The sequence below is a fragment of the Dyadobacter luticola genome (assembly GCF_005860805.1).
Classification (GTDB): Bacteria; Bacteroidota; Bacteroidia; order Cytophagales; family Spirosomataceae; genus Dyadobacter; species Dyadobacter luticola.
Window position 1 is genome coordinate 1,975,505 of sequence record NZ_VCEJ01000002.1, and the last position, 115,343, is coordinate 2,090,847.

The window sequence follows — 115,343 nt, forward strand, 5'->3', positions numbered from 1 at the left end:
TCTGTTTAGCCGCAGTAGCCTGCTCAAATTCCTGCTGTGTAATCGAATGGTCCTTGATCAGGTTTTCATATCTCGCATAATCCTGATTGGCACGCCATACATTCACTTTTGCCTGCTCAATCTGCGCATCAACCACCGAAATGTTGGCTTCATAAGTGATTCCGCTCGCAGCGGTTGCGTTCGTTGTTGCATTCGCTACTACCAGACTTCCTTCCGATCCAGCCAGACTTGCTTTGGCTTGTTCCAGTTTGATCAGCTGGTCGCGGTTATCGAGTACGATCAGCGTATCGCCTTTCTTCACTTCCTGGTTGTCTTTAACTCTGATCTCCGTCACGTAGCCGGAAATTCTCGGGATTACCGGGCTGATGTTCGCATCAATCTGCGCATCATCCGTTTCTTCATGGTGCTGTCCGTGGGTATATTTTGAAAATCCCCAGATCCCGCCGACGATCACCAGCACGGCCAGGATAATGACGAAGGTGTAACTCTTCTTTTTAGGTGCGGCTTCTGTTTCCACTGTTGCTTGCTTGGTTTCCATTTGTGGTATTCAATTAATTTTGAATGAGTGATTTAGTGAATGAGCGAGTGAATGAATTCCTTTTACGCACTTACTCATTCTTTGATTTAGTTTAGTTGATAACCCCTGCGACTTGTTCTAATTTTTTATAAGCGACAACCGCGTCGGCTTTGGCCGATTCGTAATCGATGCGGGATTGTACCTGCGCCACGTCCGCATCCAGCAGATCGGTGGTGGTTACCAGGCTGTTATCATATTTATTTTTAGTAATCCGATAGTTTTCGCTGGCTTGCTCTACGGCTTTGGCATACACATCAATTTTTCTTTTACTCAAAACATAATTGTAGTAAGCGGTATTGATTTCCAGATGAACCCTGTCGAGAATGATCGCCTCATTGGTTTTCAACTGATAAGCTTTCGTTCTAGCCTGAGCAATTTTCGCGCTTGATTTCCAAAGCGATGCCACGTCATATTTGACACCTATACCTGCATTCACCGCATTGGGCACCGTAACAACTCCGGGGATGCTCAACGCCACATACCCCGCGGTCAGCGCCACACTTGGGTACATATCCGCTTTTGCGACGTGAATGTCGGAGTCCGCAGCTTTCTGGCGGATGCCGTTTGCAGCAATGTCCTTCCGGTGAGAAAGTGCCGTCTGCTCCCACTCAGCAGCATTTCCTTCCTCTTTCAAAGTCAGGAAGCTGGCCGAATCCGCCTCAATCGCCGTACCTTCCGGCAGGCCGAGCATCAGGTTCATATTAATGGTGGTGATTTTCAGATCGTTCTCTGCATTTAGAAGCGCCAGCTCCACATTCGATTGCTGCAATTGCGCCTTCATCAGATCGTTACGGGCCAGAATTCCGTTTTTCTCACGATTTGTAAAATCCTGCACACGCTCCTTTTCGCGTTCCAGGTTCTCAGCAACCAGGTTCACCGATTTTCTTGCTTTATATAAATTTCCGTAAGCAGCCACCGCATTCTGCACCACAGCTTGTTTATCATTATCAGCGTCCAGCTTGGCAGCTTGTTGCAGATATTTGGCAGATTCAATGCCATACTTAAACCGGAAGCCCGAGAAAAGCGGCAGAGATGCGCTCGCCATCCCGTACATTGCCTGATGTACAGCAGGGAAGCCTCCTGATTTTGTGGTATCGCTGCTTTCCTGATTGGTTTTCAGGTTAATGTTCGGCGTGTTGACGCGCAGGTAAGATGCAGATATGCTAAATCCCGGCAGCTGGTTTTCTTTGATCTGACGGATTCCGAGTGTGGCCAGATCAATGTTAGACTGGCTGAGCTTCAATTGCTTACTATTTTTCAAACTCATTTCAATGGCCTCTTCGAGCGTAATGGTGCGTGCGGTCTGGGCAAATGAATGAGTCGTGGTCACCAGCCAGATCAATCCGGCGGATACCCACATCATTCTTCTAACTTTCGATGCGGTGTTCATTTGTAACTGTCGATTTAAATAAACTTTTCAGGTGTTGGCTAAGTTTGCGTTTGAGATATCGCTGGAAGTCCTCCTCGCTCATGGATTCCAGGTTGTTGATTTTCTTGTAAAAATCCTGCGTTGCGATGGCATAATTAATCGTGCCATATAATGTGGTGGACATCAGCCCCATATCGATATTTTTCCGGAAAACCCCGGCGTCCTGCCCCTCGTTGATCAGCCGCTGCATTAGCTCCATATTCCGGAGTTTCAAGCTTAAAATGTATTCGGAAATGATGGGTGTGCGCTCGGAAGAAAGCTGCTCGCGCAGCATAATGTTATGGAAGCATTGATTTCCCATCAATCTGTCTATCACGCTGTCGATCAAAATGTTGATCTTTTGCATCGGTACCAGGTCCTCATCCATCAGCAAGGTTTCGAGCCTGGATCTTGACTGGTTCATCCGGAGCTGGAAAAGCGCTTCGATCAGCTTTTCCTTCGAACCGAAATAGTAGGAAATCATCGAAACATTCACGTCAGCTTCCTGCGCAATGTCCCGCACCGAAGTTCCTGCAAAACCCTTCTGAGCAAATAACTGCTCCGCGACCTCTATAATTTGCAATTGTTTGGCGTTGTATTCCATTTAACCTTCTCATTAACAGTTATCTTTTTTTCGTTTTTTGTTAATGACAATGCAAAAGTAAAATACCCTAAAACAAAAATCAAACGTTTGTTTGATTTAATTAAACAAACGTTTGATCCGTAGAAGTATTTATTGGATAAGTACCATTAAAATTTTTTAATGTCCGAAAATGTAGACACCAGAGGAAATCGGAAGGAAGTTGCTTGTGTCTATTTTACGCGGTCAGGATTCTCACTGACGAACGCACCCCAGCCGCCCTTCTTGGCTTTTTTGGCTGTGCCGGTTGAAGAAGCTGCCGGAGAATTGGCGTGGTATTGATGGCAAATCGCGATGGCAATGCCGTCGGTAGCATCCATAAATTCGCGGCTCAGCTCCATTTTCAGGATCTTTTCTAGCATGTAGGCAACCTGCTCTTTGGAAGCATTTCCACTTCCCGTCACAGATTGTTTTACTTTCTTGGGGGAGTATTCGACGATCGGAATGTTGCGGGACAATGCGGCGGCCATCGCTACCCCCTGCGCCCGGCCAAGTTTCAGCATCGATTGTGCATTTTTGCCGTAGAACGGATCCTCAATCGCCATTTCATCCGGCAGGTAGTCTTCGATGAGCTGCGTCAGACGCTCAAAGATTTTCTTTAACTTCAATTCGTGGCTGCTATATTTGCTCAGATGAATCACACCGTACTGAACAAGGGTAATTTCCTGACCTCTTACCGAGATCACGCCGTACCCCATCACCTGCGTACCGGGGTCAACTCCAATAATCACCTTCTCGGAAATCTGCGTTTTGATCATGGTGCAAGATAACGAACTCTCCCCGCCAAAAGAAAAATCAAGCCGCCGTAACCTGCTCTGGGCAGCCAAGCTGATCATCACCATCCTGATCCTGGCCTACATTTACCGCACATTCCAAAATGAGCAAAAAGGCGTCGGGGATATCAGTAAAGTTTTGCTTAACCTTTTTTCTCTCAATCATTTACCGAAAATCATAGCTGTTCTGCTCCTCGTCCCCGTCAACTGGGCGCTGGAAAGCCTGAAATGGAAAACGCTGGCCCAAAAAGTGATGGAACTCAGCTTCTGGGACGCTTTCCGCGGTACATTAACCGGCCTGGCGGTGGGTGTAGCAGTACCCGCGCAGCTAGGCGACACCATCGGTCGCATCGCTTCATTAAAATCCGACCGGCGACTCGAAGCGATTGGCGCTGCGCTGATTTCCAACGGTATACAGTTTTACGTTTCCGTTTTCTTCGGCGCGCTTGGCTGGATGCAGGTAAGGGAGCAGCTCAACATTCCGACAGTTACCAAACAAGTTTTAGACATTTTACTCATCATCATCCTGATCCTGGGTGCGCTCGCCACACTTTTCCGAAAACCTTTAACCGACTGGCATCCCACAAAACCCATTTTTATCACAATCCACTCCTATCTCCGAATAGCGGGCAGCTACACCCCGGCTGAGATCGGCTTATCCGCTTTATTCGGCGCATTGCGGTACCTCGTTTTTCTGACGCAGTTCATACTCATCCTCTCACTTTTCGATTTTTCAGTGAGCATGATCGACCAGTTCGCCTGCGTTTCGCTGATTTTTTTGGCAAAAACATTGATACCGGCCGTCAATGTGCTTGGTGATTTGGGTTTACGGGAATTCACCGCGCTGGTCGTTTTTGCATCGTTTAATTTACCTCCCGAAAAGATCATCGCCGCCACTTTTCTGGTGTGGATCATCAATGTACTCGGACCTATCCTGATTGGCATTTTTCTGATCTGGAAGTACAAATGGAAACAGATCAGATTATGAGCATTTGGATCTGCATTCTTATCGGCAGCTACGCCATTTTTACCTTGGCCCTCACTTTTTTATGGGTTAAAATAAAACCGGCGCCGGGAAATAGCGACCTATCCGGCGTCAGCTTTACAGTGATTATTCCGGTACGGAACGAAGCTGAAAACATTGGCGCACTGCTCGAAGATCTAGCCAATCAGACATTTCCGAATAAACAATTCGAAGTACTGGTCATGGATGACAGCTCCACAGATTCCACGCGAGAAGTGGTTAATGACGTCATTTCCAGGACACATTGCGACATTAAGCTCATCGCCCTGCCCAACATTCCCACCACGTCACCGAAGAAACGCGCCATCGAAACCGCGATCCAGCAGGCAAAAGGAAATCTGATCGTCACCACGGATGGCGATTGCCGAGTAAAACCGGGCTGGCTGCACGCAATCGCCAATTTTTATATGGAAACCGGCGCAAAACTGATCAGCGCTCCGGTCACTTTTTCCTCCGAAAAAACCTGGACAGACCATTTACAAATCGTTGAATTCGCCAGCCTGATCGGCAGCGGCGCCAGCGCAATTTCAGCGGGATATCCGTCCATGTGCAACGGCGCAAATCTGACTTATCAAAAAGAAGTTTTTTTCGAGGTCAATGGTTTTGAAGGCGTCAGGCACATTGCCTCGGGCGACGATGAATTTCTGATGCATAAAGTAGCAGCACGTTTTCCGGGTGGCGTGAAATTCCTAAAAGACGCGGACGCCGTCGTAAGTACCGGCGCACACGACAATTGGGCGTCGTTTTTCCGGCAGCGAAAACGCTGGGCGAGCAAGTGGAAACATTACAAAAGCCGCACGCCGCTTATACTCGCGCTCTACATTTTCCTATGCAATTTTACACTTCTTTTGAGCGGAATCCTCTGGCTGTCAGGGTTTTTATCATTTAACTCCCTCCTGCTGATTATTGCGCTTAAATGCGTCCCCGAGTGGTTTTTCCTGGGCAGTGTTTTGAGTTTTCTGCAAAAACCCAGATCTATCTTCTACATTCCGGTCACGCAAATTTTCTATCCCCTATATGTCTGCTTTTTCGGTCTAGCTGCACAAAAGCCTGAGTATGAATGGAAAGGCCGCAAGCTGGTTTGACTGTCCGGAACAAAAAAATTGCCCGCAAACTTTGCAGGCATTTTAAGAGTCACATAACGCTATATAAGATCAAACTTATTTTTTGAGCAACTTGGAAGAATATTTTCCTTCCTCGTTGACGACATTCACAATGTAAAGTCCCTGGGTAAAAGCCTGCACATTCACGGTCAGCTCGGTTTCATTTTTGCCTGGGTTTGCCTGGAAAACCTGCTTACCCGCCTGGGAGAATATTTCCACTTTTTTCAGCGGCGAGAAGCTTTTTACATTTACCTGGTCCTGGGTTGGATTTGGGTAAAAATCCACCACGAGGCGGCTCTCGCAAGTTCCGGCATCCACGCTGCGGATTGCGCTATATTCAAACCTCCCATCAGTATCAACTTGTTGCAGACGATAGTAGTAAGTTTTCGCGGCCACGGTTTCCGATCCGAAAGGAGAGTCAGCAAAACTGTACTGGCTTTGCGCCGGGTTGTAATCCACCTGCGTCAGCAGGCTGAATGTTCTTGCATCCGACGAACGTTCCACAACAAAGTGCGAGAAATCTTTCGCTTCCGTCACCGCCCATTTCAGGTTCACATCACAATTTTTCTTTTCAGCAGTGAAATTGGCCAATGTTACCGGTAATGTGTTGCCCGGAGGAGGACTCGTGTAGCAGCTGCCGGCCGATTCGGGATATGTAATGCTGATGGTTTTCCATGGATCCACCGTTAACCGGATGGTTGCGCCGGCATTTTTCAACGAACTGAAACGGTCAACCACTTCCACCCATTTGCCGCCCTGCTTCTCCCATCCCGGCCACGCTGTACCGCTTCCGTCGCTGCCGATCGCCGCGCCAGGGAACAAAATGCTTCCGGTCAGCTCCTGATTATTGTCTTCCTGGATCACTTTTCCCTCAGAATCAATCCATTCGATTTTCGCCTTCTTGCCTTTCACATCGTAATTGGGAGTAATCGTATAGTCCAGGTAAGGCGCATTTTTGAAGCATTTCGAGTTTGCTACCACCTCGATCGCATTTTCAACCGGTTTGGTCACAGTGGGGATAAATGGCCAAAAGTGGATTTCATGACCGTCGTGATCGAAGGATTTTGCGATAACCTGACCATTCAGGTTTCCATTATTTTTCTTGAAAACATCCGCTTGTGGCGCCAGAATTGAACCGAAGATCACATTGCCTTTCAAAGTCAGCGACTTGGTAGCGTCAGGAAAGTTGTAAACAATGTAAGATGCCTTTGGATCGTCCAGACCGCCTACATTTGGGAATTTCAGATCGCTGTTTCCGCCATTATTTGCGCATAAAGTCGGGAAGTCAACAATATTGATAATGAGACCAAACTTACCGCCGGAATTAGCATATTGTGTGTCCGTTGTACCCAGAGAAGGTCCGGAAGGCACATTTTTGAAATTGATATTATTAATGCTATTCCAAACCGCAGCCGAAACCGTCAGCACATTGATGGCATTTGGATCCACTTGAATCACCGGGTTTTGGTCGAAAATACCTGTCGTCAGGTAAGGCCCCACTTCTGCGCCGGGGATCGGCTGTCCATTTTCTTTCAGGATCGGCAGGTTGTCAGGAAGATCTTTCAACTGGCCTGACGCTTTGATCAGCTGGATAAATGCTGCGTCCACATCAATTTGTCCGGTGCCGGATCCAAAAACATTCTCAAATACCGGGTTGTTGGAAGGTCCAACCTTGTAGCCAGACTTGAAGCTGCTGACATTTGAATTAATAATAAAATTGGGATTGCTATCGAAACCGCCATTTGCATCCGTGATACGGATGGTCGATTCGGCACCATTGTTGTCTGTATACCAGACTTTTAAGTTTGTCAAGCCGGAGGTGTTCGGGGTACCATTTCCGATCTTGACGTAATTATTACCATCTACTTTCAGTGATCCGTTGTTCATCTTTACCCCGCCGCGTACAGCCAGGCCGATGGATACGCCGTCTACAAAATATACACCGTTGCTTTTATTGAATGTAATCTGATAATTTCCATTCTGGTACAAATTCCCTCCGACGGCCACGGGGCCTTCAATTTCGTTGGGAGCTACGGTAAGATCGCCTTTTGTGAAAATGTTAAATCCTAATGCGGGTGCGGTGGGGCTCTGAGCCTGAGCCTGATAAGTGCCTAGTACAGAGCAAGCAAGTGTGTAAAGCAGTAAAAATTTAGAGGACATTGTCGAGTCGAGTTTTTATTTCTCGACGAAATTATGTCCCCTCAAAAAATTAGATATTCTTTTTGTGACCAGTTCTTGGAACTTTGGGGTAATAAAGGAAAAATCAGGGGTTATATGATTACCTAAATTGCACTAAATCAATATAGTACGCAGCAAAATCGGGAATTTCATCTAATATGTTTATCAAGAATATTTTATATCTGCAGTCAACTATTCTACAAAATACTCCGTAAAAACAGCACAGATACCGAATATTCTTGTACTCTTTCGACAGCGTCGCACCAAATTCTTCCTTTAACCCAAATTTAACAAGAGAATTAAGGGCTATTAATCCAAGACGAAAAATTGAAGAATTTTAAGACAGAAAACGGCCTCCTACAATTATTTGGACGATGTACGGCCCCTGATTTCTTTGATCTCGTTCTGCATTTCCTGCAACATGCGCATCAACTGCTGCATATCGGACTGCGGCTCTGGCAACTCCTTGCTATGGAAACTGTAATACTCCCAAAGCTCGATCACCTCAGAAATAGGTACGGTGTAGGCAAAATATTGCTTGTTAAATGATTGCAGCAGCAATGTTCCGTCCTTATTAATCGTCACTTGCTTGAAAACAAAGTCCTGGTCCCCTTTTAAAATACAGATACACGGTGTTTCCGGCTTTAAAGAAGTCCAATCCTGCACGTATCGGGTAATAATGTCCGCGCCCTCAGGTACTGGCAGCATGGAATCACCTACTGTGGGAAACATCCTGAATGTGCCGTTTTTAGGAACCGTAGGCAAATTAAACCTGGGTAAAGCGGAAAGAAACTCAGGATCGCTGTATCCCGAGCGGTACCCGGCTTTGGCGTGCACCGGCACATATTCAATGTTCTCATTCTCGTCCTTATCGACCGTAATCGCGAGCACGCGCACCTGGCTGCCTTTCATAAAAAGCTCGCTTCCATCCTCCAAGTCCTTGATTTTCTGTTCCGAAAGCTTGGTAAGATCGATTTTTAATATGCTGTCGATACTCATCCGGAAGAATTCGGAAAAGTTAATCAGGTCGTCGACGGTGGGATTGGCTGTCCTGCCGCTTTCATGCGCATTCAATTTTACCCTGCTGATACCGAGCTTTTCAGCCAATGCTTCCTGGCTGAGCCGTTGACGAAGACGAAGAAACTTAATGTTAACCGACCAAAATATATCCTGAGCGCCCATAATGTTGATATTTACAAAATCAAATATAAGATATTTATAATATCAAAAATCAAAAGACAAAAATATTTTTTGCTTAAAATATTGCTTCTCATGCGTTTGTAGAATCCGCAGGGCATTAGTTTGACCTTTTGCGACGTTTTTTTGTTGTCAAATCAATGGCCGTCCTGCTCGTGCCGGTACGCTAAGCCCCAAACTCCTATTATATGAATGATCAGGTTGTACTTGTAGATGAAAATGACTTGGCTATCGGCCTGATGCCCAAGCTGGAAGCCCACCAAAAAGGTCTCCTGCACCGCGCATTTTCGGTTTTTATTTTCAATTCGAAAGGCGAAATGTTGCTTCAACAGCGTGCATTCGGCAAATATCACTCAGAGGGCTTATGGTCGAACACTTGCTGCAGCCATCCTTTTCCCGATGAACCGACCGAGGAAGGCGCTGTCAGACGATTGGCGGAAGAAATGGGCATACGTACCGATTTGCACTTTCTTTTTGCATTTCAATACTGTGCAGATCTGGAAAACGGGCTCACAGAAAATGAATATGACCATGTTTTTTGGGGAGTTTCGGATGCAATTCCAAACCTTGACCCGCTGGAAGTGAGCGACTACCGTTATGTAGCAGCTGAAACTTTGAAAACGGATATGCAAGCACACCCGGAAAATTATACGGAGTGGTTTAAAATCTGTCTTGATGAAGTTTTATCAAAGATCGAGTCGCAAAAGTCGGGTTTGTAAATAGTTTGTCTGGGCAACATTCCTTTCATAAACATTCGTGACACTTTCCCTCCGATCAAACCACAAAAATTCCGGCTTTTACCCCAAATAGTTTGTAGAAGTCCATTTCAGAAAGGCTCGCCGTGCGTCAGGGACACCAGCGTATTAGTCAATCCTGGCAGGTGCGCCAAGGTGCGGAGCGCCAAATCCGTCGTCCATTTTTTGCCAAATAAGCCTTGCAAATAATAGCCTGCGGTGATTCGCGAGAGAAATGCTTTGTTCCAGGCAGCCTTATAATGTTCGCGGGCTTCTTCTTTGGTTTGCTTCTTCCCAAAATATAAGGTTAACTCAGCCTCCAGCAACTTAGAGGCGCGCATTGCCATACTCATCCCGTTTCCACAGAGCGGCGTAATCGATCCTGCGGCGTCGCCCAGCAGAAACGCACCATTTAAGTCTGTATGCTTCTTACTGAACTGTACATTGCTGATAATCAGCGGCTGATCATAAATAAATTCCGATTCTGTAAAGTAAGTTTTCAAAAAAGGATTCCGATGGAGAATGTGCCTTTCCATTTCCTTCACATTCTTTCCATGCGCCCGCAAGTTTTTCGCGGTTGTCAGATAGCACAGGCAATGCCAGTCCTGATCCACTTTTGAGATACCGCAATAACCGTCCTGGAAATTGTGCAGCTCGATGCGATTGGCGGCTAAGTTACTCTTAATGTGATACTTAACACCAATATAATTAGCCGAGTCTAGCTCTTTCCCTGCATCCTGACCACCCATGAAATTCGGCGTATATTTTCCATAACTTCCACAGACCGCCTTTGCACGAAAATCACCCAGATTTGTCTGGACCTGATGAAAACCCGTCCCGAAATCCTGCTGATTGCGCACTTTACAGTTTTGCAAAACAGTCACACCCTTTTTCTCCGCGATTTGAAAAAGATAATTGTCGAGACTGTATCGGCTAATCCCAAAGCCGCCCAATTGCAAATCATGTTCGAGCATAAATCCCCGTTCCGAGCTGACTCCCAGTTTATTAATGATCGGAAGGTTCAGAGATTCAAAGGGTAACCCGAGCTCTTTCAGAAAATCGCGGCTCTCTAACGAAATGTACTCGCCGCAAACTTTATGGAAAGGATAGGTATTTTTTTCAAAAAGTATGACGGAAAAATCCTTGTCCGCGAGCTGGATAGCCAGGCACAAACCGGCGAGCCCGCCGCCAATGATCGCGCAATGGTAAGGATTATCCTGCATTTCCATAGATGATCACTTCATGCCTGAATGCCCATTTATTACGGATGGAAAAGGTTTTTACGCCCGCATCCTTAATAATTTCCTGCCATTCTTTTTTCTTAAAACCCCGCAAAACCGAGAGCGGCGCATCATTCTTGACGAGGTAGGATTTTGAAAAAAGCTTTGTCAGCCATTTAATAGAATAGTAAGCCAAGGGATTGCGTTCCAGATCGTTGATCACTAAAACCGAGCGATGTTGCAATGTGAAATGCATCAGTTCAATTAGCTGCTCTTTATTCAAATGATGGCAAAAAAGACAGGCGTGAATGATATCGACTTCATGTAAGTGATTGAACAACTGGCGGTAATCGTCGCAAATCAATGTTACCGATTTGCCTTTCAGATTTTCTGTGGCGTACTCAATGCAGACTGGTTTGAGATCTACGCCGTACAGATTAAGATCGAAATTTGCTTTGGCATTCCAGTTGGCAATCCGTTTCAAGGTATCTCCGCCGCCGCAGCCAATGTCGGCTAAAATGTATGGCTGGCCTTTTTTCAAAACCTTTTTTAAAGCTGCAAATGAAATGTTATATCCTCCCAGCCAGTGGTTTATGAAATCCAGCTCTCGTAAATTCTGAAACAAATCTTCGGCAGGTATCTCGTCCTGGTCCAAGAGTTCTTTCTCGCCGCTCCTTGTTTTAAACATACCGGAGCTGCATGGTTTCAATGCTCAGCCCGGGGCCGAATGCAGCAGCAAAAATCCGGTTGCCTTTATGCTCCGGCTTGGCTTTTTCGACTAATTCCTTCAAAACAAATAGCACCGTCGGCGAAGACATATTGCCATAATTTTTGAGCACATTATAAGTCGGCATCAGCAAACATTTATCCAGTTCGAGCGCCGCCGCGAAATCGTCCACAATCCGCTTTCCACCAGGATGCACCGCCCAATGCTTGAAATCGTCCGGATTTAAGCCTGTCGCCGACATCATCGGTTTGATGTTTTTCCGGATCAGATCGGGAACGTAGGAAGACAGGTTCATGATAAAACCCGTCTCAGAAAGCCGCCAGGCCATATCCGAGTAGCCATTGTGCAAGATCATCGAATTAAAACCATCGATCTCCACCTTGTGCAAACCTTCGCCCGAAGGCTTTGAATCGACCAAAACTGCTACCGAGCCGTCGCCAAAAAGCAAGTTCGAAAGTAGGTAGTCATCATTATATTGTTTCTGAAAATGAATCGAGCAAAGTTCGGTGCATACCACCAGCACCCGCGCGTTGGGTTGACTTCTGCAAATCGCATCCGCATTTTTCAATGCTATCACCGCAGCATTACAGCCCATAAAATTAACGCTGCTGCGCTGGATAGTCGGCTTTAATCTTAGCTCTCGCATCAATTCCACGTCCAGCCCGGGCGCAAAAAGTCCTGTGCAAGTGACTGTGATCAAGTGCGTAATGCTATTTTTAATCTCTTCAAAACCGTGGATTTTCTCGATAGCTTTCCGGGAAAGCCGGGTAGCTTCCTGCTGGTAAACTTCCATGCGCTTGGTAAGGCTTGGTTCGGGAAGCAGGTCGGCGGATTTGTTGAAGAAATTGAAATCCTCATGCTTTTTGTCAAAATCAGCAAGCACCGAGTAGCGCTTTTCGATACCGGTTTTTCCGGCAACAATTTTGATCTTTCTCTTATTCGTAATGTCGTCTGTGGATCTGATGTAAAAGTCGGAAAGGGCTTCCTGCGAATAGCAATAGTCGGGAACGGCAGTTTCAATAGCTGATAGGTAACTCAAAGGATTTCTGTCGATAATAATTAGTACAAGGAAACAACCATTCATGCATATTGCCGCGACCCAGTTCATCCGCATGGTATTTCGAAAATTGGCCTGCGTGCGGTCCTTCCAAACCAGGAAGAGCCAGTATCCAAAATAGGCTACAATCGGGATGAAGAATACCTGGACGATGTAAAAAATCATTCCAAGGTCCCTTTCCGTAAAGTACAAATAATAAAATACATTACAGAGCAAGAACATCAACCCGGTGAACAGAAAAGTGCCCAGATAGCCCAGTTTGTAACTTAATGTGACAATTCCGTCTTTCAAATCCTGCCGGTGCTGGTAGATCTGCGTGAGCGGATAAGCCCCCGCGATCTGGAATGTGCAGCCAAGTAGGACATATATATTTGCCTGATTGAGCCGCAGTCCGGCACCGGAAACCCCGGCGATCGACATGTAATACGTAAACGCGCCCTGAAAGAATGCCACCGTTAAAAAACCGACTACCGGATACTTTTTCAGCCGCACTTGTCGCGAGCTGTAAGCCCGCGAAGCCAGAATGTACAGCACCAGACAAACCGCGAATAATGTATTTACGAAAATCAGGGACAAAACGGTTGCCAGGGTATCCAAAAAAAGTGTGAGGTAAAATAAATGGATCGTAGGCATCGGCGGTTTTTCGAGCCCGCCGATGCTCTCTTCATCCTTATCAACAAAACTGTTATACCCATTACTAGCAGGATAAACCAGCAAATGAATGATCAGAAACGCCCACAATGCCTGCCGGTGCACTACCGTTTCTGCCTGACTATAAGCAAATAAAAACAGCGGCATCAGGAAAAATGAAAACGGAATGCGGAGTAATTTGATGGTATTGCGGTCGATGAGCATGGCCCGGGAGGTTGATCATTTGTAAATATCCTTCAAATCCTTTTCAAAAAGCGTGTAAGGATCATTGTAGAATTTCACAAAATCAGGCGCGCTCACCTGCTCGGGAAATGGGGCGTAATAATGTGTGGGACTTTTGGTATCATTCCGCCAGACGAGTACGTAGGACAAATTGAGTTTTTCGGCGGTCAAGGTTTTTAGTAATGTCTCAGTCCACCAGGTTGGATTTGGAATGCTTTCAAGGCCCGTTTCTGTGAATGCTGCGAGTTTACCGGCTTTCTTGGCATAGGCGGAAACGATTTTCAGTTTTTTAAGACCAGCTTCCAGGTTATATTTTCCATCGCGGCCAAAGTCGCCGTAATTGTCCATCCCTACCATATCTACCCACTCGTCGCCGGGGTATCTTTCCAGGAATTCGGGTTCGGAGTTGAATTTATTGTCGGGCGAAAAAGCGTAAATGAAGTTATGAATATTCACGCTATCACGCAGATAGGAAACCGTAAATTGCCAGACGGCTATAAAATCTTCCCTCGAAGTGTGTCCTTTCCCCCACCAGAACCAGTCACCGTCAAATTCATGGAAAGGTCTGAAAATCATCGGCGCCAGTGTGCCATCTTTTGCTTTCACGGAATTTGCGAGGTTGCCAATCGTTTTCAAAGTTTTCTTGTAGGCCTCATGATGCGAGCCGCCGGGCTTGATCAGTGCCATCGCGGCCACCGAAACCGAGTCTTTCCAGTAAAAACCGCCTCCCGAAGCCGGGTTTGCAAAATGCCAGGCGACCGTCGTGATGCCGCCCCGGGTATATGTATCCAATATGTTTTTGCGTAATGCTTCCGCTGTTCTTACAATCTCAGCTTCCGGCCGCCCCGACAACCCCATAAAATCCACCCCGATCACCGCCGGGTGCGACCCCGTCACCGATTTCACATCCGAACGCTCCTCATCCCCTACCCAGCCGTGCCCATACTCTGTAGCATGCTGGTGCCCGAACAGGATGTGGTCTTGGGCCAGCATTCCAAGGTTTTTGTATAATGCTTTGGTTTCCTTTGTCGCGTTTTTGTCGATTTGAGCGAAGGCAAGGGATTGAAAAATCAGGAATAGGGAAGCGGAAAGCAGGAGTCGATTCATAATGTGCTTCGTTTGGTTCAGGTGTCTGCAAATATGGAAATTATTTGTTGTGGAGAATAAATTTTGGGCGATAGACATAAAAAAAGCGGATATGCTTTCGCATACCCGCCGACGGTGTGTGTGAACAAATTAGTTATCCAGGTTTGCTACTTTAAGTTCTCCATAAGCAGTGCTTCCGTTGCTCAGCTTGGCGTAAGCTTTGTAGTGCACTTTCTTCACGTCTGGATCAAAGGTTCTTGTATTGATATGTACATCCAGATTGAAAGGCTCAGTGAATTTTATAAGATCATGGACCGCTGCATCCAACACTGGAATTTGTCCGGGAGGAGTAAACAAGTCCTCACTGAAAAATACGATTCCATACTCGGTGATCGGCACCGTTCCGAGTGTAGAAAATTGAAGACTAAATGTCACTGTCCTGTTTGTTACAGCTGGATTTAATGTCGTAATCCTTGCCGGTACCGGCCGCTCAGGAACAACGTGGTCCTGGCAGGAAAAGCTCATGGCAAATAGTGATAGGAAAAGCGCCGATGACAAAACGAATAGTCTGGCAACTGGGAAATTTTGCTTCTTCATTGATTTAAGAAATTGTTGTGAGAAACAATTTTACAGAAAATGGATTGCAAGATTTTCAACCAAGACTCCCGGAAAGGCCGTCAATTATCTATCGGCAGTCTGACAATTATTCTGCGGTCGTAAAACAGTCGCTAAAACAGACATGAGTATTTCACCTAAGCCACACCGCCGACAACGTATCTATTCCGAATTTTTTTAAAAAATATATAGAATAAGATGAACGTTCAACGCCAAATTCACTGTTATGGCGAATATAATTCAATAATGAACCCATAAACCCGAATAATGACAGCTCCTGAACTGGTACTCGATAAAATCGATCTAAACATTCTCCGGATCATACAGGAAAATGCGCGTATGTCGAATGCAGACCTGGCGCGGGAGCTGGAAATGGCCCCTTCTGCCGTACTGGAAAGGGTGAAGAAGCTGGAACAAAAGAACGTAATCACGCAATATACAACCCGCATTAATCCGGCAGCTTTGCGGCAAACATTGCTCGCTTTTATTTTTATGAGATCCTCCGAGGGGATTGGCAGCAATGTTACTACCAAAGAGCTGGCGAAAATCCCGGAAGTTCAGGAAGTACACCACATTGCGGGCGATGATTGCTATCTCGTGAAAGTCAGGACAACCGACTCGGCCTCACTCATGGAATTGATGCGCAACTCATTCAGTAAAATTCCCAATATCCTTTCCACGCGAACTACCATCGTGCTGGAAACCGTGAAAGAAGAACAACTTTTAGTAATACCAGAAAAATAGCCTGGCCATGGCAACAGAAAACAAAACACCGTCTACACTTATCGTGGCACTTGCATTTGCCACGGTTTACATTGTTTGGGGCTCTACTTACTTCTTCATTCAGAAGGCGTTACACGGCCTACCGCCATTTTTTCTGGGCGCATTCCGGTTTATTATCGCTGCTCTTTTAATGCTGGGTTGGAGCTTGTCCCAGGGTGAAAAAGTATTTTCCTATAAAATTGCCAAACCGGCTATCATTACCGGTTTGCTGCTGCTTTTTGTTGGAAATGGCGTGATTATCTGGGTGGAGCAATTTTTGCCGAGTGCCATGGTGGCGATCATGGTGTCATCAGCGCCGCTGTGGTTTGTGCTGCTGGATAAACCAAAATGGACAGAAAATTTCAGCAACAAAACTACTATTATCGGCCTCCTGATCGGTTTTGCCGGGGTGATCCTGCTGTTTTATGAAAAAATTGTAGCTACCATGTCCTCCCTGAACAGTTCCCGCGATTTGTTCGCAATGGCACTGGTAGTCATCGGGTCGATGGCCTGGGCGGGTGGTTCGCTTTATTCGAAATACAATTCGGTCTCCAATTCGGCGACGGTCAATTCCACCTGGCAAATGTTTGCGGCGGGCGTGGCTTTCATCCCTGGCATTTTCCTCTCGGGCGAATCAAAAACGCTTGACCTGGCCAGTGTACCCGCCGACGCGTGGATGGCTACGGCGTATCTGGTGGTTTTCGGATCGATTGCTGGTTTCAGCGCTTATGTGTGGCTGCTGAAAGTGCAGCCAGCCACAAAAGTGAGCACGTATGCTTACGTTAATCCGGTGGTAGCAGTGATTCTAGGCATGTTTTTCGCCGGCGAGTCGATCATACCTTTGCAGATCTCCGGCCTGATCATCATTCTCGGAAGCGTCCTGCTGATCAACCTGCGTCACTACCGCAAACCGAAGCCCACGGTTTCCAGAACCTACTGATTGATAACAGCACATTAAGGGTTCCAAATTAGCCTTAACAGGACAGAGCTGTACTTGGGACCCTCTCAACCTGAGATATATCACCATTCCTTCTGATCAAGACGACAATCTGCTCGAAATCTATCATTTGCGTCACTTCAAACGCAATGATACCCACGAAGCTTTTGCCGCTGTGATCAAAATTGAGGTGCTTGATTTTCGCTCCCTTAACGGATTCTACAATCGTTGTGATTTTGTGAAGGCTCACTGCATTACGGTAAATGATCCTTAACAGAAAGATGTTTTTCATTTGATTGTTGATTATGTTGATTGTTTTTTCCAAACACATTTTGAGATCGACAGAAAAAGTTTGCTGCAAACCTCCCGCGCTGCTTTTCAGACAGTTGACGGTCATTTTCCAATACAATTCAATCCGGTGGTTGGATATCAGATTTATCGATAGAATTAGGTTGGGGCACCTTGAAAGTCTCAGGTTGCCAGAAGATCATAGAGCCTAACCTCTCCCTTCCTTCTTTATAAATCTACTAATTCGATAGACAAAGATGTTTTGAAATTTTTTAAGATGCAAGCATATCTTAAAAAAAACATCACTGAAAACATCGGCCAGCAATGTTAACAGTGATGTAGGAATTAATGCGTGTTGTGAATACTTAAACGTCAGATCAGCTCAGCATTCATGGTGATCTCCGCATTCAGCAGCTGCGAAATCGGACATTCTTTTTTCGCCTTGTCAGCAATCTCCGCAAATTTTTCAGCAGAAAGATCAGGCACTTTGGCTTTCAGTTCGATGGCGCTTTTTACGATCTGGCCTTTTGCAGGATCCAGTGAAATGGTAGCAGTTGCATCCAGTTCGTCGGCCGTAAAACCTGCTGCATTCAATTCGAAGGCAAGTTTCATCGCGAAGCAGCCAGCGTGTGCTGCGGCAACCAGTTCCTCAGGGTTGGTTCCTTTGCCATCGGCGAAACGGGTGTTGAAAGAATATTGGGTATTTTCAAGGACAGTGCTTTGTGTACTGATGGTACCAGTACCCTCTTTTCCAGTACCTTTCCAAACGGCTGTGGCTTTACGGTTAATCATATCCGGTTTTTTAAATTTTTAAAAGTTGAAGAAAAAACATGCTTGATGCGATGAAAAGTAACATCTATCTCCCATCTACGCAAATTATTATAGTATTAACAGAAACAATAAACTGCTATCGATCTCTGTTCCAGACTATGCCGGTTGCACTCCGGCCGACCGGTTTTGTTTTGTCGCGGGCATTGATTTAGTTAATGTTCGTTAATGGCGGGGGTATCATTAAACTTCATGGTCGTACCTCAATCTAAAACCATATTTTTAAAACCAATTCACATTTTAATTTAGCACAATCATGAACAAAAAACTCATCCCCCTACTGCTTGTTTTAGTAGCCATCTTTCAAGGCTGTCGCGGTCCCGAAGGACCTCCGGGACCTGAGGGTGGAAGCGTAGATATCGTGGGCACGACTTTTGATCTCACAGGCGTGAACTTCACTGCCGATCAGGACTATCAGTTTGGATTGACTTACGCTGCGGCGAAAGTCAAAGTTTTGGAGTCGGACGCCGTGCTGGTTTACATTCTTTGGGGAACTGTTAAATCCGAAGGTCAGGACGTAAATGCTTACAGACTATTGCCTCAGACAGCTTTCTTCACAAATGGCGGTATTTTAACCTATAATTTTGACCAAACGAAAAACGACTTCTCGATTTTCCTTGATGGTAATGTAAACAGAGCGACGCTGTCTGATGATTATACCAAAAACCAGGAATTCCGCATCGTAGTGGTACCAGCGGATTTTGCAGCCCGAACAAACGGAACGGTTGATTTCAAAGATTACAATGCAGTGGTGAAGCATTTTAACATTGACGAGTCCAAAATCAGAAAGATTTCGGCACAATAATCAGAATAAAGTGTATTTTTAAATTTATCAAATCCGGCGGCTAGCCGTATCGCTATCCGCCGGGTTGCTTTTCCAGATTATGAAAAACATTTTTTGCACACTTTTTTTATTGACCCTTACGGCATCGCTGCTGTTCGCACAGAATTTTGCCAGCGAAACCGAAGCTTTTAGAAAAAACTACCGGGACGAATTTTTGCATACGTCCAATTCGCCTTTGAAAAAGGATGACTTAAGGTATCTGCAATTCTTCGAGCCGGACTCTAATTATAAAGTGGTAGCAAAATTTGAGCGGAAAAGAGGCCAGTCTTTTGAAATGCCAACATACAGCGGCGTTAACAAAACCTACGTACGATACGGCGTGTTGAAATTCCGCGTAAATGGCCGGAGACAAACATTGAATGTTTACCGAAGTTTAAGCCTTCAATCGGTTGCCAAATACAAGGATTACCTTTTCATTCCTTTTAAAGACAAGACCAACGGACAAATATCTTACGGCGGCGGACGCTATATTGACCTGAAAACGACCGACTTGAAGAACAACACCTACGTACTTGATTTTAACAAGGCTTATAACCCCTACTGCGCATACAGCGACGGCTATAATTGCCCGATCCCGCCAGCTGCCAACCACCTTTCGGTGGAGATCAACGCCGGGGAGAAAAAATTCGGCAAGGAACATGAAGCCGCAAGCCTTAAATAACATTGTAATTCACAACACACAAAAAAAACCTGATTCTTCCGAATCAGGTTTTTTTACTTCTTATCTTTTTATTTCTTCTCCTCGACCTTCTCAGATTTCAAAATTTCTTTTTGCTTTAATATCCGCTCAAAAACCTTGATATCGTGCTCGGAAGTAAAAATCGAAAATGGTAAATGCAGGAACTGCCCTTTTGAAATCACCAGCACGTAAGCGTCTTCATCTTTGTAACCTTCCATAATCTGCTCCCATTTCATTACGCTCCCTTCTTTCTGGTTGAGCTTCATCAGGATCTGGCGGTTATCAATTTCGTATGAAAACTTCTCGAACATCGGCTTGTATTGCGCCAGCTGGGTGATACCCGTAAACTGGACCAGCCAGAAAAGTACATATAATATAGAGGCTACGACGACGGTAATGTAAATCCAAATGTTGGGATAAACGTCGGTAAGGTTCAAAACAGCGTTGATCAGGAGCAGCGCCAGGGGCACCATAATCCATTTCAATTGTGTCTTGAAAAAATAACGCATGGCCAGGCTAATATACTTCTTGGTAGGTAGTGCGTATTTTTTAGTACGAACCGCAGCCGGGTTCGTGGGCATTTGATAGACGGGTTGATGTTTGTTTACCGAAACTTTGGCCATAACTTGATTTAGAATTAACTATTCGGGTTTTTCAGGATTTGTATCCATAATCTTCCGAAAAATGAAGTGCAAATTTAGAAAAAAGCGGGCGACAATCAGAAAGGCGGGGAAATAAAAAGTAGTTAGGAGAAATAAGTGTAATTTGTCTTTGGTAACTGCGTTGAACATTCGGACGCCTCCGGATCAGGTATGTTGGGTGAAACACGATAATATCAAGCTAAATGAGTTTTCTTTTTCCTTCTTTTTTGTGGGGTTTGCTGGCTGTATCTATTCCAATTGCAATACATATATTCAATTTCCGGCGCACGAAGAAGGTTTATTTTACCAATGTTGCCTTCCTGAAAGCCGTCGATACCAAGACGAGATCTGTGCGCCAGATCAAACATTGGCTCGTTTTGGCTGCGCGGATTCTCGCCATAACTTGCCTCGCCCTGGCCTTTGCCCAGCCGTTTCTTCCCGCAAAAAGTACATTAGCCGTTGACAGAAAGGGAATTACAAGCCTATACCTCGACAATTCCATGAGCATGGAAACCGAGCTCAACAACAAACGCTACCTCGACATTGCCACCAGCCGCCTCGGCGACCTGCTCGGAATTTTTAAAAATGCCACATCCCTGCAACTGGTTACCAACGATTTTTCCGCTCAGGAACAAGGTATTTATCCAGCCGAAAAGCTCCGCGACCGGCTGACTACCATCGGACTTTCCAATACGCCGCGCACCTTGTCGCAGGTAAACCAGCGGCAGGAAAACTTGGCAGAAAGACACCAGAGCAGCGGTAAAAACCAGTTTTTCTGGTTTTCTGATTTTCAGAAAAGTACGGCAGGGAATTTATCAGAATTAAAGATCGACTCGACCAACCAGCTTTTCCTGGTACCGATCCAGGCCCAGGTCGAGAAGAATGTATTCGTGGATTCCGCCTGGCTCAATACCCCGTTTATCAGGGAGTTGCAGAACAACATTCTCTTCGTAAAAGTCAGTAACTCAGGCACCGAGGAAGCCAAGAATGTCGTCTTGAAACTTAGCCTCGACAACACGCAGGCTTCCACAGCCTCCGCCAATGTACCCGCAAATGGTAGCGCGACCGCAAAGTTCAACTTCAATTTAAAAGGCAAAGGTTTTAAAAAGGGGCAGATCACCTTCGACGATTTCCCGGTAACCTTTGACAATGATTACTTTTTTGTCCTGAATTCCTCGCCGCTGATCAGCGTGCTGCACATTTACGGGGAAAAGTTTGAGGGGAACTATATTGAGAATGTGTACGATAATGATAGCCTTTTCGCGCTACAAAGTTTCAGCGCACAGAATGTGGATCCGGGTTTGATCAAAAGTTCTGACCTCGTCATTCTCGAAGGAGTAACCCAGCTTTCGGGCTCGCTGCCGCAGGATTTGCAGGATTTTGTCAAAAAAGGTGGAAGCCTGGCCGTGGTACCACCCACTGCTGCGAATGCTGAAAGTTATGCGCGTTTTCTGAGCGGATTCGGTATTGGCGGATTAAATGTTGCCGGAAATGCTGCTCCTGCCCCGCTCCCACTCGCCGCCCCCGACCGGAATAATCCGTTTTTCAGTGATGTTTTTGAAGAATCCGTCCGGCAGGAATTGAATTTGAATTTACCCTCTGCCTCACCCACTTGGAGCTGGGCGAATGCGGGTCAGCCGCTGCTATCGATGCGAAGCGGGCAGACCTACCTGAACCAGGTTTCCACCGGAAATGGAAAAGTGTACCTGTTTGCCGCGCCGCTCAGTCCACAATTTGGCACCATGGCGCAGCACGCCATTTTTGTGCCGATTATGTATAAAATCGCTGCTTCCAGCGTCCGGGCGCAGCGTACGTCCTATAAGTTTGATGAAAATCCGATCAGCCTGACAGTCGAAAATGCGGGGCCGAATCCGGTTTATAAATTGAGAAAAGACAAAACCGAGATCATCCCTGTGCAGCGGATTGCGGGCAATCAACTGCTGCTGGAAATTCCGGAAGGCGACCAGCTCGGCGAAGGATTGACGGCAGGTTATTATGAGTTGGTTAACAATAATAAAACCGAGCAGATCATCGCCTTGAACCACAACAATGCAGAATCAAAGCTGCAATACTACTCGCCGGACGAACTGCGCCAGGCATTCTCAGGCAAAAAGAATGTGCAGGTTTTCGATAAGATCGACGACGACGCCTTTTCAACTGCATTTGAGCAGCAAAATATGGGCACTACCTTGTGGAAATATTTTCTGTACGCGGCGCTCTTCTTTTTGCTTACCGAGATCGCGCTCATCCGCCTGATGAAGTAGGTTCGGGCGTGTCGAAATTCTTGAAAATTGCGCGAAACATGCCGGTTGAGTTTTATGTTAGCGGTTTTTAAGCCAATTTTGCAACTCATCATTTGACGCCGCAATGCTTTCATCCCGAATCGGAATTCTTGGTGGCGGCCAGCTTGGGTTAATGCTTTTACAAGCCGCTGTGGACTGGAATCTTGATATCCACGTCCTGGATCCCGATGCCGACGCACCCTGCAAAAAAATTGCCCCTCACTTCCAGCAAGGTTCTTTACAAGACTATCAGACTGTTTATGAGTTTGGTAAAAACCTGGACGTGATCACCATTGAAATTGAAAAAGTAAATGTAGAGGCGCTGGAAGCACTCGAAAAAGAAGGCAAAAAAGTGTATCCCCAGCCTTCCGTGATCCGCCAGATCCAGGATAAGCGCATTCAGAAACAATTTTATCTGGACAACCAGCTGCCTACCGCCGAATTTATCTTAACCGAAAATCGCGAAGACGCAGCCAAACACACCACTTTTCTTCCCGCATTTCACAAACTCGGCAAAGACGGTTACGACGGTCGCGGCGTTCAACGGCTGAGTTCGGAAGCAGATTTTGAAAAAGCATTTGATAAACCGGGATTGCTTGAAAAAGCGGTACCCTTTGAAAAAGAACTCGCGGTGATCGTCGCGCGAAATGCAAGCGGTGAAATCACGACATTCCCGACCGTGGAAATGGTTTTTCACCCGGAACACAACCTGGTCGAATACCTTTTTGCACCTGCGGAAATATCAGGATCAGTAAATCAGAAAGCGCAGGAAATTGCCCGGAAAACGGCGGAGGCTTTTCAAATTGTGGGTTTACTCGCAGTGGAACTCTTCCTTACTCCCGAGGGTGAAGTGCTGATTAACGAAGTAGCGCCTCGTCCGCATAACAGTGGCCACCACACAATCCGCGCCAATGCTACCTCACAATACGAACAACATTGGCGGGCGATTTTGAACCTGCCGCTGGGTAGTACGCATGCTTACGGCCCCTCGGCGATGGTGAATTTGTTGGGCGAAGATGGCTACGAAGGTCCCGCAGTGTACGAAGGCATGGAAACATTACTGTCGACGGAAGAGGTTTTTCCCTTTTTATATTGGAAAGCCGTGACAAAACCTTTTCGAAAAATGGGGCACATTACCATTATGGATGCCGACATTCATGCTTTGAAGGATAAGGTTGATTTTGTAAAAAAGAATATCCGGGTGATCAGTAAAAAACCCTAACACAATATGGTTGGAATTATCATGGGAAGCCTTTCGGACAGAAAGGTGATGCAGCAGGCCGCAGACGCACTTTCGGAGCTGGGCATCGCGTATGAAATGGAAATCGTGTCGGCGCACCGTACACCTGAGCGTATGCTTGCGTATGCGTCCAATGCGAGAAGTCGCGGATTGAAAGTAATCATTGCCGGCGCTGGCGGCGCGGCGCATCTGCCAGGCATGGTTGCTTCGCTTACTTCGCTGCCGGTAATTGGTGTGCCGGTGTTGTCGAGCAACTCCATTGACGGCTGGGATTCGGTACTTTCAATCCTGCAAATGCCCTCCGGCGTACCCGTGGCGACGGTGGCTCTGGACGGTGCAAGAAATGCCGGAATTTTGGCAGCGCAAATTATTGGAGCGACTGATTCTGAGGTCGGAAAACGCCTTGATTTGTTTAAAGAAAGCCTTAAGGAAAAAGTCGCGGCGATGAATGATGAATTGAAAAATCAACTTGCAAACTAATACGTCTTTAGTATTTTCGTGTTACAATAGCTCCACTAAAAATTGAATCCCGAATAGGTTATGGAAGACGAATTCCCGAAGAAAAGAAATATCCGTCCTACTGAAAAATCCAACTTGCCTATCGTAACATTGCTGGTTTTGGTTGTTTTGGTACTGGCGATGCTCTATGTCGGTTACGAATATATTTCTGACAGTTCGTCCAATTCCGAGGAGCTGACTTCGGTGGTAGTCGACTCTACTGCGGAAGCCGCCGCCGCCGAGCCGATCACCGACGAACCTGCCGCGGAGCCGATCAAATCGGACGAAGATACCGAAACAGAAAAGCCGAAGGAAGCTGAAAAAGACGAACCTAAAAAAGAAGAAAAGCCCGCAATTTCTGCGGCATCGATTGGCGGAGAGCAGATTACGCATACCGTGAAAAGCGGCGAAACGTTTTCTAGCATTGCCAGCAGATATAACTTAAAAACCGAAACGTTGCAGGGATTAAACTCTTCGGTTTCTGAAATCAAATCCGGGGTAACCAAGCTAAAAGTGCAGGTAAAAGCGGTCCACACAGTCGGTCCCGGCGATATTCTTCGCGTGGTAGCCGGCAAGTATGGCGTTACCAAAGAAGCGATTATGAAGGCAAATGGTAAATCCAAAGACATTTCGGAAAGAGGCGAAAAGCTGATCATACCTTTTCCTGACAGAAAATAGCATTCACAACACCTATCCAACAAAGAATCCCGGATCGTGAGACCCGGGATTTCTTTTTGCATCAGGATTTAGGAATAATGTCTTTTAAAAGTTTCCTGGGCCACCACCCTGTCCGCCAAAACCGCCGCCTCCACCATTACCTCTGCGCAAACCGCCGCCTTCTCCCCCATCAAAATCTCTTCTGCGGTCGTTGTTAACAGGCGCTTTTCCGAAGTTTTTCAACGTGTAAGTGAATGTCAGCATCGCATATTGGGTCAGTACCCGGTTCGTAACATCCTGAATATAAGTCTCCGTCGTGGTCCGGCTGATGCTGTTGTTTTGTTTCAGTATATCAAATACCGTCAGTTTCAATTCACCCGCATTGTTTTTCAGGAATTTCTTGCCGATGCTCGCATTCCACAAGGTGAAGTTCCGGTTATAACCTGCGCCCAAGCCCCGGTACGATTGGTTGTTGATATCTGTTTGAAAAACAAAACCTTTGCCGAAAATCCAATTGACCCGTCCGGTGATGCCCTGGGTGTAATAATTGTTATTGACATTCGGCTGGATCGTATTGCGAACAATGTTATAATTTCCTGAATATGAAACCGTAAAGTCCAGTTTCTCACTAATGTTGCTGCTCACTACTAAGCCCTGCGACACTGCATAAGTATTGGAATAGTTGGCAATGTTGTTGATCATCCCCGGCGATCTCAGATAGTTAAATCCCGTGGTCAAATTCACATTGAGTTTCAGCGGCGCTACCGGTTTTCCGTAGGCCAGGAATGTTCTCGCATTCCAGCTGCCATCCACATTGATCGGCGTAGTCAGCTTCGAGCCGCGTTCCAGGAAAAGACCGTTTGGCAATGTGATCGGCGCTTGTGCGATATATGTCGAATTCACAATCGCATTATTGGTTTGCGTCACAAAAACCATCGCATTGAAGCTGTAAGGCCGTTTTGCGCCAGCCAGCGAATACCGGACATTGAAATTATTGCGGTATTCCTGTTTCAAGTTCGGGTTACCTGCGGTAAGAGCAATCGGGTTACTGTTGTCGACCACATTCTGCAACTGGCTGATGGAAGGCTGGTTCGTCGAGCTGCGGTAGAAAGCCCGGAATTGTGTGCCTTCTTTTGACCGATAGCTCAGCATGAAGTTGGGCAAAAGATTGGTGAATGATTGATCCACCTTATTGTTGGTCGGTGCCAGTTGCTGGCTATACAACCCGGTATTTTGAAAATCAAGCCCCAGGTTCGCTGACCAGGCATTTTTACGATAGCGGTAACCTACTCCGGCGCGGTTAGTCAGGTAGCGGTTATCAAAATTGTTGGTCAATAAAGTATCCAGATCCGAGTAAGTCATATCGTCAAAACTCATATTATAAGTTTCGCGGCTGGAATTACTGTTGCTCAATGTCAGCCCGTAATTAAATTGCAGCTGCCCGGTTTTGCTGATCGGCTCGGTATAGATCAAATTACCGCCCCAGGTATTGCCATTTGATTTGGTATAACTCACCTGATCGGTCGTATCTCCCTGGATCGCAGCGATTAATGAATCGGGCGTGATCCGGTTATTGTAAGTGAAATTTTTGGAATAGAGGTATCTCGTTCCGTTTTTATCATTCAATTGTGTGTTCAGATTAAAGCTGATCGTACGTCCCTTTTTCTCAAAACTGTGGCGGAACAAAACATCATTCGTGAAGTTATAGCCGTCATTTACATTACGTTGCGAGTTATCAATGCTGTTCAATTTGCTGCCGTCGGCCAGGGTTGTCAAACCCGTTTTTACGCTGTTGGCACTGTTGTCCTGGAAGCTCAGGCGTGGTGTGATGATCAGCGAATTGTTGGGGTTAATGTTGTATTCCATCCGAAAATTCAGCCGGTGATTAGCATTTACTGTTGAAGTGCGACTGCTTTCGTTATAAAACTGATTGTCCGCGTCATTAGCCAGAATGTACTTTTGCTGGGTAGTTTGCGCGTTGGTATTGCCAGTCCGGTTAAAGAAATAGCTACCTGACAAGTCTATCTTTTTTCCAATTTTATTGGAATAATTGAGCCCGAAAGAATTGGTACCCGTAATCCCGCTCTGGTTTCCGACGAGGAAGTTATTGCTCGCTCCGCCGCCGCCACGGTTACCTCCTCCCCCGCCGCCGCCGCTTACACCGAGCAAATCCTGGCTGGAAAAATTCTGCACATTGATATTATTGCTCAATCCAATTACCGAAATCCGCTGGTTACCTTTGAAAAAGCTGATATTTCCGCCTGCCTGATATCTGTTATCCAAGCCATAGCCAGCGAAAACTTTTCCAAACTGTCCCATTTTCCGGTCGGCCTTGGTCACAATGTTGATCGTTTTTTGACCATTACCATCGTCAAAACCGGTAAACTGTGCCTGGTCGCTAAGCTTGTCGAACACTTCGATTTTCTCTACAATTTCAGCGGGGAGTGATTTCAATGTCAAAGCCGCATCGTCGCCGAAAAAGGGCTTTCCGTCCACCAAAACTTTATTAACTGTCTCTCCATGCGCTGTTACCGTTCCGTTTGTGACGGTAATACCCGGCATTTTCTGGATCAAGTCTTCTGTCGTCGCATCGGGGTTGGTTTTGAAAGCCGCGGCATTAAACTGCGTCGTGTCGCCTTTTTGCTCCATTGCAGTTACCTGCCCCACTACTTTCACTTCTTTGAGATTGGATACTGCCTCCGTCAGCTGGATCGAGCCCAGATCAAAGACGTCATTGGCAAGTGTGACAGTTTTAGAGAAGTCTTTATAACTCAGATAGGTTACTTTAACAATGTAAGGAACCTGCGTAAACAGACCGGTAAAGGCAAATTTACCATTTACATCCGTCGTCACATATTCCGGCTTGGCGGTCGGTGTGTCACGGGTCACCGCTACGTACGCACCTACCACGGCGGTCCGGCTCACGCTGTCGATGACGGTACCGGTTATCTGCGCATTCTGTGCCGCGGCAATATGGGACGTGACCAGGGCCAGCAGCAAAAGGGCGAATGATGTAATTCTGTTCATGATTTCTGTCAAGGTTTATGCAGTTTAGAGCACCCTTTCCTACAAAAGTTTAATGCTGCTTGACCGCGCTCCCTCACAATCGACAGAACTGCCCGGATGGTAGACTAAACCCGTTTTTTACCCGACAGAAAAAAATCCGGAATGTTCCGGATTTTCTATGATCGATCATTAAAGCCACTTTTTCAGCAGCGCATCATAATCTTGGAGAAACTCTTCGTAGGCTGCTTTCAACTCGGGCAGTGCCTCGGCTAATGTACTGGTATCATTGGATTTCAACCGCCACTCCGCAGCCCGCGCAATCTCTGCAACCCGCGAAACCCCGACTGTTCCCGCGCTACCTTTCAAAGTGTGGAGATTGCTTTTTACCGTAGCAATGTCATCGGTTTTATAAGCTTCCAGCGCGCCGTCCACCAGTTCATTCGATTCATTCACAAAATCTTCAAAAACAGACCATACCAGGTCGGCACCGCCAATTCCATTGAGCTGATCAATAATTTCTTTGTCCAAAATAGGCAATGCTGGCTCCGGCGCGGCTTGCTGACTTTCTTTTGAAATACCCAGATCGGTCCTCGTACTCAAAATTTCCTTAACCTTATGAATCAACGTCTGCGCGCGTATCGGCTTGGCAATGTAGTCGTCCAGCCCCTGGCTCATGAAGCGGTCGCGGTCCTCTTTCATGGAGTAAGCCGTCATGGCCACGATCGGCGGCAGCGCATTCGGATATTTTAGTTTGAGCTGCTGCGAAGTTTCCACGCCATCCATATCTGGCATCTGGATATCCATAAAAATGATATCATACCCGGGCTCCGCTGATTGTTTCCTGGCATCCACAATGTCAATCGCCTTAAAACCACTATCCGCCAGATCCACGACGCAACCTGATTTCTTCAAAATTTCATTCGCCACTTTCCGGTTCACTGCATTATCGTCCACCAGCAAAATCCGCGGGTGGAAGTCGGTAAAGACGTTTTCAATGTGGGTATCTTCAAAAGGCGTGATCGTCTCAGCCTGTGCAACAGTGGTTTCTGTTGTTTCAAAAGTAAACCAGAAAACGCTGCCTTCACCCAATGTCGAATCCACGCCGATATCACCATTCATCAAGGCCGTAAGCTGTTTCGAGATCACCAGTCCAAGCCCCGTACCACCGAAAGATTTGCGGGAAGAATTATCGAGTTGGGTAAATGAGGTAAACAAAATCTGCTTATCCGTAGCACTGATCCCAATCCCTGAATCCTTCACCTCCACCTTGATCTTATTCAGCATTCCCTCTTTTTTGAGCGAGGTCAGGATCACCTGCACCGAGCCGTTTTCAGTGAATTTCAATGCATTGGAAGTCAGGTTTGACAGGATTTGCAGCAATCTTGTCTGGTCGGCAATGATGAATTTCGGGATTTCCGGCGCAATCTGGTAGGTCAAGGTGTTATTCTTGCTTTTAGCAGTTTGGCCAAAAAGCGAGACCAGTTTCAGCAGCAATTCCTCCACCGCAATCGGCGCCTCGTGCAGCTCCATTTTACCCGCCTCAATTTTGGAAAGGTCGAGGATATCATTCAAAATATTAAGCAAAGTCTCGGACGACCGCTTGATAGTCAGCACATAATCTTTTTGCTCCACATTCAAAGGCGTCTCTCCAAGCAGGTCGATCATCCCGATCACACCATTCATCGGCGTCCGGATTTCGTGGCTCATATTCGCCAAAAATCCTTCTTTTACCTTCAAAGAGCGTTCTGCGTGTTCTTTCGCTTTGAGCAATTCCTGCTCGTTACGTTTCAATTCCGTAATGTCACGCGCCAGCACCGCCACCTCCGTCGGCTTGCCCTTGTCATTGGTGAACATGAGCATGTTGATCATGAACTGCCGCTCGGTGCCGTCTTTGCGGTACATGGTGATCTCAAAATTCCGAAGACTTTTCGTTTTCCGCAGGCGGATCAACGCCGAATGTATCTTTTTACTATCCTGGAAAAACTCGGTGACCTTATGCCCGATCACCTCGCCGGGCAGGTAACCCAACCTTTTCAGCACCGACTGGCTGATCATGGTGATCTCACCCTCGCGATTTATCCGGCAATAAATGTCCTGCAAATTCTCAAAAATCCCCCGGAAAAGCTCCTCACTGTGCCGCAGCGACAACTCTGCCTCTTTTCTCCGGGTAATGTCCCGCGCAATCCCCGAAACTTCCTCGATCGTTCCGCCAGCATAATGGATCGGGTTGAGGTAAAATTCGAGCCACATTTCGCCCCCATCCCTTCTATCTATCTTAAATTCAAAATATTGCGGCTCGCCCCTCAGCGCCTGGCGGTATTTGGTTTCCAGCGTCCGCCGGTTATTATTTCCAACCATCCGCCAGCCAAATTTTTCCGCACTGGCTTGCAGCGATGGCCTGATACCAAGCTGGTTATGAATGAGATCGGCATAATTTCTATTAAATGAAGTCAGCTGTAAAGATTTATTTACCGACCAGATCAAATGTGAACTGCTGTCGAAAATCGCATTCAGGCGCGCCACGTATTTGCTTAGTTCCTCCTCGCTCTGTTTCCGCGCGATCGCCATCGCCACCTGCCCTGAAATAAATTCCAGTAATTCCAGGTCACGGGCATCGAACATGTTCGGATCGTCATAGGACTTTACGCCGATAATACCGGTAACCCGGTCGCCGATACGCAGCGGCACGCAAAGCAGCTGCTTGGGCGTGACGCCGTAGAGGTACAAGCTGTTGGTTTTCGCCAGCTGCTCAATGTTTTCGTCCGAAAGAAAAAGCGGTTTATTGGAAGCAATCGCATATTCCGTCAACCCGTTTCCTAGTTTTCTTTTTGTAAACCGCACATTTCCCTGGAAGTACTGATCGACATAATAAGGGAAATAAATGTAGCTTTTGCTAGGGTCGTAGAGTGCGATGAAGAAGTTGTCGACGTCAATGATCTTGCCCAGTTCCTCATGGATACTCTGGTAAAAATCATCCAGGTTTTGCTTTGTGACGGTCCAGTTGGCAATGCTGTAATACAGGTTCTGCGCCTTTTCCGCCCTGATTTTTTCGGTAAAATCATTTAAAATACAGCGAAATGCAGTCGGCTTACCATTATCGTAGCGACAATTCACACTACCCGAAACAAACACTTTCCGGCCTTCCCGGCTCAGAAAAACCGCTTCAAAATTCGGGTTCGCATTTCCCTGCTCAATCAGTTTCAGCTGCGCCAGCGCCTCATCCTTATATTGCGGGTGCAGAATGTCCTCCATCCGCATCGATGCAATTTCGTCGAGCCCATACCCCAGCACCTCGCGCCACGCTTTGTTGACGAAAATAAACTTACCATCAATCGCCACCAGCTGGATCAGGTCGCTCGTATTATCTACCAGGTCCTGCAACTGGGAATTGCTTTTCGCGATCGACGATTCCATCCGCCGCCGCCGGGTAATGTCGTCACCCACCAGCGTCACACACTCCACATCGTCCTGCTCCTGGTGCATCAGCACCGAGTTGATCGAGAATGTCCGCAAGGTTCCTTTTTGTGCCAAAAATGGAATTTCCCTTTGTTCGAGCTTGCGTTTCCCCTGAATCCCCTCTTCCAGCATTTGGCGCACTTCATGCTCTTCTTCCCGGGGGATCAGCGTATCAAACATACTTTTCCCCACCAGGTCCGACTCCTGCCAGCCGGTTTTCAGCAAAGCGTGGGCACTGATATTCCGGATCACAAAATCCGGCGAAAATGTGATTCCGATCAAATTTAAATGCTGCAGCGTCGCGTGTATAGTTTGCCAATCCGTGTGGGACAAAATCATTTCCATGGTATCAGGGTAATCTCAATTTTAGGTTTCCTTGCAATTCTTTATTCGTTAAATCTACGAATTAAGCCTTAATTTTGAACCGTGAAAATGAATTATAAAAATAGGGATGAGTCCCGCGTCAGGGCAAAAAAACACCTTGGACAACACTTTTTGAAAGACCTTCTCGCAGCCCAGCGCATCGTCGACGGACTGACCGGACATCAACATTACAAACAGGTTTTAGAAATAGGTCCGGGTATGGGCGTGCTGACCCAATACCTGATCACCAAACCGGAATTTTCGACTTACGTAATCGAAATTGATACGGAGTCGGTTGCTTATCTGCAGAAAAACTATCCGGAGCTAAGTCCCAGGATCATTGAAGGTGATTTTCTGAAATTCAACCCGGACGAATTTTTTTCTGAGCCGTTTGCGATCATTGGTAACTTTCCTTACAACATTTCATCTCAGATCTTTTTCAGGGCTTTGCAGATCAGGGATAGAATTCCGGAAATTGTTTGTATGCTGCAAAAAGAAGTGGCCCAGCGCATTGCGTCGCCGCCTGGAAATAAGGATTATGGTATCCTGAGCGTTTTGTTGCAGGCATTTTATGACATTGATTACCTCATTACCGTGCCCCCCGGCGCATTCGACCCTCCGCCCAAAGTGCAGTCGGGCGTGATAAGGCTGCGGCGAAACCAGGTGGCGGCATTGGATTGTGATGAGAAATTGTTTTTCCGGGTGGTCAAAACAGCATTTAACCAGAGAAGAAAAACCCTGCGGAATGCGCTGAAACCGATCGGCGAATTTCCCGACCATCCGCTCCTGACCAAACGTGCCGAACAGCTGGGCGTCAGCGAGTTCGTCGAACTCACCCAGATCGCGCAGAACTTAGTCGGAGCAGGACAATGACCTACCTGCAAAATCGGCACCCCGGCCACAGGCAGCCAATAGCAAGCTAACCGCTCATCGCTCAAAGCGTTCCGAACATGAATTTTGAATTAACCCAACCATACGTAGACCATATACAGGAACTGATTACCAAGGAAGATTCGGCGGAAATCAGGGCTGAAATGGAAAATCTTTATGCTGCGGACATTACCAGCCTGCTGTATGAGCTCGAAACAGAGAGTGCTAAGTTTCTTATCAGTCAACTTAACATTGAAACCGGTGCTGCTATCCTGGCGGATATGGATCCCAGCGAGCGCCGTGATTTTCTCAAAGCATTTACTTCCGAAGAAATTTCAAGATTTGTAAACCTCTTCGATTCCGATGACGCCGTGGATTTGCTGAACGAGCAGCCGATCCGCGTGCGCGAAGAAGTGATTGCGCTGCTGGAAGACCGCGAGCAGGCACGTTTTATCCTCGATCTGCTGCATTATGATGAAGATGTCGCGGGCGGTTTGATGCAAAAAGAGTTGGTGAAAGCCAATGTGAACTGGAATGTTAACCAATGTATCGAGGAGCTGCGGCAGCAGGCCGAGGATGTGGAAAAGGTGTACGCAGTATATGTGGTGGATGATTTTGGAAAATTACACGGGATACTTTCACTTAAAAAGATCGTTCTGGCGCATAAAAACACGAAAATCGAAAGTCTTTATGATAAAGATGTCATATTCGTGGAAACCTACCGCCCTGCCGAAGAAGTGGCTGAGCTGATGCAGCGCTACGATTTGGACGCGATTCCGGTCGTGAATGTGCAGGGAAAATTGCTGGGCCGCATTACGATTGATGACGTCATAGACGTGATCACCGATCAGGCAAGTTCGGATACATTGGCGATGGCGGGTATCACCGGCGATGTGGAGGAAGACGATACGATCTGGCAGCAAACCAAGGCGCGTTTGCCGTGGCTGCTGGTGGGTATGATGGGTGGGATCCTGGCCGCGAAATTCATTAGTTTTTTCGAGGGAGATTTGAAAATCATCCCGGCAATGGCGGCATTTATCCCGATAATCGGCTCTACTGGCGGTAACGTGGGGATTCAGACTTCTTCGATTATTCTCCAAAGTTTGGCTGACAAAACGGGTTTAGATACCACAGTCGGTCAGCGCCTGATCAGGATGTTTGCAGTAGCATTCATCAACGGACTGATTATCTCCACCGTCGTTTTTGGATTTAACTTGCTCATCGGCAATGAAGTATCTCTTGCCCTTGTGGTATCTGCGGCATTAATGTCAGTCGTATTCCTGGCATCCTTTATGGGAACGATGACGCCCATTTTTCTGGAAAAAATCGGGATCAATCCCGCTGTGGCGTCGGGACCTTTTATTACGACGGCTAATGATTTGATTGGGTACGGCGTATATTTCGGACTGGCACATTTGCTACTAAATCTTTAAACATTAAAGATTTAGCATTCGCTGAGACTGATCGGAATGTTGACGGCGAGGCCGCCTTCGGAGGTTTCCTTATATCGGTGATTCATGTCCAGTGCAGTCTGCCACATGGTTTTAACCACATTATCGAGCGATACTTTGGCGTCCTGCGGGTTACTTTGCAAGGCAAGCTGCGAGGCAGTAATCGCCTTAATCGCGCCCATGGTATTTCGCTCAATGCAAGGAATTTGTACCAATCCGCCCACCGGATCGCAGGTCAATCCCAAATGATGTTCCATCGCAATCTCGGCCGCCATCAAACATTGCTCTACCGTCCCGCCTGAAACCTGCGTCAACCCAGCCGCCGCCATCGCCGACGATACGCCGATTTCTGCCTGGCAGCCGCCCATGGCAGCAGATAACGTTGCGCCTTTTTTGAAGATGCTGCCGATTTCCCCGGCCGTTAAAAGAAACCGGAAAATATCTTCCTCAGTACCTCCACAAAACGTAAGATGAAACTGTAAAACCGCCGGAATTACACCTGCCGCCCCGTTTGTCGGCGCGGTCACGACCCTACTGTATGATGCGTTTTCTTCGTTGACTGCCAGCGCGAAGCAGCTTACCCAGTCGAGGGTATAGTTGAAACCCGCGCCACTTTTCCGGATCGCCTCGATCCATTCGTCGCAGCCCACGCAGGTGAAACCTTTTAATAATTTTTCATTCAAAGCGGCTGCGCGCCGCTGCACATTTAGTCCGCCGGGAAGCAAGCCTTTGGTCTGGCAGCCGTGAAAAATGCTGTTCTGCATTACGCGCCAAATATTCATCAGATCCCGCCGGATCGTCTGCTCATCCCGCCAAACCTTTTCATTTTCGAAAACAATTTCCCAAATGTTTTTTCCCGAATTACGATGCCATTGAAGCAAATCCGAGGCGTAATCGATTGGAAAAGGTAAGGTTATCGGCTTGGCAGCGAGCTCCGCATTATCCCCATCCTGAATCACAAAACCGCCGCCGATGGAATAGTAGGTTTCCTCAAAAACGCCGTGCAAGCCGCAATCTGCGAAAAACGTCAAGCCATTTGGATGAAATGGAAGTGATTCGGACTTATGAAAAATGACATCTTCTTTCGGCGAAAATCCTATTTTCATCTCACCATGCAGCATCGTAGTCTCCGTCGCCGCAATGTCCGCCAAAATTTGATCTATCGAAGCAGTCTCGACGGTCACCGGATCATAGCCACTCAGACCAAGAATGACGGAAATGTCGGTACCATGGCCTTTTCCGGTCTTCGCCAGCGACCCAAACAAATGCACCTGCACCATCTGCACATCCGCCAGCCCCATCGCCGAGCTCAAAGCCCGCAAAAACATCTGCGCCGCCCGCCAAGGCCCCAAAGTATGCGAACTCGAAGGCCCGATACCAATCTTAAAAATATCAAAAACTGAAATGCGCTCATCTTTCATTGGAACCCAATTAATTCATCTCCCCTGCACAATCACTTTCCCCGCCGCTTTGCCGTTCATGGTCACAATATACAATCCTTCCGGAAGCCGTGTCAAATTTATTTTCTGGGCTTGTTTTTTGATGATTTGGGTTAAAATTACGGTCCCGGATTGGTTTAATAGCTGGATTGTGGCCGGGTATTGGCTATCCGGGATTTTGATGGTGATAAAATCTCGGGCAGGCGAGGGATATATCGTCAGGGACTTTGAACTTCTAATGACCGTCTCCATTTTTGAGTAAGCTAAACTTCCATCCTGATCGATCATTTTCAGCCGGTAGTAAGTTAAGTTTTCGATGACATTTTTATCCAGGTATTCATAAGTATTACCCGATTCCGACCCGCCGGGCGCAATGTTGGCGATGCGTCCGAAATCTTTTCCGTTCTCACTTCGCTCCAAATCGAAGTTTTTGAAATTAAGCTCCTCCGCTGTTTTCCAGGACAGCCTGACGTTATTTTCACCGTCTTCCACAGCCTGAAAAGAAATCAATTTCACCGGCAAAGGGCCGCCCAGACATGCCGCATTCATTTTTAAAGCATTCGTTTTCAGGCCAAAATCCGGATCATTCAGGATCACATTACCATAAGTCGACAGACTGGCAAAGTTTCCATTTGTACTGATCCGACGGCCATCTAAGCCGTCACACCAATCGTCCGTCCACGTCCAGGCCAGCCATCCGATACCGTGCGTCTTAGCACTTCTCAGCAGATCCTGATAAGATAAAATTGCATTAGAACATTTGCCCGTCGCGTCCTGAATGTTGGCGATTTCTCCGAAAACAACCGGGAAAGTAGCGTTTGCAATCTGCGCAGCCCGGGCTTCCATCGCAGCCGCATCGTTAAGATACCAGTAAGCATGGACGCTCATGATAATATTGTGCAGCGGATCCTGCGCTTTCAAAGCGGGCCCGGCCTGCAATGCAGCATCTACATTCTGCCCACAATCCGGCGCATCTATCATCAATGGCACCTCAATACCCGCCGTGCGAAGATCTGTTATGACCGTTTTGTAATGATTCAGCCAGGTCGTATAAGCCGTGGCAGGGTTGGAAGCCCACTGCACCGTCCCAAACTCGTTGGCGACATTGACGATCACAAACCCCCGGTGTTTATTGATCAGATCGAGCATCGCCTGCTGCTTCCACCAGGGCATCACCACCGAAGTAAACTGCGCATAATCGTTGGAGCAAGTCACATCATGGAGTTCAAGCACAGACACAATTCCTGCTTTTCGGAAACGCGTCACCACAATGTCGAGGTCGCTGATAGAATACGATTTCCAGCCGCTCTGCCGGTTTGCATACCATTGTATGCGTACAATGTTGGGATTTGCTTTGATAATTTCAGATGAAAGCTCATCATTTACGTTGGTCGGATCACCGTTAATATTGGCTGGAAATTCCCAATCGTCTGCAAGCGAATAATTGACACCTTTTGGAATAAACGCGTTTTCACAGGGACTGAGGATCGTCCGGCCGCTGGAATGAATGGTACCTTCTGCGTAAGTAGGCTGCTCCGGCGCCGCGGCACAAGAAGTAGCGCCGGCAACATTATAGTTTTTGACAAAATCCCAGATCACCTGCCCGGGATCGAAACCAGTTACTTTGGGCCAGCTATGCCCTACTCCCGCTACCCTAATCAGCGAAATTTCTTTCCCCGACGGAGGATTCCCTACACAGAATTTTAGCTTGGTCACATTCGTTGCGAGCTGGTCGTTGGGCAAAGTATAAGTCGTTTTATTGCAGGTATAGTATGCAAATTGCGTCAGCGGCCACTCCTGCCAGGCTGTCGGAACATGGTCGGGATCGGGGTAGGCAACTGTCGGGTCCGGATCACCGTGAATGTGCATGATCGGCACCGGCTTAAAATTCGGACCTGTGAAATACGCCGAGTGATTATAGTTCGGATTATTGGCATACATATTCCCGGCAACCGGCGCGAAAGCTGCAATCCTGCCAGCCAGGTTTACAGCCAGATTGTAAGTCATATATCCGCCAGCTGAAAGTCCTGTCGCGTAAACTTTCTGGGAGTTGATATGATAAGTCGCGCAAAAATAATCGATCATATCCGACGTAAATATAACATCCTTAGGCTGGTCCACCGCCCGGTGCCAGCCGCCGCCATCGGTATCGGCATTCGGATAAACCACCAGAAAATTATTTGCATCGGCTGTGGCATTGAAGCCGGTAGTTGTTTTGATTGATGCTCCCGAACCGCCGTCGCCATGAAAAACAAACAATAGCGGCAAGTCAGCAGCGACAGATGTACCTGGTGCATGAAAGATGAAGCTGCGGGATTTTCCCGATGAAGTAAGGGTCGCGCTGCCGTCGTAGGCGTAGATTTTCGACAAAAAGGCCGATGTCAGACACAGAAATATCGATAGTCGCAGAGATGTTTTCATAAGCTTACAAGGTTAGTAACCAATGCATTACTTAACGAACTTATGATTTTTGTAGAATATATTCTATTTATAATTACAATTTATTTCTATAAATGATTTTTCGGTAAAGCTAGGGGCGATTGAGAGCTTGCAGCTAATTCTCAGTGATGATGGAGCGGATTGAATTAGTTAACCCTATTTTTGGGGTGAATTTTTCTAATCAATTCTAACCCTATTTATGATCGCAGTAGTCCAGCGCGTCAGCAGTGCTTCCGTTACCATTGAAGAAAAAGTGCACGGCGCTATCCAAACCGGCTTTCTTGTCCTGATTGGAATCACCCATCTGGATAACCAGGAAGATTTGGAGTGGCTCGGCAAAAAGATTGTCGGCCTGCGCGTTTTCGGCGATGAAGAAGGAAAAATGAATCTTGACTTGAAAACAGTGGGCGGCGACATTCTGCTGATCAGCCAATTTACCTTGCACGCTAGCACCAAAAAAGGAAATCGCCCCTCCTTCATTGAAGCAGCAAAAGCCGACATTGCCGTCCCGCTTTACGAGAAAATGATTGTCTTTTTAGAACAGGAATTAGGCAAACCTATTCAATGTGGAAAATTCGGTGCGGATATGAAAGTAGCTTTACTAAACGACGGCCCGGTAACGATTGTCATTGATTCTAAAAACCGGATTTAAGCAACAAAACCAACATTCACTCATAGCAGCGGCGATTCGGTAATCATTCACTCATTCATCATTCAATCATTCATCATTCAAATGACCCTGCAACAAGCGCAAGATCAAGTCGACCAGTGGATCAAAATTTACGGAGTCCGCTATTTCTCTGAACTGACCAACATGACTATTCTTACTGAGGAAGTCGGAGAACTGGCGCGCATCATGGCCCGTACTTACGGGGACCAGTCTTTCAAGAATTCAGACTTGGGGAAAGATCTGGGGGATGAAATGGCAGACGTTTTATGGGTACTGATATGTCTGGCTAACCAAACGGGCATTAATCTGACGGAGGCTTTTGAAAAAAATCTTGAAAAGAAAACTGCCCGCGACAAAGACCGCCACAAGGACAATCCAAAACTAAGCTGAAACAAAAAAGCGGAGCCTGGAAAACCAGACTCCGCTCTTGATATTTGAAATGCTGATTACATATCCAGCAACAATCTCATAGGATCTTCCAAAAGCTGTTTCACACGTACCAGGAAGCTCACCGAGTCTTTTCCATCAATCGTACGGTGATCGTAAGAAAGTGCCACGTACATGATCGGGCGAACAACGATCTGACCATCCACTACAACCGCACGCTCCACAATGTTGTGCATACCTAGGATCGCCGACTGCGGTGCATTAATGATCGGGGTCGATAGCATCGAACCGAATGTTCCGCCGTTTGTAATCGTAAATGTTCCGCCAGACATTTCGTCAAGACCCAACTTACCGTCACGGGCACGTACCGCCAGACGAACAATTTCCTTCTCGATTGCCGCAAACGACAGTGTTTCGGCATTCCGGATAACCGGCACTACCAGTCCGCGAGGCGTCGAAACTGCTACCGAAATGTCAGAGAAGTCATTGTAAACAAGTTCTTCACCATCGATATAAGCATTCACCACAGGGAAGTCTTTCAAAGCCACAGTCACCGCTTTCACGAAGAATGACATGAAGCCAAGACCGACTTCGTGTTTTTCCTTGAATTTATCCTTGAATTTCGCGCGCAGATCCATCACCGGTTTCATATCCACCTCGTTGAAAGTTGTCAGCATGGCGGTTTCGTTTTTCACGGCAACCAGACGGCGGGCGATTGTCTTACGCAGTGAAGACATTTTCTCGCGACGCTGTCCTCTGGCACCTGCCGGAGCTGCTGCTGGCGCCGGTGCCGCTTTGGCCGGTGCACTCGCAGGCGCTGCTGCTGGTGCCGCTGGCTTGCTTCCTGCTTTCAGCGCATCATCTTTCATGATTTTGCCACCTGAGCCCGATCCGTTCACATCTTTCGGATCGATTCCTTTGTCAGCTAAAATCTTGGCTGCCACCGGAGAAGCATGTTTTTCTGTATAAGTTTTATCTGCTGCCGCAGGAGTTGCAGACGGTGCAGAAGTTGCGGGTGCAGAAGCGGAAGCCGATGCTGCGCCTGGCTCAATCGTGCAGATCAGCGCACCGATCGCAAGGGTTTCGCCTTCTTTTCCAACAATTCTCAATGTTCCGGCAGCTTCCGCTGGAAGTTCAAATGTTGCTTTATCCGATTCCAGCTCGCAAAGAATATCGTCCACTTCTACATGGTCACCGTCTTTTTTGCTCCATGAAGCAATGGTAACTTCCGTAATGGACTCGCCCACTGCCGGTACTTTCATTTCGTAAGCCTGACCAGATGGAGCTGAGGCACTGGCAGCAGTAGGCGCTACGGCAGCTGGCTCAGCGGCTTTTTCTTCAATTTTATCAGCAGCTGGCTCAGTTGGGGCCGATGCATTTGGTGCGGCTGCGTTTTCTTCTTTCGGAGCAGCAGGGGCAGCTGCGCCATTTGCGGAATCGATTGTCGCGATCAGGTCGCCGATGCTTAGCGTATCGCCTTCCTGGGCTTTAATACGTAAAACGCCCTCCGCCTCAGCAGTTAATTCGAATGTTGCTTTATCTGAATCAAGTCCGCAAATGACTTCATCCATTTTTACAAAATCGCCATCATTTTTGAACCAGTTTCCTATTGTAACTTCGGTAATGGACTCGCCAACAGGCGGTACTTTTATTTCAATTTCAGCCATTTTATGTGCAATCTTGTGTTCGAATTTTGTCTAACAATTTATAGGAAAATCATTCAAAAGCCCTGTTAACGATCTCGGCCTGTTCTTTGGCGTGGATCTTCGAGAAACCCGTTGAAGGCGACGCACTGGATTCGCGGGCAATCACTTCCAAAGGTTTTGCACCTTTATACATTCTTAGCATAAATGTCCAGCCGCCCATATTAAATGGCTCTTCCTGAACCCAGTATACTTTTGCATTCGGGTATTTCGCCAAATGTGCGTCAACCTGCGTTTGCGGGAAAGGATGCATTTGTTCAAGACGAATGATCGCCACATCGTCCCTCTTATCGGTTTGTTGTTTTTCAAAAAGCTCGTAATAAAGCTTTCCGGTACACAACAATACTTTCGTTACTTTTTCCGGATTAGCGAAATTATCGCCGATGGTTTCCTGGAATGAGCCCTCCACCAGACTCTCAATCGGTGAAACGCAAAGCGGATGGCGCAGCATAGATTTCGGCGACATCACGATCAGCGGCTTCCGGAAAGGAAACTTCAACTGTCTGCGGAGCAAATGGAAGAAGTTGGCCGGGGTCGTAACATTCGCAACGATAATGTTATAGTTCGCAGAAAGCTGCAGATAACGCTCAGGACGTGCATTGGAGTGCTCGGGTCCCTGGCCTTCGTAGCCGTGAGGGAGCAGCATTACCAAACCTGTCCAGCGGTCCCACTTGGTTTCGCTGGATGTTACAAACTGATCAATGATTACCTGCGTACCATTTGCAAAGTCACCAAACTGCGCTTCCCAGATCACTAATGCATTTGGATTGGCCATTGAATAACCGAACTCAAAACCAAGCACACCATACTCGGAAAGCAGCGAGTTGTAAATCATAAACGGTCCCTGACCTTCCTGAATATGCTGCAAGTTGCTGTAAGCCGCATTCGTTTCCACATCGCGGAGTACTGCGTGGCGGTGCGAGAAAGTACCGCGTTGAACATCCTGTCCGCTCAGCCTCACAATGTTACCTTCAACCAGAATAGAACCGTAAGCCAGCAATTCAGCCGTAGCCCAGTTCACTTCTTTTTTATCAAAGATCATCTGCTCGCGGTCTTTGAGCAGCTTGTCTATTTGTTTTAATCTGCTGAAATTTTCAGGGGTGGTAATCAGTGCTTTACCGATTCTCTCCAATGTTTCAAGAGGTACGCCTGTTTCAGGGGATTTTTCAAAATCCTCCGGTTTCGATTTCCGTAGAGAATGCCACTCTTGTTCCAGTTTCGGCAAAGTATAAGGCAAAGCTTTTTGCTTCACCATATCCAAACGTTCCTGCAAAAGCTGCTTGAATTCCTTATCCATATTCGCAGCCAGCTGCGCATCTACATCCCCGCGGTCCGCCAATGTTTTTTGGTAGATTTCGCGTGGATTCTGATGATTTTCAATGGATTTGTAAAGTACCGGCTGCGTAAATTTCGGTTCATCGGCTTCATTGTGACCATGACGCCTGTAACAAACCATATCAATGAAAATGTCTTTATTGAACTTCTGGCGATATTCCACAGCCAGTCGCATACAGAATACAACCGCCTCAGGATCATCACCATTTACGTGCAATACCGGCGCATCCACAATCTTGGCAATGTCGGTACAGTAAATACTCGATCTTGCGTCGATAAAGTCGGTAGTAAAACCTACCTGGTTGTTGATCACAAAGTGTATGGTACCACCCGTGTAGTAACCGTTCAGGGCTGACATTTGAGTTACCTCATATACAATGCCTTGACCTGCCACCGCAGCGTCACCGTGGATCAGCACGGGCAGTACGCGATCGTAATCGCTGTCATACATGCCGTCGGCGCGGGCACGGATATAACCTTCTACAACCGGGTTTACCGCTTCCAGGTGGGAAGGGTTTGGCGCTAATTTCAAATGCACATTGTTGCCATCTTTGGTTGTGATCTGGCTGGCAAAACCCATGTGGTATTTCACGTCACCATCCCCCCAAACCTGGTCGGGCAGGTTACCTTCGAACTCATTAAAGATCTGTCCGTAGGTTTTCTGCATAATATTGGCCAGCACGTTCAGACGACCACGGTGGGCCATCCCGATCATCACTTCCACCACGCCCATTTCCGCCGCTTTGTTGATCATCGTATCCAGAGCCGGAATCGTCGTTTCGCCACCTTCCAGTGAGAAGCGCTTTTGACCCAGGTACTTAGTATGAAGAAAATTCTCAAAAACGACCGCCTCATTCAATTTGGAAAGAATGTGCTTTTTCTCGTCGATCGAAAAGCTCATGTTCAAAGCTTCCTTTTCGATCTTCTTGCGCAGCCAGCTTTTCTGTTCGCGGTCACGAATGTAGAGGTATTCGAAACCGATATTTCTGGTGTAGATTGTTTTTAGCGACTCAACGATTTCACGCAATGTTGCTGGTCTTCCGAATACTTCAACACCCGCTTCAAAAACGGTGTCCAGATCTTCCGGACCCAGATTAAAATCGGAGATATCCAGCTGAGGCTGACGGTCTTTACGTTTCTGAATCGGGTTGGTGGTCGCCATCAGGTGACCTCTTGAACGGAACCCTCTGATCAGGTGAACAACCTCCATTTCCTTGCGGATACGGGAAGGATCTGTCTTTGAAATCGTAGCTGCTTCCTTTCCGTTGGCAGCGCCATTTGTATGTCCATTACCGTTAACGGGGAACTTCTGGAAAAAGTCGTAACCTTCAAAAAATTTCTGCCAGCCCTCGTCAACGGAGGCTGCATCTTGCTTATAGGAATTATATAATTCGTCAATATAAGCGGCGTCGGAATTTGCTATATAAGTGTATTTATCCATCACAAAAGTGAGTATTTCATTTACCGCACAAAGGTACGAGAGTTATCTAAAGATTACGAATAAAATCGTCTTTTAAACTTATTCCAAAACACATTACGGGCCGTTTTGATTTCCTCAATATTTTTGAAATCCTTTCGGGTTCGGAACAAATTTTAACATGAGCTCGTGGATCCCTTTCGGGCCGGAATAAGTCGTATAAATCTGTTCCACCTGCCGGGTGCTGTAAAAATATCCCAGCCGCACATTCTTCCCGACCTGCACTTCCGCAGTGAGTTGGAGGTAGTTTACTTTCGCAGATACGGCATTGTACCCGCCACCAACCCGGTAGGAAGCGCCGATCCCTACTTTTTTATTAAACCAAAACCGGGAGCCAAAATCGACCCGCAGCTTGTGGTCTTTTTCCTGGATCACCAGCACGTGCGGCAGCATCATCACGTCCTCACTTAGATCGTGACTTCCTCCCGCCATAATGTATAAAGGTCGGCGGTAAAAGTTATTGATAGCCTGGTTGCCAAATGATTGCGAAAGAACTTCCGGTTTTGAAATACCGAAGTACAACTGATCCGAGCGCAGCCAGGCGCCTAATCCGAAACTACCCAGTGCCCGGTTTGTATTGTTAAAAGATAGATCCGAAACCGGGAGGACATTGATCCCTCCCTGCGCACCAAGTCCTAGTTTCCAGTTGTCCGAAATACCCAGATGAAATGCGAAGCTGGCGGACAAGCCGGTTGTCGTGAAATAACTGGTCTGATCATTCAAAGCCTGAAACCCAATCCCGAATTTGCCATTTGCAACAGTACCATCCGCTGCAAATGTCTGACTGGAAGGAGAATTGGGAATATTAAACCACTTCCGGCGGAACATGGCCGTCATATTGAAATCCTCGCGGGCACCCGTAAATCCCGGATTAATCGCCATCGGATTCTGAACATACTGCTCGTAAAGCACCTCCCGCTGGGCAAATGCGCTTAGCGATCCCAGTAAGGTCACCGCCGCAACCAGGCAACATTTTCTGAGTTTGTAATGTGTGTCCATCATACATTCAAGTTGTTTTTACAAATAAAAAATGGCAGGAGAAATGCTTCTCTTGCCATCTAAATAACTCTTTTGCTAACTATTTATACTGAATATTTTCATCAAAAATCGTAACCCAATGTTACGTAAGGAATTGGCTTGTTGGTAAAACCATTATCGACGCCCCAGGCATAATCAAACTTGGCATAAAAGCCGAATAATGTTGTCCGCACACCCGCTCCGTAACCCATCAGATATGGATTTTTGAAGTTCGTAACCGTAGCCCGGAAAGGATCGTCCTCGCTGCCGATGATCTGCGTATTCAAACTGTTGTTTTCGCTAAATGGCCCTTTGCCCGTCCAGGCAGTACCGATATCTCCAAAGCCGACGATCTGGAAATTCCGCAGGAAGCTGGAAGTGATTGCGCCGCGGTAAAGATACTTCACGAGTGGAATGCGCAATTCGGCATTCAGCAACATATAACTCGTTCCAGACAAACGGTTAAGATTAAATCCACGCAGGTTTGTAGCAAAATCGGCGAAGAAAATGTCCCGGTTGTCTTTCTGGAAATTCAGCGGATTGTCACCGGTGCGGTTTTCCTTTTTGTTGCCCAGCCAGTTTTCCATACCTCCCAGAATGTTCTGTTTCGGTGCTTTACCGCCTGAGTGACTGGCCGATGCACGTACCGCTAAAATCAAATCACGATGGATTTTCTGATAGTGACGAAAATCCAGGCTGATGCGGTTGAAACTTTCGTTACCATTGCTCAAACCCTGATACAAATCGTACCGAACCTTGAAGCGCGTACCCTCCATCATGTTCATACCATTCACCCGGGTGTTATCGTAAACATATTCACTGCGCAAACCGCCGTAGCTCGAAGCCAGGTCAGGATTTGGCAAAATGTACACGTCGATCATGCGTGTTGACGTGAACATTGGGGAAACTGAGAAGCGGCTGGTGGTCGAGAATGGGTACGAAGCCGTGAACATCAGCTGGTTAAAGCGATATTTTTGGGGAGCTCCCTCAGAATCAACATACAATGCTTTTCTGTCAACGCGTACGCCGAAGTCAATCCGGTAAGTATTGTTGGAATATTCGGCAAACAAATCACTGTTCCGGAAGTTGGAGGAAATGAACAAACCCGCCTTAATGACGTGGTTTTCCAGCAGATCATTCATAGAAATCGACTGCGCGTAACCAAAGCCCCGGATTGGGTCTATGCGCCAGTCCGACTTTGCATCATTGGTCACAAACAAACCTTTGTAAGCATAGGGACCTTTGATGGCAATGTTCTCCCGGGTCGCTTTAGCTCTCGAAAGGGCGCTTGGCGCAGTTGGGAATGTGCCACGGGTTCTTCTGGATTCGAATGTTTTCAGGATATCTTCATCAAACTGATAGTTATCCGTATCCACTTCTCCGTCTTTCAAAGCAATCTTTGGCGTCTCGGAAGGTTTGGAAACGTTCGCCGAATCAGGTCTTGGCGCCACTGCTTTTCCGTCACCGGAAGGGTTCGCGGCAATCGCATTTAACGATGGCGTGTTTACCGAGGTATTAATATCGAAACCATTTTTGAACGCAGCAGTGTAGTAGCCATCATTCAAATACGTGTATGCCAGCGCGCCGCCCGATTTAATGTTCAAATCCGCATTCCGAATGTTTTGAATGTAGTTGGTAACCTGCGAGCTGGTCGAAGATGCACGGTTATATCTGAAAAGATTGTTGACGCCTTTACCATTTGACAGGTAAACCACATCATTTTCATCGGCATAAATAGGCAATATCTTCGCTTTACCCTCTGCCTGAACCAGTTTCTGAATGTTTAAAGATCTGGGTGCACCGTCATGCTCGAAAATTGTATAGGGCGAAGTGATAGACTTATAAGTGCCTTTATCATTGGTTCCCAGCGAATCGAGCGGCCGGTTGGAAGAAAAAACAACCCTTCTGGAAGAACCTTGTACAAATCTTGGCGAAAGATCATCGTAAAGGTCATTGGTCAGCGGCAGTGCAGAAGCCCTCGCTACGCTGATCAGAAATAAATCGTTCTGTCCACCTTTATCCGCGCTGACTGCCAGCATGGTACCATCATGCGAAACATCCATGTCCACGATCTGATCCAGGCCGCGAATGTTCCTTTTCAACTTGATTTTGACTTTTTTGGTACCGATGTTTTCATACACATACAAATTCTTGCGGTCGTTTTCCGAAGCCAGGATCGACAAGGTATTGTTTCTCGACCAGCCCAAAAGTGGTGGCTGCGTTTTTGCACGTCCGCCTATGAAATCCATCTTACCCTGACGGATCACTTTCTTAGAACCGCTCTCACTGTCAAATACATACACTTTATAGCGACCATTTTTGATCTCGCTCACCGCCGTAAATTTCTTATCCGGCGAAATTTTGATCACAGCACTCGCATCGGATACACTGAATTCGTTCAGCTTATATTTCCACGTAGGACTTGGATCAGTGTAAAATTGCTCTGCGTTTTTGTTTTGGTTGAGATAATAGGCTCGCCAGTCGCGCAGAAATCGGTTGTAGGATTGTACACCCAAGGTACTGGTAATGCTAGTCTGCTCTGTGCGGATAATGCGCGTGAGGTTGAGAATGTCGGAGATTTTATCTTTTCCGTAACGTTCCGCAATGTAATTCCAGATAGAATGCCCGATCAGCGTCGCATCATTTCCTGTCATCAATGTCGGCTTACGTACATTGCGGTTTTTGAAAAAATCGCGCATATAATCGTTCAGCTCAGGCGACCAGCCTTCGGAAATGTAAGCCGCCGTACCCGACATAAACCACTCAGGCAAAGTCAGCAGTAGCGAGCTTTGCAGCGCCTCTTTCATATTACCGCCATAAAGCATGTCATACACAAAAAGAAGGCTGATATCCTTTACCAGCTTTTTCCGAAAACCAATCTGGTCACCGGTGTAAGCCACTTCCACGCGTGACTGTGAGAGATCCAGCTTTTGTTCATTGAGGTTATCCAATGTTGACAACCCCATATTGCTTTGTTCGAGCTCGGCGGGAGAATTGTAGAGGAAGATTTTGACCCGGCTGTAAGGTGTCCAGCCCAGGACATCTGTGATTTTATCAAACTCACTTTCAGCATATTGTGCCGTCAGTTTGGCGAGTGCGGTTCCGCCCTGGTAGTGATAAATTTCGAAGTTGGTGGTCTTGAATATCTTCCAGTTGAATGTCTTGTACTGGATCCGGTTTTTGCCAAAAGTCTCCTGCGAAGGGTACCTCTGTGCAATTGATTCGGTGAATGATCCTAAAACCGCTAAAAAACTGACCGTTAAGGTTAACTTGTATATGTTTCTAATGCTCATATTGCTACGACTGTCTTCAACGGAAATATAACGAAAAATACCGCTTAATATTAATCAGGGGATTCAATTCTTTGCCGTCTTCGAGGTGTTGGGCCAGCTGGTTTGCAAAAAATGGTGCCAATGTTACGCCTTTCGTCCCTAAGCCATTGAATATGGCAATGTTACTATACTCCGGATGTATCCCGATCAAAGGCCGCCTGTCCTTCACCGACGGCCTGATGCCAGCCGCCGCCGAGCGGATTTCGTAGCTGGTTTTAAGCAGCGATCCCATCTTTTCCTGCAATTCCGCCGTCGCACTTTCCGTCGGCTCCCAATCCAGCGGGTCCCACGAATACGTCGCGCCCACCCTGAAAGTATTTACGGAAACCGGCAGCATAAAGATGCCTTGATTAATGATATACGGCTTCAAAGTTTTTTCTGTGGCAACTTCCAGCAGTTGCCCTTTCACCGGCGCAAACGGAAGCCAGTTGAAAAAATCGTTTTGCAAAGCCATAAAACCCTGACAAAAAATGACTTTGCCGAATGTCCGGTTTTGCCAGCTAATGTGGTCAGGTTCAACATAAATATCTTCCACATGAAATGTTTCATCCAGAAACTGCCCGCGATCCAGAAAAAAATCCCTGGTCTTTTCAAGCAGCACCGGCAGATCTACCCAGCCGGATTTGATTACTTCCAACCCGCCGTAATCGGCATGGATGTAATCCGTTACGTTTGCGGATGAATGCTCGGCCACATAAGGCGCGATGCCCGGATCGGCGGTTTGGGCGAGATAAGTATTTTGTTCGGCGATAGAACGGAAAGGCCGGTATACGGAAATTTCATGCAGAAACTTCCCTCCCAGCCTGTTTTCCAGGTCTGCGTAAAATGCTTTGGCGTAAGGAAAAAGATCGTCGGCGAGCCAGGTTTTTACCAGCTTTTTACCAGTCAAAGGATTAAATATCCCGGCCGCAATCTTGCTGGAAGATGGAATCGAAGAATCTCCGATGATCAGTATCCTTTTACCAAGATCATGCAGGTGAAATGCTATCGAAGTACCGGCAATGCCTTGACCGACAATCAGATAATCGTAATCCAGGTCGGCCATACTACGCTTTATTTCTTTTCTGGATCAATTCGGTTATCTGCTCGTCTGCGAGTCTTACCACCAGATCAACTTGTTCTTCGAGGGTGATAAAAGAGTTGTCAAGATAAAAGGCATCTTCCGCCTGTCGCAGCGGGCCTTCTGCCCGGTGGGTATCGATGTAATCACGTTTTTTAAGGTTCTCGGCAATTTCCTCAATACCAATCAATTCGCCCTTTTCCATCAATTCCAGCTGCCGGCGCTGCGCTCTTACCAGCGGGTCCGCGGTCATGAAAATTTTCAGCTCGGCTTCGGGAAACACCACGGTACCAATGTCGCGGCCGTCCATCACCACGCCTTTTTCCCTGCCCATTTGCTGCTGCTGCGCTACCATGGCATGCCTCACCTGGACCAGCGCGGCCACATCGCTCACTTTTTCAGCGATATACATTTTCCTGATCTCGGTTTCAACATTCAAACCATTCAGGTAAGTCTCGTTTTTACCCTCGTCGTCCTGCCTGCGAAAAGAAATATGAATATCCTGCAAAGCCTTCTCCACCTCTTTCGGGTTGGTGGGGCTAACATGATTTTGTATAAAATACAAAGTGACAGCGCGGTACATCGAGCCGGTGTCGATATACGGATAGTTGAGCTGCCGGGCTACCAGCTTGGCGGTGGAGCTTTTGCCACAGCTGGAATAACCGTCTATGGCGACTATGATTTTCGGCATCGGATTAAATATCGTTTTTCTGACAAATAACGTCAGCCTAGTTTGACAAACAAATGTTCATCCAATATTATGCCGTTTTTTACGATTGCTTTTCGGTGGATTGCTTCCAGGTGGTACCCTGCTTTTTCCAAAACCCGCATGGAGGCCGGGTTGGTTTCGAAGACGCCTGCGAACAAGCGTTTGATGGTGGTATTTTCAAAAATCCAGGAGGTCATCTGGATCACTGCCTGGGTCATAATGTTGCGGCCCCAATAAGGTTCGCCGAGCCAGTAACCGATTTCACCGTTATAAAAATGAATGTCGTCCTGCCGCAAAACACCGATGCCGCCCACAAACTCCTCCCCTAAAAATATGGCCTGGTGAAAACTCGTATTGCCGTGGTTTTTCTGACAAAAATCTATCCAGTAATGTGCGTCGGAAACCGTGTAGGGAGAGGGAAAATTATCCCGCACGTGCGCCACGACTTTCACATTGTTGGCCAGCTCGGCAAGCCTGGCCACGTTTTCCCTTTCAAAATTTCTTAATGTAACCTCCTGTCCCATAAACAGTTTAGACAAACTCCTCCTCGATCAGAAAAATCACCATGCTCCTGGCGCCATGCGCACCAATCACCAGCGATTGCTCAATATCGGCAGTTTTGGAGGGACCCGCAATAAAACAGCCCCAGCCCGTCGTATCTTTCAAACGTTCATAGGCATCGTGCATATTGTTCATCAGCGAATTTCGCGGGATCACAAAAGCCAGGTTTTGGGTAATAAAAGGCAGTGCCCGATGCGACAAATAGTGATCCGAAACCCAGACAGCCCCGTTTTCAGCCACACCAAATTCTCCCTGCACAATCGCAATTTCGATGGTTTCCAGTTCGTGCGGATCCGCCACATTCAGACTGAAATCGGCCCAGTTGGCCAGCGCGGGGATTGACGTCGCGCGGTTTGTTACATTTACAAATAATTCTTCGGCTTTTTGGGCCAGCTCAGCCTGGTCTTTTACAACAAATACCTCTGTATATATCGCAGCCAGAGTTTCCCTGAATTTAGCCTCGGTATTTTCGAAAAAACTCTCATACCGGAGCGTCGCGGGCAATGCTGATGCCGCTGGCTTGTTCTCCTTTATTTTTTGCAGGATGCTATCTCGTGCGCTCATGACTATTCTTTTCTATTTCGGACATACCAATCTCTGAAACTTTCCTTTGGCGGCTCGGGCATATCGCGCTGCTTGTACCAGGGATTCAGGTTATTATTAACCATAAAAGGCATCACCCGCATCACCGACCGCCCCAGCCTGCCCGACCATTGATAAAACCGCGGCTGCGACAACACCATCGACATTGCCTTTACGCCCAGGCCTTTGCTCTGCGGTACGTGCCCGCCTTTGGCCAGTACCTGCCGCCATTTATACAGCTGGTCGTGAATGTCAATTTTCACTGGACAAACATTGGAGCAGCTGCCGCACAATGTACTCGCAAAGGGCAGGTCCGCATTCTTGGTCATATCCAGATTCGGCGCGAGGATTGAGCCGATCGGGCCGGCCACTGCATTATGATAGCTGTGACCGCCGCTGCGCCGGTACACCGGGCAGGTGTTCATGCAAGCCCCGCACCGGATACATTTCAATGAATTCCTGAAATCTTCCCTGCCCAGCTGCGTGCTCCTGCCATTATCTACAATAATAATGTGCATTTCCTGGCCTTCCCGCGGCTTTTTGAAATGACTGCTATAAGTGGTGATCGGCTGGCCGGTAGCGCTCCGGGCTAGCAGCCTCAGGAAGACGCCCAGATGCTCTTGTTTGGGGATTATTTTTTCAAAACCCATACAGGCAATGTGAATGTCGGCCAAATGTGCGCCCATATCAGCATTACCTTCATTGGTCGCCACTACGAATCCACCGGTTTCGGCAATCGCGAAATTCACGCCGGTCAATGCGGCTCTTCTTGTCAAAAACTTGTCGCGCAAATGCTGACGTGCGGCTTCCGTCAGGTATTGCGGATCGGTGGCGCCGGCTTCCGTTCCCAAATGTTCGTGGAAAAGATCGCCGATATCTTTCTTCTTTAAATGTATCGCAGGCAATACAATGTGGCTGGGCGGCTCATTCCTGAGCTGCACAATCCGCTCGCCCAAATCGGTGTCAATCACTTCGATCCCGTTTTTGGTGAGGAATTCGTTCATGTGGCATTCCTCCGTCAGCATAGACTTGCTTTTCACCATTTTATCAATGTGACGCTCTTTGAGCAAGCCGAGCACGATCTCATTATGTTCCGCCGCATTTGCCGCCCAGTGAACGTGGACGCCGTTTTCCTTCGCTTTCTGCTCGAAATTAATCAGCAGCTCATCCATGTGCGAGAGCACATAATGTTTGATGCCCGACGCAGTTTCCCGCAGCTCCTCCCACTCAGGCAGCTGTTTGGAAGATCTGTCGCGCTTCTGGCGCACAAACCAGAGCGTTTCGTCATGCCAGTTTACATACGGTTCATCTTTATTGAAGATCTCCGAAGCTTCTGCGTGGTCAATAGTTGCCGTAGACATAGTTATCTTAACAATTTCTTAATGGTATTTTAGAAAGAATATGAATTGCACTTTTCACATTCGTTGCATTATTTCAAGTTTGCAATTTGTTTAATAAACAACTTTTTAAATTCACTTAAAAAGCTATTTTATTGTACAGCAATATGTTATAGTTTTGAATTACAAAGTTTTTCGATCGGGGCATCGGAGTCTGGATCAAGTTTTATTTTAACTTTTTTTAGACACAAACAAAATTTTAACTCCTATGAAAACCAAAAACACTCTTATTATCACTGCCTTAACTGGCTTGTTACTGACTGGTTCTGCATTCAATTCTAATGCACAGGACAAACTTGCAACTGCGGACAAAACGGAAACAGCTTCTTCCAAACTGAGCGTCCTGCAGATCAAACCGATGCAATTCCGCGTTTCATATAACAATTCAATTTCTAAAAATGTCGTGGTTCGTATCCTCGATACCGACAAGAATGTGTTGTTCTCTGAAAACAGACGTGTGCAAAACAACTATCTGAAATACTTCGACTTATCGACCCTGGTAGACGGTACTTATACCTTCGAAATCACGGACGGTAAAGAGAAGGCTTCACAAACGTTTGATATTTTGACTACAACCAGCCGCGTTGTTTCATATAACTAATCAACAGGCTCTTCTCAGATTCTGAACCTGCGTGGCGCATTGCAACACGCATCCGTAAACTTTGTAAAATGCCGGGGCTCACAAGATGGGCTCCGGTATTTGTTTTTTTACGGCCGTGTTTAATATTTCGGCAATGTGCTTCACCTGCACATTTGAATGTCCGCGTTTCAAAATCCCGCCGAGATGCATCAGGCAGCTCATATCCGAGCCTGTGATGTATTCCGCGTCGTGCCGGATGTGGTCGGCAACCCGGTCCTTGCCCATTTTTACGGAGACTGCCTCTTCGCTCACGCAGAATGTTCCGCCAAATCCGCAGCATTCGTCCGTCCTGTCTAGATCTATCAGTTCCAATCCTTTTACTTTTTGCAAAAGCATCACCGGCTTGGAATAAGGCGCCGCATTCAGTTCCGACATTTGGGACAAATGCAACCCGCGCTGACCGTGGCAACCCTGGTGCAATCCGACGCGATAAGGAAATTCAGCTTCAATGCTATCGATCTCCAAAACATCGGTAATAAACTCCACCAGCTCATACACTTTCTTCCTTAAAACCTTCGATTCCGCCTCATGCCCCTCCGATTTCAAATGTTCCTTAATGTGCAGCACGCAACTCCCTGAGGGCGAAACCACATAATCACAGCCTGAAAAAAGATCGAAGAACAGATTGTCGCAGGCGCCCGTGAGGTGTGAAAAACCGGAGTTTGCCATCGGCTGGCCGCAGCAGGTCTGGTTTGTCGGGAAAGTGACTGTGCATCCCAGCTTTTCCAGCAATTCCAGCGTGGAAATGCCCACCTGCGGATAAAACTGATCGACGTAGCAGGGAATAAATAGTCCGATTTTCAAATTGGAACGGTTCATTTTACCAGAATTCAATGGTGGCAAGTATGGGATAGTGGTCAGAAACTGCCGGATAATTTCTTATCACCTTGTATTTCTTGATACGCACTTTACTGTTGAGCAATGCAAAAATATAATCGAACCTGTCGCCAGGTAAACCTTCGTTCCAGGTCTGTAACTGAGAGCCTTGCGCCGCGTCCTGCCAGTTTTTAGTGAAGGAAAAATAAGGCTGTTCGTTTGGTCGGGCACCCATATCCATTCCTATCAAAACCGGCTGCACGCTGTTGACCAGCATTTGATTGATATATGCGGCCTGCAAAGCCCTGTCCATCACGGAAGCATATTCAAGGCGTGCGTTGCAGAACCGGAAAGTAAGTCCTTTCGCCGCTTTGACCAGTCCGCACAAAAGCACTTTCGGGTCGGAGCCGGCGGTTTTCGGCAGGTCAATCAGCTGTGTTTTTTCAAAAGGCCAGACCGACAAAATCCCCAATCCCTGCGTCCCGTTTTCGGAGCGGTCGGCTACGCCGTAGAGATAGTGCATGCCTGTTTGCGCCGCAATCTGCCTCAGCTGAAACTGGACTTTCTTTTTATCTACCAGACTATCAACCGCTTGCATGGCGATCAGATCGGGTTTGCTTTCGCTGATAATCCTCAGGATATCCCTCAGGTTGGGCTCGTCGGTCATGTTCAGGCCATGCCGGATGTTGAAGCTCATCACTTTAATCTCGACAGCCCGCCGCGGCTGGGATGCTATCAAAGTGCACGAAAAACACAAAATGAGTACTGAAAAAACCGCTCTGATCAACCTTTTCGAATGCTAGTTCACAAATCTTTCCTTTATTCTACGAGGGCAAATATCTTGTTCATTAAAACCCATTTCTCGCCGGGTTTGGCAGAAGGTAATGCTTTCTGGTACTTCCACATCAGCTGCTCCCACTCCTGCACTTTGGGGTTGGCGGCGTCCATTTTGGCCTTTTCATCAAAACTGAAATCGTCTTCCGTTTCCATGATCATAAAAAGCCGGTCGCCGAGCCGGTAAATTTCCATTTGGATGATACCGGCGTCCGTAATGCTTTTTCCAATCTCCGGCCTGACCTGCTTGTGATATGCTTCATATTCAGCAATCATTTCCGGGTCATCCACGAGGTCGACAGCAAGACAGTATTTTTTCATTTTTAGAAAATTAAATGTCCAGGCTGTAAAATTCCGCAGCATTCTCACCCATCACTTTTTTCACTTCCGAGTCGGAGAACATGCTGAGGTAATCCGTTAAAATTCCTTTAACACCTTCATATTGAGCGGCTACCAAACATACCGGCCAGTCGGAGCCAAACATTAAACGATCGGTGCCGAATGTCTCAAAAACCACATCGAGGTACGGTTTGAAATCCGCCCGCTCCCACTCCTGCCAGTCGGCTTCTGTCACCATGCCGGAAACCTTGCATTTGACGTTCGGCAGCTCTGCCAGCAGCCGCATGTCGTTGGTCCAGGTAACAATTTCCTTCTGCTTGATCGGTGGCTTGGCAATGTGGTCGAGTACAAACTGCACATTGGGCAGCCTCACCGCGAAATTGAATGCTTCTTTTAACTGATTCGGGTAAATCAGAATATCATAAGTAAAGTCAAATGCAACCAGCTGGCCTACGCCTTTCATAAAATCCGGCTGCAACAAAAACCCTTCCGGCTGTCCCTGCACCACATGGCGGAAACCTTTCAGTTTTTCAAACTGCGAATATTTTTCCAGCTTGGCATACAAATCCGGCGAGCGTAGATCGACCCAGCCGACTACCCCTTTGATAAAATCATTCGCCTCGGCCAGTTGCAGTAAAAACTCAGTCTCAGCATCGGACTCGGAAGCTTGCACTGCAACGCAACCGTCTACGCCATTGGATTTCAATACCGGTTCCAAATCTTCGGGCAGGAAATTTTTACGGATCGCCGCCATCTCAGGCGTAATCCAGGCATCCCGCCCCTCGTCAAATATCCAGAAATGCTGGTGGCTATCGATGATCATATTGCTTTCCAGGCTACTGCTTCTTGTTTCTGATTTCCTAGTTTTTCAATACCCAATTCCACTACGTCCCCGGCTTTCAGGTAAACCTGCGGCTTCATCCCTAGCCCTACTCCGGCTGGCGTACCCGTCGTGATCACATCTCCCGGAAGCAAAGTCATGAATTGGCTGAGGTAGCTGATTAAAAACGGTACGTGAAAAATCATGTCGGATGTGGTGCTATCCTGGATTTTCTTACCGTTTAGTGATAACCAGAGATTCAGATCATTCGCATTTCCTACTTCATCCGGCGTCACCAGGTAAGGTCCCAGCGGCGCGAAAGTGTCATTGCTTTTTCCTTTTACCCACTGTCCGCCACGCTCCATCTGATAGGCGCGCTCCGAATAATCGTTGTGCACAGCATACCCGGCCACATAATCCAGAGCACTCGATTCCTCCACGTAGCTCGCCTTTTTTCCAATGATCACCGCCAGCTCCACTTCCCAGTCGGTCTTTTCAGAACTTCTTGGAATAATCACCTGGTCGAAAGGACCGCACAAGGCAGAAGTTGACTTAAAGAAGATGATCGGTTCTTTGGGCAGTTCCGTCGCGCCTGATTCGTAGGCATGTTTGGCGTAATTCATACCAATACATACAATCTTGGAAGGACGCGCAATGCAGGAACCGTACCGGAAACCGGCCGCTACCTGAGGTGCATCAGCCGAATTTGTTTCAAGCCAGGCCGCCAGGCGGGAAATACCGTCCGTCGCGAAGAATTTTTCATTGAAATCCTCCCCAAATGCAGAGACGTCCAATTTTGTACCGTCGGGAAGTTCTACACCCGGTTTTTCCTGCTCAAATGCGCCAAATCGAAAAAGTTTCATAAGGGTATTGATGTTTTTTTGCTGATAGCAATCAGCTTTTCAGTTGTTCAATTTTTCAAATCCGCCGTCGATCAGGTAATCGCAGCCGGTGATAAACCCTGCTTCATCGGAGCAGAGATATAGTGCCAGCGCACCGATTTCTTCGGGTTTGGCCATCCTTCCTATCGGCTGCGTTTTGGAAAGTTTTTCAAACATTTCCTCTTCTCTACCGGGATATGTTTTGGCAATAAAACCATCCACAAAAGGTGTATGCACCCGCGCCGGGGAAATGCTGTTGCAGCGGATCCCGTCAGCGAGATAATCCCGCGCCACCGACAATGTCATGGAATAAACCGCTCCTTTTGTAGTAGAATAAGCGAAACGGTCGGGGATTCCTACTGTTGCCGCGATGGATGCCATGTTCAAAATCACGCCGCCGCCGTTTGTTTTCAAATGTGGGATGGTCGCCATCAGGCAGTTATACACGCCTTTGACATTTACATTGATCACCCGGTCGAAATCAATTTCATTTGTCGTATCCGCCTTGCCAATGTGCGCAATTCCGGCATTGTTCACCAGAATGTTGATCGGTGAATTTACTGCGATGGCATTTACCAGGTTTACTACATCCGCTTGTTTGGAAATGTCCAGCGCGTGGGCTTCTGCTTTTCCGCCATCGGCTACAATTTCGTTGGCTACCTGCGTCGCGAGGTCAATATTTAGTTCAAGGATATGGATGTGTGCGCCTTGTTTCGCAAAGGTTTTTGAAATCGCCAGCCCTATCCCACTCGCCCCGCCGGTCACCAGGGCGGTTTTGCCTGTTAAGTCAAACATTTAGTATGTATGTTATTATTGTCGGTTTTTTGTCTTATCCAGGGTTGAAACCCTGGGTCAGGAAATCGGTCGTCGCGCTGCGACTGTTTCAACTCAATCAAATCCCTTGCCGTTGTCTTAAGACAACGGGAAAAAGAGATAAAAAATATTAGAGGGAAACTCCTCTTTTCCAGGGGATAAAGTCGTCCTGGCCGAGTTGCTGGGCTTTTGTAAGCTCGCCGCTCGCTACTTTGATGACATATTCTAATAATGCTTCTGCATTTTGTTCGATGCTTTGGGTTCCGTCTACCACCGGGCCGCAATCGAAATCGATCACGTCGGGCATCCGGTTCGCCAATGTGGTGTTGGTTGCTACTTTCGCTACCGGACAGATCGGGTTTCCTGTTGGGGTTCCGAGTCCGGTCGTGAACAGGATAATGTTGGCACCGGCGGCGGTTTGGCCAGTGGTTGCCTCTACATCATTTCCCGGCGTGCAAACCAGCTGCAAGCCCGCCTCGGTTGCTCTTTCCGTGTAGTTCAAAACATCCGATATATAGGCATTTCCGCCTTTTTTGGCAGCGCCGGCCGATTTGATCGCATCCGTGATCAAACCATCTTTAATGTTTCCCGGTGACGGATTGAATGCAAATGCTGAACCGACTGCCTCTGCTTTTCCAGCATAGTCGCGCATTAATTTTTCGAACTTCGCGGCTTTTTCTTCTGAGACACAGCGATTTAACAACTCCTGTTCCACGCCATTCAACTCAGGGAATTCGGCAAGCAATGTTTGTCCGCCAAGTCCTACAACTAAATCAGATAAATGTCCGAGTACCGGATTGGCAGAAATCCCGGAAAAACCATCCGAACCGCCACATTTCAATCCTACCGAAAGTTTGGAAAGCGGCGCGTCCGACCTTTCAAATTCATTGATTTTGGTCAACCCCATGAATGTTTCCTTGATCGCGCCGGACATCAGCGAGTACTCGGTACCTTTCTGATGCTCGAAAGCAAAAAATGGCTTATTGAAATGCGGATCGCGTTTTTTGATTTCGTCTTCCAAAGTTTTCAGCTCAGAATTCTGGCAGCCTAAGCTCAAAACCGTAATTCCCGCCACATTAGGATGTACCGCATAAGCCGCGAAAAGCGCGCATAACGTATTGGCATCATTGCGGGTACCGCCACAGCCTCCTTCGTGCGTCAGAAATTTGATCCCGTCCACATTTGCAAAAGGCCGGTTCGGCTTTCTTGTTTCGGTTCTTGCCTCGGCAAAAGGTTCCAGACTTTTGATCCGCCGCATATCTCCTGCCTGGTATAAGTGCAAAAACTCTTTTACCTGCTCGCGGTACATATCCGTCTGCGCATAACCCAGCTCCCGCTCGAAAGCATCCTTCATGATCAGCACATTGCGGTTTTCACAAAAAACCAGCGGTACCACCAGCCAGTAATTGTAAGTGCCCACCCGCCCGTCTTCGCGGTGATATCCTTTGAATGTTCTATTTGTCCACTTGCTTACATCCGGCTGTGTGTAGGCGTAAGGCTGCCTGTTGGCCGTGCTGTATTCGTGGGCATCATGTTTCAGATTGAATGTCGTGATCGGCTCGCCTTTTTTGATCGGCTGCGTAGCCCGGCCTACCAAAACGCCATACATAATGATCGCGCCGCCGGTTTCAATGTCCTCAGTTACAAACTTATGCTTGGCCGAAACACCGTATTGCAGCCCATAGTGAGACCCACTCCATTCTACATCCGCACCGGCAGGGATATCACGCAAAGCAACAATTACATTATCATGAGGGTGAATTTTTAAAAGCTGTGAAGCCATATTTTCAATAATTAATACAGATCTGTCGTGGTGAATGCATTGTAACTTATTAACAAAACAACATAAATATTTCAATACCTTGGTCGCTTATCGTAGCAAATATTTCAACTATATTGGCATATATTTCCGCATAATAGATTTAAAGTGTAATTATTTGTGAAACCACAGCTCTTAAAAGTCCCGAAGAGGTTACAAAGATCATTCAGTATCCGGCAGGATGTGGTGCTCTATTTTTACAATCGCTGGCATTATCATCCTGAGTTAGAGCTTATTCACATTGAGCAAGGTTCGGGGACGCAGTTTGTGGGCGATAACATTCAGAATTTCCAGAGCGGCGACCTGCTTTTGATCGGACCGAACTTGCCGCACTACTGGCGATGCGATGAAAAATATTTTCATGGAGAAAGCAAATTGTACGCGCAGGCCACTGTACTGCACTTTTCCGAAGATATTTTTGGCAAGAATTTCATGGAACTTCCCGAAAATAAATCCATCAATGACCTGATGCTGAAAGCCCGGCTGGGGATGAAAATTTCGGGAAAAGGTACTGCGCACGTCAAGGCGCTTTTGAAGGATTTGTTGACCCAGACTTCTGGCAACCCGATCATTTCTTTGCTGCAAATCCTCGATTCGCTGGCACATTGTCCGGAGGTAAAACTGCTCTCCAACACACATTACCAGCATGAATTCGACCCTTTCGACACCGACCGGATCAATCACATTTACCAATATTCCATCACGAATTTTCAGAAAAAGATCTCGATCGAAGAGATTTCAGAGGTGGCGAATATCAGTCCACATTCGTTTTGCCGGTATTTCAAAAGCCGGAGCCGCAAAACTTACAGCCAGTTTTTGCTCGAACTCCGTGTAGGGCATGCCTGTAAATTGCTTTCCGAAACGCAGCTGCCGGTAGCGCAGGTTTGTTATGAAAGTGGTTTCAACAATTTTGCCAATTTCAATAAATACTTCAAGATACACACCGGAAAAAGTCCCCTGCTTTATCAGAAAGAATTCCGTAAAATCCCGATTTCCAATCATTTGCCTAACATTCAAGCCGCGCCATGAGAATTAACATTGTTGATATTTTAGATAAAAACATTTATGAGGCTGAGCTGCACATTGCAGACGGAAAAGTCGGTCAGATTGAAAATTTTGGACCTGAAAATCCTGCTTTAAATTATGCCTTGCCCGGATTTGTGGATGCGCATGTCCATATTGAAAGTTCGATGCTGACACCTGCCCAGTTTGCCCGGCTCGCTGTGGTCCACGGAACAGTCGCTACGGTTTCAGATCCGCATGAAATTGCCAATGTGCTTGGTATCGAAGGTGTTAAGTATATGATTGAAGATGGCAAAAGGACGCCTTTTAAATTTTGCTTCGGCGCTCCATCCTGCGTGCCGGCAACGGTTTTCGAAACTGCCGGGGCGACCATCGATGCTGCGCAAGTGGGTGAACTGCTGGCTTTGGACGACATTGGTTACCTGGCGGAGGTGATGAATTTTCCCGGCGTGCTGCATGAAGATCCGGGTATGATGGCTAAAATCGGCTGGGCGAAACATTATAATAAGGTGGTCGACGGTCACGCGCCGGGCTTACGTGGCGAAGATGCGAGGAAGTATGCGGCAAATGGTATCACAACGGACCATGAATGTTTCACTTATGAAGAAGCCCGTGAAAAGATCGGTTATGGGGTAAAAATCCTGATCCGCGAAGGCAGCGCCGCCCGGAATTTTGACGCGCTTATTCCGCTGATCGACGAATTTCCTGAACAAATCATGTTTTGCTCGGACGACAAACATCCCGATAGTCTCGTAGCCGGGCACATTAATGTACTGGTAAAAAGGGCATTACAACTTGGTTACGATATCTGGAACATTCTTCTGGCTGCCTGTATCAATCCGGTTAAGCATTATAATCTGCCGGTCGGAATAATTCGGGAGGGCGACCCCGCTGATTTTATTGTGGTGGACAACTTACAGAATTTCAACATTCTTGAAACCTTACTTAATGGTAACTGGGTTTCGGAAAATGGCATTTCTAAATTGCCTGATCTGCGCAGCGAGCATATTAACCATTTTGAATGTGCGTTGAAAACGGCTGCCGATTTTAAAATCGTCACTGAAAAAAACTCCAACACGGTAAGGGTGATCGAGGCTTTGGAAGGTCAGCTGATTACAAACCAGTTGATTGGAAAAGCAAAAATCTCGGACGGAACATTCATATCTGACACCGAGGCGGATGTGCTCAAAGTTGTGGTAGTCAACCGGTACGCGGAATCCGAGCCGGCAATCGCATTTATTAAAAATTTTGGATTGAAAGAAGGAGCGCTGGCTTCGTCTGTCGCACACGATTCGCACAACATTATATGTGTAGGCTGCGATGACGAAAGTATAGCACAGGCCGTGAATTTGGTTATCGGTTCGCGAGGCGGAATTTCTGCGGTGGGCAACCATGAAGCACATTTAATTCCGCTCCCGATTGCAGGTTTGATGACGGACCGCGACGGTTATCAGGTCGCTGATGAGTACACCCGCATCGACAATTTTGTAAAAGATTCGTTGAAATCTACATTGAAATCCCCGTTTATGTCGCTGAGCTTCATGGCTTTGCTCGTAATACCTTCTTTGAAATTGAGCGATAGAGGACTTTTTGACGGAGAAAAATTCGAATTCGTAACATTAAGTATTTGAATAGTTACAAAAATTCGAGAATTGCATCATTAAACTTTGAAATGTGATTTTCTGATGAAAATATTTTTTTAATCTGTTTTTTTATAAATATATTTACAAGTGTTATAATGACCCTTATTAATATCAATTCCTAACCCCATCAAAATCCTTTCCAAACAATGGCTCACCTACGCTACAAGCAAGAAGAAGAACTCTGTTTTTGGGATCAGTTCAGAAAAGGCGACGAAAATGCTTATGCATGCCTGTACCGCTCTTACGTCCACATCCTGTACCAGTATTGCTCACAGTTTACGATCGACAAGCCACTGATTAAAGATTGCATTCACGATTTATTTGTTGAACTCTGGAGAAACCGAATGACGCTGGGTGACACCACTTCCGTTCGGTTTTATCTTATGGCGTCCATCAAAAGAAAACTGGTGCGACACCTGAATGCACAACAAAAGCATACCAGCAATGAAGATATCCCGGTTGAGTACTGGCATATCAACACCCCTTCCCACGAAAATCAGCTGATCTCGGAAGAGGAATTTGAATCGACCAACCAGCATTTGAATGTGGCGATCAACGGATTGCCCCGCCGTCAGCGTGAAGCGATTTTCCTGAAATTTTACATGAACCTCAACAACCACGAAATCGCTGACCTGATGAAAATCAACATTCAGTCGGTTTATAACCTGGTTTTCGGTGCATTGGGAAATCTTAAAAAACAAATGACACTTGACAGATTGACTTTCTAGACCATTTCGAACATCATACGAGTACAAGCGTGGCGAACTATGCCACGCTTTTTTTGTGTTAAAAAAGAACCTATCATTGACAAACTGAACCTTTGAATGACACCTATTACCACGCCCCTCGCCGAACGTCTCCGACCCAGAACATTGGACGACTACGTTGGGCAGGAAAAGTTGTTGGGGCCGAAAGGTCCGCTCCGCAGGGCGATCCTGCAAAACACAATTCCTTCCATGATTTTCTGGGGACCGCCGGGGGTGGGAAAAACAACCCTGGCGTTGCTGATTGCGGAAACTACCAAAAGACAATTTTATAATCTGAGCGCGATCAGTTCGGGCGTGAAGGATTTGCGTGAGGTACTCTCCCGCCCTTCCGGACTTTTCCCGGCTATTTTGTTTATTGATGAAATTCACCGCTACAATAAAAGTCAGCAGGACTCGCTGCTGGGTGCGGTAGAAAAAGGGCAGGTAACATTAATCGGCGCTACGACCGAAAACCCTTCTTTTGAAGTCAATTCGGCACTTTTGTCCCGCTGCCAGGTGTATATTCTGGAAGCTTTTGGCGAAAAAGAATTGAAGGAAATCATCGACCGGGCGATTGAAAAAGACCAGTGGCTGAAAGAAAAGAACATTAAGTTTAAATCATACGACGCGCTGATGCGGCTTTCTGGTGGTGACGGACGAAAGCTGCTCAACCTGCTGGAACTGGCGGTGCTCGGAAAAGGCGAAGCAAAAAAAATCGAGATTACCGACGAGTGGGTGACAGAAGTGGCGCAGCAGAACATTGCGCGGTACGACAAATCGGGCGAGCAACACTATGACATTATCTCGGCATTTATCAAATCACTGCGCGGCAGCGACCCGAATGCGGCGGTGTACTGGATGGCGAGAATGATCGTAGCGGGTGAAGATCCTTCGTTTATAGCCCGGAGGATGCTCATCATGGCTTCGGAAGATATTGGAAATGCCAACCCGACCGCCGTGATCATGGCCAATGCTTGTATGCAGGCCGTGAATGTGATCGGCTATCCCGAATGCCGGATCATTCTTTCGCAAGTGGCTATCTATCTGGCTACTTCGCCCAAAAGTAATGCAAGTTATACGGCGATCGGCGATGCGATGGAGGCGGCGAAAAACACGGCGCATTTACCGGTGCCCCTGCATCTGCGCAACGCACCGACCAAATTAATGAAGCAGATCGGCTACGGGAAAGGTTATAAATATTCACACGATTTCGAAGGAAACTTTGCGAAACAGAATTTTTTGCCGGATGAAATTAAGGGCAGTAAGTTTTTTGAACCCGGAAAAAATGCACGGGAGGAAGAGATCCGGAAAAAGCTGCAATCGTGGTGGGGTGACTGGTACGGGTATTAACTTTTTTTCTTTTTCAGCTTTTCCTGAAATTTCGCGAAAGATAAGTCCGGCTTTTTGCGGCTTTGTTTGGGCTTCTTCCATTCAGCCGACATTTTGCCTGCCAGCTCGTCCAGCTTTTCATCCGTCTCGTTTCTTTTTACTACGTCGGTGAGATATTTCCGTAGTTCGGCTTTTTTATCATTGGCAAAATCGTCCATGCTGTCAATAAAGGAATTTTTGAGTCGGATATCGACACAAAGATGCATCCAAAAGCTTATATTTTGCAGATATTCGCTGTGTTAAAAAATGAAATCAATCAAGCGCTAAGAACATTACCAAAATGTCGATGATCCCCGAAAGTATTCCTCTGCTGGAACGGCAAATACTGATCAACCAATGTAAAATCCTCGCTTCAATCGGGGATGAAAAAGAGAAAGAAGATTTTGAAAGACGAATCGAAATTCTTGAAAAAGGCTACACAGGCCTGTATCCTAAGGTATTTAACACACTTTACGAAGAGGTGCCGCTGAGCGTCTACACCGAAATTTCGGACATTATGCGGATGTACAGCCGGATCAATGAATCGGTGAGGTTGTGGTCGGACTCGGAAAAAGAGCTGCTTGACCTTGCATCCCTTGAATTTGAGGGTTTTGATGAAGACAGTGGTATGCATTATTACATGATGTCCTACATGGTGGACCGGATGGACGAGCACGGAGAATACAAAGGCCGGCAACTCAAAGCACACAACAGTTCGATCATGCTAAAATATAACCGGATGCTGGCAGTTTTCAGTGATTATGAAAACATGAAAAAAGACCGGTATTCGACGACTGATATCCAGAAATTCATCGACGCGGTCATGAGTATGCAGGAAGAAAAAGAATTGCCCGGGGAGCTGAGGGCGGGGACTGTAAATATTTAGAAAAAAACGACTTACGGTATAAGAAATAAATTAAATTATCCTCAATCACAACATTGTGAATGAAGAAATTATTAAATTTGTAACTGGAAGCCGATGAAAAAAGGTTTTCAATAACGTTGAGTAAAATCGAACATCCCGGATACATTGCATCCGGGATGTTTTTTTATATAACGTTCTATTAGTGAAGCTGAATTTTGCGCAATCTGGAAGCATTGCGTTTAAGAAAGAGCCTGTCGCTCACGGAGAGCTGCTCGTAATGATTTGATTTTTTCAATTGAAAAATAAGCCAGATCCCTGCGTATGCGGCCGCAAACAACACGATCAAAAACAAGAAAGGCCCAATGGTGAAAACGCTTTGAAGTAGCTGTGTCATAATTTCCAATAGTTAGTCAGGTTCAAATCAATATGACTAACATTTCAAAAAAATTATTCCAGCTAAAACTTTGTATTTCAGCGCTTCATTGAGGAATTCACTCCACAATACTGCCTAGAATTTGGCATTGATAATCTTCGTATCACACCCTACCGCGCTGCCACTTACATACCCGACGCTCACGCCCGAAACCTTCGAAGATTTGCCCGGAGCGACCGACGTTTTGATGGTAATAATTTTTGAAGTGAGCACTGCCTGCGTATCCGAAAGATATTTGAATTCGACCTCAATGCTGGTCAAAGGTTTTGCAGCATTGTTTTCGATGGTCATGCTGTGGATCGCGATGCCGCCTACCGGATGCCACTCGTTTTCCAGGATCCTGATTTTCTGGATCAGCCGGGCACGCTCCTCGGAAGATACGTCATTGAGCGAATCTTTCTGGGCTACGACTTCGGTTTTGGAAATCACAACAGGTTCGGGTTTCAGGAAATCCAGTTGTTTGTAGTAGTAGAGGATGTAGATGAATGCGCCGACAGGAACAATAGCGCTAACCCATTTAAGTATTGAAATGAAAACCTTTTTAAACTTGGCTTTTTTGCCTCTTCTCCCAGCCATAGGTACCTGACGACGTTGGTAAATTTTAAATTTGGTGCTATTGATCGCAAATATACCGATCAGAAACTGAAATATACGTCAACCACATAAATTGAGATCTCACGAATAAAAAAACAAACCGCTGAGGGAATTTCCCCCAACGGTTTGCATGTGTATCGTGTAGAACAGGACTATTGTTTAGCAAACTTGTATGTACTTGACATTCCGTTTCTGCGGAAGATCTGAACGAAGTACATGCCAGGGCGGAGGTTGCGGGTACTGATTTTTCCGCTGACGTCACCGCCGTTTTCGAACACCGTTTTTCCATTGACATCAATCACTTTCACGCTGGCCACATTAGTCCAGTCCGTAATGTTGACGATCAGGAATTCCGACTGTCCTACCGGGTTGGGGTACAGCGACGCTTCGGCACCGGCGCCAAAGTTCACCGCTTCAATCTTGCTGTAAGCAAATGTCCCGTCAAGGTCGATCATTTTCAGGCGGTAGTAGTTCAAACCAGATGATGGCTTGGCATCCGTAAACGAATAGCGCTGAATCGTACGGCTCTCACCCATCGCAGCCAGACTACCCACAGTTACCCATGAAGTCGCATTCTCGCTTCTCTCCACATTGAATTGTCCGCTGTTCACTTCCTCGCTGGTTGCCCAGTTGAGCAAAGTAGTACTGCCTTCTTTGGCTGCGGCAAAGCTCACAAGTTTCACTGGCAGCGAAGCATTTACCCTGATCTGATAAAGTTTTTGTCCGATCAGCGTACCACCCTCGGTTTTCACCTGAACCATGAATGTGTAGATACCCGTCGGGCCGTCCGGTGTGCCGGAGATCACCCCTGTAATTGGATCCATAGTCAACCCAGGAGGCAGCCTGTTGTAATCCACACCAGCTAATACCGAATATCTTTCATCAGTTCCTGTATAATCCGCTACATCAGCCGGTGGCGTGCCATTATTGTACTGGGAGTCGATGTAAGATTCGTAAGGAATTGGTTTGAATGTCAATGTTGGCGCACACACGCCGCCACCGCCATCGTTGGCTGATGGTGTTACAAATGCACCATACACTTCGATGGCATTCAAGGCACCTGCTACACCGGCAACCGTGAGCCTTACTTCATCAAATGGCAGGGTCGGTTTAAAATTCACATTGTAAATGTCCGTTTCTGTACCGTTGCCGATCAATGGAATTATTAACTGCAATTGAAGCAAGGTATTCCCTGACGCAAATTCTCCCGTAGCCACGCCATCTTTATAAGTCGAGAGAATCAGCGAATTGATGAGCTGCAATTGCGCGATACCAGGCTGCGTGTTTCTGATCGTAAAACCAACTACTGTGTTCGCAGGATAATCGACAATACCATTTTTCACCGAGATAGAGCCGCTTCCTACCGCACCAACAGGGATACTGATTGTCGCGAAATCGGCTGTGCTCGCAGAGATTACATTTTGCGTATTGCTCACTTCGCAAAGTGCACAGACACCGGTAAGTCCGGTACGTGAGCTTTCGATCACGACTGGCTGCGCAGGTGTATTCAGGAATTCCGTTGTACCGCAAGCGATCGGATCGGTATTGCAAAGCGTCTCAATGACAGCATTATAGATGCGTATCGTGCTCAGGTCAACACCGACCGTATTAATAAATTCGATTTTAACCTCATCAAAAACATCCTCTGCAATTACACCAACTACCTGCCGGCCCGAAGCGGTCAGTAAATTTGCTCCTACAAGTAACCTGCTACCCGAATATCCCGGACTTACGGAATGCGCGGTTTCTGTTCCATTCAGATATGTGCGGATACGTAAAGCTGAAAGCGCATCGACATTAAGCAATGAGCCTGTCTGCACATCGAATCCTGCGTATGTACCAACCGAATAGTCGGTAATTGCATTCCGGACCGATAGACCAGCAACATTACCTACCGCAACACCGACATTGACGGTCGCGAAGTCAGAAGTAGAGGAGCCGTCAATCACATTCTGGGCATTGACAACACTGCAGTTCACACATACCGCTGTGTTCACCGCTGTATTGGAGGAATTGATAAATACCGAGTTTGTCGGGCTCACGATATTGACCGGCGTGTTGCAGACCAGCGCGGCATCATTGCAGAAGGTAGTGATAACCGGGCCGTATACCGCTGTTGTTTGAACTACATCTGCAAGCTGGGTAACCGTAATTTTGATCTCATCAAAATCTGTTGTGGTCAGAAATCCGATGGTTTGCCGCGAACCGTTGAGTATACCAACGTTTGCCAGACCCGAACTTCCCTGCTTTTGTTCTTTTTGCACACCTTCAAGATAAGTGGTAATTGTAATGCTGTTAATTAGGTCCAGACCTACCAGCTGTGCATTGCCAACAGAAAACCCGGCAAATGTGCCGCCGGAGAAAGGTGTACCTTCTTTTTTAACAGAAACAGAACCAGCCGCTCCGACAGTTGCCAAAACGTTAATCGTTGCCGGAGAATCAGGATCTCCATCAATAACATTATCCTGGTTGGAAACCGAACAAGCCACGCAGGCTGTTCCGGAAAGTCCGGTATTACTGAGACTGACGGTAAGTGGATATGCAGGTGCCGTAAGTTGAGTCGGCACATTACATGCCAGTGGAGCCCCTTCGGCAAAGCGTTCGACGACCGCATTATAGATCCTTGTTTCGCCAGCCAGCAGCCCCACTCCGTTCAGCGTGATCCTTATTTCATTAAAATCGCCGGAAGATGTAAACCCGATCGAATTCCGGGTCCCGGCCGTGAGGACAGTTCCCGAAACCAAAAGCCCCGCGCCTGTGGCATTGTCTATCGGCGTACCATTCAGCAACGTCGAAATAGTAATTTCGCCCAGTAAATTCAGGTTTAGCAAACCAACTGTGCTGATTTCGAATCCTGCAAACGTTCCGCCAGGGTAAGTTGTAGCATTGTCACGGACCTGATAGAACTTTTCCCCGAGGCTGGTTAGTATCTGCGCCACCCGGGTATAATCGGTTGTGGAAAGGCTGATCGCAGAATCTAATTCAAAAACGCCACCTGTTAAAGTAGTTCCACCGCTTCCGGTAGCAGTCAGCTTGTAGTCAGGCAGGCTGAGTCTCTTTCTGGTATTAGCAGTCAGAAGAGAGTTTACATCTGTGCAATACTTTACCTGAAACGCGTTGAAAATTTCGACTTGCTCAGTAATAGTACCACAACCTGCCAAAAGTCCGGGGGCATCTAGTGTAACTGAAAGCTGGATTCCATTAAAGGTTCCAGCACCGGTTGTGACAAAACCAATCTCATACTTTCCAGAACCAATATAGCTAATGATAGGGTTGCTTGTAGAAGACACAACAGTAGAGCCATTAACCGCAGCAATAGAATAAGAATCGAATCCACTTAAGTTATTACTGGTAACAAAGCCTACATAGTTACCAACCGTATAGGTGCTGGAACCGTTAATGCGCACTGTTGCAGATGCATCTGTTGTATTCGTGCAGGTAAGTCCATTTGAAGATCTCGTAGCTTTCAGTGTCAGCGTGGCAGAATTTGTTCCCGAATTGTCCGTCAGATTACCGGAGTTTGTCAAGGTAGTCAAATTTGCCCCGGAACTTGGCGCCAAAGTCGACGTGACGGTTAAAGGATCTGTAATCGCAGGCAGTGAAAAACTAGTCTGATCATTGCAGCTTAGGTTCGTTTCCTGGCCAACAGCATTTACAGTGAACATGGTAATGCTCACAATTACCATTAACAAAACCCTGAGCAATCCTGCGCTTTGTAAAAAAGCGCGGTTGAGCGATCTTCGGTCTGGCAGTTGATGTTCTTGTTCTTTCTGGTTGATGCTTAGAAAAAATGTTTCCATAAAATGAAAAGGATTAGTGATATATAAATTCAGGAAGTGTGGGTGTCAGCAGGCATAATAATCCCGTCACTTACGTGTGTATACGTTAGCAGTCAGGGGGCAAGCAGGAAATTGTGGTGGGGTAACTAGGGGACTCTGGATTTGCAGTGTAAATGTGCCTTCATACAGTCTTTATATTGTGATGAGATAAATATCCTGGCGACCATTGAGTAAAACTACCTCTACAAACTATTAGACGTACAAAGCCTGAAAAACCAGTTAATTGCAAATTTATCTATAAATACCTCAAAAAAAACCCGCATATTATTACTAACATTGTACCCCCCAATAGTAGGGATTGTAGTATTAATTTTAGCTACATCGGCTAAAATCTTCACTACAAGTGAATTTAGTTTTGTCCAAAAACTGACCGTTAAATAAGTATTATACTGCATAATGTCACCTTGCGGTGATACCGTTGAATTAATTATTTATAATGTTACTGGTTGCAAGTTTTCCAAAACAAGTTGGCACGATTTTTATAATACCGTCAGCTTCTTTGGGATATACGTCCACCAGTTTATACACAACTAGATTGATGATAACCCCAATTATTTATGAATGTAGTACTACTGGATGAAAGCCTGTTATTAGCAAGTGCGCTGCAAAATTTGCTGTTAACTTCTCCTGAAATCGATGCGGTCGATTTTTACACGGATGTGAAGGATTTTTTTGAACGACACCGGACTTCAAAACCGGATGTGCTCGTGGTCGACCTGGTTTTGCCCGGGTTGGATGGAGCGGAAGTATTGGAAACCTGCCGGACTATTTTAGGGAACGATGCGAAAATTCTCGTTTTTTCGCCGGTTACCGATGTCCATACCATTAAGCATACCATCAAGAGAGGTGCGGCGGGGATCATCTCCAAAGCCGCAACCTATGCCGAATTCCAGGATGCGGTAATCCAGATCGGCTCAGGGAAGCAATACATTGGCAGTGATCTGCGTGACAATTTGATCAACAGTGTGTTCGGCGACGAGCAGGTGATTTACCACCTGTCGCCCCGGGAAAAGGAAGTGCTTCAAAAAGTTTGCAGCGGCCGTACGATCAAAGAAATTGCTTATGAGCTGAAACTCAGTGCCCATACCGTCCAGTATTACCACCGGAGCGTGATGGAGAAGTTTAAAGTGAAACGTACGACCGACCTGATCGTTTACGCGATACAGCATAAACTATACATTCCGGAGAAATAAAATACCCGGTCAGGACTTATTCCCGTAGAAATCGGGAAGCGGGTTCAGCGCCGGATTTTTACGCTGGTGCCAGTAGGGGTAGATCGGCGATTTCTCGCTGGCCGTATCCAGTTTCTTGGTCTGATCAAGAGACAGGTTCCAGCCCACGGCACCCAGGTTTTGTTTCAACTGCTCCTCATTCCTCGCCCCTACCACAATGTTCGCTACGGTGGGCCTTTGCAGGAGCCAGTTCAAAGCCACTTGCGCAACGGTTTTCTCGGTTTCAGCAGCTACTTCGTCGAGGACATCTATCAGATTGTAAAAGAAATCTTCCGGTATTGCCGGACCTTCTCCCCCACCCTGTGCAATGCGCGCATCTTCCGGATTAGGCTGATTTCTGCGGTATTTTCCACTTAACCGACCAGCAGAAAGCGGACTCCAGACGATCGTCCCGACTTTCTGATCGAGGCCCAGCGGCATTAGCTCCCATTCCAGTTCACGACTCAGCAGAGAATAATGCGCCTGGTGCGCCACGTACTTGGACCAGCCGTATCTTTCTGATACAGAGAGGGATTTCATCAAATGCCATCCTGAAAAATTCGAGCAGGCAATGTACCTTACCTTCCCGGCACGGATCAGGTCGTTCAATGCGCTCAACGTTTCTTCCACAGGCGTGTTGCCGTCGAAACCGTGCATGTGGTAAATGTCGATATAGTCTGTTTGAAGGCGCTTCAAGCTCTCCTCACAGGATTTAATCAGGTGGAAGCGCGACGAGCCGAAATCATTTGGGTCAGTTCCCATCTTAAATGTCGCCTTGGTCGACAGGATAATCTTGTCACGCAACCCGATCATGGCTTTTCCCAGAATCTGCTCCGACGCGCCCTGCGAATACACATCAGCTGTATCGAAGAAATTGATGCCCGAATCCATGCAGAGGTTCACGAGCCGCGCCGCTTCGTCCGCCTGTGTATTTCCCCATGCTTTGAAAAATTTGCCTTCACCCCCAAATGTGCCGGTCCCGAAGCTGAGTACCGGTACCTTCAAACCTGAGCCCCCGAGTTGCCTGTATTCCATAATGTATGATCGAAATTTGATGAAACGAATGAATAATACCCCGCATAGCAACGCAGGGAACATCACCCAAATAAATCAAAATGGGCGACATTTCCATTCCTGCCGGGATTTTTCCGGTTTACGTATAGAGAAACCCGGTTGAAAAATCCCTAGCTGATTGAAAATGACGCAATTGCCCCGCGAAAGTCAATTTAGACCACAAAAAAATAACTTCCCTGAAAATCAGGGAAGTTATCCGCATTATTTACTCAACGTTCCTCTATTACTTAACCTTTGAACTCGCTCGCCAGATGGGCACCTGGCGTTATGCTTAGCCGTGGTTCAGAATATGATTCAAATATGCAGTTTCAATTTTGATTGTGTCAAAAGCGATTATCCATCGGTGACAATGATTGAGCGATCGGAAAAATCGGGTTGATTATTGACAGATAATGCTATATTTAAGATTAATTTGTGATTAATTGATAACTGACATTAAAACCTTAACCATGAACCGTAGAGAAGCTGTTCAAAGAATAACCTTTCTGTTGGGGGGAACATTATCCGCACCCCTGATGGCAGGCGTCATGGGTGAAAAGCTGAATTTCGGGCCGTCGCTTGAAATTTCTGATAGCCAGGAAGCCCTGCTCGCCGATGTGGCCGACGTCATCATACCCACCACAACCACGCCGGGCGCAAAAGCCGCCGGGGCCGAAAAATTCATTACCCGCGTGCTACGTGATTGCTACGCGATGGAAGATCAAAAGAAATTCTATGACGGGCTAGGCAGAGTAGATGCGCTCAGCAAAGAGGCGTATTCCAAGTCGTTCTCGGCGCTGGACAACACGCAGAAGATTGAGATCATTAAAAAAACAACGGAATCGGATAAGCCATTTTTCCTGCAAATGAAGGGTTTGGCCGTCACCGGTTATTTCACTTCCGAAATCGGCGCAACACAAGCATTGGATTACCTTCCAATCCCGGGCAGGTTTGACGGAAGCTGGCCGATGCCGAAAGGGCAAAAAAGCTGGGCCCTCTAATTTAACCCTGACCAATTCTTAAAAATCTCTTAATAATGGCGAATTTAAATATTGATGCATTAAAAGAAGTCACTTACGATGCCATCGTAATCGGCTCGGGCGTATCTGGCGGATGGGCGGCCAAAGAGCTGACCGAGAAAGGATTAAAAGTGCTGATGCTGGAAAAAGGCAAGCAGCTGGAACACATTACCGGCTATGAAAACGCCCTGAAAGCGCCCTGGGAAACCCAATATAACGGCAGACTTACCGTAAAACAAAAAGAAACGCACCCGTTTTTGTCCCGCGATTATCCGTACAATGAGATGACGGAGAAATACTGGATGAATGATGTGGATGCACCTTACGAAGAAAAGAAAAGGTTCGACTGGTTCCGTCCCAACATTGTCGGTGGCAAATCCATCATGTGGGGCCGTCAGTCATACCGGCTGAGCGATATCGATTTTGAAGCGAATTTGAAGGATGGCATCGCGGTTGACTGGCCGATCAGATATAAAGACATAGCGCCCTGGTATTCTTATGTTGAAAAACACGTAGGTATCTCGGGCGAAAAACTGGGACTTCCTCAGCTTCCGGACAGCGATTTTATCCCGCCAATGGAAATGTATTTTGTTGAAAAAGAGGTCAGGAAGAGACTTGAAAAAGAATTTCCTGGCAGAAATATGACAATCGGCCGCGTGGCAAACTTGTCGCAGCCGACCAAAATTCAGCTCGACGGGGGCCGAAGCCCATGCCAGTACCGCAACCGTTGTTCTTATGGTTGTCCTTACGGTGCTTATTTCAGTACCCAGTCGAGTACATTGCCGCCAGCGATGAAAACCGGTTTGCTGACATTGAGACCAGATTCGGCCGTACGTGAAATTATTTACGATGGTAAAAAACAAGGCGGACGTGCCACTGGGGTACGCGTGGTTGACACGACGACTTTGCAGGAAAAAGAATATTTCGCAAACATTATCTTCGTCTGCGCCAGCGCAATCGCTTCTGCCGCACTGCTTTTGAACTCAACTTCCGACCGTTTCCCGAATGGTATGGGCAATGATTCCGGCGAGCTGGGACATAACCTGATGGACCACCACTTCCGCACCGGCGCAAGCGGTACCTGGGAAGGTGATCTGGACAAGTATTATTTCGGACGCCGTGCAAACGGAATTTACATTCCACGCTACCGCAACATCGGAAACGATAAGCGCGACTACCTGCGCGGCTTTGGCTATCAGGGTGGCGGCGGTCGTCAGGGATGGCAGCGCAATGTGGCTGAACTGGCTTTCGGTGCTGATTTTAAAGAAGAACTGACCACGCCAGGCGCATGGACCATGGGCTTCGGAGGTTTTGGCGAAACATTGCCGGCCCATGAAAACCACATGTACCTGAGCAAGGAGAAAAAAGATAAGTTCGGTATCCCGACTGTTGTCTTCGACGCGGATCTTCGTGAAAACGAGAAGAAAATGCGGAAGGATATGATGAACGATGCAGCCGAAATGTTGGAAAAATCGGGCGTGAAGAATGTGAAGACTTACGATAACGGTTCATACCTCGGTATGGCGATCCACGAAATGGGAACTGCCAGAATGGGACGCGACCCGAAAACATCGGTTTTGAATGGTAACAACCAGCTTCACTCGGTGAAAAATGTGTTCGTGACAGACGGAGCCTCCATGACTTCCGCATCCTGCGTAAACCCGTCGCTAACTTATATGGCGATGACGGCCCGCGCGGTGGATTTTGCTGTGAAAGAATCGAAGAAGAAGAATATCTGATCGATTTAGTTTTGAAAAGAAAGAGACTTACCGGGCTTCAAAATCCGGTAAGTCTTTTTTATAAAATCCGGATCCCCGCCGCCCGAAAAAGCCCCAGCTTCTCCTCCGAAGCATCCATTTCCGTGATAATGTAGTCCAGACTTTCTATCGGGCACACCCGGTAAGTCTCGTAGGTCCCTAGTTTGTCAAAAGTGCTGAGCGCCACCGAAATCCCTGAATTCCTTAACATTACCTGCTTCAATTCTGCCTCTTCCAGATAATTGGCCGTCACACCCCGCTGAATATCCAGCGCACAAACGCCCATAAAATAAACATCCGCCTGAAAATTCTCGACCATCCTGACCGCCGCCATGCCGACGATCGTTTCGGATTCCTTGAAATAAGTACCTCCAAGCAAAATCAATTTAACCCCCGGATAAGCGGAAAGTGCGGGAACGATAGCCGTATTATTGGTAATCACAGTAAGCTTAATGTCCGTCGGCAGTAGCGAAACCAATGTAAAAACCGAGGTACCGCCGTCGAGAAAAATCGTCTGACCGCTTTTGATCAGCGGCTGGGCTTTGTGCGCGATAATTTCCTTGTCATCTTTTAAATGAACAATCCTTTCCTTGAAAGTCAGCGGGTTGTGCGCCCTGGGAATTGCGCCGCCGCGCACTTTCATGAGCAAACCATTATTGGACAATGCATCAATATCCCGCCGGATCGTATCCTCGGAAACATTCAGCGCCGAACTCAGCTGTGCAAAGCCCACCTCCTGGTCGTCCTTTAACCGATCAAGAATGTATGCAAATCGTTTTTCCCGGATCATTTACAAATATTTATTTTGCAAATTTCTGCAAATTTGCATTAATTCGCAAATCGATTTTTTATTTTATGATGGACGAGAAACTAAGAACCAAAAGCGCAAGAAGGGCCACATTATTAATTTTTTTGGTTTGCGGCATCGGCCTTTCGAGCTGGGCGCCGATGGTACCTTTTGCAAAATTAAAGCTGGGTTTGAATGATGCAGATCTTGGCGTAGTGCTGCTCTCGCTAGGCGCGGGGGCTATATTAATGATGCCTTTTACAGGTTTACTAATTAATAAATATGGCAGCCGCAGGATCGCGCTGATTGCTGCGCTGGTCATCGCCACATTATTACCCTTGTTACTGCTGGCTTCCTCGGCAATACAGCTGGCTATGGCACTTTTCATTTTTGGGGCAGGGATCGGGTCGATTGATGTTGCTATGAATGCGCAGGCTGTGCTCGTGCAGGAGAAGCACGGCAGCCACATTATGTCGTCATTTCATGGAATGTTCAGTGTAGGCGGGTTACTCGGGTCGATCGGTCTTGGTTTTCTGATCAAAGCGGGCTTATCCCCGACCGTCGCGGCTTTAAGTATTTCCCTTCTGCTGATCGTGATCACGGCAACTCAGTTCAAAAAATTATTTCCAAAATCCGAAGAAGCCCAAGCCGATAGCATGACCTTGTCTTTACCCAAAGGACCGGTTGTTTTTCTGGGTATCATGTGCTTTATCACTTTTCTGGCCGAAGGCTCACTACTTGATTGGAGCGCTGTTTTTCTTCAATTTTCCAGAAATTTCGACCCCTCACTTTCCGGTCTTGGCTACGCTTCTTTCTCCGTAGCGATGGCCGTCATGCGCCTTACCGGGGATGGTATTATCCACAGGCTTGGGTCAGCGAAGGTGGTTCTGTACGGTACATTGCTGGCCGGTTTCGGATTTCTGATCGCGGTAACATTGCCCTGGGCAGCCGCAGCGCTGATTGGATTTGTACTTGTGGGGCTTGGTGCTGCCAATGTAGTACCCGTATTTTTTACCGCTGCCGGGCGCATTCCCAATATTCCGCCATCCATAGCATTGTCTGGTGTCACAATCTTGGGTTATTCAGGACAACTTGCTGGCCCTGCCATGATCGGCGTGCTGGCTGAACTGACGTCGCTTTCTATCGCGCTAGGTTTTGTGGGTGTGCTGCTTTTTGTAGTGGCATTTGCTTACCGTCACAGGGAGTAGCTTAAAATGCTTCGCCGGTAAAAAGGTAAAAACCGGGTCCATCTTTTGTCAGGCCCATATCCAGCCGGAGAAAAATATCCTTTTTAGGAAAAAGTAAATACCGTATCCCGATCCCGCCCGACGGCCGGACATACCTGGTATCAAATGCATTGATTTTCGGAGCGACCATCGCCGCACCCGCAAATGCCACCGCACCGATCCTTTTACTAAATCCAAAGGGCAGCCACCGGTGCTCCAACTGCGCCGCCACCATATTTTTATCACGGTACCTGCCATAATAGTAACCCCGCATGATCATTTCGCCACCCATCAAAGCCAGCTGGTTGAAAGGCACATCGCCGGAGTTGAAATTCCCGTACACCTGCCAGGCCAGCACATTGCGTGCACTCGTAGGATGTGACGAGCGGATATCCACACTAACAGCCTGGAAGTCCGTCTTACTGCCAAATGCAGGTGCATATCTGAGATAAGATACTTCGCCAAAAAATCCCTTTCTGACATTGAGCACATTATGCCGGTTATCATAAACCACCGCCGCACCCAGTCCCAGATTCCGGGTACCATCGGCACCCAGTGGTTTTTCATACTGGTGATTGTCGGGCTGATTGAAATGCGTATTGTATAGCTGCTGATAATCGACTTCCGGTCCTACAAAAAGATTTGGCCGGACTTTCCTCAGTACCCGCTGTCTCAGCAAAAGATAGTTAGCATCAATTAATGCCGGATCTTTTTCCGGCGTTTCCGGCCCGATACCATAATAAAGCAGTGGAAAACGCTGGAACCGGGTACGTCCAAGGATAAACCATTTATCCTTATCCCCATAAATCGCATTGTCGAGCCAAATACCGTACTGCGCTTCAAGCGTAAAAAAACTGAATGCCTGGATTTCACTGAGGCGGTTGAGGGAATCTTTTTTTGCCTGAAAAATCAGCAAAGCCGACAAGCCGCCTTCGAAGCTGGTTTCGGGCGAATATCCCAAAGTGGGATAAACGCGAAAGCTCGACTGCCCCGCCGAAGCCGTGTCAGAAATGGTCTTTTTCACAAAACGCTTGAACCAGCTATCCTGCGCATTTGCAAAATGACAGGAAAGAACAACATTAAGAAGCAACAGTAAAACTCTTATTGTATGCAATTGCTGAGTATTTTGGGTGAAGATGCGTTTGTAGAACCGTTAAATAAAAAATTGAGCCAACCTGATGATAAGATTTTCCGCACTGATCTGCCTTCTTTTATACGCATTCACATTGCCGGCTCAAGAGAGCGCCGACCAGGATTTTTGGTGGAAAAGAAACAATCTCCGTGTAATCCAAATGAACCTTCCGGCTTATGAAGCCGCTACCATCAATGCTGATTCGATCGTGGAAGATCTGGTCAATTTTTCAGCTAACACCCTGCTGATCAATGCAGGCGGGATCATGGCGTTTTATCCGACGAAGCTGGATTTTCACTACACCAATCCTTACATGAAAAACAATGTGCTGGGAGATGTGGTCAAAAAATGTCACGAGAAGAACATCCGCGTCATCGTCCGGTTTGATTTCAGCCGGGTGCACGAAAGCATATTCAAGGCACATCCCGACTGGTGCTACATTTCGCCAAAAGGCGAGCGGATCATCAATACCGATATGTATGTGGTCTCGATAAATGCTCCCTACGTGCAGGAAAAGGCATTTAAGATCATTGAAGAAGTGATCGACACCTTCCCGATCGACGGGATTTTTCTGAATATGCCGGGTTATCAGGTCAACAATCCATACGAGGGTAAGTACCACGGCATTGACCAGAATGATTTTGATAAAAAGCGTTTTGCGGAATATTCGGGTGGAAAAACATTGCCGACCGAGGAAAACAAGGCCGATCCGCTATACCAGCAATACCTTGAATTCAAGAAAGTGACGGTGGAAGACTGGTCGGAAAAGCTTCACAAGCTGGTCAAAGCCAAAAATCCGCAGATCGCGATTTGTACCTACTCAGACAAATTTGTTGACATTATCCGGCATGAATCCCAAAGCATGACCACCCTGCCCTACTGGCCTTACTCGGCTTCCGATAATGTCGGGAATGCGGTCAATTCCTTTCCAAATCACGTCATCAGCAATGCCAGCATTCAGCAGATTTCCTTTCAATCGCGGTACAATGCCGTCGAGCCGCAGGAAGTGCAGATCCGGCTTTATGAGAACATTGCGAATGGTTCGGGCCTGGATATGAGCATGATGGGCGATATGCGTGGGTATGAAGACGAGCGGAATTATGGTGTTTTCAAAAAGGTATATGCATTTCACAAAAAGCATGAGCCCTATTTTGGAAAGTACAAATCACTGGCGAAAATCGCGGTTATCGCACCCGGCGCCTGGCCGAATGGTGATCCGATGCAGGAATATCGCGGCATTCAGTTAATGCTGAGAGAGGCGCACATTCCTTTTGATATTGTGGAAGATGGGCAGATTGAAAATCTGGCGGAAAAGATCAAAAACTATCAACTGCTGATCCTGCCGGAAATCACTTATCTGAAACCCGAAGCGATCAAAATCCTCAAAGAAGCGAGCGCTAACGGAACAAACCTGATCGCCACCAATCGCAGCTTTTTCGACAGTCCGGAAATATTAATGCAGCTTTTTGGAGCGAAAATCGATAAGAAGGACAATGACGGTGCGGGTAACTACCTCATTCCGGATAAACGCGAGATTTTTAAGAGCTTCAAAGGACAGTCGATGATTTTCTGGAAATTCAATCTGGGTATGTATGATCTCTCGGCCGCAGACCAGAAATTCCTCCCTATCCTGACCAAAGGACGCCCAGGCCCGCCTGAAATTATCGGTGGCCATGAACCGACGGGTTACTATGCGATGGGGATCAAAAACCATCCGAAGAGCAAAGCAATTATTTTTCCTGAAAATTTGGGAAAAATCTATTACATGCATGGCTATCAGGAACATAAAAAACTGCTGCTGGACGCAATCCGCTATGTTTTGCCGGAAGTTTCCGAAACATTCCTGACCAATGCGCCGGCAAGAATCGAAACGATTTTAAAGGAATTTACCAAGAATACCGTCAGTAATAAAAACAAGCAAACTTCCGACGGCCTGATCCTGCATTTGATCAACCTGACCGGTTTCAGCGGCAACACTTATTTCGAGCCGCTGCCGGTTTTTGATCTGGATTTTAAAATTAAATCAGATAAAAAGCCGCAGAAAGTGTTCACATTAACCGACGAAAAACCGGTGAAATTTACCTGGACCAATGGTGTCGTGAATTTGAAAATCAACAAACTAGAAGATTTCAACAGCATTGTAATCGAATGAAAGAGCAACCAATACCAACCTTATTCGAATGGGCAGGCGGGATGCCGGTTTTCGAAAAACTGACGGATCATTTTTATGAAAAAGTGTTAAGTGACCCGCTTTTGGAACCCGTTTTCAAGCACATGTCGAAGGAGCATCAGCTGCACGTCGCGCACTTTATCGCAGAAGTTTTCGGCGGACCCGAAATGTACAGTTCCGAGGAAGGAAGTCATTTCAAAATGATCCAAAAACATTTGGCCAAACACCTCACGGAGCAGCACCGGCAACGCTGGGTAGCACTTTTACTCGAAACCGCCGATGAAATCAACCTCCCCGACGATCCTGAATTCCGCTCGGCTTTTGTGGCCTACATTGAGTGGGGCACGCGCATCGCGGTGCTCAATTCAAACATTGAAAACCTGGAAATGAACCCGGACGAGCCGATGCCGAAATGGGGCTGGGGCGTACCGGGCGGACCATATCTGGGGTAAGTCACAGCTTCGGATTCTCCGGCTTGTTCGGCGTATCCCAGTTGTTAGCGCCTTTTACTTTCAGCTTCCGGCGGTATACTTTATCATTCGCCGTCACATACATCACATCAAAATCCTTCCCGGCGAAGGCAACATTCGACGCCGCACCGTTTGGCGTGGGCAAAATGGCATTAACCCTCCCGGTTTGGTCTAAAATCTGGATTCCCGATCGTGTGGCAACATAAATGCGACCCTCACGGTCGCAGGTAAGACCATCCGCCCAGGCATTTTCATCATTGTCCCGCACATGCAACCAGCCGAATTTTTGCTTGTAAGTCAATGTTCCGTCCGGCTGAATCTGATACGACCAGATCCAGTGCGACGCCGATTCTGTCACATACAACAAGGTTTGGTCCGGCGACAATGCCGCTCCATTTGCGAAAATAAGCCCTTTATCCACTTCGGTTTTTGATCCATCGGGTTTAATCAGGAAAATTGTACTCGGCTTTTCCCGTCCGTCCGGCACCGTCACATATACATTACCCGCATTCGAAACCGTCAGATCGTTACCTGCAATATCCTTCGCGAGGTCGCGCTTTTTACCCGACTTATCATAGCTCACGATCGAGAAAGTCTTTTTTGCGACTTCAAATCGGTTGCCTTCTTTGTCAAATTCAGTTCCGCTGGCATTTTGGGAATCCTCATTCACGGTTGATACTTTTCCGTCCAGACCCACCTTATAAGTCTTGGCATTCGGGATATCCTGGTAAAACAATTCGCCGGACTGACTGGCCGTCGGCCCTTCCGTAAAGCGGTAACCCTCAGCCACTAACTCCCAATCCTGACCTGGAATGAGAATGCTGGATAGAACCTGGTTCTGGCTTGACCCGGTTTTAACCGGCTCCGGCCAGCCTTTCCAGAGGTACCGCATCGCTTCGGGAAAAAGCGCGGTTCCCTGCTTGCCATTATGCCCGCCTTCGCCCCACTGGTGCGTCACCTCGTAGCCTGCAAATGTTAGTGCTCGGAGCATCGTCTGGTTCGCCATCCACCAGTCGCCGGCATAAATGTTCAGATCGTTTGCCCCATCCTGCAAATATATTCGGAGCGGTTTTGGCTCAAATTTCCGTACCAATGTCGGGTAACGCTCGGCGCCACGCAGACCCACATACGTCCCGATCGTGCTGAAAACCCGCGTAAAGGCGTCCGGTCTTTCCCAGGCAGCCGTAAATGCGCAGACTGCCCCGCTGCTCGACCCGCCGATCGCGCGATCATTACCATTTTTCGACAATTTGATAGCCCTGCCGTCGCTCGTTTTTTGTTTTTCAACTTCCGGCAAAATTTCATCCAGCACAAACCGCGCATAATTATCGCCCAGCCCATCGTACTCAAAACTGCGGTTATAGCGATCATTCGCCGCATTTCCGTCCGCAGCTTTGACTTTCCCGTGCATGATAAAAACCCCAATCGTGACCGGCATTTCGCCTTTCTGGATCAGGTTATCAAACACCGAAGGGGCTTTCCACTGGATACCATCCTGGTTGACGTACACACACGCAGGCTTGTCCGGCTTATACTGCGCGGGCACATATACCCAGTACTCACGCCAAGTACCGGGGAATATTTTGGATTGATCAAATGTAAATTTCAAAACCTCCCCTTTCGGGACACCGGCTTGCTCTTCGGAGGCTGGATCGACGGGATAATTTTCTGTGGGAGCCTGCGCGGAAATTGTTTGTATGCCGAGAAAGAAACAAAGCAAGTGAATGTATTTCATTACGAAAACGGTTTAGGTTGACCATATAATCGCAATCAGTCGTATTTCTACTTAATTAATGACTACAGGAGCGTCACAGATAGCTTAGCCACCATTTTTTCTCCCTAACACGGTACTCACCAAACCATTTGCAGGGAAAATACAGGGCTAAAACAATCGCTACCCAGATCAGGTAAGTGGTGCCGAGACTGTACCCGAAATCATTTGGCCGGAATTTGAAGAAAAGCTGGTCGTCCGTCGCTTGTGCCCAGGTGTAGCCTGAGGTCAAAACTGCGATCATGGTCAGCAGGTGTATCAGGTAAAAATGCACCATGAAAAAGAAGAAGGGTACCCGGCCGTAAACCGTGAAGAATCTGGCGAGTGCATTTACAGATTTCTCCGTGAAAGCCAGCGCAATCAGCAGCGGACCCTGCGTCATCAATGTAAAAATCAGTGAAGGCGGGTATTTGGTGACATTGAAAAAGGAAATCAGGGTTTTGGTTGAAGTCGCTTGTGCCGCCCAATGTGCGGGGTCTCCGTATAAGTTGACAAAACGGAAAACAAAAAATAAAACGGTGATAATGAGGCCACTGATGAGTAATATTCTTTTGCGGCTTTCGGCTGGATAATCCCGTTTATACAACACTCCCAATCCGTATCCGCTCATCATGATCCCGACCCAGGGAATTACCACATAAAGAAAACCAATCGTACCGCCGTCGCCGCGCGGAAGGAATGTGCCGCGGCCTGTCACGAATATTTTTAGCAAAATATCGGACACGGAATTCTCTGTAAGCTTGACGCTATCCAGCAAATTGTGACCAATAACAATGATCAGTCCGACAATGAGAATCACCCTTGCGGATGTAAACCGCGCAAAAATTCCCAGCACAATCATGCTGGTACCCAAAGCCCACAGCACCGCCAGAATGATGGTTTTATAATAAATGTCAAACGTAAAGCCGAATGTCATGAAAATCATATCGACTAAAATCAACCATAAACCTCTCTTGATCAGGAAGGAAGATCTTTCTGCAACGGTTTTGTTTTGACCCGACAAATAAGCCGAGATTCCCAAAAGCAGCATGAAGGACGGCGCGCAGAAATGGGTAATCCAGCGGGTGAAGAAGAGGATGCCGGTTGTGGTATTGACATCCGTAGGGTCAGCCAGGAAGGCCGATTCGTGGAAAAAATCGCGGACGTGGTCAAGCGCCATGATCACCATGATAGCGCCTCTCACCGTGTCGATGGATCTGATTCGAGAAACGGTAAGTGGTGCTGTCATGACAAACCGTATTTATAGAAGTGCAGCTCCGAAAACGCCCGCGCTGTCTCCCAGTCTTGGTTTCAAAATCGGGGTTGTTACTACGCCTTTGTTGAAAATGTATTTCTTAATGCGCTCGTAGCCATCGTTATACAGCAAATCAATGTTACCGACGCCGCCGCCTATGACGATCAAACCCGGATCCAGTACATTGATCAATGTTGAAATCGCCCTGCCGTAGAATTCCAGCAGTCTTTCAACCGTGTTTTTTGCGTGAATGTCCTGGCCGCCGTAGTAGCGTTCCATGATGGTTTTCAATGTTACTTTTTCACCGCTTTCTTTTTCATAAAATCTTTCCAAAGCCGGACCGGAAATGACTTGCTCCACGCAGCCTTTTTTTCCGCAATAACATTGTTCGCCGTCTTCATCCAGAATGTTATGTCCCCACTCGCCGCCGATTCCGTGGTGGCCCGAGATGATTTTGTTGTTTACCACCAATCCGCCGCCAACACCCGTACCCATGATCACCCCGAAAACGACCTCAGCCGTATGGTATTCTTTTCCGGCGCCCATCAGAGCTTCCGCCAGTGCGAAACAGTTGGCATCATTCGCCAGCTGGCAAGGTACACCCAGCGCATTTTGCAGGTCCGCCTTCAAAGGCTGTCCGTTGAGGCAGATCGTATTCGAGTTTTTCATCAGCTGGGAATCCGGTTCCAGCACGCCGGGCGTGGCAAAACCGATTTTCGTTGGCTTCTCGCCCACCTGCTCGGCCACCATATCTACCAGCTTTTTAATCTGCGAAATGATATGTTCATAGCCGTTTACCGATTCCGTCGGAAGGCGCATTCTTGCTACTACTTCCAGATTTTTGGCCGAATCCAGCACGGCGCATTCTATTTTGGTACCTCCCAGGTCTATTCCCCAAAGATTCATTTTGAAAAACTTTTATTGAACTTTATAATACTTGTAGCCAAACAGGAAAATCACTGTGTAGCAGATAATTGGCAGATAATAGGCGTGCGCCACATCGCTTTCGGCTACCGCGCCCATCGCAAAAGGGAAAAATGCCCCGCCGACAACGCCCATCGAAATAAAGGACGAAGCTTGCTGCGTATGTGCGCCCAGGTTTTTTAATCCCAAACTAAAAATGGTCGGGAACATGATACTGAAAAAGAAATTCAGCATTAATAAGGCAATAAATGACGGCCAGCCAAGACTTTGCGCCACGATGAGGCACATCACAATGTTGCACGCCGCGAAGATTGCGAGCAGGGAATGTGGTGCGATGAAACGCATCAGGAATGTGCCGATGAAACGTCCGGCCAGCATTAGTACGAAGAAAAGGATCATCCAGTTACCCGCTGTGGCATCGCTGAAACCCATTTTTTCGTGGCCATAATTGATAAAAAATGCCCATGTACCTGCCTGCGCTGCCACATTGAAAAACTGCGCCAATACCGCCCATTTAAAATGTCTGTGCTCGAAAAGGCCTTTTTCAGGGTGTGTATCCACATTGGTAGCGGATGGATCGGACACCACGTGCGGATCGATCAGCGCAGGGACTTTTACAAATGAAAATAGAATCGCGATGGAGGCGATGACGCTGCCGATCACGATGTATAATGTTTTAACCGAGGTAAGGTCGGTGCTGCCTTCCACATTGTTTCTCAAAAGAAAATAAGAACCAACTGCCGGCCCGATAATGGTACCTAACGCATTGAATGCCTGCGCAAAGTTGATCCGCATATCACTCGTACGCTGGTCGCCGAGGGATGCTACGAAAGGGTGAGCAACAGTTTCCAATGTTGAAATTCCACATCCCAGAATAAATAATGCGCCGCCAAAAAATGGAAAAGAAGCCGCAGCAGCCGCAGGAACAAACAAAAATGCACCCAGTGCAAAAAGTCCAAGCCCGAAGAGCACGCCGTTTTTATAGCCAAAACGCTTCATAAATAAGCCGGCCGGAATTCCCATCACGCCGTAAGCGCCGAAAATCGCAAACTGCACGAAGGCGGATTGGGTCTTGGTCAGGCTCAGAACGTGTTGAAAATGTTTGTTCAAAACGTCCCCCATCGTGATGGCAATCCCCCAGAACATGAAGAGCGACGTGACGAAGACGAGGGTAATAAGGTATTTTTGATCGGTAAACTTGGGCGCACCAGAATGTGCAGGCGAGGAATAGTTGCTCATTTAGTTGAATAGTAGAATTAAATATTAGGTCAGGTCTATTTTCCGAAATGTAAATTAGAGAAATTTAAAAACTGTATCCAATCAAAGTTGGTAACATCGTGGCCTCCCGGACGGATGTGGAAGCCGATTTGTCCGTAAACCGGCTGATTAAGAGCAGGAAAGGTTGTCCCCTCAAAACCTTTCGTACCCAAAAATTTATAGGTTGCATCGGAGGCTTTGGCCGTTTCGAATTCCCCGCGCGGATCCGCATTTCGGTCTTCTTCGGCAGTGGCAAGGTAAACCGGCCGCGGGGCGATCAGCGCCATCACAAAATGCTGGTCAAATGGCAGCTCCTTGTCCTTACCCATATATTTCCTGAAACTTTTGGCATACCAATGCGGGAAAACGGTGCAAAGCCGCTGGATATCCTCTCCAATGTGTCGCCGGAATTGCTTTCCTCCGCCTGCGCCGGATTCGTTGCTGAGCACCATCGCAAATCGCTGATCCGTCGCGCCGGCCCACAGCGCCGCTTTCCCCAATCTTGAAAATCCGAAAACGGCCACTTTTTTACGGTCAATGTCTTTGTCAGTTTCGAGGTAATCCATGCCCCGGCTCAGTGCCCAGGCCCAGGCGGCCATGGTGCTGAAATTATCTTCACGGTCCTGATATTCAGGGTATAGCGCATGCACGCCGGTTTTGAACATTTCTTCTTTGCGGTCGGATGCAATTTCCTCCCGGTACATCGTGACCAGCGCATAACCCTGGTCGAGGATCTCTTCCACCGCCCACTGGCTGGCATTTACGCCCCGGCATCCCTCAGTCGCTTTCCCGTCTTTTCCGCATGGAAACATTTTGCTGTTTTCAACCCACGCACGAGTAAGTTTGATACCAGGATCTGCAATAACGGCCTGGTTTCCAACAAAATTAATCCCCATGATTGCGGGCACCGGGTGTTTTACTTTGTTTGGAATATAAATCAGCAGATCAAAACTAGCTTCCCTGTCCTTTTCTTTAATGTGGATTGTCACTTGCTTCCGGGTTGCCTTCCCGCCTAATGCTTTCCGGTCGTTATCGAAAACCTCGAAACGCATATTTTTGGGTTTGCCCGGCGAAGTCCCATACATTTCAGTGGTCATGATTTGCAGGATTTCTTCCCTCCGTGCAGGCCACTGTTTGGCGGAGGTGAGCTTTTGACCATTATTAAATAGCAGAGGGTCAGGAAATGCCGTGGCAGCTTGTGGCGATAATCCCAGCGCAGGACCCACTTTTTCCAGCCAGAAACGCGCCATCAACTCATGGCCAGCGGGCATCGGGTGAATGCCGTCCCAGATCCAGTAATCAGCCGGGGCACGGGATAATGCCGCATCGAATGCAGATTGAAAAGGTACATGTACGGCACCAAATTCTTCTGACAACTTCTTAACAATCGACTGCCTCTTTTCCAGCTCGCTGCGGTAAGTTTCCAGCTTTTCTTTTACTCTCCCAACTGGCAGTATAAAAGGCTCACAGAGTATCAGCTTAACTTTCGGAAGCTTCTCTTTTGTCAATTTTAATAATGTCCGGTAATCTTTCTCAAACTGCTCCGGCGTGCACGAGGTATCGCCTTTGATGGCCGCCTCGGTATCATTTATGCCCACGAGAATGTTTAAAAAATCGGGTTGCATCTCGATGGTATCGGTTTGCCAGCGTTCCGCTAAGTGTGTGATGCGGTTTCCGCTTACTCCCCGGTTTAAAAAATGAAGGCCTTTTTCGGGATAATCGTACCAAAGTTTGCTGGCGATAATGTAGGCAAAGCCGTGCCCCATGACGTGGTTCCAGTCGGTATTTCTTGTGCGGTTCCCGTCGGTGATGGAATCGCCCTGGAAGAGTATTGTAATTCCGTCGGCAGGTTTGGAAATATGGGTACCGGCTGTTTCGGCGAAACCGTTTTCAGAAAACAATGCAGTCAATGCTGTTCCCGCCACAGCGCTACGCAGGAAATCACGTCTGTCTTTCATGGAGCGCTATGTTATTTTTTTGTAAAGAAATTATTCATGAAAAGCATCTGGTATTGCACCGCATTTGCCCAATATGGCCAGTTGTGCGCCCCAGGTCGGGTAATGTAGTCGTGGGGAATGTTGCGGTAGAGCAGCTGCTCGTGCAATTTTTCATTCACTTTAAAAAAGAAATCATCTACACCGCAATCAATGATGATTGCCAGCGAGTTAGGGGTCAAAAGATGCAGCATATTGATGACCGTGTTCTGCTCCCAGCGCTCCGGCTGTTCTGAGAATTTCCCCAGCTTTTTTGCCATATCCCAGTTATTGGGAAAAGGCCGGATATCCACGCCGCCGCTCATACTTCCCACCGCCCCAAAAACATCCTGATGCCTGAAAGCCAGGAACAAAGCGCCATGGCCGCCCATGCTCAAACCCGTAATCCCACGTCCTTTCGCACTTTTGATCGTCTTGTATTTTCTATCCACAAATGCCACCAGCTCCTTGGAAACATACGTTTCATACTGCGACTGTGCATCGACGGGACTATCCCAGTACCAGCTTCCAAAACCACCGTCGGGACAGACGATAAGCATTTTATATTGATCCGCAAGCTTCTGAACATCAGTCGCTTTCTTGATCCAGTCGGCATAATCTCCGCTATAACCATGCAGTAGATAAACGGTTGGCATTTCAGTGAGTGATGCGTAATTGTCGGGCTTGATGATGACGGTTTTCAAGGTTTTTTTCATCGCCGCGCTGTACGTATCTACGGTATCGACCACTGCTGCCTGCGTGCTGGCCGCCAGGAACGATATAAAAATTAGGGTTTGAAACAGGATTCTTTTCATTCTCAAAATGCTTTGCGATTATTTTCTACAACTTAAAGGGGTAAACAATCTTTGTAATTCGCAAATATTGTAGAATCCGGGGAATAATGAGGTCTTATTTCGGTTGAAAGCAGTCTGGCATTTAAATTGATATAATACAATCAGTTCTAAAATTACACTAACTCAAATCACCAACACAATGGGCAATCTTCTTTATACAATAGCTGTCATCCTGGTAATCATTTGGTTGATAGGCTATTTCGGCTTCGCAAGCTTTGGGATGGGTAACATCATTCACATTTTACTTGTAATTGCAGTCGTTGCAATTATTCTTCGGTTGATTCGTGGCGACAGGGTTGTGTAGAGAGTACCATTAAGAAATTAGGCAGAAAGCCCGGCAATGTTCGCACATTCCGGGCTTTCTCATTTTTACGTCAATATTTTTTTAAATCAATAATTACAAAAGACCTTTCAGCACGGCCCAAACATTCTCGGCAACGATCTTATGCCCCTCGGCCGTCGGGTGAATACCGTCGGGCAAGTTTAGTTTCGGCTCGCCGCCCACACCTTCGAGCAGGAAAGGGATCAAGGTAACATTGCTGTTCTTTTTCGCCAGATCGGTGTAGATCGTGCGGAATTCGGATGTGTATTTCTGTCCCATATTCGGCGGGATCTGCATGCCGGCGAGCACAATTTTAGCGTCGGGATATTTCGTATGTACCTTGTCGATCATCGTTTGCAGGTTTTTCCGGGTTTCCGAGAGCGGTAATCCGCGCAAGCCATCATTACCACCCAGTTCGAGGATAAAAATGTCCAGTGGTTGTTTTAAAAGCCAGTCGATGCGGCTGTTACCCCCCGCGGTCGTTTCACCGCTAACACCTGCATTGATTACCTTATAATTCATTTTTAAAGAATCTAACCGCTTCTGGATCAGCCCTGCAAATCCTTGCGTCGGATCGTCGAGGCCGTAACCTGCGGTGAGACTGTTTCCAAAGAAAACGATGGTCTTCTTTTTGGCGACCGGCGGCTTCGAGGCTATCGTTGTAGAGTCGGTTTTACCAGCTGTCTCCTCCTTTTTTTCACTGTTGCAGGAAAACAAAAAAACTTGCAGGATCAATAATTGAAATACAATCAGAAAGCGGTTGGTCATGGTAGCAAATGTGAGGACGCCGGAAACCTTTTATCGAGTTTTAAACGCCGTTTAACCTATATTTATGTGCGGCGAAATCGAAAACAACCAATTTACAACTACACCACGCAAACATAACATTAAAAGCGCTCGATGGATACAGTACTCGATCTGAATCAGGTAAGTAAAATATATAAAAGCGGCGATAAATCGCTCACAGTACTTGATAACATTAATTTTTCAGTAGAAGCCGGGGCCACGGTTTCGATTGTCGGGCCCTCAGGAAGCGGTAAAACAACATTGCTCGGCCTCTGCGCCGGCCTCGACCGCTCTACTTCCGGTACCGTAGCCCTGCACGGCACCACATTAAATGGCTTGAATGAAGACCAGCTCGCCGCCGTACGAAATCAGTACGTCGGCTTTATTTTTCAAAACTTCCAGTTGCTTCCCACACTTACTGCACTAGAAAATGTGATGGTCCCGCTGGAATTACGGGGTGAAAGAAATGTGAAACCCAGGGCATTAGACCTGCTGGATAAAGTTGGTCTCTCTGCGAGGAGCCACCATTACCCCACCCAGCTGAGCGGCGGCGAGCAGCAGCGCGTCTCGCTGGCGCGCGCATTTTCCAACCAGCCGCGCATTCTTTTTGCCGACGAACCGACCGGAAACCTGGATGCGGAAACCAGCGAGAAAGTCGTAAAACTGCTTTTTGACCTGAATAAAGAAGCCGGAACAACATTGGTGGTCGTTACGCACGACCTGGAACTGGCGGCGAAAACGCAGCGGATTATCAGGATTAAGGGAGGAAAATTGGTATAGACATGCAAACAAATATCAACTTCTCCTGGCTGCTGAAAATGGCGTGGCGCGACAGCCGTAAAAACCGCTCGCGACTGGTTCTTTTCATTTCTTCCATCATTCTCGGCATCGCGGCGCTGGTCGCTATTTATTCGCTGGGGGATAACCTCAAAGACAACATTGACGAGCAGGCTGCATCACTGATCGGGGCGGACCTGGCATTGTACGGCAACCGCGCTGTGGACGGAAAAGCAAAGGAACTCGTTGATTCTCTGGGCAAAAATCGCTCGGAGGAGCGCAGCTTTGCTTCGATGGTTTATTTTACTAAAACCGGCGGAAACCGGCTGGCGCAGGTCAAGGCCATTTCGGGTCAATATCCTTATTATGGGAAATTTGAAACGGTTCCGGTAACTGCGGAGGCCACATTCCGCAAGGGGCAGGAAGCATTGGTAGACCAAACTTTAATGTTGCAGTACCACGCCAAAGTCGGCGATTCGATTAAAATCGGTGAGGTAACTTTCCTGATCGCGGGGATTTTGGAAAAGGCGCCGGGACAGACGGGCCTTACAAGCTCCGTCGCGCCAACTGTTTACATTCCGATGGATTTTCTTGGAAAAACCGGCTTAATGCAAAAAGGCAGCCGGGTAGCTTACCGCTACTATTTCAAGTTTCCGGCGAAGACCGATGTGGAAGCATTGGTGAAAAGATTGGAGCCGCGTTTCGAAATATTCGACCTCGAACATAATACGGTTCAGCAGCAAAAAGAAGATACCGGTCGCTCCTTCGCCGATCTGACACGATTTCTGGCACTGGTAGGTTTTGTTGCGTTGCTTCTGGGTTGCATCGGCGTTGCCAGCGCGATCCATATTTACATTCGGGAAAAGCTCAATTCGATTGCGATCCTGAGGTGCCTGGGCTTGAAAGGCAGTCAGGCGTTTATGATTTATTTGATTCAAATCATTGGAATCGGGCTGATCGGATCGGTTTTGGGCGCTTTGCTAGGCGCAAGTATCCAGCAGTTTTTACCGATAGTAATCAAAGATATATTGCCTTTTGAACTAACCACCAGCATTTCCTGGGCTGCCATAGGTCAGGGACTGGCAATCGGCGTTTTGATTTCCGTATTATTTGCGCTGCCGCCGCTGCTTTCTATACGCCGCGTTTCGCCTTTGAATGTGCTCCGCGTTTCCCTCGATCCCGTCAAACTCGACCGCGATCCGGTGACCTGGGTTTTATATCTTTTGATTGTTCTTTTCATTTTTGGTTTTGCCTTTTTACAAATGAAAACCTGGGTAGAGGCACTGGTTTTCACGATCAGCATTCTGGCCGCATTTCTTGTTTTATATGGCATCGCCATTTTGCTTACCTGGCTTGTACGCAAGTTTTTCCCGGTTTCGTGGAGCTATCTCTGGCGGCAAGGTCTGGCCAATTTATATCGCCCCAATAACCAGACTTCCATCCTGATCGTCTCCATCGGCCTCGGTACTTCGCTGGTAACCACCTTGTTTTTTGTACAGAGCATTTTACTGGAAAGAGTAAGACTTTCGACTAGCGGAAACCAGCCTAACATTGTCCTTTTCGACATTCAGGGAAACCAGAAAGCCGGGGTAATGGAAATTGCAAAAGCAAACGGAGTACCTGTAAATCAGAGCGTTTCGATTGTTAACATGCGACTGGAAGAAGTGAATGGCAAAACTGCCGCCGATTTTGAAGGCGACACCACTGCCGAACAATCACGCCGCATTTTTGGGCGTGAGTACCGGGTAACATTCAGGGATTCAATCACTTCTTCCGAAAAAATCACCAAAGGAAAATGGCAGGGCACCTACGACCAATCCGCCGGCCTGATACCGATTTCCGTAGAAGATGGTTTCGCCGACCGTAACCGGCTGAAACTGGGTGATACGCTGATTTTCAATGTCCAGGGAACATTAATGACCACCAGCATTGCCAGTCTCCGGCAGGTCGACTGGGGCAGGGTGCAAACCAACTTCCTCGTCGTCTTCCCGACGGGCGTCTTGGAAGACGCCCCACAATTCCACGCCATGATGACCCACACGCCCAATCCGCAGGTCTCCGCCCAATTTCAGCAGGCACTCGTCCGGAAATTTCCGAACATTGCCATCATCGACCTCGCACTCGTACTTCGCCTGCTCGATGACATTTTCAATAAAATAGGTTTCGTCATCCGTTTCATGGCTGGTTTCAGCATTCTCACGGGATTGATTGTACTAATTTCCTCGGTGCTGATCAGCAAATACCAGCGCTTGCAGGAAAGTGTTTTGCTCAGAACATTAGGCGCCAGCCGAAAACAAATTTTCGCCATCACGGCATTAGAATACTTTTTCCTGGGCTCTCTGGCCGCCTTCACCGGCATCCTCATCGCTGCCGCCGGCGCTTGGTTCCTCGCCAAATTCAGCTTCGAAGCCGAATTCAAACCCGAGCTCCTGCCGGTTCTAGGCGTCTTTTTATTTGTATCATTCATGACCGTCTTCATCGGCCTGGTCAACAGCCGCGGCATTCTCTCCCGCCCGCCGCTGGAAGTTTTAAGGCAGGATGTTTAATGGTATATTTGTTTAAAAGCACTTTCACACATTAAAAAAGGCAGTCTTGAAATTTGACATTTTTGGTAATTTAAAACCTTATCAGATTATTAAATCTGATTTGAAAACCTTTGAAAAAACTTTCGTAGCACCATTTTCTGAGTCAAAAACCCGGAAAGTTTTACTGAAAAATTTCAAAAATTATCTGAGTGATTTAGAAAATGTAGCTGGATCCGGGTTTTATCAATGGATCGATGGAAGTTTTATTACCAATAAACTCAACCCCAATGATATTGACTTCGTAACTTTCATTGACTGGAAAGTTTTTGAAAAAAATGAGAAGGGGATTGATCGGCTGAGACAATTACGTTATCAGAAAGAATTAGGGATGGATGGCTACTTTGTTGCTGTTTATCCTGAAAATCACAAAAAGAACATCTTGTACCAGGCCGATAGATTTCAATGGCAGTTTCAGTTCGGGAAGTCACGAACAGATAAACAAAAAGGCATCATTCAGATCGACTTTTGAATATGGAAGAAAACGATTTAAATCAGCTTCATGAATGGGGACTTCGGGTCTCGCGGTTGCTGGAATTGATAGCGCTTACAAACCGGACATTGCATTTGCACCAGGAAGAAGGCGGATCTGACGCGCAGATTAATGATTACAAATTTTTGCTTTCCCAGCATCAGTCGGAACTCGACGACCTGATGCGCAACTACGGACTTCGGGTCCAAATCTCCTCTCTCGAAAGTGCTGCCTGAGTGGCATATCAAGCCGTTTCAATTTTTTCCGGGATAAAGGATAAATGCGCTCAAAACTATTGGGTGGAAACGCATATTTAACAATTCCTTAAATTTAATCAGGCTCTGAATTGGGTCGGAGAAGCGACTTTTGTGACGGCAATGACTTTGCATGTGACACGAATAGCTTTTGAATGATTAGAATTTTTTCTTCCCAGTACTCCGAACTCCCCTATCATTTATATCCAATTTATTCTGGAAATTTTTTCAAACGTTTGCATAAAATTTCAAACGTTTGCATGAGCCATTGTGCATTTTATATTAATTATTTTAAAAATACAATTTGTAATCTTGTAAAATGACCTTTCTGTAACTACTAATTTATTTAAGCTTAATCAATGACAACCATAATTTACTAACTATGTACAAAACTTTGACTCTATCAGTCAGGCGGGCGACAATTAAAAGCTGTGTGATGCAGGCAACGGCCATATTGGGCCTGCATGCGGCAGCTTTTGCAGAAATACCCGCGCTGAAAAGTCAGGCCAGCCATGTTGAAAGCAGCACCCGCAGCCTGAAAGAAATAACATTGACGGGAAAAGTATTGACCGACGGTTCGGGTGAAGGTTTGCCTGGCGTCACGGTCGTCATCACCGACGCCAATGGCGGCAGCAAGCAAGGCGCAACTACCAACGAATCCGGCGTTTTTTCTTTTTCGAATCTGCAAACGGATACGAAATACAACCTGGATTTCAGCTACATCGGTTTTGAAAAACAATCTATCGCAGGTTTTCTTTTGACCGAATCCAACAGCAATTCCATCGAGGTACGGCTGAAAGAAGCGGCTTCAAACCTCGGCGAAGTGGTGGTGGTAGGTTACGGCAGTACGGTTAAAAAGGACATTACGGGTTCAGTTAAATCTCTTAAAAGCACCGAGTTCAACTCCGGTATCATCAACTCGCCCGAGCAATTGCTGCAAGGAAAAGTATCCGGGGTGAATGTTACTTCAGCTACGGGCGAGCCGGGCGGCAAAACCAGCATTACAGTACGCGGTCCGGGCGGTGTGAGAACCGGTAGTACCCCGCTTTTTGTGGTGGACGGTATGGCTCTCGACAACAGCAGCACCGGCGGCGACACTAACCCGCTGAACTTCCTCAATCCGCAGGACATTGAGTCGATGGACGTGCTGAAAGATGCTTCTGCCACAGCGATTTACGGAGCGCGCGGCGCAAATGGTGTTATCCTTATCACAACAAAAAAGGGTAAGTCAGGCCAGGCGAGTGTGAATTATTCGGGGTCACTGGGACTTTCTACGATGGCGCGGCCGCTGGATGTTTTGACCGGGCCTGAATTCCTCGCGGAAGCAGCGAAACTCGGTGCTACGGTCATTGATGGAAAAGCGAATACCGACTGGCAAAAAGAAATTTCCCGCACCGCAACCACGCACAACCACAATATTTCGATTGGCGGCGGCACTGAAAAAATGACTTATTATGGTTCTTTCGGCGTGCAAAAACAGCAGGGTGTATTGAAGGGCAGCCAGCAAGACCGCTACACGGGACGGGTAAATCTTTCACAAAAACTGCTGCATGACCGGGTTACGCTGGATGTAAATTTGAACGCAACCAACACCAAAAACAAGCGGCCGAACATTCAGAGCATGATTGGTAGTGCGCTGACCATCAACCCGACCTATGCACCTTACGATGTAAATGGTGAGATTGTGAAGTACCAGGATTTTACCAACCCGCTCTTTGCATTGCAGCAATATAAAGAAGTACTGACGACCAACCGTGTGCTGGCCAGCATTTCGCCTTCGGTGAAGATCATTGACGGTTTGGTTTACAAGCTGAATTTCGGCATCGATAACTCTACGGCTACGCAAGACAAACAAACATTGCCGAGCACGGTTCCGGCGGAAGTGGGACGACTTGAAAACTATGGTTTGCGCAATACCAACAAGCTGATCGAGAACTACCTGACTTATACGCTTAATAACAAAACGCACAGTTTCAGCGCATTGGTGGGCCACTCGTACCAGCACATTTTTGTTCAGAGCAGGAATTTCAGCATTAATAAATTCCCGATTTCTGACATTGAACCCATCTATAACCCCGGTCTAGGACAAGATTTGACACTGGTACTAAACCAGCCCGGCGGCTTTGCGACGATCAACGAGTTGCAATCATTTTTTGGAAGAGCTACTTACGGTTTTAAAGACAAGTATCTGGCCACGGCAACATTACGTATTGATGGTTCGTCCAAATTCGGGGCCAACAACAAATACGGCTCATTCCCCTCATTCTCTTTGGGATGGCGGATTTCGGAGGAAAATTTCATGAAATCTTCGCCATTCTCAGACTTGAAATTGCGCGCTGGCTGGGGATCGACAGGAAATCAGGAAATTCCTTCCAAAATCACACAGGCTCGTTTTACTTCCACTGTTTCCGGAACAACCAGCTATCCTTTGGGAACCGGTTCTTATCCTGCCGGAACAACCAACACACGGCTTGCCAACCCGAACATTCAGTGGGAAGTATCGCAGCAAACCGACTTAGGTCTTGACTTTGGGTTGTTTAAAGGCGCATTGAACGGGGAGATCGATTACTTCAAGAAAACTTCGAAAAAAATATTGCTGGAAGTAATCCCAGCCGACCCGATCCAGCCCGCAGGAACATTCTGGACCAATGTTCCTAACATGGAAATCGTCAACCAGGGTTTGGAATTCGACTTGAATTTGAGGAAATCACTGGATAACGGTTTGCGGTATGGCGTGGGTGGTAACATTACTTTTATCAAAAACAATGTAAAAAACTCGCCTTATTCGGTGATCCCATCAGGCGCCGCGCAGGGGTCTGGCCTTACTTCTGCGACGATCAATGGTTATATCAACAATCAGCCGATCGGAACATTTTTCCTGAAAGAATTTACTGGTTTTGACGATAAGGGTATCAGCACATTCCGGGATGTGGATGGCGACGGGATTATCACCGACAAAGACCGCGTAGCTTCCGGCACAGCCCTTCCGACGCGCATGTACAATTTCAACGGTAATGTGGCTTTCAAAGGTTTTGATCTTACCGCCAACTTCAATGGTGTAGCGGGAAATAAGGTGTATGACAACACGGCCAACTCCAACTTTTACAGATTGAAATTGTCCAAAGGCGTGAATGTGACGCATGAAGCACTGGCCGATGCAGCCGAATCGATCAATAACTCGGCACCAGTATCTACACGCTACCTGAAAAGCGGCGCTTATCTGAGGCTCAATAATCTTGTTCTGGGTTATAATCTGAATACCACCAAGCTCGGTATCAATGGCTGGATTCAGACTGTGCGTCTGTCAGTTACCGGTCAAAATCTATTTGTGTGGACCAAATACAACGGATTCGATCCTGAGGTGAACAATGACCGTTCTGTGAATGGTATCACTTCTTACGGAATTGATTATTTGAGTTATCCAAAGGCTAAAACAATCCTTTTTGGGCTAAACATCGGCTTCTAATTTCTTGAAAATGAAAAAGAAAATATCACTCATATTGACGGTTGCCAGCTTGCTGTTTATCGCGCCTGGCTGTACCAATCTGGACGAACAGGTTTTAGATGAAACCTTGAATGCGAATCTGGCCCCGGAAGAAGCGGCAAATGGTCTGATAGCGCCGGTTTACTCACTGCTGCCGAATTTGTTCCAGCATACTACCTATTTTGCGCTTAACGAAATTTCCACCGATGAAGCGATCCTCCCCTACCGCGGCGGGACCGACTGGGGCGATAACGGTATCTACCTCGCTTTACATCAGCACAATACCACAAGTACAGATCCCAATGTAACCACCACCTGGAACACACTGGCGCAAGCCATTTCCAGGTCGATCACGGCAATCAGCGGATTAAAAACTTCCACTGCTTCCACGGCTGCGCTTTATTCTGCCGAAGCCAGGGGCATGCGGGCGTACTACAATATGGTCATGCTCGATATGTTCGGGATTGCATTTGTGAAGGACGATCCGAATGTGGAGTCGGTGATTATCCGGGGCGACGAGGCTGTGAAATACATTGAAAGTGAGCTGCTTGCCATCGAGCCGGTTGTGCAGTTGAAATCGGCGGTGGGGCCGGGCAGACTGAACAAAGCTGCTGTCTGGGGACTTTTGGCGCGTCTGTATTTGAATGCGCCGGTGTACCGCAACATTTATTCGCCGACATTCACTTTTCCCGCAGAGGATATGGACAAAGTGATCACTTACACGGATAAGATCATTGCATCGGGTCAGGCGAAACTTTCTGCCGACTATTTCTCAATCTTCGGAAATGCAAACCATAACAACGAAGAGCTGATTTTCGCAGTAGACCAGCGCGCCGATTTGAACGGACATAACCGTATGGCTTATTTCTCAATTTCCGGCGACCAGTTCCCGCTGGCGGCATATCCCGCAGCAAATGGTACCGACGGACCTGCTATCACGTCTGATTTTTATCAGTCGTGGGTGCAGGCTTATGGTGCAGTTGACCCGAGCCGTGACCCGCGTTTTTACAAGCAAAATATGTCGGTTTATACCAACGCGGCGGATACCTGTATCAACGATTCCGATTATAAAATCAACCGGGGGATCCTGAGAGGCCAGCAATATGGCGCTTTGCGTGTAAATGGTGCATTTGTAAGATGTCCTGATGGAAAACTCAAAGTTGGAAAACTGACTTACGTAACCCGTAACCGCTCTGACCTTGCAGTAAATTTCTCCGAGCTGATCGACTTCACGACTGCCGGAAGCAACTATAACACCGGTTTCCGCGTGGAAAAATACGAATTTGGCAGCGAGTCGAATACAGGCCGTAACAAAGGTGACGCGGATATCGTGATCCTTCGTCTGGCCGACATTTACATGATGCGCGCCGAAGCCAAACTGCGCAAAAGCAATGATGCGGCGAGCGCGCTGGCGGATGTAAACTTCGTAAGAGCTTCACGCACAGCCACCTTGGCCCCGCCAGCATTAACCACCATGAACCTTGACTTACTCTTCCGCGAAAGAGGTTTCGAATTTTACTGGGAAATGCTCCGCAGAAGCGACATGATCCGTTTCGGAAAATACGAAGGCAAATGGACTGAAAAAACCAACGCCGACGTAAAGAAAAGAATCTTCCCAATCCCGCAGACTGCGATTGACGGGGCTTCTAATGTGGCCGGGTATCTGAAGCAGAATGATGGGTATTGACGTGTGAAATGTTATTTGAATGCAAAGCGGGGCAGATTTATCTGTCCCGCTTTTTTGTCTGTATTGCATTAACAATCACCAGTAAATTAATTTCGAAGGGATGAACTCACAGATCAGCAGTTCGTCTGTTGATTCGATAAAGACGATTGTATATTTCTTTTTGAAAACCACGCATTTGTAGCCCAGCAACGCCCGGTCAGGATCTCTGCATACATTGTATTCACGCAGTGGCTGTCCGAGTTTTTCAAGAAAATCGTAAACAGAATCGGAGAACTTTTCAGCAGTCTTTACCAAACCTTTGGACTCGATAAACCAGGCAATACCCGCAATACTATCAGCAACCGACTGCCGAACTATTATTTTTCTGCCGCCCATTCATTAATGCGCTTTTTGCTGTATTCTCTTGCTTCCGATACAGAAAACGTCTTCTCCGGCTTCCAATTCATCGCAGCCTTTTTTTGCAACTCCTGGTATTCCACCTCAGGAAGCAATACATATTTTTTTTCTTCAATTACCAGTTCTGTCATATCTGAAATACATTTTATTTCAAGTTAGGAAAAATCTTTTAAACGTGATTTCCTAAAATTCAAGCTCAATCCTAACCTTGCCGCCCAGCCCTTTTTCCACAATTTCCCAAAGCGTTTTCAATGTCAGATTGCTTCCATCATTCTCTACACGTGAAATGTATTCACGCTTTTTGCTCACGATTTCAGCCAATTGGGATTGGGTAAGATTCTTTTGCTCCCGCGCCTGCCTGATTAAAAGGCCAATTTTAAAGCCCTCGAATTCTCTTTCGAGTTCATCTCTTTCAGGAGTGCCTTTGACTCCGTATACCTCGTCTTTGACTTGACTCCAAGTCTTGATGTTCTTGATAAGTTCTTCTCTCATTTTAAGCTCTGATATTCATTCATCAATCCTACAGCCTTCTTTATTTCATTTCTGGGTGTCTTTTCGGTTTTTTTCTGAAATCCGGTCAATAAAACAACCAGCCGGTCATTATCAAAAAAGCAAAATACTCGCCAAATGTCCGTACCAAGTCCAATTCGTGCCTCATAAAGCCCTTTTGTCCTATGAATGTGCTTCAAGTACTTCGTCGGTATATGTTGTAGCGTTTCAACTGCTTCGATGGTTTTGAAAATCTTTGCCCTCACCTTTTTGGTTTGTAAGGACATAAATTCATCGAAATAGTGCTTGTAAGTAACAACTTCTCTTATTTTTCTCATATCAAAGGTAACTTAAAAGTTACTATAATTTTGTTTTTGCTATGAGTATTTAGACGCTTGCCTATCAGTTTGGTAACGGATTTTTCTATAAAATTTTTAAAAAGAAACCCTCCCGCCCTGCAAAACCGCAGAACGAGAGGGCCTAATCTCCTATCAAAGTGTTTCACCTACACATGCACAAATTTCATCTGCTGCTCGTCATACCGCGTGCCGGCAGCGATGCCGACCGGAATGATCGATTCCAGCTTCGCCTTTTCTTCCGAAGTAAGGATTATCTCAGCCGCAGCAGCGTTTTCTTCAATGTACTTGATCCGCTTTGTGCCGGGGATCGCTATAATGTTGTTTGAAATCACCCAGGCGAGGGCTAACTGGGATGGGGTGACGCCTTTGGATTCGGCGATGGACTGGATTTGTTTGAGTAGGTCGAGGTTTTTGTAGAAATTTTCGCCCTGGTAGCGGGGGATCTGGCGGCGGAAATCGTCGGGGGCGAAGTCGTCCGGGCTTTTTAGTTCGCCAGTGATAAAACCTCTGCCTAGTGGCGAGTAGGCCACGAAACCGATTCCCAATTCCCGCAAAGTTTCCAGCACACCGTTCACTTCCGGCTCGCGCTCGAAAAGGGAATATTCGGTTTGCACAGCTGAAATAGGATGAATCGCATGCGCCTGCCGGATGGTTTCTGCCGCCACTTCCGATAAGCCCAGATACCTCACTTTCCCGGCCTGAACCAGCTCCGACATTGCACCAACTGTTTCTTCAATCGGTGTTGCCGGGTCAAGGCGGTGGAGGTAATACAGGTCAATGTAATCGGTACCGAGGTTTTTGAGTGAGCGGTCAATTGCCTTTTTGACATAATCCGGTTTTCCGTCAAAATCCCAGGTAAGCTGCTCATTATCATCGATTTCATAACCAAACTTGGTGGCGATGGTGTAACTATGACGGTTTCCTTTGATCGCTTTTGCGATCAGCCGCTCGTTCAGGAGCGGGCCGTAAAGGTCGGCAGTGTCCAGAAAATCGATGCCGAGTTCCAGCGCCCGGTGAATGGTCGCGATAGATTCCTGCTCATTGGCTTTGCCATAGACATCGCCGCCAGCAATCGGGGTCATGCCCATGCAGCCCAATCCTTCCACGGGCACTTCAAGCCCCTGGCTTCCTAAATTAATCCTTTTCATCTTGCTGTGTTTGTTGTTTTTACAAAGCAAAACTACGTCGAAAGCACAGCCCGCTCCCTAAACGTTTCAAAGCATTAATTATAGTTTTCAAAGTGTTTTCCTCAGCGACATCGGCGTGTTGCCAGTATGCTTTTTGAAAAAATTATTGAAATAGGAAGGATATTCAAAACCTAAACTGAAAGCGAGGTCGGCAATGCTCCAATCGGTGTGGGTCAGGAGTGACTTGGCTTCGGCGAGGATGCGTTCGTTGATATGCGCTGTGGTGGATTTGCCGGTGATTTCCTGGATCGCAGCATTTAAATGGTTAACGTGTACCGACAACTGACTGGCAAAATCGCTAGCTTTTTTGAATGTTAAGGTACTGGTCGGAAAGTCGACAGGGAATTGTCTTTCTAGCAGATTGAGGAACAATGTCGTGATTCTTGCAGCGGCATTCGGTGGATTAAAATAGGCAACCGAAGGTTCCATTTTGATCGCTTCGTGAATGATCAGGTTCAGCTGGCTGCGGATAATGTCGTATTTATAAAGATAATCCGTATCAATTTCCCGGCGCATTCTCACGAAAATACTTTCCAGATAAGTACCCTGATCTTTGTCCAGAAAATAAACCGGATCACTGCCGACTTTAAACAAACTCGATTCCTGTAAACTTTCCATCCGGCCGCCGGTGTACAAAAATTCATTCGCAAAAAGGCAAAAATAGCCCCTGCCCAGCTTACCCGTCGCCTCCCAGGAATAGGGTACGAGCGGCGTCGTGAACACCAGCGCAGGCTTGCCTATCTGAATGCTCCGATTGGCATAATGCAGCTCGCTGGCGCCTTCCAGAATGAGACTTACCTTAAAATAGTCCCGCCGGTTATAAGACGCAAGGCTGCAATTGTCCTCCCCGATCGCCGATACCCTGAACTGCGCAGCCCCGGCCGAAAGTCCTGCAAAACGGTCGGTTTCTTTGACATGCATTTCTAATGATTCCATGCACGAAGTTAAGGATTTCAAAGGCAAGTCAAGTGCTAAATCCGCAGCGAAGATTCCCGGATCACCAGCTCGGAGGGCAGCACAATGCTTTCATGCGAGAAATCACCGGAACCATTGATTTGATTGATAAAAAGCCGGGACGCCTCCATCCCGATCTTGCGGCCGGGTCGACTCACTGTCGTCAAGGATGGAAAGGTGTAGGCCGAAATAGGTGAGTTATCGAATCCCACAAGTCCGACATCCTGCGGAATTTTGAGGTTTTTATCTTTCACAACCCGCATAGCACCGATCGCTACCTGGTCATTTACGCCGAAAATCGCGTCGGGTGGCGACACCATTTCCAGCAGCCTTTTGGTAGGCACGATCGCGCTTTCCACTTTGAAATTAGTATTGATAATCAGCTCCTCGCGTACCGGCATGTCGTATTTTTTTAAACAATCGACATACCCTTTGAAACGCTGCTCGGAAACCGTCAAACCGTTTGGACCCTTCAAATGCGCGATCTGCTTGTAACCAATGTTGATCAAATGTTCCACCGCCGCAAATGCCCCGTGATAGTCATCGACTGTGGCACGGCTGGTTTCAAAATCTTCGTATTCCCGGTCTATAAAAATCAGCGGCGTTTTGCGCTGGATCACACTCTCCAAATGTTCGTAATAACCTGAGTCATAAGTCTCCTGCGAGACAGAAAGAAAAATTCCCTCCGCCCGGTTGGAGAGTAATTTGGACAGATATTCCTTTTCTAAAAGATAATTTTCATTGGTCACGCAAATGTTGAGCGTGTAGCCCAGCGGTTGCAAAGCGGTGTGAAGGCCCTCGATCACAGCAGTTTCATAGTAGTTACTTATCGTCGGTACGACTACGCCGAGTGTCGCCGTTTTTTTATTTAACAAACTTAAAGACACCTCATTACGCTGGTAACCTACCTCTTTGGCATATTCCTGGATGTTCTTACGGGTGTCTTCATTGATAGCAGGATGGTCGTTGAGGGCACGGGAAACGGTGGATGGCGAGCAGCGAAAACGGCGCGCAATGTCTTTGATCGTAACGGGTCGGGAGGAATTCATTTGTTGAATTATAGCAATTAATTCTTTGAAATTTTTTCAAACGTTTGCATTCAATATTAACATATTTACATTTTGTGTTTAATTTATACAAAGCTATCATTGTGCAAATGTATTTGATTTGACCACAATGAGCGACCTGCTAGTTAAACCTCAAACCGGAAATAAAACGTATCATTCCCTTTCCGCCGAGCAGGCTGGATGGACTTTTCTGAACTTCGAGGCGAAAGTACTGGATGTTAACGAACAAATTTCGGGCAACACTGGAGATTATGAATACTGCTTCGTTTTGCTCGGCGGCAACTTTAAAGTGGAGGCGAAAGGAAGTATCTGGGAAACAAAAAATGGCCGGAAGGACGTTTTCAGCGGCATCGGCCACGCCATGTACCTTTCACGCCATACCGACTACATTCTGACTGCGCAAACCGAGGGGACCGACATTGCGATCTGTAAGGTTCTCACCGATGAAGACCACCCGCCGAGAATGAAACGCCCTGAAGAAGCGGCCATCGAATACCGCGGTGGAGACAATGCTAATCGCCAGATCAACAGTTTGTTAGAGCCTGGTTTCGATTGTCATAAAATTGTTTGCGTGGAAGTTTATACGCCATCCGGAAATTGGAGTTCGTTCCCGGCCCACAAGCATGACGAGCGGAAAGTAGCCGAAGACGGCACATTATTGGAAGCGAATCTGGAAGAAATCTATTTTTATAAAATCGACAAGCCGCAGGGCTATGCGATCCAGCAGGTTTACACCGAAGACCGCTCGCTGGATGAAATTATCCGCGTAAAAAACGACGAAGCGGTGCTTGTCCCAAAAGGTTACCACCCGGTAGTCGCAGGCCACGGTTACAATGTGTACTACCTCAACTTCCTGGCCGGCAGCGATCAATCCCTGGCTAACACTTCCGACCCCGACCACGACTGGATCTACAACTCCTGGAAAGGCTCCGACCTAAGACTCCCAATCGTTACGGCAGAAATGAACGGCTTATAATATGAAAAAATACGACTTACTGACCCTCGGCCGCTCGTCCATCGACCTGTACTCCGCCAACGTGGGCAGCCCGTTTGAAAAGATCGAGGCCTTTAATGCTTTCGTCGGTGGATGCCCGCTGAATATTGCGACCGGCAGCCGCAGACTTGGTCTGGAAACCGCGATCCTGACTGGAATCGGCAATGATCAGGTGGGAAATTTTATTAAACATTTCCTCGATCAGGAAGGCATCATCACTGAGTGGGTACCGACGATTGAAGGCACCAGAAGCTCGGCAGTTGTGCTCGGCATCGAGCCTCCTGACCGTTTTCCGCTGGTTTATTACCGTGAAAATTGCGCCGACATCAACCTGAACATGGACCATGTTTCCGCGATTCCTTTCCAGGATTTCAAAGCAGCAGCATTTTCAGGAACGGCATTCAGCAAAGATCCGAGCCGGACTGCGATGTTTTATGCTTTGGAGCTGGCTAAGAAAAACAATGTTACCCGCCTGCTCGACATTGACTTTCGTGCTGATCAGTGGTTTGACCCAAGAGCATTTGGGATTACCATTCGCGCCGCACTGAGCAGCTTCAACATCGTGGTGGGTACCGAGGAAGAAATCCTGGCGACGTTTCTGACTGATAAAGAGCAGCTTCTGATTAAACACCAGCAAATTTCAGCCCCCGAAATCCGCGGCAACATTGAGAATGCGATCCAGGAGATCCTGGCTTCCGGCGTGGAAACATTGGTGGTGAAGCGCGGGAAAGATGGTGCGTCCATTTTCCAGCCCGGCAAGGAGGAAATCAAGGTTCCTGGCTTTCCAGTGGAGGTTTTGAATGTTTTGGGAGCCGGGGACGCATTTTGCGCGGGCTTTTCGTACGGCTTATTAAATGAGTGGGATTTGTACAAATGCGTGCGGATGGGCAATGCCTGCGGCGCGATCATCGTCACCAGAGAAGGCTGCGCCAATTTCATGCCAACTTATGAAGAGGTAATGGATTTCACAGAGAGCTTCGGCGGCCTATAACCAGAAAAAAGGAATTCATTTGCCCCGCCTTTCAAGGCGGGGACCATATAGAAGTAAGCTAAAATTTAAAATGGAAAAACTAAGAAACTATATCAATGGTCAGTGGGTGGACAGTCACTCCGATCATTTTGAGAATGTGTTAAACCCTGCAAACCAAGAAGTTCTGGCGCAGGTACCTTATGGAAATCACCAGGATGTGGCGGATGCAGCAGCGGCGGCGGCAGAAGGTTTCAGAGAATGGAGAAGTACGCCGGTTTCAAAAAGGGTTCAGTATTTATTTAAACTGAAAACCCTGCTGGAACAAAATACGGATGACATTGCGCGGACGATCGTGCTGGAATCCGGCAAGACATTCATCGAAGCCAAAGCCGAAATGGTACGGGCGATCGAGAATGTTGAAAATGCCTGTGGTACGCCGACATTGATCCAGGGCGAATTTTCGGAAGATATCGCAAAGGGTATCGACGAGTACATGATCCGCCAGCCGCTGGGACCTTGCGCCTGCATTGCGCCTTTCAACTTTCCTGGCATGATTACCTTCTGGTTTTTGCCTTATGCGCTGGCTTGCGGCAACTCTTACATTATTAAACCGTCTGAAAAAGTGCCACTTACGATGACCAAGATCGTCGGTTTGATGGAGCAGCTCGACTTGCCGAAAGGCGTTTTAAACCTGGTCCAAGGCGCGCGGGAAGTAGTGGATTCAATCCTGGAACACCCGGTCATCAAAGGGATCAGCTTTGTGGGTTCTTCCAATGTGGCGCGATATGTGTATTCCAAAGGCGCTGCAAATGGTAAACGTGTTCAGGCTCAAGGGGGTGCGAAAAATCCGGTGATCGTTTTGCCCGATGCCGACATTGAAATGACCTCGCAAATTGTGATCGACAGTGTGTATGGTTGCGCCGGCCAGCGTTGTCTCGCGGCTTCCACCATCATTACGGTTGGGGAACATAAAGACATTACGGAAAGCCTGGTTGAATCGGCAAAAAATCGCAAAACCGGCTTTGGCCTGGATAGCGATGTTCTAATGGGACCGGTGATCACCGCCGAAAGCAAAAACCGCGTCCAGACCTTGATTGACAAAGGTTTAAATGAAGGCGGAAGACTTTTGGTGGATGGTAGGAATGCCAAAGTGGAAGGTTTTGAAAGCGGAAACTTCATCGAACCGACCATTATCGAAGATATTCCGCTGGACGGCGAACTGGCTTCGACGGAGATTTTCGGACCCGTATTGAGCTTGGTACATATCAATACCATCGACGAGGCGATCCGCTACATTAACTCTGGCAAATACGGAAACATGGCCTGCATTTTCACCAGCAGCGGCTTGAATGCCAGGAAGTTCCGCCACGAAGCGGAAGCCGGTAACATTGGTATCAACATTGGCGTGGCTGCTCCGGTAGCGCAATTCCCTTTTTCAGGCTGGAAAGAAAGCTTCTACGGCGATCTGCACGGTCAGGGAAAACACGCCATCGAGTTTTTTACCCAAACCAAAGTCGTGATCGAGCGCTGGCTGAAAGAGTGGCACCGCAAGTTTTAACGTAACTGATAGTCTTCAAAATTTTAAGATAAAATGACCAAGAAATTAAAGACCGGCGTGATCGGTCTCGGCCGGATCGGGCAAATCCATTTGAGCAATCTGGTGCACCACATGCCTGACGCAGAAGTGATTATCGCTTCGGATTTATCGCCAGCCTCGCATGCTTTTGCGCAAAATCTGGGCGTTGCCAATGTGACTACCGATGCCTACGACGTGATTAACCATCCCGATGTGGAAGCCGTGATCATTTGCTCGCCGACCCCGTTTCACGTGCCATACACCGTCGCCGCGGCAAATCAGAAGAAGCATATTTTCTGTGAAAAACCGCTGGATGTGACATTGGACGCAATCCAGGCTGCCGAAAAAGCTGTAAGCGAAAACGGCGTGAAACTGATGGTGGGTTTCAACCGGCGATTTGACAACAATTTCGCCAATGTCCGCAACATAGTAAAAGCAGATAAAATCGGCGATCCGCACATTCTGCGCATCACCAGCCGCGACCCGGCACCTCCGCCGGTGGAATACCTGAAAATTTCGGGTGGCATTTTCCTGGATATGTCGATTCACGATTTTGATATGGCGCGCTTCATCGTCGGCAGCGAGGTGAAGGAAGTTTTTGTAAAAGGCGATGCACTGATCCATCCGGAAATCAAGGAATTCGGTGACATTGATACCGCAGTAATTGTCCTGACATTCGAAAATGGCGCGATCGGCGTGATCGACAATAGTCGCAAGGCCGTGTACGGTTATGATCAGCGTCTCGAAATTTTTGGTTCAAAAGGCATGGCGAAGGCTGAGAACAATGTGGCCGACACATTACAGCATTACGACAACCAGGGCGGCCACAGCGCATTACCGCTGCATTTCTTCCTGGAAAGATACGAAACCGCCTACCGCGTCTGCCTCAAATCCTTCATCGATTGCGTCAAAAACGATACCCCGTCGCCAGTCGACGCCCACGACGGATTAATGGCAACCGCCATCGGCATCGCAGCAATGAAATCTTTGACTGAGGGACGTAGCGTGAAAATGGAGGAAGTTTTGCAGTATGCGGCGGTTTAGCGTTTTTTGAACATTCATTTTCCTAACCCTTCATTCGAATGTCAAATACTGGTCTGCAGTCACTGGATTATATCGTTTTTTTTATTTACCTGATAGGTGTTTCGGCTTATGGGTATTGGATTTATAAAAAGAAAAATACCCGCGAGATCAGCTCGACGGACTATTTTCTCGCCGAAGGGTCACTAACATTCTGGGCGATAGGCGCTTCTATCATTGCTTCCAACATTTCAGCAGAACATTTTATAGGTATGTCAGGCTCCGGTTTCGCGATCGGGCTTGCCATATCTTCCTATGAGTGGATGGCGGCGGCTTCGCTGATCGTAGTGGCGCTTTTTATCCTGCCGGTTTATCTCAAAAACCGGATTTACACCATGCCGCAGTTTCTCCGCGAAAGGTATAGTCCGACTGTGGCGACAATTATGGCCGTTTTCTGGCTGCTACTGTATGTTTTTGTAAACCTGACGTCTATTCTTTACCTCGGCGCACTAGCGCTGGAAGTTACAGCGGGTATCAACTTCAACTATGCGATCATCGGGTTAGGAATCTTTGCGGTGGTTATCACAATCGGCGGGATGAAAGTGATTGGTTATACCGATGTGGTTCAGGTGATTGTGCTTGTAGCGGGCGGTTTGGTCACCACTTACCTTGCGCTGGATCTGGTATCGACACATTTTGCTAAGCCTGGCATTTTCAATGCATTGGCGCTACTCCGCGAGCAGGCCGATTCGCATTTTCACATGATTCTGCCGAAGGAAAGTCCGTTTTACAAAGATTTGCCTGGCCTGTCAGTGATTATCGGTGCGATGTGGATCAATAACCTGGCGTATTTTGGCTGTAATCAATACATTATCCAGCGCAGTCTGGGTGCTGATCTGCCTACTGCCCGCAAAGGAATTTTGTTTGCGGCTTTGCTTAAACTCCTCATTCCCATCATTGTAGTGATTCCCGGCATCGCCGCTTTTGTTTTGTACCAAAATGGTATGTTCCAAAAAGAAATGTTGGATGCAGCGGGCGTCGTGAAGCCTGACCATGCTTATCCGGTATTGCTCAATTTGCTCCCTGCCGGTTTGAAAGGAATGGCCTTCGCAGCATTAACAGCCGCGATTGTAGCCTCGCTGGCCGGAAAAGCCAACAGTATCTCGACGATTTTTACATTAGACATTTACAAGCAATACATTGCACCCCAAGCCTCTGAAAAACAGCTGGTAAGGATCGGGCGGATTACTATTTATGTAGCGATGGCCATCGGCGTGATCATCGCGCCGCAGCTGCGCGTTTTGGATCAGGCGTACCAATTTATTCAGGAGTATAGCAGCTTCATTACCCCGGGTGTATTTGCGATTTTTATTCTGGGAATGTTCTGGAAACGAACTACTTCCGCCGCGGCTCTGGCGGCTGCCTTGCTTACTATTCCACTTTCGACGGCCGGAAAATTCCTCGCTCCTGAAATTCCATTTCTGGACCGGATGGGTATCATTTTCCTGATTCTTTGCGCCGTGATTGTAGTCATGACATTGGCTGATCCGAAAAGCAGAAACAATCCGAAAGGTCTGGAAATCAATGCTTCCATGTTCCGTCCGGGTCAAAGTTTTGTCATCGGATCCATTCTGATTTGCGGGGTGATTGCTGCACTTTACACTGTGTTTTGGTAAAATAAAAATGCTTCTCACAACCAAACAACTCTTCCAGCAATGCTACGGCCGGTATGCGATTCCGGCGGTGAATGTGTTTTTCATGGAAGAAATCCACGGACTTTTCGCTGCGGCCCAGGAAGCCGACGCGCCTTTTATCGTGCAGACCACGCCTTTCGCAAGAGATTACGCCAATGCGGATATGCTGCTTTCCATGATCGGCGCAGCGTCGCGGATTTATCCAAATGTAACATTCGCCATCCACATGGACCACGGCTACGAATCGCACATTTTTGATGCGATAGAAAAAGACGGCTATACTTCTGTGATGATCGATGCGTCCCATGATCCTTTTGATAAAAATGTAGAAAGAACACAGGAGGTTGTGCGGCGGGCGCATGAAAAAAAAATCAGCGTAGAAGCTGAACTGGGCATTTTGGCCGGTGTTGAAGACGATTTGACTGTCGATGCAGCACATTCATTTTATACCAACCCACAGCAGGTAGAAGATTTTGTCAAAGCGACGGATTGTGATAGTTTGGCGATTGCGGTAGGTACCAGTCACGGGGCTTACAAGTTTTCGGGCGGACAGGGATTGCAATTTCACATTCTTGCCGAAATACAAGAAAGATTGCCTGGTTTTCCGCTGGTTTTGCATGGTGGTTCCAATGTGATTCCTGAGGTAGTGGAAAGAATTAATGCGGCGGGCGGAAAGTTAAAAACCGATGCTAAGGGAGTCCAGGAAGATGAAATCAGGAAGGCTATCCCGCTGGGAATCTGCAAGATCAACATTGCGACGGACACGCGGCTGCTCTGGACGATGGTCAATCGGGAGTTTTTCAGGGATAAACCTGATGAATTCGCGCCGACCACACCGGGGAAGATTTTTATGGAAGAATACAAAAAATTTATGCTTAAAAAGTTCGACCTATTTGGTTGCACCGGCAAAGCCCAGGAATTTAATCTGATACAATCATGACCAGAAGGTTAACTGTAGCGCAGGCTACTATTCAGTTTTTAAAGAACCAATACATTGAAAGAGACGGGGTTGAGCAGCCGTATTTTGCCGGATGCTTCGGGATTTTTGGTCACGGGAATGTGGCAGGGCTAGGTCAGGCTTTGCAGGAAAACCCGGATTTTCGCTACTATCAATGCCGGAATGAGCAGTCGATGGTGCATACTGCGGTGGCTTATGCGAAGGTGAAAAACCGGCTTGCGGCATTTGTTTGCACGACTTCGATCGGTCCCGGGGCTACGAATATGATTACGGGCGCCGCGCTGGCTACCATTAACCGGCTTCCGGTGTTGCTTTTGCCCGGAGATATTTTTGCAACCCGCGAGCCTAATCCCGTTTTGCAACAACTCGAAAGTGCTGTAACACAAGACATTTCAGTCAATGATTGCTTTAAGCCGGTTTCTAAATATTGGGACCGAATCAATCGTCCCGAGCAGCTGATTTATTCACTTCCGGAAGTAATGCGCGTGCTGACTTCACAAGCTGAAATGGGTGCGGTAACGTTATCCATGCCGCAGGATGTGCAGACCCACGCTTATGATTATCCGGAAGAATTATTCAAAAAACGCGTGTGGCATGTCGGCAGGCCGCGGCCTGATTTGCCAACATTGAAAAAAGCCGCTGAATTGATCAAATCAGCCAAAAAACCAGTAATTGTAGCTGGTGGCGGCGCGATTTATAGTGATGCTTGCGAGGTACTACATGATTTTGCCACTAAAACGGGCATACCGGTCGGCGAAACATTTGCGGGAAAAGGAGCTGTAAGATATGACCAGCCTTACAGCATCGGCGGTCTTGGTGCGACCGGAACGAAATATGCCATAGATATTGCGAATGAGGCGGATGTGGTGATCGGAATCGGGACGCGTTACAGCGATTTTACGACTGCTTCTAAATCGATTTTCCAAAATCCGGATGTCACATTTATCAACATCAATATCAGCGAGTTCGACGCTTTCAAACATGCAGCATTACCGGTGATCGGCGATGCAAAAGTAACATTGGAAGAACTTTCGGATTTGCTGGGAAATTTTGAAGTAGATGCGGATTACCGGCAAAGAATCGCAGATATTAACAAGGCCTGGGATGACGAGGTAACGCAAATTTACGCCGAAGGAAACAGTACTGTCCCTCCTATCGATCAGGCAGTTGTGATTGGAACATTGAACAGTTTTATGGACGATCGCGATGTGATGATCAATGCGTCAGGCAGTGCGCCGGGTGATTTGCATAAGTTATGGCGCGCTACTGACCCAAAGAACTTTCACCTCGAATACGGCTACTCCTGCATGGGTTACGAAATTGCCGCAGGACTAGGCGCAAAAATGGCGGACCCAAGCCGCGAAATTTATGTGATCTGTGGCGACGGCGGGTATTTGATGAACAACAATGAAATTGTCACGGCGATACAGGAAGGCGTGAAATTCACGATCCTGCTTTTGAACAACAATGGTTACGCCAGCATCGGCGGGCTTTCAGAAAGCATTGGAAGTGAGCGCTTTGGTACGATGTACAAATACCGGGATGAAATTTCGGGACAACTTTCCGGCACATTTCTGCCGGTTGATCTGGCCAAAAACGCGGAAAGTCTGGGCGCGATCGTCATTAAAGCCACGGATCGAGAATCTCTGGAAAATGCACTGGCCCAGTCGAAAACCAATGATCGCCTGACGGTTATCTACATTGAAACAAGCCTCTACCGCACGGTAAAAGGCTATCACGCCTGGTGGGAAGTGCCGATTGCCCAAGTTTCGACTTCCGAAAAAGTGCAGCAGGCATACCAGACTTATGTTGAGAATAAGAAAACGCAAAAGATATTTTTATGAACTTCGAAAACATCCGCCTCGGCGTCGCGCCGATAAACTGGACGAATGATGATATGCCCGAGCTCGGCGGGGAGAATACTTTTGAGCAATGTATCAGCGAGATGGCGCTGGCCGGATTTACCGGCTGCGAAGTGGGTAATAAGTTTTCACGGGACACCAATGTTTTGAAGAAAGCATTGGAGTTGAGAGGTTTACAAATCTGTAACCAGTGGAACAGTTACGAACTGACCAGCAAAACTTTTGCCGAAAACCGGAAAAATTTCACGGAGCTGCTGGACTTTCTGGAAATCATGGGCGCGAAAGTGATCGGCGGCGGTGAGACGGGAAATAGTTGTCAGGGCCAAATGAATGTGCCGGTTTTTGAAGGAAAAGGCATGCTGAATTCCAAAGATGACTGGGACAGCTTTACTTTCGGGCTCAATGAGCTGGGAAAAATCGCGCGCGACCGGGGCATGAAGCTGGCTTTCCACCACCACATGGGTACCTGCATTCAAACCATGGAAGAGACAGATCGCCTTTTAAATGAGACCGAGCCGGAAAATGTGTTTTTGAATTACGATTGCGGACATTTTCACTTTGCGGGCGAAGATCCGGTAGCTGCATTGAACAAATACATCGGCAGGACGGCGCATATACATTTAAAAGATGTCCGGCCAAATGTGCTGCAAAGAGTTCACGACGAAAGGTTTAGCTTTTTAACAGCAGTCAAAAACGGCGTTTTCACCGTCCCCGGCGACCCGGAAGGCTGTATCGATTTTCCATCCCTTTTCGCGATCATCAAAGAAAGCGACTACCACGGCTGGATCGTCCTCGAAGCCGAACAAGACCCTGCGAAGGCCAATCCATTTGAGTATGCGCTGATTGCCAGGAAATTTTTCAGGGGGTTGACGGGGATTTAGTTAATGATAACCGGCCCAACGCGGAGGTTTGGTTTTTTTAGATAATTATTAACAGTCATTGACAATCTTGTCAATTCTTTATAAGTGTTATTTTCAGCACAAAGAATAAAGACGGTAATGTCTGCTTTCCTGAAATTCTGCTGGTATCTGATATTTTTATCGAATGTTAAAAGAGCGTGAAATCCATGCTCTTTTAATATTTTAAGCAATTCCGCATCTTTCTTTCCATTCCAGCCCATATCCCGGACAGTGTACACTTCATGATCCGGAAAGTCTCCCTTAAGTCTCTTAGGTAAATTTTCGTCAAGCAAAAGCTTCATATAGCTGCTTTACATTTTTGGATGATAGCAATTTACTCGCAGCTTCAAGTAACGCTATTGCCTGTTCCCTGGAAACAGTTGGAAAATCATCCAAAAACTCGTCAATAGATACTCCGGCTTCGAGATGATCAAAAAGAGATGCTATCGGCACGCGTGTTCCGGTAAAAACGGGCTGCCCATCGAGTATCTCCTGGTCGATTGTTATAATCTCATTGATCATCATACTTCTTTGACGTTAGAATGTTGAATAAGTAACATAAAATTTAGACAAAAATCTAAATTTTTTAAATCGGCAAATCCCTTATAACACCCATTAAATTTTTCCCAATTCTCACGCCACAGAAATTTCGCAGCACACGTAATATCAATTGAATTCGTTAAAGATCATCTAAAACAAAAAACCTGACATATATGAGGTAGCCGTTTACCTGAATTCTAATCAACCGACTATTTATGTTACATTTTAAAAAGCTACGTTTTCTGTTTGTCCTGCTGTCTGCGGCGTTGGTGGTGAGTTGCAAGGATAAGGAAGTTGCTCCCACCGTTGAAACTGCCGATTCTACTACTGCGACAAATTATAAAGCCGTCAACAGCTGGATTTACGAAATCATGAACGACGCCTATTTTTGGTACAAGGACATGCCTGCCGAGGCCAGTCTGGATGCGACGGTCAGCCCTTTTGATTATTTCGAAAAACTGGTTTATAAACGCGAAACGGTTGACCGCTTTTCGGCAGTGACCGACAATATTGATGCCCTGCAAAATGAATTTAATGGTGTCAGTAAAGTCTTCGGTATCAGCTACTCGCTGTCTTTTATCGACAGCGGCAAGTCCAATATCGGGATCTTTCTTAACTACGTTGTGAAAGGCAGTCCGGCCGAAACTGCTGGACTAAAACGTGGTGACATTATCGTGAAAGTCAATGGTACTCAGCTAACCGCCGACAACTATGCCACATTACTGGGCGGAAGCGAAACGGTCACACTCACATTGGGCGAACTGAGCGGCACAACGATCTCAGCCACAAGCAATACGGTCTCAATTACAAAAGCAGAAGTAAGCGAAGACCCGGTTTTGTTTTCCAGTATTATTACAAAATCGGCACAGGGAAAGAAGATCGGCTACCTGGTTTACACCCAATTTGTGCCGGGCACGGATGCCGACGAATCCAAATACGACAATGAATTGCGTCAGGTTTTCGCCACTTTCAAAAGTGCCGGCATCAATGAGCTGGTACTCGATCTGCGCTTCAATCCGGGCGGATATATCAGTTCTGCAGAGACGCTTGCTTCGCTTATCGGCAAGAATGTTTCGAGCACCAAAACATTTTACACCGAGCAGTGGAATGATAAATACATTGCTTACTGGCAAAAAACGCAGGGTGCAAATGCACTGACTTACAATTTTTTGAATGAAGCAAATAACATTGGTGGTAGCCTAAGCCGGGTGTTTGTGTTGACTTCAAACGGCACCGCCTCCGCGAGTGAGCTGGTAATCAATGGTTTGAAACCTTATATGAGTGTGATTACCATCGGTGAGCATACTGCCGGGAAAAATCTTTTCGGATCACTGATCAGCGATGACCAGGATCGGTGGAAGTGGGGGGTGTATATGATGCTGGGCCAAACTGCCAATGCAAACGGGGAATCCAACTACGGTACGGTTGCCGGGATGACGCCGGATTACATTGTGGAAGACGCTACGGTCCCGTACAAGCCTTTTGGAGATGAAAACGAAACTTTACTCAGAAAAGCATTGGACGTGATGGGCATTCCCGCCCCGATCAGTGGAAGAGTAGCCGCTTCGAAAACGGTGGAAA

The 115,343-nt window shown here is 47.1% G+C and carries 100 protein-coding genes and 1 riboswitch (2 of these 101 running past the window's edge); of the genes, 43 read left to right on the top strand and 57 right to left on the bottom strand.

Features of this window, described 5'->3' with window-relative positions; genetic code table 11:
- From FEN17_RS08275 to ruvC, 4 genes are all read right to left on the bottom strand, one after another.
- A protein-coding gene (locus FEN17_RS08275; RefSeq protein ID WP_138364794.1) for an HlyD family secretion protein crosses the window boundary here: on the bottom strand, positions 1 to 538 show its 5' portion. It extends 572 nt beyond the left edge of the window; the window shows 538 of its 1,110 coding nt (coding positions 1-538); it begins with the start codon at positions 536 to 538; its stop codon lies off the left edge, out of view.
- Between the two features lie 91 nt (positions 539 to 629).
- Positions 630 to 1,967, bottom strand: a complete 1,338-nt coding sequence (locus FEN17_RS08280; RefSeq protein ID WP_229208734.1) for a TolC family protein — start codon at positions 1,965 to 1,967, stop codon at positions 630 to 632.
- A complete protein-coding gene (locus FEN17_RS08285) occupies positions 1,945 to 2,568 on the bottom strand; it encodes a TetR/AcrR family transcriptional regulator (RefSeq protein WP_229208735.1) in 624 nt (207 codons plus the stop codon). The genes FEN17_RS08280 and FEN17_RS08285 overlap by 23 nt, the downstream gene beginning before the upstream one ends.
- Positions 2,569 to 2,798: 230 nt before the next feature.
- Complete coding sequence (gene ruvC / locus FEN17_RS08290; RefSeq protein ID WP_138364796.1) at positions 2,799 to 3,383, bottom strand: crossover junction endodeoxyribonuclease RuvC; 585 nt, start codon at positions 3,381 to 3,383, stop codon at positions 2,799 to 2,801.
- Here ruvC and FEN17_RS08295 point away from each other — a divergent pair.
- Positions 3,382 to 4,386, top strand: a complete 1,005-nt coding sequence (locus FEN17_RS08295; protein ID WP_138364797.1) for a lysylphosphatidylglycerol synthase domain-containing protein — start codon at positions 3,382 to 3,384, stop codon at positions 4,384 to 4,386. The two genes, ruvC and FEN17_RS08295, sit on opposite strands and share 2 nt — an antisense overlap.
- A complete protein-coding gene (locus FEN17_RS08300; protein WP_138364798.1) occupies positions 4,383 to 5,507 on the top strand; it encodes a glycosyltransferase family 2 protein in 1,125 nt (374 codons plus the stop codon). The genes FEN17_RS08295 and FEN17_RS08300 overlap by 4 nt, the downstream gene beginning before the upstream one ends.
- Before the next feature lie 75 nt (positions 5,508 to 5,582).
- On the opposite strand, the gene FEN17_RS08305 is transcribed toward FEN17_RS08300, so the two are convergent.
- Positions 5,583 to 7,685: a choice-of-anchor A family protein gene (locus FEN17_RS08305; RefSeq protein ID WP_138364799.1), complete on the bottom strand. Its 2,103-nt coding sequence runs from the start codon at positions 7,683 to 7,685 to the stop codon at positions 5,583 to 5,585.
- A 381-nt stretch (positions 7,686 to 8,066) separates the two neighbouring features.
- Positions 8,067 to 8,885: an XRE family transcriptional regulator gene (locus FEN17_RS08310; protein WP_138364800.1), complete on the bottom strand. Its 819-nt coding sequence runs from the start codon at positions 8,883 to 8,885 to the stop codon at positions 8,067 to 8,069.
- Positions 8,886 to 9,088: 203 nt separating this feature from the next.
- Here FEN17_RS08310 and idi point away from each other — a divergent pair, with 203 nt between their 5' ends.
- Complete coding sequence (idi, locus tag FEN17_RS08315; protein WP_138364801.1) at positions 9,089 to 9,619, top strand: isopentenyl-diphosphate Delta-isomerase; 531 nt, start codon at positions 9,089 to 9,091, stop codon at positions 9,617 to 9,619.
- Between the two features lie 107 nt (positions 9,620 to 9,726).
- Here idi and FEN17_RS08320 read toward each other — a convergent pair whose 3' ends face one another.
- The 5 genes from FEN17_RS08320 to FEN17_RS08340 all read right to left on the bottom strand — a co-directional run bounded on the left by FEN17_RS08320 (position 9,727) and on the right by FEN17_RS08340 (position 15,194).
- The gene (locus tag FEN17_RS08320; RefSeq protein ID WP_138364802.1) at positions 9,727 to 10,863 is read right to left on the bottom strand and encodes an NAD(P)/FAD-dependent oxidoreductase; all 1,137 of its coding nucleotides are present in this window, start codon (positions 10,861 to 10,863) and stop codon (positions 9,727 to 9,729) included.
- The gene (locus FEN17_RS08325) at positions 10,847 to 11,542 is read right to left on the bottom strand and encodes a methyltransferase domain-containing protein (protein WP_138364803.1); all 696 of its coding nucleotides are present in this window, start codon (positions 11,540 to 11,542) and stop codon (positions 10,847 to 10,849) included. The genes FEN17_RS08320 and FEN17_RS08325 overlap by 17 nt, the downstream gene beginning before the upstream one ends.
- Entirely contained in the window at positions 11,535 to 13,493 is a 1,959-nt protein-coding gene (locus FEN17_RS08330) for a UbiA family prenyltransferase (protein WP_138364804.1), read from the bottom strand. The genes FEN17_RS08325 and FEN17_RS08330 overlap by 8 nt, the downstream gene beginning before the upstream one ends.
- Positions 13,494 to 13,508: 15 nt before the next feature.
- On the bottom strand, positions 13,509 to 14,618 hold the full coding sequence (locus tag FEN17_RS08335) for a glycoside hydrolase family 26 protein (RefSeq protein ID WP_138364805.1): 1,110 nt from the start codon (positions 14,616 to 14,618) through the stop codon (positions 13,509 to 13,511).
- A gap of 129 nt (positions 14,619 to 14,747) precedes the next feature.
- Positions 14,748 to 15,194 (bottom strand): hypothetical protein, encoded by a 447-nt coding sequence (locus FEN17_RS08340; protein WP_138364806.1) that lies wholly within the window; start codon positions 15,192 to 15,194, stop codon positions 14,748 to 14,750.
- Between the two features lie 285 nt (positions 15,195 to 15,479).
- On the opposite strand from FEN17_RS08340, the gene FEN17_RS08345 reads away from it, so the two are divergent.
- A complete protein-coding gene (locus tag FEN17_RS08345; RefSeq protein WP_138364807.1) occupies positions 15,480 to 15,956 on the top strand; it encodes an Lrp/AsnC family transcriptional regulator in 477 nt (158 codons plus the stop codon).
- Positions 15,957 to 15,963: 7 nt separating this feature from the next.
- On the top strand, positions 15,964 to 16,914 hold the full coding sequence (locus tag FEN17_RS08350; RefSeq protein ID WP_138364808.1) for an EamA family transporter: 951 nt from the start codon (positions 15,964 to 15,966) through the stop codon (positions 16,912 to 16,914).
- A 34-nt stretch (positions 16,915 to 16,948) separates the two neighbouring features.
- On the opposite strand, the gene FEN17_RS08355 is transcribed toward FEN17_RS08350, so the two are convergent.
- Complete coding sequence (locus tag FEN17_RS08355) at positions 16,949 to 17,203, bottom strand: hypothetical protein (protein ID WP_138364809.1); 255 nt, start codon at positions 17,201 to 17,203, stop codon at positions 16,949 to 16,951.
- Positions 17,204 to 17,343: 140 nt separating this feature from the next.
- Positions 17,344 to 17,436: riboswitch (SAM riboswitch) on the bottom strand.
- A 135-nt stretch (positions 17,437 to 17,571) separates the two neighbouring features.
- Positions 17,572 to 17,991 (bottom strand): OsmC family protein, encoded by a 420-nt coding sequence (locus tag FEN17_RS08360; RefSeq protein ID WP_138364810.1) that lies wholly within the window; start codon positions 17,989 to 17,991, stop codon positions 17,572 to 17,574.
- Positions 17,992 to 18,283: 292 nt separating this feature from the next.
- Between FEN17_RS08360 and FEN17_RS08365 the strand changes: the two genes are divergently transcribed.
- Entirely contained in the window at positions 18,284 to 18,832 is a 549-nt protein-coding gene (locus FEN17_RS08365) for a hypothetical protein (protein WP_138364811.1), read from the top strand.
- Between the two features lie 79 nt (positions 18,833 to 18,911).
- The gene (locus FEN17_RS08370; RefSeq protein ID WP_138364812.1) at positions 18,912 to 19,532 is read left to right on the top strand and encodes a DUF1684 domain-containing protein; all 621 of its coding nucleotides are present in this window, start codon (positions 18,912 to 18,914) and stop codon (positions 19,530 to 19,532) included.
- A gap of 68 nt (positions 19,533 to 19,600) precedes the next feature.
- Here FEN17_RS08370 and FEN17_RS08375 read toward each other — a convergent pair whose 3' ends face one another.
- Complete coding sequence (locus FEN17_RS08375; RefSeq protein WP_138364813.1) at positions 19,601 to 20,131, bottom strand: YcxB family protein; 531 nt, start codon at positions 20,129 to 20,131, stop codon at positions 19,601 to 19,603.
- Positions 20,132 to 20,394: 263 nt separating this feature from the next.
- Here FEN17_RS08375 and FEN17_RS08380 point away from each other — a divergent pair, with 263 nt between their 5' ends.
- The 4 genes from FEN17_RS08380 (at position 20,395) to FEN17_RS08395 (ending at position 24,889) form a co-directional block, all read left to right on the top strand.
- Positions 20,395 to 22,455 (top strand): BatA domain-containing protein, encoded by a 2,061-nt coding sequence (locus FEN17_RS08380; RefSeq protein ID WP_138364814.1) that lies wholly within the window; start codon positions 20,395 to 20,397, stop codon positions 22,453 to 22,455.
- A 103-nt stretch (positions 22,456 to 22,558) separates the two neighbouring features.
- On the top strand, positions 22,559 to 23,695 hold the full coding sequence (locus FEN17_RS08385) for a 5-(carboxyamino)imidazole ribonucleotide synthase (protein WP_138364815.1): 1,137 nt from the start codon (positions 22,559 to 22,561) through the stop codon (positions 23,693 to 23,695).
- Between the two features lie 6 nt (positions 23,696 to 23,701).
- Entirely contained in the window at positions 23,702 to 24,193 is a 492-nt protein-coding gene (purE, locus tag FEN17_RS08390; protein WP_138364816.1) for a 5-(carboxyamino)imidazole ribonucleotide mutase, read from the top strand.
- Positions 24,194 to 24,253: 60 nt separating this feature from the next.
- Positions 24,254 to 24,889 carry a LysM peptidoglycan-binding domain-containing protein gene (locus tag FEN17_RS08395; RefSeq protein ID WP_138364817.1) on the top strand — a complete coding sequence of 212 codons (636 nt, stop codon included), beginning with the start codon at positions 24,254 to 24,256 and terminating at the stop codon, positions 24,887 to 24,889.
- Between the two features lie 84 nt (positions 24,890 to 24,973).
- On the opposite strand, the gene FEN17_RS08400 is transcribed toward FEN17_RS08395, so the two are convergent.
- The gene (locus tag FEN17_RS08400) at positions 24,974 to 27,895 is read right to left on the bottom strand and encodes an outer membrane beta-barrel family protein (RefSeq protein WP_138364818.1); all 2,922 of its coding nucleotides are present in this window, start codon (positions 27,893 to 27,895) and stop codon (positions 24,974 to 24,976) included.
- Between the two features lie 168 nt (positions 27,896 to 28,063).
- Positions 28,064 to 31,675, bottom strand: a complete 3,612-nt coding sequence (locus FEN17_RS08405; RefSeq protein ID WP_138364819.1) for a PAS domain S-box protein — start codon at positions 31,673 to 31,675, stop codon at positions 28,064 to 28,066.
- An 87-nt stretch (positions 31,676 to 31,762) separates the two neighbouring features.
- Here FEN17_RS08405 and rsmA point away from each other — a divergent pair, with 87 nt between their 5' ends.
- Together rsmA and mgtE are read left to right on the top strand one after the other, a co-directional pair.
- Positions 31,763 to 32,566 carry a 16S rRNA (adenine(1518)-N(6)/adenine(1519)-N(6))-dimethyltransferase RsmA gene (rsmA, locus tag FEN17_RS08410; RefSeq protein ID WP_138364820.1) on the top strand — a complete coding sequence of 268 codons (804 nt, stop codon included), beginning with the start codon at positions 31,763 to 31,765 and terminating at the stop codon, positions 32,564 to 32,566.
- A gap of 77 nt (positions 32,567 to 32,643) precedes the next feature.
- Entirely contained in the window at positions 32,644 to 33,996 is a 1,353-nt protein-coding gene (mgtE, locus tag FEN17_RS08415; RefSeq protein ID WP_138364821.1) for a magnesium transporter, read from the top strand.
- 11 nt (positions 33,997 to 34,007) lie between these two features.
- Here the strand turns inward: mgtE and FEN17_RS08420 are convergent, their stop codons facing one another.
- Entirely contained in the window at positions 34,008 to 35,435 is a 1,428-nt protein-coding gene (locus FEN17_RS08420) for an L-serine ammonia-lyase (protein WP_138364822.1), read from the bottom strand.
- 15 nt (positions 35,436 to 35,450) lie between these two features.
- Positions 35,451 to 37,874, bottom strand: coding sequence for a cellulase family glycosylhydrolase (locus tag FEN17_RS08425; protein WP_138364823.1), 2,424 nt, complete (start codon positions 37,872 to 37,874; stop codon positions 35,451 to 35,453).
- Between the two features lie 217 nt (positions 37,875 to 38,091).
- On the opposite strand from FEN17_RS08425, the gene dtd reads away from it, so the two are divergent.
- Positions 38,092 to 38,544, top strand: a complete 453-nt coding sequence (dtd, locus tag FEN17_RS08430) for a D-aminoacyl-tRNA deacylase (protein WP_138364824.1) — start codon at positions 38,092 to 38,094, stop codon at positions 38,542 to 38,544.
- An 81-nt stretch (positions 38,545 to 38,625) separates the two neighbouring features.
- A complete protein-coding gene (locus FEN17_RS08435) occupies positions 38,626 to 38,952 on the top strand; it encodes a nucleotide pyrophosphohydrolase (protein ID WP_138364825.1) in 327 nt (108 codons plus the stop codon).
- A 56-nt stretch (positions 38,953 to 39,008) separates the two neighbouring features.
- On the opposite strand, the gene odhB is transcribed toward FEN17_RS08435, so the two are convergent.
- From odhB to FEN17_RS08480, 9 genes are all read right to left on the bottom strand, one after another.
- Positions 39,009 to 40,616, bottom strand: coding sequence for a 2-oxoglutarate dehydrogenase complex dihydrolipoyllysine-residue succinyltransferase (gene odhB / locus FEN17_RS08440; protein WP_138364826.1), 1,608 nt, complete (start codon positions 40,614 to 40,616; stop codon positions 39,009 to 39,011).
- A gap of 49 nt (positions 40,617 to 40,665) precedes the next feature.
- On the bottom strand, positions 40,666 to 43,428 hold the full coding sequence (locus FEN17_RS08445) for a 2-oxoglutarate dehydrogenase E1 component (protein ID WP_138364827.1): 2,763 nt from the start codon (positions 43,426 to 43,428) through the stop codon (positions 40,666 to 40,668).
- Positions 43,429 to 43,542: 114 nt separating this feature from the next.
- A complete protein-coding gene (locus tag FEN17_RS08450; protein ID WP_138364828.1) occupies positions 43,543 to 44,466 on the bottom strand; it encodes a PorP/SprF family type IX secretion system membrane protein in 924 nt (307 codons plus the stop codon).
- Positions 44,467 to 44,564: 98 nt separating this feature from the next.
- Complete coding sequence (locus tag FEN17_RS08455; protein WP_138364829.1) at positions 44,565 to 47,774, bottom strand: hypothetical protein; 3,210 nt, start codon at positions 47,772 to 47,774, stop codon at positions 44,565 to 44,567.
- Positions 47,775 to 47,790: 16 nt separating this feature from the next.
- Positions 47,791 to 48,858 (bottom strand): NAD(P)/FAD-dependent oxidoreductase, encoded by a 1,068-nt coding sequence (locus FEN17_RS08460; RefSeq protein WP_138364830.1) that lies wholly within the window; start codon positions 48,856 to 48,858, stop codon positions 47,791 to 47,793.
- A 1-nt stretch (position 48,859) separates the two neighbouring features.
- Positions 48,860 to 49,564: a (d)CMP kinase gene (gene cmk, locus FEN17_RS08465; protein ID WP_138364831.1), complete on the bottom strand. Its 705-nt coding sequence runs from the start codon at positions 49,562 to 49,564 to the stop codon at positions 48,860 to 48,862.
- A 32-nt stretch (positions 49,565 to 49,596) separates the two neighbouring features.
- On the bottom strand, positions 49,597 to 50,106 hold the full coding sequence (locus tag FEN17_RS08470) for a GNAT family N-acetyltransferase (protein WP_138364832.1): 510 nt from the start codon (positions 50,104 to 50,106) through the stop codon (positions 49,597 to 49,599).
- Between the two features lie 7 nt (positions 50,107 to 50,113).
- Positions 50,114 to 50,707 (bottom strand): LutC/YkgG family protein, encoded by a 594-nt coding sequence (locus FEN17_RS08475; protein ID WP_138364833.1) that lies wholly within the window; start codon positions 50,705 to 50,707, stop codon positions 50,114 to 50,116.
- A gap of 2 nt (positions 50,708 to 50,709) precedes the next feature.
- Positions 50,710 to 52,086, bottom strand: coding sequence for a lactate utilization protein B (locus tag FEN17_RS08480; RefSeq protein ID WP_138364834.1), 1,377 nt, complete (start codon positions 52,084 to 52,086; stop codon positions 50,710 to 50,712).
- Positions 52,087 to 52,330: 244 nt separating this feature from the next.
- Here FEN17_RS08480 and FEN17_RS08485 point away from each other — a divergent pair, with 244 nt between their 5' ends.
- Positions 52,331 to 52,723, top strand: a complete 393-nt coding sequence (locus tag FEN17_RS08485; RefSeq protein ID WP_138364835.1) for a T9SS type A sorting domain-containing protein — start codon at positions 52,331 to 52,333, stop codon at positions 52,721 to 52,723.
- A gap of 78 nt (positions 52,724 to 52,801) precedes the next feature.
- On the opposite strand, the gene FEN17_RS08490 is transcribed toward FEN17_RS08485, so the two are convergent.
- From FEN17_RS08490 to FEN17_RS08520, 7 genes are all read right to left on the bottom strand, one after another.
- Positions 52,802 to 53,581 carry a (Fe-S)-binding protein gene (locus FEN17_RS08490; RefSeq protein ID WP_138364836.1) on the bottom strand — a complete coding sequence of 260 codons (780 nt, stop codon included), beginning with the start codon at positions 53,579 to 53,581 and terminating at the stop codon, positions 52,802 to 52,804.
- Position 53,582: 1 nt separating this feature from the next.
- Entirely contained in the window at positions 53,583 to 54,275 is a 693-nt protein-coding gene (locus tag FEN17_RS08495) for an endonuclease/exonuclease/phosphatase family protein (RefSeq protein ID WP_138365311.1), read from the bottom strand.
- A gap of 122 nt (positions 54,276 to 54,397) precedes the next feature.
- The gene (locus tag FEN17_RS08500; protein ID WP_138364837.1) at positions 54,398 to 54,733 is read right to left on the bottom strand and encodes an L-rhamnose mutarotase; all 336 of its coding nucleotides are present in this window, start codon (positions 54,731 to 54,733) and stop codon (positions 54,398 to 54,400) included.
- A 10-nt stretch (positions 54,734 to 54,743) separates the two neighbouring features.
- Entirely contained in the window at positions 54,744 to 55,574 is an 831-nt protein-coding gene (locus FEN17_RS08505) for an amidohydrolase family protein (RefSeq protein WP_138364838.1), read from the bottom strand.
- Positions 55,571 to 56,434, bottom strand: a complete 864-nt coding sequence (locus FEN17_RS08510) for a fumarylacetoacetate hydrolase family protein (protein ID WP_138364839.1) — start codon at positions 56,432 to 56,434, stop codon at positions 55,571 to 55,573. The genes FEN17_RS08505 and FEN17_RS08510 overlap by 4 nt, the downstream gene beginning before the upstream one ends.
- Before the next feature lie 39 nt (positions 56,435 to 56,473).
- Positions 56,474 to 57,247 carry an SDR family NAD(P)-dependent oxidoreductase gene (locus FEN17_RS08515; RefSeq protein WP_138364840.1) on the bottom strand — a complete coding sequence of 258 codons (774 nt, stop codon included), beginning with the start codon at positions 57,245 to 57,247 and terminating at the stop codon, positions 56,474 to 56,476.
- A 148-nt stretch (positions 57,248 to 57,395) separates the two neighbouring features.
- Positions 57,396 to 59,048 carry a UxaA family hydrolase gene (locus tag FEN17_RS08520; protein ID WP_138364841.1) on the bottom strand — a complete coding sequence of 551 codons (1,653 nt, stop codon included), beginning with the start codon at positions 59,046 to 59,048 and terminating at the stop codon, positions 57,396 to 57,398.
- A gap of 156 nt (positions 59,049 to 59,204) precedes the next feature.
- Between FEN17_RS08520 and FEN17_RS08525 the strand changes: the two genes are divergently transcribed.
- The 4 genes from FEN17_RS08525 to FEN17_RS08540 all read left to right on the top strand — a co-directional run bounded on the left by FEN17_RS08525 (position 59,205) and on the right by FEN17_RS08540 (position 63,846).
- Positions 59,205 to 60,113: an AraC family transcriptional regulator gene (locus FEN17_RS08525; RefSeq protein ID WP_138364842.1), complete on the top strand. Its 909-nt coding sequence runs from the start codon at positions 59,205 to 59,207 to the stop codon at positions 60,111 to 60,113.
- Positions 60,110 to 61,738 carry an adenine deaminase gene (gene ade, locus FEN17_RS08530; protein WP_138364843.1) on the top strand — a complete coding sequence of 543 codons (1,629 nt, stop codon included), beginning with the start codon at positions 60,110 to 60,112 and terminating at the stop codon, positions 61,736 to 61,738. The genes FEN17_RS08525 and ade overlap by 4 nt, the downstream gene beginning before the upstream one ends.
- A 158-nt stretch (positions 61,739 to 61,896) precedes the next feature.
- Positions 61,897 to 62,478, top strand: coding sequence for an RNA polymerase sigma factor (locus FEN17_RS08535; RefSeq protein WP_138364844.1), 582 nt, complete (start codon positions 61,897 to 61,899; stop codon positions 62,476 to 62,478).
- A 96-nt stretch (positions 62,479 to 62,574) separates the two neighbouring features.
- Entirely contained in the window at positions 62,575 to 63,846 is a 1,272-nt protein-coding gene (locus FEN17_RS08540) for a replication-associated recombination protein A (protein WP_138364845.1), read from the top strand.
- On the opposite strand, the gene FEN17_RS08545 is transcribed toward FEN17_RS08540, so the two are convergent.
- Entirely contained in the window at positions 63,843 to 64,043 is a 201-nt protein-coding gene (locus FEN17_RS08545) for a hypothetical protein (protein ID WP_205748110.1), read from the bottom strand. The genes FEN17_RS08540 and FEN17_RS08545 overlap by 4 nt on opposite strands.
- Positions 64,044 to 64,165: 122 nt before the next feature.
- Here FEN17_RS08545 and FEN17_RS08550 point away from each other — a divergent pair, with 122 nt between their 5' ends.
- Positions 64,166 to 64,750, top strand: a complete 585-nt coding sequence (locus tag FEN17_RS08550) for a YfbU family protein (protein ID WP_229208736.1) — start codon at positions 64,166 to 64,168, stop codon at positions 64,748 to 64,750.
- Positions 64,751 to 64,928: 178 nt separating this feature from the next.
- Here the strand turns inward: FEN17_RS08550 and FEN17_RS08555 are convergent, their stop codons facing one another.
- The 3 genes from FEN17_RS08555 to FEN17_RS08565 form a co-directional block, all read right to left on the bottom strand.
- Complete coding sequence (locus tag FEN17_RS08555; protein WP_138364847.1) at positions 64,929 to 65,123, bottom strand: hypothetical protein; 195 nt, start codon at positions 65,121 to 65,123, stop codon at positions 64,929 to 64,931.
- Positions 65,124 to 65,237: 114 nt separating this feature from the next.
- A complete protein-coding gene (locus FEN17_RS08560; RefSeq protein ID WP_138364848.1) occupies positions 65,238 to 65,738 on the bottom strand; it encodes a hypothetical protein in 501 nt (166 codons plus the stop codon).
- A 170-nt stretch (positions 65,739 to 65,908) separates the two neighbouring features.
- A complete protein-coding gene (locus FEN17_RS08565) occupies positions 65,909 to 69,556 on the bottom strand; it encodes a T9SS type A sorting domain-containing protein (RefSeq protein ID WP_138364849.1) in 3,648 nt (1,215 codons plus the stop codon).
- A gap of 596 nt (positions 69,557 to 70,152) precedes the next feature.
- Between FEN17_RS08565 and FEN17_RS08570 the strand changes: the two genes are divergently transcribed.
- Positions 70,153 to 70,788 (top strand): response regulator transcription factor, encoded by a 636-nt coding sequence (locus FEN17_RS08570; protein WP_138364850.1) that lies wholly within the window; start codon positions 70,153 to 70,155, stop codon positions 70,786 to 70,788.
- A 9-nt stretch (positions 70,789 to 70,797) separates the two neighbouring features.
- Here the strand turns inward: FEN17_RS08570 and FEN17_RS08575 are convergent, their stop codons facing one another.
- Entirely contained in the window at positions 70,798 to 71,841 is a 1,044-nt protein-coding gene (locus FEN17_RS08575; protein WP_138364851.1) for an aldo/keto reductase, read from the bottom strand.
- Between the two features lie 488 nt (positions 71,842 to 72,329).
- Between FEN17_RS08575 and FEN17_RS08580 the strand changes: the two genes are divergently transcribed.
- Together FEN17_RS08580 and FEN17_RS08585 are read left to right on the top strand one after the other, a co-directional pair.
- On the top strand, positions 72,330 to 72,860 hold the full coding sequence (locus tag FEN17_RS08580) for a gluconate 2-dehydrogenase subunit 3 family protein (RefSeq protein WP_138364852.1): 531 nt from the start codon (positions 72,330 to 72,332) through the stop codon (positions 72,858 to 72,860).
- A 35-nt stretch (positions 72,861 to 72,895) separates the two neighbouring features.
- Positions 72,896 to 74,617: a GMC oxidoreductase gene (locus FEN17_RS08585; RefSeq protein WP_138364853.1), complete on the top strand. Its 1,722-nt coding sequence runs from the start codon at positions 72,896 to 72,898 to the stop codon at positions 74,615 to 74,617.
- Between the two features lie 58 nt (positions 74,618 to 74,675).
- On the opposite strand, the gene FEN17_RS08590 is transcribed toward FEN17_RS08585, so the two are convergent.
- Positions 74,676 to 75,425 carry a DeoR/GlpR family DNA-binding transcription regulator gene (locus FEN17_RS08590; protein WP_138364854.1) on the bottom strand — a complete coding sequence of 250 codons (750 nt, stop codon included), beginning with the start codon at positions 75,423 to 75,425 and terminating at the stop codon, positions 74,676 to 74,678.
- A gap of 65 nt (positions 75,426 to 75,490) precedes the next feature.
- On the opposite strand from FEN17_RS08590, the gene FEN17_RS08595 reads away from it, so the two are divergent.
- Positions 75,491 to 76,630 carry an MFS transporter gene (locus FEN17_RS08595; RefSeq protein WP_229208737.1) on the top strand — a complete coding sequence of 380 codons (1,140 nt, stop codon included), beginning with the start codon at positions 75,491 to 75,493 and terminating at the stop codon, positions 76,628 to 76,630.
- A 1-nt stretch (position 76,631) separates the two neighbouring features.
- On the opposite strand, the gene FEN17_RS08600 is transcribed toward FEN17_RS08595, so the two are convergent.
- On the bottom strand, positions 76,632 to 77,762 hold the full coding sequence (locus FEN17_RS08600; protein ID WP_310589750.1) for a BamA/TamA family outer membrane protein: 1,131 nt from the start codon (positions 77,760 to 77,762) through the stop codon (positions 76,632 to 76,634).
- A gap of 64 nt (positions 77,763 to 77,826) precedes the next feature.
- Between FEN17_RS08600 and FEN17_RS08605 the strand changes: the two genes are divergently transcribed.
- Entirely contained in the window at positions 77,827 to 79,932 is a 2,106-nt protein-coding gene (locus FEN17_RS08605; RefSeq protein ID WP_138364855.1) for an alpha-amylase family protein, read from the top strand.
- Positions 79,929 to 80,402, top strand: coding sequence for a group II truncated hemoglobin (locus FEN17_RS08610; protein ID WP_138364856.1), 474 nt, complete (start codon positions 79,929 to 79,931; stop codon positions 80,400 to 80,402). Before FEN17_RS08605 ends, FEN17_RS08610 begins: the two co-directional genes overlap by 4 nt.
- Before the next feature lies 1 nt (position 80,403).
- Here the strand turns inward: FEN17_RS08610 and FEN17_RS08615 are convergent, their stop codons facing one another.
- The 6 genes from FEN17_RS08615 to FEN17_RS08645 form a co-directional block, all read right to left on the bottom strand.
- Positions 80,404 to 82,155 (bottom strand): SMP-30/gluconolactonase/LRE family protein, encoded by a 1,752-nt coding sequence (locus FEN17_RS08615; protein ID WP_138364857.1) that lies wholly within the window; start codon positions 82,153 to 82,155, stop codon positions 80,404 to 80,406.
- Between the two features lie 73 nt (positions 82,156 to 82,228).
- Positions 82,229 to 83,419, bottom strand: a complete 1,191-nt coding sequence (locus FEN17_RS08620; RefSeq protein ID WP_138364858.1) for an acetyltransferase domain-containing protein — start codon at positions 83,417 to 83,419, stop codon at positions 82,229 to 82,231.
- A 12-nt stretch (positions 83,420 to 83,431) separates the two neighbouring features.
- Positions 83,432 to 84,331, bottom strand: a complete 900-nt coding sequence (locus tag FEN17_RS08625) for an ROK family protein (protein ID WP_138364859.1) — start codon at positions 84,329 to 84,331, stop codon at positions 83,432 to 83,434.
- 12 nt (positions 84,332 to 84,343) lie between these two features.
- Positions 84,344 to 85,588, bottom strand: coding sequence for an L-fucose:H+ symporter permease (fucP, locus tag FEN17_RS08630; protein ID WP_138364860.1), 1,245 nt, complete (start codon positions 85,586 to 85,588; stop codon positions 84,344 to 84,346).
- 35 nt (positions 85,589 to 85,623) lie between these two features.
- Positions 85,624 to 87,564, bottom strand: coding sequence for an SGNH/GDSL hydrolase family protein (locus tag FEN17_RS27455; protein WP_205748111.1), 1,941 nt, complete (start codon positions 87,562 to 87,564; stop codon positions 85,624 to 85,626).
- A gap of 11 nt (positions 87,565 to 87,575) precedes the next feature.
- Positions 87,576 to 88,394, bottom strand: coding sequence for an alpha/beta hydrolase (locus FEN17_RS08645; protein WP_138364861.1), 819 nt, complete (start codon positions 88,392 to 88,394; stop codon positions 87,576 to 87,578).
- A 178-nt stretch (positions 88,395 to 88,572) separates the two neighbouring features.
- Between FEN17_RS08645 and FEN17_RS08650 the strand changes: the two genes are divergently transcribed.
- Positions 88,573 to 88,737 carry a lmo0937 family membrane protein gene (locus FEN17_RS08650; RefSeq protein ID WP_138364862.1) on the top strand — a complete coding sequence of 55 codons (165 nt, stop codon included), beginning with the start codon at positions 88,573 to 88,575 and terminating at the stop codon, positions 88,735 to 88,737.
- A gap of 93 nt (positions 88,738 to 88,830) precedes the next feature.
- Here FEN17_RS08650 and FEN17_RS08655 read toward each other — a convergent pair whose 3' ends face one another.
- Positions 88,831 to 89,523, bottom strand: coding sequence for an arylesterase (locus tag FEN17_RS08655; RefSeq protein WP_138364863.1), 693 nt, complete (start codon positions 89,521 to 89,523; stop codon positions 88,831 to 88,833).
- A 132-nt stretch (positions 89,524 to 89,655) separates the two neighbouring features.
- Here FEN17_RS08655 and FEN17_RS08660 point away from each other — a divergent pair, with 132 nt between their 5' ends.
- The 6 genes from FEN17_RS08660 to FEN17_RS08685 all read left to right on the top strand — a co-directional run bounded on the left by FEN17_RS08660 (position 89,656) and on the right by FEN17_RS08685 (position 98,797).
- The gene (locus tag FEN17_RS08660) at positions 89,656 to 90,321 is read left to right on the top strand and encodes an ABC transporter ATP-binding protein (RefSeq protein WP_138364864.1); all 666 of its coding nucleotides are present in this window, start codon (positions 89,656 to 89,658) and stop codon (positions 90,319 to 90,321) included.
- A gap of 2 nt (positions 90,322 to 90,323) precedes the next feature.
- A complete protein-coding gene (locus FEN17_RS08665) occupies positions 90,324 to 92,864 on the top strand; it encodes an ABC transporter permease (RefSeq protein ID WP_138364865.1) in 2,541 nt (846 codons plus the stop codon).
- Positions 92,865 to 92,910: 46 nt separating this feature from the next.
- Positions 92,911 to 93,372 (top strand): DUF6932 family protein, encoded by a 462-nt coding sequence (locus FEN17_RS08670; protein ID WP_138364866.1) that lies wholly within the window; start codon positions 92,911 to 92,913, stop codon positions 93,370 to 93,372.
- Between the two features lie 2 nt (positions 93,373 to 93,374).
- The gene (locus FEN17_RS08675; RefSeq protein ID WP_138364867.1) at positions 93,375 to 93,608 is read left to right on the top strand and encodes a hypothetical protein; all 234 of its coding nucleotides are present in this window, start codon (positions 93,375 to 93,377) and stop codon (positions 93,606 to 93,608) included.
- Between the two features lie 454 nt (positions 93,609 to 94,062).
- Complete coding sequence (locus tag FEN17_RS08680) at positions 94,063 to 97,092, top strand: SusC/RagA family TonB-linked outer membrane protein (RefSeq protein ID WP_138364868.1); 3,030 nt, start codon at positions 94,063 to 94,065, stop codon at positions 97,090 to 97,092.
- 10 nt (positions 97,093 to 97,102) lie between these two features.
- Positions 97,103 to 98,797, top strand: coding sequence for a RagB/SusD family nutrient uptake outer membrane protein (locus FEN17_RS08685; protein ID WP_138364869.1), 1,695 nt, complete (start codon positions 97,103 to 97,105; stop codon positions 98,795 to 98,797).
- A gap of 75 nt (positions 98,798 to 98,872) precedes the next feature.
- On the opposite strand, the gene FEN17_RS08690 is transcribed toward FEN17_RS08685, so the two are convergent.
- The 7 genes from FEN17_RS08690 to FEN17_RS08715 all read right to left on the bottom strand — a co-directional run bounded on the left by FEN17_RS08690 (position 98,873) and on the right by FEN17_RS08715 (position 103,231).
- Entirely contained in the window at positions 98,873 to 99,172 is a 300-nt protein-coding gene (locus tag FEN17_RS08690) for a hypothetical protein (RefSeq protein ID WP_138364870.1), read from the bottom strand.
- Entirely contained in the window at positions 99,154 to 99,324 is a 171-nt protein-coding gene (locus FEN17_RS27255; RefSeq protein WP_171037876.1) for a hypothetical protein, read from the bottom strand. Before FEN17_RS27255 ends, FEN17_RS08690 begins: the two co-directional genes overlap by 19 nt.
- Positions 99,325 to 99,376: 52 nt before the next feature.
- On the bottom strand, positions 99,377 to 99,685 hold the full coding sequence (locus FEN17_RS08695) for a helix-turn-helix domain-containing protein (RefSeq protein WP_138364871.1): 309 nt from the start codon (positions 99,683 to 99,685) through the stop codon (positions 99,377 to 99,379).
- A complete protein-coding gene (locus tag FEN17_RS08700) occupies positions 99,682 to 100,020 on the bottom strand; it encodes a type II toxin-antitoxin system RelE/ParE family toxin (protein ID WP_138364872.1) in 339 nt (112 codons plus the stop codon). Before FEN17_RS08700 ends, FEN17_RS08695 begins: the two co-directional genes overlap by 4 nt.
- A 167-nt stretch (positions 100,021 to 100,187) precedes the next feature.
- A complete protein-coding gene (locus FEN17_RS08705) occupies positions 100,188 to 101,189 on the bottom strand; it encodes an aldo/keto reductase (RefSeq protein ID WP_138364873.1) in 1,002 nt (333 codons plus the stop codon).
- 87 nt (positions 101,190 to 101,276) lie between these two features.
- Positions 101,277 to 102,164 (bottom strand): helix-turn-helix domain-containing protein, encoded by an 888-nt coding sequence (locus tag FEN17_RS08710; RefSeq protein ID WP_205748112.1) that lies wholly within the window; start codon positions 102,162 to 102,164, stop codon positions 101,277 to 101,279.
- Positions 102,165 to 102,199: 35 nt separating this feature from the next.
- Positions 102,200 to 103,231, bottom strand: coding sequence for a LacI family DNA-binding transcriptional regulator (locus FEN17_RS08715; protein WP_138364874.1), 1,032 nt, complete (start codon positions 103,229 to 103,231; stop codon positions 102,200 to 102,202).
- A gap of 127 nt (positions 103,232 to 103,358) precedes the next feature.
- Between FEN17_RS08715 and iolB the strand changes: the two genes are divergently transcribed.
- The 8 genes from iolB (at position 103,359) to iolE (ending at position 113,204) form a co-directional block, all read left to right on the top strand.
- Positions 103,359 to 104,225, top strand: coding sequence for a 5-deoxy-glucuronate isomerase (gene iolB, locus FEN17_RS08720; protein ID WP_138364875.1), 867 nt, complete (start codon positions 103,359 to 103,361; stop codon positions 104,223 to 104,225).
- Position 104,226: 1 nt separating this feature from the next.
- The gene (iolC, locus tag FEN17_RS08725) at positions 104,227 to 105,234 is read left to right on the top strand and encodes a 5-dehydro-2-deoxygluconokinase (RefSeq protein WP_138364876.1); all 1,008 of its coding nucleotides are present in this window, start codon (positions 104,227 to 104,229) and stop codon (positions 105,232 to 105,234) included.
- A 70-nt stretch (positions 105,235 to 105,304) separates the two neighbouring features.
- Complete coding sequence (locus tag FEN17_RS08730) at positions 105,305 to 106,771, top strand: CoA-acylating methylmalonate-semialdehyde dehydrogenase (RefSeq protein WP_138364877.1); 1,467 nt, start codon at positions 105,305 to 105,307, stop codon at positions 106,769 to 106,771.
- Between the two features lie 33 nt (positions 106,772 to 106,804).
- Entirely contained in the window at positions 106,805 to 107,833 is a 1,029-nt protein-coding gene (gene iolG / locus FEN17_RS08735) for an inositol 2-dehydrogenase (protein WP_138364878.1), read from the top strand.
- A gap of 38 nt (positions 107,834 to 107,871) precedes the next feature.
- Positions 107,872 to 109,485, top strand: a complete 1,614-nt coding sequence (locus tag FEN17_RS08740; protein WP_138364879.1) for a sodium/sugar symporter — start codon at positions 107,872 to 107,874, stop codon at positions 109,483 to 109,485.
- A gap of 7 nt (positions 109,486 to 109,492) precedes the next feature.
- The gene (locus FEN17_RS08745) at positions 109,493 to 110,443 is read left to right on the top strand and encodes a class II fructose-bisphosphate aldolase (protein WP_138364880.1); all 951 of its coding nucleotides are present in this window, start codon (positions 109,493 to 109,495) and stop codon (positions 110,441 to 110,443) included.
- Positions 110,440 to 112,305, top strand: a complete 1,866-nt coding sequence (iolD, locus tag FEN17_RS08750; RefSeq protein ID WP_138364881.1) for a 3D-(3,5/4)-trihydroxycyclohexane-1,2-dione acylhydrolase (decyclizing) — start codon at positions 110,440 to 110,442, stop codon at positions 112,303 to 112,305. Before FEN17_RS08745 ends, iolD begins: the two co-directional genes overlap by 4 nt.
- Complete coding sequence (gene iolE, locus FEN17_RS08755) at positions 112,302 to 113,204, top strand: myo-inosose-2 dehydratase (RefSeq protein ID WP_138364882.1); 903 nt, start codon at positions 112,302 to 112,304, stop codon at positions 113,202 to 113,204. Before iolD ends, iolE begins: the two co-directional genes overlap by 4 nt.
- Here iolE and FEN17_RS08760 read toward each other — a convergent pair.
- Together FEN17_RS08760 and FEN17_RS08765 are read right to left on the bottom strand one after the other, a co-directional pair.
- On the bottom strand, positions 113,201 to 113,524 hold the full coding sequence (locus tag FEN17_RS08760; protein WP_138364883.1) for a DUF5615 family PIN-like protein: 324 nt from the start codon (positions 113,522 to 113,524) through the stop codon (positions 113,201 to 113,203). The two genes, iolE and FEN17_RS08760, sit on opposite strands and share 4 nt — an antisense overlap.
- Positions 113,508 to 113,747 carry a DUF433 domain-containing protein gene (locus tag FEN17_RS08765; protein ID WP_138364884.1) on the bottom strand — a complete coding sequence of 80 codons (240 nt, stop codon included), beginning with the start codon at positions 113,745 to 113,747 and terminating at the stop codon, positions 113,508 to 113,510. The genes FEN17_RS08760 and FEN17_RS08765 overlap by 17 nt, the downstream gene beginning before the upstream one ends.
- Before the next feature lie 230 nt (positions 113,748 to 113,977).
- Here FEN17_RS08765 and FEN17_RS08770 point away from each other — a divergent pair, with 230 nt between their 5' ends.
- A protein-coding gene (locus tag FEN17_RS08770; protein ID WP_138364885.1) for a S41 family peptidase crosses the window boundary here: on the top strand, positions 113,978 to 115,343 show its 5' portion. 86 nt of this gene lie beyond the right edge of the window; the window shows 1,366 of its 1,452 coding nt (coding positions 1-1,366); the start codon lies at positions 113,978 to 113,980; the stop codon falls past the right edge of the window.

Excerpts from the sequence above, each read along its gene's own strand:
- FEN17_RS08305 (WP_138364799.1), bottom strand. The coding sequence starts at position 7,685 with ATGTCCTCTAAATTTTTACTGCTTTACACACTTGCTTGCTCTGTACTA.
- FEN17_RS08455 (WP_138364829.1), bottom strand. The coding sequence starts at position 47,774 with ATGAGCATTAGAAACATATACAAGTTAACCTTAACGGTCAGTTTTTTA.
- FEN17_RS08425 (WP_138364823.1), bottom strand. The coding sequence starts at position 37,874 with ATGAAAACATCTCTGCGACTATCGATATTTCTGTGTCTGACATCGGCC.
- FEN17_RS08680 (WP_138364868.1), top strand. The coding sequence starts at position 94,063 with ATGCAGGCAACGGCCATATTGGGCCTGCATGCGGCAGCTTTTGCAGAA.
- FEN17_RS08330 (WP_138364804.1), bottom strand. The coding sequence starts at position 13,493 with ATGCTCATCGACCGCAATACCATCAAATTACTCCGCATTCCGTTTTCA.
- FEN17_RS08700 (WP_138364872.1), bottom strand. The coding sequence starts at position 100,020 with ATGAGAAAAATAAGAGAAGTTGTTACTTACAAGCACTATTTCGATGAA.
- FEN17_RS08660 (WP_138364864.1), top strand. The coding sequence starts at position 89,656 with ATGGATACAGTACTCGATCTGAATCAGGTAAGTAAAATATATAAAAGC.
- FEN17_RS08695 (WP_138364871.1), bottom strand. The coding sequence starts at position 99,685 with ATGAGAGAAGAACTTATCAAGAACATCAAGACTTGGAGTCAAGTCAAA.
- FEN17_RS08435 (WP_138364825.1), top strand. The coding sequence starts at position 38,626 with ATGACCCTGCAACAAGCGCAAGATCAAGTCGACCAGTGGATCAAAATT.
- FEN17_RS08550 (WP_229208736.1), top strand. The coding sequence starts at position 64,166 with ATGTCGATGATCCCCGAAAGTATTCCTCTGCTGGAACGGCAAATACTG.
- FEN17_RS08300 (WP_138364798.1), top strand. The coding sequence starts at position 4,383 with ATGAGCATTTGGATCTGCATTCTTATCGGCAGCTACGCCATTTTTACC.
- FEN17_RS08650 (WP_138364862.1), top strand. The coding sequence starts at position 88,573 with ATGGGCAATCTTCTTTATACAATAGCTGTCATCCTGGTAATCATTTGG.
- iolG (WP_138364878.1), top strand. The coding sequence starts at position 106,805 with ATGACCAAGAAATTAAAGACCGGCGTGATCGGTCTCGGCCGGATCGGG.
- FEN17_RS08400 (WP_138364818.1), bottom strand. The coding sequence starts at position 27,895 with ATGAACAGAATTACATCATTCGCCCTTTTGCTGCTGGCCCTGGTCACG.
- FEN17_RS08375 (WP_138364813.1), bottom strand. The coding sequence starts at position 20,131 with ATGCCCACGAACCCGGCTGCGGTTCGTACTAAAAAATACGCACTACCT.
- FEN17_RS08655 (WP_138364863.1), bottom strand. The coding sequence starts at position 89,523 with ATGACCAACCGCTTTCTGATTGTATTTCAATTATTGATCCTGCAAGTT.
- odhB (WP_138364826.1), bottom strand. The coding sequence starts at position 40,616 with ATGGCTGAAATTGAAATAAAAGTACCGCCTGTTGGCGAGTCCATTACC.
- FEN17_RS08620 (WP_138364858.1), bottom strand. The coding sequence starts at position 83,419 with ATGACAGCACCACTTACCGTTTCTCGAATCAGATCCATCGACACGGTG.
- FEN17_RS08345 (WP_138364807.1), top strand. The coding sequence starts at position 15,480 with ATGACAGCTCCTGAACTGGTACTCGATAAAATCGATCTAAACATTCTC.
- FEN17_RS08280 (WP_229208734.1), bottom strand. The coding sequence starts at position 1,967 with ATGAACACCGCATCGAAAGTTAGAAGAATGATGTGGGTATCCGCCGGA.
- FEN17_RS08675 (WP_138364867.1), top strand. The coding sequence starts at position 93,375 with ATGGAAGAAAACGATTTAAATCAGCTTCATGAATGGGGACTTCGGGTC.
- FEN17_RS08615 (WP_138364857.1), bottom strand. The coding sequence starts at position 82,155 with ATGAAATACATTCACTTGCTTTGTTTCTTTCTCGGCATACAAACAATT.
- FEN17_RS08515 (WP_138364840.1), bottom strand. The coding sequence starts at position 57,247 with ATGTTTGACTTAACAGGCAAAACCGCCCTGGTGACCGGCGGGGCGAGT.
- FEN17_RS08485 (WP_138364835.1), top strand. The coding sequence starts at position 52,331 with ATGAAAACCAAAAACACTCTTATTATCACTGCCTTAACTGGCTTGTTA.
- FEN17_RS27255 (WP_171037876.1), bottom strand. The coding sequence starts at position 99,324 with ATGACAGAACTGGTAATTGAAGAAAAAAAATATGTATTGCTTCCTGAG.
- FEN17_RS27455 (WP_205748111.1), bottom strand. The coding sequence starts at position 87,564 with ATGAAAGACAGACGTGATTTCCTGCGTAGCGCTGTGGCGGGAACAGCA.
- FEN17_RS08665 (WP_138364865.1), top strand. The coding sequence starts at position 90,324 with ATGCAAACAAATATCAACTTCTCCTGGCTGCTGAAAATGGCGTGGCGC.
- FEN17_RS08445 (WP_138364827.1), bottom strand. The coding sequence starts at position 43,428 with ATGGATAAATACACTTATATAGCAAATTCCGACGCCGCTTATATTGAC.
- FEN17_RS08575 (WP_138364851.1), bottom strand. The coding sequence starts at position 71,841 with ATGGAATACAGGCAACTCGGGGGCTCAGGTTTGAAGGTACCGGTACTC.
- FEN17_RS08710 (WP_205748112.1), bottom strand. The coding sequence starts at position 102,164 with ATGGAATCATTAGAAATGCATGTCAAAGAAACCGACCGTTTTGCAGGA.
- FEN17_RS08395 (WP_138364817.1), top strand. The coding sequence starts at position 24,254 with ATGGAAGACGAATTCCCGAAGAAAAGAAATATCCGTCCTACTGAAAAA.
- FEN17_RS08310 (WP_138364800.1), bottom strand. The coding sequence starts at position 8,885 with ATGGGCGCTCAGGATATATTTTGGTCGGTTAACATTAAGTTTCTTCGT.
- FEN17_RS08370 (WP_138364812.1), top strand. The coding sequence starts at position 18,912 with ATGAAAAACATTTTTTGCACACTTTTTTTATTGACCCTTACGGCATCG.
- FEN17_RS08490 (WP_138364836.1), bottom strand. The coding sequence starts at position 53,581 with ATGAACCGTTCCAATTTGAAAATCGGACTATTTATTCCCTGCTACGTC.
- FEN17_RS08500 (WP_138364837.1), bottom strand. The coding sequence starts at position 54,733 with ATGAAAAAATACTGTCTTGCTGTCGACCTCGTGGATGACCCGGAAATG.
- FEN17_RS08580 (WP_138364852.1), top strand. The coding sequence starts at position 72,330 with ATGAACCGTAGAGAAGCTGTTCAAAGAATAACCTTTCTGTTGGGGGGA.
- FEN17_RS08350 (WP_138364808.1), top strand. The coding sequence starts at position 15,964 with ATGGCAACAGAAAACAAAACACCGTCTACACTTATCGTGGCACTTGCA.
- FEN17_RS08740 (WP_138364879.1), top strand. The coding sequence starts at position 107,872 with ATGTCAAATACTGGTCTGCAGTCACTGGATTATATCGTTTTTTTTATT.
- FEN17_RS08360 (WP_138364810.1), bottom strand. The coding sequence starts at position 17,991 with ATGATTAACCGTAAAGCCACAGCCGTTTGGAAAGGTACTGGAAAAGAG.
- FEN17_RS08495 (WP_138365311.1), bottom strand. The coding sequence starts at position 54,275 with ATGAGCTTCAACATCCGGCATGGCCTGAACATGACCGACGAGCCCAAC.
- FEN17_RS08475 (WP_138364833.1), bottom strand. The coding sequence starts at position 50,707 with ATGAGCGCACGAGATAGCATCCTGCAAAAAATAAAGGAGAACAAGCCA.
- FEN17_RS08295 (WP_138364797.1), top strand. The coding sequence starts at position 3,382 with ATGGTGCAAGATAACGAACTCTCCCCGCCAAAAGAAAAATCAAGCCGC.
- FEN17_RS08540 (WP_138364845.1), top strand. The coding sequence starts at position 62,575 with ATGACACCTATTACCACGCCCCTCGCCGAACGTCTCCGACCCAGAACA.
- FEN17_RS08385 (WP_138364815.1), top strand. The coding sequence starts at position 22,559 with ATGCTTTCATCCCGAATCGGAATTCTTGGTGGCGGCCAGCTTGGGTTA.
- mgtE (WP_138364821.1), top strand. The coding sequence starts at position 32,644 with ATGAATTTTGAATTAACCCAACCATACGTAGACCATATACAGGAACTG.
- FEN17_RS08565 (WP_138364849.1), bottom strand. The coding sequence starts at position 69,556 with ATGGAAACATTTTTTCTAAGCATCAACCAGAAAGAACAAGAACATCAA.
- rsmA (WP_138364820.1), top strand. The coding sequence starts at position 31,763 with ATGAATTATAAAAATAGGGATGAGTCCCGCGTCAGGGCAAAAAAACAC.
- FEN17_RS08605 (WP_138364855.1), top strand. The coding sequence starts at position 77,827 with ATGATAAGATTTTCCGCACTGATCTGCCTTCTTTTATACGCATTCACA.
- FEN17_RS08715 (WP_138364874.1), bottom strand. The coding sequence starts at position 103,231 with ATGAATTCCTCCCGACCCGTTACGATCAAAGACATTGCGCGCCGTTTT.
- FEN17_RS08730 (WP_138364877.1), top strand. The coding sequence starts at position 105,305 with ATGGAAAAACTAAGAAACTATATCAATGGTCAGTGGGTGGACAGTCAC.
- FEN17_RS08685 (WP_138364869.1), top strand. The coding sequence starts at position 97,103 with ATGAAAAAGAAAATATCACTCATATTGACGGTTGCCAGCTTGCTGTTT.
- FEN17_RS08505 (WP_138364838.1), bottom strand. The coding sequence starts at position 55,574 with ATGATCATCGATAGCCACCAGCATTTCTGGATATTTGACGAGGGGCGG.
- FEN17_RS08545 (WP_205748110.1), bottom strand. The coding sequence starts at position 64,043 with ATGGACGATTTTGCCAATGATAAAAAAGCCGAACTACGGAAATATCTC.
- ade (WP_138364843.1), top strand. The coding sequence starts at position 60,110 with ATGAGAATTAACATTGTTGATATTTTAGATAAAAACATTTATGAGGCT.
- FEN17_RS08460 (WP_138364830.1), bottom strand. The coding sequence starts at position 48,858 with ATGGCCGACCTGGATTACGATTATCTGATTGTCGGTCAAGGCATTGCC.
- cmk (WP_138364831.1), bottom strand. The coding sequence starts at position 49,564 with ATGCCGAAAATCATAGTCGCCATAGACGGTTATTCCAGCTGTGGCAAA.
- FEN17_RS08610 (WP_138364856.1), top strand. The coding sequence starts at position 79,929 with ATGAAAGAGCAACCAATACCAACCTTATTCGAATGGGCAGGCGGGATG.
- FEN17_RS08570 (WP_138364850.1), top strand. The coding sequence starts at position 70,153 with ATGAATGTAGTACTACTGGATGAAAGCCTGTTATTAGCAAGTGCGCTG.
- FEN17_RS08645 (WP_138364861.1), bottom strand. The coding sequence starts at position 88,394 with ATGAAAAGAATCCTGTTTCAAACCCTAATTTTTATATCGTTCCTGGCG.
- FEN17_RS08325 (WP_138364803.1), bottom strand. The coding sequence starts at position 11,542 with ATGTTTAAAACAAGGAGCGGCGAGAAAGAACTCTTGGACCAGGACGAG.
- fucP (WP_138364860.1), bottom strand. The coding sequence starts at position 85,588 with ATGAGCAACTATTCCTCGCCTGCACATTCTGGTGCGCCCAAGTTTACC.
- FEN17_RS08760 (WP_138364883.1), bottom strand. The coding sequence starts at position 113,524 with ATGAAGCTTTTGCTTGACGAAAATTTACCTAAGAGACTTAAGGGAGAC.
- FEN17_RS08560 (WP_138364848.1), bottom strand. The coding sequence starts at position 65,738 with ATGGCTGGGAGAAGAGGCAAAAAAGCCAAGTTTAAAAAGGTTTTCATT.
- FEN17_RS08745 (WP_138364880.1), top strand. The coding sequence starts at position 109,493 with ATGCTTCTCACAACCAAACAACTCTTCCAGCAATGCTACGGCCGGTAT.
- FEN17_RS08335 (WP_138364805.1), bottom strand. The coding sequence starts at position 14,618 with ATGAATCGACTCCTGCTTTCCGCTTCCCTATTCCTGATTTTTCAATCC.
- iolB (WP_138364875.1), top strand. The coding sequence starts at position 103,359 with ATGAGCGACCTGCTAGTTAAACCTCAAACCGGAAATAAAACGTATCAT.
- FEN17_RS08340 (WP_138364806.1), bottom strand. The coding sequence starts at position 15,194 with ATGAAGAAGCAAAATTTCCCAGTTGCCAGACTATTCGTTTTGTCATCG.
- FEN17_RS08590 (WP_138364854.1), bottom strand. The coding sequence starts at position 75,425 with ATGATCCGGGAAAAACGATTTGCATACATTCTTGATCGGTTAAAGGAC.
- FEN17_RS08510 (WP_138364839.1), bottom strand. The coding sequence starts at position 56,434 with ATGAAACTTTTTCGATTTGGCGCATTTGAGCAGGAAAAACCGGGTGTA.
- FEN17_RS08450 (WP_138364828.1), bottom strand. The coding sequence starts at position 44,466 with ATGATGGACACACATTACAAACTCAGAAAATGTTGCCTGGTTGCGGCG.
- FEN17_RS08520 (WP_138364841.1), bottom strand. The coding sequence starts at position 59,048 with ATGGCTTCACAGCTTTTAAAAATTCACCCTCATGATAATGTAATTGTT.
- idi (WP_138364801.1), top strand. The coding sequence starts at position 9,089 with ATGAATGATCAGGTTGTACTTGTAGATGAAAATGACTTGGCTATCGGC.
- FEN17_RS08470 (WP_138364832.1), bottom strand. The coding sequence starts at position 50,106 with ATGGGACAGGAGGTTACATTAAGAAATTTTGAAAGGGAAAACGTGGCC.
- FEN17_RS08705 (WP_138364873.1), bottom strand. The coding sequence starts at position 101,189 with ATGAAAAGGATTAATTTAGGAAGCCAGGGGCTTGAAGTGCCCGTGGAA.
- FEN17_RS08405 (WP_138364819.1), bottom strand. The coding sequence starts at position 31,675 with ATGGAAATGATTTTGTCCCACACGGATTGGCAAACTATACACGCGACG.
- iolC (WP_138364876.1), top strand. The coding sequence starts at position 104,227 with ATGAAAAAATACGACTTACTGACCCTCGGCCGCTCGTCCATCGACCTG.
- FEN17_RS08595 (WP_229208737.1), top strand. The coding sequence starts at position 75,491 with ATGATGGACGAGAAACTAAGAACCAAAAGCGCAAGAAGGGCCACATTA.
- FEN17_RS08555 (WP_138364847.1), bottom strand. The coding sequence starts at position 65,123 with ATGACACAGCTACTTCAAAGCGTTTTCACCATTGGGCCTTTCTTGTTT.
- dtd (WP_138364824.1), top strand. The coding sequence starts at position 38,092 with ATGATCGCAGTAGTCCAGCGCGTCAGCAGTGCTTCCGTTACCATTGAA.
- FEN17_RS08765 (WP_138364884.1), bottom strand. The coding sequence starts at position 113,747 with ATGATGATCAATGAGATTATAACAATCGACCAGGAGATACTCGATGGG.
- FEN17_RS08420 (WP_138364822.1), bottom strand. The coding sequence starts at position 35,435 with ATGAAAGATGAGCGCATTTCAGTTTTTGATATTTTTAAGATTGGTATC.
- FEN17_RS08365 (WP_138364811.1), top strand. The coding sequence starts at position 18,284 with ATGAACAAAAAACTCATCCCCCTACTGCTTGTTTTAGTAGCCATCTTT.
- ruvC (WP_138364796.1), bottom strand. The coding sequence starts at position 3,383 with ATGATCAAAACGCAGATTTCCGAGAAGGTGATTATTGGAGTTGACCCC.
- FEN17_RS08480 (WP_138364834.1), bottom strand. The coding sequence starts at position 52,086 with ATGTCTACGGCAACTATTGACCACGCAGAAGCTTCGGAGATCTTCAAT.
- FEN17_RS08585 (WP_138364853.1), top strand. The coding sequence starts at position 72,896 with ATGGCGAATTTAAATATTGATGCATTAAAAGAAGTCACTTACGATGCC.
- FEN17_RS08690 (WP_138364870.1), bottom strand. The coding sequence starts at position 99,172 with ATGGGCGGCAGAAAAATAATAGTTCGGCAGTCGGTTGCTGATAGTATT.
- iolD (WP_138364881.1), top strand. The coding sequence starts at position 110,440 with ATGACCAGAAGGTTAACTGTAGCGCAGGCTACTATTCAGTTTTTAAAG.
- FEN17_RS08380 (WP_138364814.1), top strand. The coding sequence starts at position 20,395 with ATGAGTTTTCTTTTTCCTTCTTTTTTGTGGGGTTTGCTGGCTGTATCT.
- FEN17_RS08355 (WP_138364809.1), bottom strand. The coding sequence starts at position 17,203 with ATGAAAAACATCTTTCTGTTAAGGATCATTTACCGTAATGCAGTGAGC.
- FEN17_RS08320 (WP_138364802.1), bottom strand. The coding sequence starts at position 10,863 with ATGGAAATGCAGGATAATCCTTACCATTGCGCGATCATTGGCGGCGGG.
- FEN17_RS08535 (WP_138364844.1), top strand. The coding sequence starts at position 61,897 with ATGGCTCACCTACGCTACAAGCAAGAAGAAGAACTCTGTTTTTGGGAT.
- iolE (WP_138364882.1), top strand. The coding sequence starts at position 112,302 with ATGAACTTCGAAAACATCCGCCTCGGCGTCGCGCCGATAAACTGGACG.
- purE (WP_138364816.1), top strand. The coding sequence starts at position 23,702 with ATGGTTGGAATTATCATGGGAAGCCTTTCGGACAGAAAGGTGATGCAG.
- FEN17_RS08625 (WP_138364859.1), bottom strand. The coding sequence starts at position 84,331 with ATGAATCTTTGGGGAATAGACCTGGGAGGTACCAAAATAGAATGCGCC.